General features: G+C 46.0%; 98 protein-coding genes and 1 tRNA gene (2 of these 99 running past the window's edge). 49 read left to right on the forward strand and 50 right to left on the reverse strand.

Translation table 11 applies throughout. The annotated features are described in order from the left end of the window. A protein-coding gene (locus RBK99_RS01380) for an efflux RND transporter permease subunit (RefSeq protein ID WP_317502858.1) crosses the window boundary here: on the forward strand, positions 1–1,356 show its 3' portion. It extends 975 nt beyond the left edge of the window; only the last 1,356 of its 2,331 coding nucleotides appear in the window; its start codon lies off the left edge, out of view; the stop codon is at positions 1,354–1,356. A 30-nt stretch (positions 1,357–1,386) separates the two neighbouring features. Here RBK99_RS01380 and RBK99_RS01385 read toward each other — a convergent pair whose 3' ends face one another. From RBK99_RS01385 to RBK99_RS01395, 3 genes are all read right to left on the reverse strand, one after another. Beyond that, complete coding sequence (locus RBK99_RS01385; RefSeq protein WP_317502859.1) at positions 1,387–3,018, reverse strand: GMC family oxidoreductase; 1,632 nt, start codon at positions 3,016–3,018, stop codon at positions 1,387–1,389. After that, complete coding sequence (sbcB, locus tag RBK99_RS01390; RefSeq protein WP_317502860.1) at positions 2,996–4,435, reverse strand: exodeoxyribonuclease I; 1,440 nt, start codon at positions 4,433–4,435, stop codon at positions 2,996–2,998. Before sbcB ends, RBK99_RS01385 begins: the two co-directional genes overlap by 23 nt. 62 nt (positions 4,436–4,497) lie before the next feature. After that, the gene (locus RBK99_RS01395; RefSeq protein ID WP_317502861.1) at positions 4,498–4,734 is read right to left on the reverse strand and encodes a hypothetical protein; all 237 of its coding nucleotides are present in this window, start codon (positions 4,732–4,734) and stop codon (positions 4,498–4,500) included. Positions 4,735–4,823: 89 nt separating this feature from the next. Here RBK99_RS01395 and RBK99_RS01400 point away from each other — a divergent pair, with 89 nt between their 5' ends. Continuing rightward, the gene (locus tag RBK99_RS01400; protein WP_317502862.1) at positions 4,824–5,861 is read left to right on the forward strand and encodes an isoaspartyl peptidase/L-asparaginase family protein; all 1,038 of its coding nucleotides are present in this window, start codon (positions 4,824–4,826) and stop codon (positions 5,859–5,861) included. An 11-nt stretch (positions 5,862–5,872) separates the two neighbouring features. Beyond that, the gene (gene hrpA, locus RBK99_RS01405) at positions 5,873–9,802 is read left to right on the forward strand and encodes an ATP-dependent RNA helicase HrpA (protein ID WP_317502863.1); all 3,930 of its coding nucleotides are present in this window, start codon (positions 5,873–5,875) and stop codon (positions 9,800–9,802) included. Positions 9,803–9,830: 28 nt separating this feature from the next. Here the strand turns inward: hrpA and RBK99_RS01410 are convergent, their stop codons facing one another. From RBK99_RS01410 to ubiG, 6 genes are all read right to left on the reverse strand, one after another. Continuing rightward, positions 9,831–10,097 (reverse strand): GrxA family glutaredoxin, encoded by a 267-nt coding sequence (locus tag RBK99_RS01410; protein ID WP_054487610.1) that lies wholly within the window; start codon positions 10,095–10,097, stop codon positions 9,831–9,833. Between the two features lie 100 nt (positions 10,098–10,197). Next, entirely contained in the window at positions 10,198–10,458 is a 261-nt protein-coding gene (yfaE, locus tag RBK99_RS01415; RefSeq protein ID WP_317502864.1) for a class I ribonucleotide reductase maintenance protein YfaE, read from the reverse strand. Positions 10,459–10,461: 3 nt separating this feature from the next. Beyond that, on the reverse strand, positions 10,462–11,595 hold the full coding sequence (nrdB, locus tag RBK99_RS01420) for a class Ia ribonucleoside-diphosphate reductase subunit beta (protein WP_317502865.1): 1,134 nt from the start codon (positions 11,593–11,595) through the stop codon (positions 10,462–10,464). Between the two features lie 18 nt (positions 11,596–11,613). Further along, entirely contained in the window at positions 11,614–13,944 is a 2,331-nt protein-coding gene (gene nrdA, locus RBK99_RS01425) for a class 1a ribonucleoside-diphosphate reductase subunit alpha (RefSeq protein ID WP_317502866.1), read from the reverse strand. Positions 13,945–14,215: 271 nt separating this feature from the next. Beyond that, entirely contained in the window at positions 14,216–14,899 is a 684-nt protein-coding gene (locus RBK99_RS01430) for an HAD family hydrolase (RefSeq protein WP_317502867.1), read from the reverse strand. Between the two features lie 3 nt (positions 14,900–14,902). Further along, positions 14,903–15,631 (reverse strand): bifunctional 2-polyprenyl-6-hydroxyphenol methylase/3-demethylubiquinol 3-O-methyltransferase UbiG, encoded by a 729-nt coding sequence (gene ubiG, locus RBK99_RS01435; RefSeq protein ID WP_317502868.1) that lies wholly within the window; start codon positions 15,629–15,631, stop codon positions 14,903–14,905. A 149-nt stretch (positions 15,632–15,780) separates the two neighbouring features. Here ubiG and gyrA point away from each other — a divergent pair, with 149 nt between their 5' ends. From gyrA to RBK99_RS01490, 11 genes are all read left to right on the forward strand, one after another. Beyond that, on the forward strand, positions 15,781–18,417 hold the full coding sequence (gene gyrA, locus RBK99_RS01440; RefSeq protein ID WP_317502869.1) for a DNA gyrase subunit A: 2,637 nt from the start codon (positions 15,781–15,783) through the stop codon (positions 18,415–18,417). Next, positions 18,414–19,499 (forward strand): 3-phosphoserine/phosphohydroxythreonine transaminase, encoded by a 1,086-nt coding sequence (gene serC, locus RBK99_RS01445; RefSeq protein WP_317502870.1) that lies wholly within the window; start codon positions 18,414–18,416, stop codon positions 19,497–19,499. Before gyrA ends, serC begins: the two co-directional genes overlap by 4 nt. Before the next feature lie 32 nt (positions 19,500–19,531). Next, on the forward strand, positions 19,532–20,635 hold the full coding sequence (hisC, locus tag RBK99_RS01450) for a histidinol-phosphate transaminase (RefSeq protein ID WP_317502871.1): 1,104 nt from the start codon (positions 19,532–19,534) through the stop codon (positions 20,633–20,635). After that, positions 20,628–21,917, forward strand: coding sequence for a 3-phosphoshikimate 1-carboxyvinyltransferase (gene aroA / locus RBK99_RS01455; RefSeq protein ID WP_317502872.1), 1,290 nt, complete (start codon positions 20,628–20,630; stop codon positions 21,915–21,917). Before hisC ends, aroA begins: the two co-directional genes overlap by 8 nt. A gap of 97 nt (positions 21,918–22,014) precedes the next feature. Continuing rightward, positions 22,015–22,707: a (d)CMP kinase gene (gene cmk / locus RBK99_RS01460; RefSeq protein ID WP_317503349.1), complete on the forward strand. Its 693-nt coding sequence runs from the start codon at positions 22,015–22,017 to the stop codon at positions 22,705–22,707. A gap of 114 nt (positions 22,708–22,821) precedes the next feature. Next, entirely contained in the window at positions 22,822–24,504 is a 1,683-nt protein-coding gene (gene rpsA, locus RBK99_RS01465) for a 30S ribosomal protein S1 (RefSeq protein WP_317502873.1), read from the forward strand. A 37-nt stretch (positions 24,505–24,541) separates the two neighbouring features. Further along, the gene (locus tag RBK99_RS01470; RefSeq protein ID WP_054487634.1) at positions 24,542–24,823 is read left to right on the forward strand and encodes an integration host factor subunit beta; all 282 of its coding nucleotides are present in this window, start codon (positions 24,542–24,544) and stop codon (positions 24,821–24,823) included. A gap of 74 nt (positions 24,824–24,897) precedes the next feature. Then, positions 24,898–25,158, forward strand: coding sequence for a lipopolysaccharide assembly protein LapA domain-containing protein (locus RBK99_RS01475; protein ID WP_317502874.1), 261 nt, complete (start codon positions 24,898–24,900; stop codon positions 25,156–25,158). Between the two features lie 6 nt (positions 25,159–25,164). Next, a complete protein-coding gene (gene lapB, locus RBK99_RS01480) occupies positions 25,165–26,322 on the forward strand; it encodes a lipopolysaccharide assembly protein LapB (protein WP_317502875.1) in 1,158 nt (385 codons plus the stop codon). A 4-nt stretch (positions 26,323–26,326) separates the two neighbouring features. Then, complete coding sequence (gene pyrF, locus RBK99_RS01485) at positions 26,327–27,022, forward strand: orotidine-5'-phosphate decarboxylase (RefSeq protein ID WP_317502876.1); 696 nt, start codon at positions 26,327–26,329, stop codon at positions 27,020–27,022. Positions 27,023–27,131: 109 nt separating this feature from the next. Next, positions 27,132–27,449, forward strand: a complete 318-nt coding sequence (locus RBK99_RS01490) for a ComEA family DNA-binding protein (RefSeq protein ID WP_317502877.1) — start codon at positions 27,132–27,134, stop codon at positions 27,447–27,449. A 77-nt stretch (positions 27,450–27,526) separates the two neighbouring features. Here RBK99_RS01490 and rne read toward each other — a convergent pair whose 3' ends face one another. Continuing rightward, entirely contained in the window at positions 27,527–30,478 is a 2,952-nt protein-coding gene (rne, locus tag RBK99_RS01495; RefSeq protein WP_317502878.1) for a ribonuclease E, read from the reverse strand. A 453-nt stretch (positions 30,479–30,931) separates the two neighbouring features. On the opposite strand from rne, the gene rluC reads away from it, so the two are divergent. The 17 genes from rluC (at position 30,932) to RBK99_RS01580 (ending at position 44,309) form a co-directional block, all read left to right on the forward strand. Next, positions 30,932–31,879 carry a 23S rRNA pseudouridine(955/2504/2580) synthase RluC gene (gene rluC, locus RBK99_RS01500; protein WP_317502879.1) on the forward strand — a complete coding sequence of 316 codons (948 nt, stop codon included), beginning with the start codon at positions 30,932–30,934 and terminating at the stop codon, positions 31,877–31,879. A 12-nt stretch (positions 31,880–31,891) separates the two neighbouring features. After that, the gene (locus RBK99_RS01505; RefSeq protein ID WP_411161966.1) at positions 31,892–32,554 is read left to right on the forward strand and encodes an HAD-IA family hydrolase; all 663 of its coding nucleotides are present in this window, start codon (positions 31,892–31,894) and stop codon (positions 32,552–32,554) included. Then, a complete protein-coding gene (locus RBK99_RS01510) occupies positions 32,551–33,147 on the forward strand; it encodes a Maf family protein (RefSeq protein WP_317502881.1) in 597 nt (198 codons plus the stop codon). Before RBK99_RS01505 ends, RBK99_RS01510 begins: the two co-directional genes overlap by 4 nt. Positions 33,148–33,198: 51 nt before the next feature. Next, positions 33,199–33,726: a 23S rRNA accumulation protein YceD gene (yceD, locus tag RBK99_RS01515; protein ID WP_317502882.1), complete on the forward strand. Its 528-nt coding sequence runs from the start codon at positions 33,199–33,201 to the stop codon at positions 33,724–33,726. Between the two features lie 16 nt (positions 33,727–33,742). Further along, entirely contained in the window at positions 33,743–33,913 is a 171-nt protein-coding gene (gene rpmF, locus RBK99_RS01520; RefSeq protein ID WP_011234590.1) for a 50S ribosomal protein L32, read from the forward strand. Positions 33,914–33,921: 8 nt separating this feature from the next. After that, positions 33,922–34,947: a phosphate acyltransferase PlsX gene (gene plsX / locus RBK99_RS01525; RefSeq protein WP_317502883.1), complete on the forward strand. Its 1,026-nt coding sequence runs from the start codon at positions 33,922–33,924 to the stop codon at positions 34,945–34,947. Between the two features lie 16 nt (positions 34,948–34,963). After that, on the forward strand, positions 34,964–35,926 hold the full coding sequence (locus RBK99_RS01530; RefSeq protein WP_317502884.1) for a beta-ketoacyl-ACP synthase III: 963 nt from the start codon (positions 34,964–34,966) through the stop codon (positions 35,924–35,926). 10 nt (positions 35,927–35,936) lie between these two features. After that, on the forward strand, positions 35,937–36,857 hold the full coding sequence (gene fabD / locus RBK99_RS01535; RefSeq protein ID WP_317502885.1) for an ACP S-malonyltransferase: 921 nt from the start codon (positions 35,937–35,939) through the stop codon (positions 36,855–36,857). 16 nt (positions 36,858–36,873) lie between these two features. Then, positions 36,874–37,611 carry a 3-oxoacyl-ACP reductase FabG gene (fabG, locus tag RBK99_RS01540; protein WP_317502886.1) on the forward strand — a complete coding sequence of 246 codons (738 nt, stop codon included), beginning with the start codon at positions 36,874–36,876 and terminating at the stop codon, positions 37,609–37,611. Between the two features lie 118 nt (positions 37,612–37,729). Continuing rightward, positions 37,730–37,969, forward strand: coding sequence for an acyl carrier protein (gene acpP / locus RBK99_RS01545; RefSeq protein ID WP_011234585.1), 240 nt, complete (start codon positions 37,730–37,732; stop codon positions 37,967–37,969). A 54-nt stretch (positions 37,970–38,023) separates the two neighbouring features. Continuing rightward, the gene (gene pabC / locus RBK99_RS01550; RefSeq protein ID WP_317502887.1) at positions 38,024–38,812 is read left to right on the forward strand and encodes an aminodeoxychorismate lyase; all 789 of its coding nucleotides are present in this window, start codon (positions 38,024–38,026) and stop codon (positions 38,810–38,812) included. Next, the gene (gene mltG / locus RBK99_RS01555; protein WP_317502888.1) at positions 38,809–39,813 is read left to right on the forward strand and encodes an endolytic transglycosylase MltG; all 1,005 of its coding nucleotides are present in this window, start codon (positions 38,809–38,811) and stop codon (positions 39,811–39,813) included. Before pabC ends, mltG begins: the two co-directional genes overlap by 4 nt. A 2-nt stretch (positions 39,814–39,815) precedes the next feature. After that, on the forward strand, positions 39,816–40,433 hold the full coding sequence (gene tmk, locus RBK99_RS01560; protein ID WP_317502889.1) for a dTMP kinase: 618 nt from the start codon (positions 39,816–39,818) through the stop codon (positions 40,431–40,433). Beyond that, positions 40,433–41,293: a DNA polymerase III delta subunit-related protein gene (locus RBK99_RS01565; RefSeq protein WP_317502890.1), complete on the forward strand. Its 861-nt coding sequence runs from the start codon at positions 40,433–40,435 to the stop codon at positions 41,291–41,293. Before tmk ends, RBK99_RS01565 begins: the two co-directional genes overlap by 1 nt. Before the next feature lie 24 nt (positions 41,294–41,317). Then, entirely contained in the window at positions 41,318–41,677 is a 360-nt protein-coding gene (locus tag RBK99_RS01570) for a hypothetical protein (protein ID WP_317502891.1), read from the forward strand. An 18-nt stretch (positions 41,678–41,695) separates the two neighbouring features. Next, positions 41,696–42,484, forward strand: coding sequence for a TatD family hydrolase (locus RBK99_RS01575; RefSeq protein WP_317502892.1), 789 nt, complete (start codon positions 41,696–41,698; stop codon positions 42,482–42,484). A gap of 340 nt (positions 42,485–42,824) precedes the next feature. After that, positions 42,825–44,309: a bifunctional 2-methylcitrate dehydratase/aconitate hydratase gene (locus RBK99_RS01580; RefSeq protein WP_317502893.1), complete on the forward strand. Its 1,485-nt coding sequence runs from the start codon at positions 42,825–42,827 to the stop codon at positions 44,307–44,309. 67 nt (positions 44,310–44,376) lie between these two features. Here the strand turns inward: RBK99_RS01580 and RBK99_RS01585 are convergent, their stop codons facing one another. Genes RBK99_RS01585 through sppA form a run of 3 tightly spaced genes read right to left on the reverse strand, consistent with a single transcriptional unit; the run spans position 44,377 to position 48,658 of the window. Continuing rightward, positions 44,377–45,720, reverse strand: a complete 1,344-nt coding sequence (locus RBK99_RS01585; protein ID WP_317502894.1) for a sodium-dependent transporter — start codon at positions 45,718–45,720, stop codon at positions 44,377–44,379. Between the two features lie 32 nt (positions 45,721–45,752). Next, positions 45,753–46,766: an asparaginase gene (gene ansA / locus RBK99_RS01590; RefSeq protein ID WP_317502895.1), complete on the reverse strand. Its 1,014-nt coding sequence runs from the start codon at positions 46,764–46,766 to the stop codon at positions 45,753–45,755. A gap of 38 nt (positions 46,767–46,804) precedes the next feature. After that, complete coding sequence (sppA, locus tag RBK99_RS01595; protein ID WP_317502896.1) at positions 46,805–48,658, reverse strand: signal peptide peptidase SppA; 1,854 nt, start codon at positions 48,656–48,658, stop codon at positions 46,805–46,807. A 109-nt stretch (positions 48,659–48,767) separates the two neighbouring features. On the opposite strand from sppA, the gene RBK99_RS01600 reads away from it, so the two are divergent. Further along, positions 48,768–49,334, forward strand: coding sequence for a nitroreductase family protein (locus RBK99_RS01600; protein WP_317503350.1), 567 nt, complete (start codon positions 48,768–48,770; stop codon positions 49,332–49,334). Here RBK99_RS01600 and asnS read toward each other — a convergent pair. Further along, positions 49,331–50,731 (reverse strand): asparagine--tRNA ligase, encoded by a 1,401-nt coding sequence (asnS, locus tag RBK99_RS01605; RefSeq protein ID WP_317502897.1) that lies wholly within the window; start codon positions 50,729–50,731, stop codon positions 49,331–49,333. The genes RBK99_RS01600 and asnS overlap by 4 nt on opposite strands. 108 nt (positions 50,732–50,839) lie before the next feature. Here asnS and RBK99_RS01610 point away from each other — a divergent pair, with 108 nt between their 5' ends. Beyond that, positions 50,840–51,199 (forward strand): hypothetical protein, encoded by a 360-nt coding sequence (locus RBK99_RS01610; RefSeq protein WP_317502898.1) that lies wholly within the window; start codon positions 50,840–50,842, stop codon positions 51,197–51,199. A gap of 14 nt (positions 51,200–51,213) precedes the next feature. Here RBK99_RS01610 and bioA read toward each other — a convergent pair whose 3' ends face one another. After that, positions 51,214–52,491 carry an adenosylmethionine--8-amino-7-oxononanoate transaminase gene (bioA, locus tag RBK99_RS01615; RefSeq protein ID WP_317502899.1) on the reverse strand — a complete coding sequence of 426 codons (1,278 nt, stop codon included), beginning with the start codon at positions 52,489–52,491 and terminating at the stop codon, positions 51,214–51,216. Positions 52,492–52,592: 101 nt separating this feature from the next. Between bioA and bioB the strand changes: the two genes are divergently transcribed. The 7 genes from bioB to RBK99_RS01650 all read left to right on the forward strand — a co-directional run bounded on the left by bioB (position 52,593) and on the right by RBK99_RS01650 (position 59,408). Continuing rightward, on the forward strand, positions 52,593–53,630 hold the full coding sequence (gene bioB, locus RBK99_RS01620) for a biotin synthase BioB (RefSeq protein ID WP_317502900.1): 1,038 nt from the start codon (positions 52,593–52,595) through the stop codon (positions 53,628–53,630). A gap of 8 nt (positions 53,631–53,638) precedes the next feature. Continuing rightward, on the forward strand, positions 53,639–54,760 hold the full coding sequence (locus tag RBK99_RS01625) for an aminotransferase class I/II-fold pyridoxal phosphate-dependent enzyme (RefSeq protein ID WP_317503351.1): 1,122 nt from the start codon (positions 53,639–53,641) through the stop codon (positions 54,758–54,760). Continuing rightward, complete coding sequence (locus RBK99_RS01630; protein ID WP_317502901.1) at positions 54,757–55,524, forward strand: methyltransferase domain-containing protein; 768 nt, start codon at positions 54,757–54,759, stop codon at positions 55,522–55,524. Before RBK99_RS01625 ends, RBK99_RS01630 begins: the two co-directional genes overlap by 4 nt. Before the next feature lie 18 nt (positions 55,525–55,542). Beyond that, positions 55,543–56,208: a dethiobiotin synthase gene (gene bioD, locus RBK99_RS01635; RefSeq protein WP_317502902.1), complete on the forward strand. Its 666-nt coding sequence runs from the start codon at positions 55,543–55,545 to the stop codon at positions 56,206–56,208. A gap of 67 nt (positions 56,209–56,275) precedes the next feature. Then, positions 56,276–57,139, forward strand: coding sequence for a protease HtpX (gene htpX, locus RBK99_RS01640; protein ID WP_317502903.1), 864 nt, complete (start codon positions 56,276–56,278; stop codon positions 57,137–57,139). Positions 57,140–57,211: 72 nt separating this feature from the next. After that, positions 57,212–58,570, forward strand: a complete 1,359-nt coding sequence (locus RBK99_RS01645) for a class II 3-deoxy-7-phosphoheptulonate synthase (RefSeq protein WP_317502904.1) — start codon at positions 57,212–57,214, stop codon at positions 58,568–58,570. Positions 58,571–58,610: 40 nt separating this feature from the next. After that, positions 58,611–59,408, forward strand: coding sequence for a DUF1338 domain-containing protein (locus RBK99_RS01650; protein ID WP_317502905.1), 798 nt, complete (start codon positions 58,611–58,613; stop codon positions 59,406–59,408). Positions 59,409–59,438: 30 nt separating this feature from the next. Here the strand turns inward: RBK99_RS01650 and ppsR are convergent, their stop codons facing one another. Further along, positions 59,439–60,248 (reverse strand): posphoenolpyruvate synthetase regulatory kinase/phosphorylase PpsR, encoded by an 810-nt coding sequence (ppsR, locus tag RBK99_RS01655; RefSeq protein ID WP_317502906.1) that lies wholly within the window; start codon positions 60,246–60,248, stop codon positions 59,439–59,441. Positions 60,249–60,356: 108 nt separating this feature from the next. Here ppsR and ppsA point away from each other — a divergent pair, with 108 nt between their 5' ends. Next, the gene (gene ppsA, locus RBK99_RS01660; protein WP_317502907.1) at positions 60,357–62,723 is read left to right on the forward strand and encodes a phosphoenolpyruvate synthase; all 2,367 of its coding nucleotides are present in this window, start codon (positions 60,357–60,359) and stop codon (positions 62,721–62,723) included. Positions 62,724–62,725: 2 nt separating this feature from the next. Further along, entirely contained in the window at positions 62,726–65,755 is a 3,030-nt protein-coding gene (gene ydiJ / locus RBK99_RS01665) for a D-2-hydroxyglutarate dehydrogenase YdiJ (protein WP_317502908.1), read from the forward strand. A 15-nt stretch (positions 65,756–65,770) separates the two neighbouring features. On the opposite strand, the gene RBK99_RS01670 is transcribed toward ydiJ, so the two are convergent. From RBK99_RS01670 to RBK99_RS01695, 6 genes are all read right to left on the reverse strand, one after another. After that, positions 65,771–66,808, reverse strand: coding sequence for a Glu/Leu/Phe/Val dehydrogenase dimerization domain-containing protein (locus RBK99_RS01670; protein ID WP_317502909.1), 1,038 nt, complete (start codon positions 66,806–66,808; stop codon positions 65,771–65,773). Between the two features lie 132 nt (positions 66,809–66,940). After that, entirely contained in the window at positions 66,941–68,083 is a 1,143-nt protein-coding gene (locus RBK99_RS01675) for a cupin domain-containing protein (protein WP_317502910.1), read from the reverse strand. Then, positions 68,080–69,450 carry an adenylosuccinate lyase gene (purB, locus tag RBK99_RS01680; protein WP_317503352.1) on the reverse strand — a complete coding sequence of 457 codons (1,371 nt, stop codon included), beginning with the start codon at positions 69,448–69,450 and terminating at the stop codon, positions 68,080–68,082. The genes RBK99_RS01675 and purB overlap by 4 nt, the downstream gene beginning before the upstream one ends. A 40-nt stretch (positions 69,451–69,490) precedes the next feature. Beyond that, on the reverse strand, positions 69,491–70,111 hold the full coding sequence (gene hflD, locus RBK99_RS01685) for a high frequency lysogenization protein HflD (RefSeq protein WP_317502911.1): 621 nt from the start codon (positions 70,109–70,111) through the stop codon (positions 69,491–69,493). Continuing rightward, the gene (mnmA, locus tag RBK99_RS01690) at positions 70,108–71,223 is read right to left on the reverse strand and encodes a tRNA 2-thiouridine(34) synthase MnmA (protein WP_317502912.1); all 1,116 of its coding nucleotides are present in this window, start codon (positions 71,221–71,223) and stop codon (positions 70,108–70,110) included. The genes hflD and mnmA overlap by 4 nt, the downstream gene beginning before the upstream one ends. 80 nt (positions 71,224–71,303) lie before the next feature. Further along, entirely contained in the window at positions 71,304–71,879 is a 576-nt protein-coding gene (locus RBK99_RS01695; RefSeq protein ID WP_317502913.1) for a pseudouridine synthase, read from the reverse strand. Between the two features lie 106 nt (positions 71,880–71,985). Between RBK99_RS01695 and RBK99_RS01700 the strand changes: the two genes are divergently transcribed. Further along, the gene (locus tag RBK99_RS01700) at positions 71,986–72,741 is read left to right on the forward strand and encodes a hypothetical protein (protein ID WP_317502914.1); all 756 of its coding nucleotides are present in this window, start codon (positions 71,986–71,988) and stop codon (positions 72,739–72,741) included. Between the two features lie 7 nt (positions 72,742–72,748). After that, a complete protein-coding gene (locus tag RBK99_RS01705; protein WP_317502915.1) occupies positions 72,749–73,594 on the forward strand; it encodes a glucosaminidase domain-containing protein in 846 nt (281 codons plus the stop codon). Positions 73,595–73,691: 97 nt separating this feature from the next. Here the strand turns inward: RBK99_RS01705 and ttcA are convergent, their stop codons facing one another. The 13 genes from ttcA to RBK99_RS01770 form a co-directional block, all read right to left on the reverse strand. Next, positions 73,692–74,591, reverse strand: a complete 900-nt coding sequence (ttcA, locus tag RBK99_RS01710; protein ID WP_317502916.1) for a tRNA 2-thiocytidine(32) synthetase TtcA — start codon at positions 74,589–74,591, stop codon at positions 73,692–73,694. Between the two features lie 66 nt (positions 74,592–74,657). Then, positions 74,658–75,584 carry a universal stress protein UspE gene (gene uspE, locus RBK99_RS01715; RefSeq protein WP_317503353.1) on the reverse strand — a complete coding sequence of 309 codons (927 nt, stop codon included), beginning with the start codon at positions 75,582–75,584 and terminating at the stop codon, positions 74,658–74,660. A 69-nt stretch (positions 75,585–75,653) separates the two neighbouring features. Next, positions 75,654–76,322, reverse strand: coding sequence for a sulfite exporter TauE/SafE family protein (locus tag RBK99_RS01720; protein WP_317502917.1), 669 nt, complete (start codon positions 76,320–76,322; stop codon positions 75,654–75,656). Beyond that, entirely contained in the window at positions 76,294–76,485 is a 192-nt protein-coding gene (ccoS, locus tag RBK99_RS01725) for a cbb3-type cytochrome oxidase assembly protein CcoS (RefSeq protein WP_317502918.1), read from the reverse strand. Before ccoS ends, RBK99_RS01720 begins: the two co-directional genes overlap by 29 nt. After that, a complete protein-coding gene (locus tag RBK99_RS01730; RefSeq protein WP_317502919.1) occupies positions 76,482–78,860 on the reverse strand; it encodes a heavy metal translocating P-type ATPase in 2,379 nt (792 codons plus the stop codon). Before RBK99_RS01730 ends, ccoS begins: the two co-directional genes overlap by 4 nt. A 4-nt stretch (positions 78,861–78,864) precedes the next feature. Continuing rightward, positions 78,865–79,362: a FixH family protein gene (locus RBK99_RS01735; RefSeq protein WP_317502920.1), complete on the reverse strand. Its 498-nt coding sequence runs from the start codon at positions 79,360–79,362 to the stop codon at positions 78,865–78,867. A gap of 51 nt (positions 79,363–79,413) precedes the next feature. After that, positions 79,414–80,367: a cytochrome-c oxidase, cbb3-type subunit III gene (gene ccoP, locus RBK99_RS01740; RefSeq protein ID WP_317502921.1), complete on the reverse strand. Its 954-nt coding sequence runs from the start codon at positions 80,365–80,367 to the stop codon at positions 79,414–79,416. Continuing rightward, on the reverse strand, positions 80,360–80,542 hold the full coding sequence (locus RBK99_RS01745) for a cbb3-type cytochrome oxidase subunit 3 (RefSeq protein WP_317502922.1): 183 nt from the start codon (positions 80,540–80,542) through the stop codon (positions 80,360–80,362). The genes ccoP and RBK99_RS01745 overlap by 8 nt, the downstream gene beginning before the upstream one ends. Continuing rightward, the gene (ccoO, locus tag RBK99_RS01750) at positions 80,542–81,162 is read right to left on the reverse strand and encodes a cytochrome-c oxidase, cbb3-type subunit II (protein WP_317502923.1); all 621 of its coding nucleotides are present in this window, start codon (positions 81,160–81,162) and stop codon (positions 80,542–80,544) included. The genes RBK99_RS01745 and ccoO overlap by 1 nt, the downstream gene beginning before the upstream one ends. 11 nt (positions 81,163–81,173) lie before the next feature. Beyond that, the gene (gene ccoN, locus RBK99_RS01755; protein ID WP_317502924.1) at positions 81,174–82,610 is read right to left on the reverse strand and encodes a cytochrome-c oxidase, cbb3-type subunit I; all 1,437 of its coding nucleotides are present in this window, start codon (positions 82,608–82,610) and stop codon (positions 81,174–81,176) included. 137 nt (positions 82,611–82,747) lie between these two features. Then, on the reverse strand, positions 82,748–84,388 hold the full coding sequence (locus RBK99_RS01760; RefSeq protein WP_317502925.1) for a methyl-accepting chemotaxis protein: 1,641 nt from the start codon (positions 84,386–84,388) through the stop codon (positions 82,748–82,750). A gap of 101 nt (positions 84,389–84,489) precedes the next feature. Beyond that, positions 84,490–87,615 (reverse strand): efflux RND transporter permease subunit, encoded by a 3,126-nt coding sequence (locus RBK99_RS01765; protein WP_317502926.1) that lies wholly within the window; start codon positions 87,613–87,615, stop codon positions 84,490–84,492. Next, entirely contained in the window at positions 87,608–88,675 is a 1,068-nt protein-coding gene (locus RBK99_RS01770) for an efflux RND transporter periplasmic adaptor subunit (RefSeq protein WP_317502927.1), read from the reverse strand. The genes RBK99_RS01765 and RBK99_RS01770 overlap by 8 nt, the downstream gene beginning before the upstream one ends. A 103-nt stretch (positions 88,676–88,778) precedes the next feature. Here RBK99_RS01770 and RBK99_RS01775 point away from each other — a divergent pair, with 103 nt between their 5' ends. Further along, positions 88,779–88,970: a zinc ribbon domain-containing protein gene (locus tag RBK99_RS01775; protein WP_317502928.1), complete on the forward strand. Its 192-nt coding sequence runs from the start codon at positions 88,779–88,781 to the stop codon at positions 88,968–88,970. Between the two features lie 32 nt (positions 88,971–89,002). On the opposite strand, the gene RBK99_RS01780 is transcribed toward RBK99_RS01775, so the two are convergent. Then, positions 89,003–89,569 carry an FMN-dependent NADH-azoreductase gene (locus tag RBK99_RS01780; RefSeq protein WP_317502929.1) on the reverse strand — a complete coding sequence of 189 codons (567 nt, stop codon included), beginning with the start codon at positions 89,567–89,569 and terminating at the stop codon, positions 89,003–89,005. A 73-nt stretch (positions 89,570–89,642) separates the two neighbouring features. Here RBK99_RS01780 and RBK99_RS01785 point away from each other — a divergent pair, with 73 nt between their 5' ends. Beyond that, positions 89,643–90,596: a LysR substrate-binding domain-containing protein gene (locus RBK99_RS01785; protein WP_317502930.1), complete on the forward strand. Its 954-nt coding sequence runs from the start codon at positions 89,643–89,645 to the stop codon at positions 90,594–90,596. 53 nt (positions 90,597–90,649) lie between these two features. Here RBK99_RS01785 and RBK99_RS01790 read toward each other — a convergent pair whose 3' ends face one another. The 3 genes from RBK99_RS01790 to rcsF all read right to left on the reverse strand — a co-directional run bounded on the left by RBK99_RS01790 (position 90,650) and on the right by rcsF (position 94,912). Then, positions 90,650–92,680 carry a CocE/NonD family hydrolase gene (locus RBK99_RS01790; protein WP_317502931.1) on the reverse strand — a complete coding sequence of 677 codons (2,031 nt, stop codon included), beginning with the start codon at positions 92,678–92,680 and terminating at the stop codon, positions 90,650–90,652. Then, on the reverse strand, positions 92,677–93,993 hold the full coding sequence (locus RBK99_RS01795; protein WP_317502932.1) for an ATP-grasp domain-containing protein: 1,317 nt from the start codon (positions 93,991–93,993) through the stop codon (positions 92,677–92,679). The genes RBK99_RS01790 and RBK99_RS01795 overlap by 4 nt, the downstream gene beginning before the upstream one ends. A 526-nt stretch (positions 93,994–94,519) precedes the next feature. Then, a complete protein-coding gene (gene rcsF / locus RBK99_RS01800) occupies positions 94,520–94,912 on the reverse strand; it encodes an Rcs stress response system protein RcsF (RefSeq protein ID WP_317502933.1) in 393 nt (130 codons plus the stop codon). 95 nt (positions 94,913–95,007) lie between these two features. Here rcsF and RBK99_RS01805 point away from each other — a divergent pair, with 95 nt between their 5' ends. Both RBK99_RS01805 and fabA read left to right on the forward strand, forming a co-directional pair. Beyond that, positions 95,008–96,924, forward strand: a complete 1,917-nt coding sequence (locus tag RBK99_RS01805; protein WP_317502934.1) for a Lon protease family protein — start codon at positions 95,008–95,010, stop codon at positions 96,922–96,924. 83 nt (positions 96,925–97,007) lie between these two features. Continuing rightward, positions 97,008–97,520, forward strand: a complete 513-nt coding sequence (gene fabA, locus RBK99_RS01810) for a 3-hydroxyacyl-[acyl-carrier-protein] dehydratase FabA (protein WP_317496928.1) — start codon at positions 97,008–97,010, stop codon at positions 97,518–97,520. Between the two features lie 81 nt (positions 97,521–97,601). Here the strand turns inward: fabA and rmf are convergent, their stop codons facing one another. From rmf to rlmKL, 5 genes are all read right to left on the reverse strand, one after another. Further along, entirely contained in the window at positions 97,602–97,778 is a 177-nt protein-coding gene (rmf, locus tag RBK99_RS01815; RefSeq protein ID WP_317502935.1) for a ribosome modulation factor, read from the reverse strand. Between the two features lie 175 nt (positions 97,779–97,953). After that, positions 97,954–99,708, reverse strand: coding sequence for a DUF3466 family protein (locus RBK99_RS01820; protein WP_317502936.1), 1,755 nt, complete (start codon positions 99,706–99,708; stop codon positions 97,954–97,956). A 6-nt stretch (positions 99,709–99,714) separates the two neighbouring features. Further along, positions 99,715–101,661, reverse strand: coding sequence for an ATP-binding cassette ATPase Uup (uup, locus tag RBK99_RS01825; protein WP_317502937.1), 1,947 nt, complete (start codon positions 101,659–101,661; stop codon positions 99,715–99,717). After that, entirely contained in the window at positions 101,658–101,897 is a 240-nt protein-coding gene (locus tag RBK99_RS01830; RefSeq protein ID WP_317502938.1) for a glutaredoxin family protein, read from the reverse strand. Before RBK99_RS01830 ends, uup begins: the two co-directional genes overlap by 4 nt. A gap of 3 nt (positions 101,898–101,900) precedes the next feature. Next, on the reverse strand, positions 101,901–104,015 hold the full coding sequence (rlmKL, locus tag RBK99_RS01835) for a bifunctional 23S rRNA (guanine(2069)-N(7))-methyltransferase RlmK/23S rRNA (guanine(2445)-N(2))-methyltransferase RlmL (RefSeq protein WP_317502939.1): 2,115 nt from the start codon (positions 104,013–104,015) through the stop codon (positions 101,901–101,903). A gap of 202 nt (positions 104,016–104,217) precedes the next feature. On the opposite strand from rlmKL, the gene RBK99_RS01840 reads away from it, so the two are divergent. After that, positions 104,218–104,294: transfer RNA gene (locus tag RBK99_RS01840), tRNA-Met, on the forward strand. A 90-nt stretch (positions 104,295–104,384) separates the two neighbouring features. Here RBK99_RS01840 and RBK99_RS01845 read toward each other — a convergent pair. From RBK99_RS01845 to nhaC, 6 genes are all read right to left on the reverse strand, one after another. After that, on the reverse strand, positions 104,385–104,939 hold the full coding sequence (locus RBK99_RS01845) for a cell division protein ZapC domain-containing protein (protein ID WP_317502940.1): 555 nt from the start codon (positions 104,937–104,939) through the stop codon (positions 104,385–104,387). 63 nt (positions 104,940–105,002) lie between these two features. Continuing rightward, positions 105,003–106,007: a quinone-dependent dihydroorotate dehydrogenase gene (gene pyrD / locus RBK99_RS01850; RefSeq protein WP_317502941.1), complete on the reverse strand. Its 1,005-nt coding sequence runs from the start codon at positions 106,005–106,007 to the stop codon at positions 105,003–105,005. Further along, positions 106,007–110,854, reverse strand: coding sequence for an NAD-glutamate dehydrogenase (locus RBK99_RS01855; RefSeq protein ID WP_317502942.1), 4,848 nt, complete (start codon positions 110,852–110,854; stop codon positions 106,007–106,009). The genes pyrD and RBK99_RS01855 overlap by 1 nt, the downstream gene beginning before the upstream one ends. Before the next feature lie 196 nt (positions 110,855–111,050). Beyond that, positions 111,051–111,278, reverse strand: coding sequence for a DUF2835 domain-containing protein (locus RBK99_RS01860; protein ID WP_317502943.1), 228 nt, complete (start codon positions 111,276–111,278; stop codon positions 111,051–111,053). Positions 111,279–111,301: 23 nt separating this feature from the next. Beyond that, complete coding sequence (gene pepN, locus RBK99_RS01865; protein ID WP_317502944.1) at positions 111,302–113,893, reverse strand: aminopeptidase N; 2,592 nt, start codon at positions 113,891–113,893, stop codon at positions 111,302–111,304. Positions 113,894–113,922: 29 nt separating this feature from the next. Continuing rightward, a protein-coding gene (gene nhaC / locus RBK99_RS01870) for a Na+/H+ antiporter NhaC (protein WP_317502945.1) crosses the window boundary here: on the reverse strand, positions 113,923–115,343 show its 3' portion. 34 nt of this gene lie beyond the right edge of the window; only the last 1,421 of its 1,455 coding nucleotides appear in the window; the start codon falls outside the window, past its right edge — the gene reads right to left on this strand; it ends in the stop codon at positions 113,923–113,925.

Below are 115,343 nucleotides of genomic sequence, written 5' to 3' on the forward strand. Positions count from 1 at the left end.
GCCTTCCGAGGCCTTTATGTTGCCGGACTAACAGCACTTGCAAGTGACGCCATTGGTTTTACCACGTTAATGGTTATTGATATTGAGGTGATAAAAGAGCTAGCAATTGCAGCCAGTATTGGTGTAGCGGTTGTTGTTCTGACTAACCTTGGTCTGTTGCCTATTTTAATGTCGTATTTGGGTACTTCAGAAAATGGCATTGCTTATGAGAAGAAAATTGAGGGCGAACGCCACTTTCTGTTTGAGTTCTTCGCTAAGTTTACTCAACCTAAATGGGCTTACTCGGCTTTAGTTGTCGCTCTTGTGATGCTGGGCTGGGGCTTGGTTAATAGCCAAAACTTAGCAATTGGCGACTTAGATAAAGGCGCCCCCGAGCTGAGGCCTGACAGTCGCTATAACAAGGATAATGCGTTTATTGTTGATAACTACAGTTCGAGTACTGATATCTTTGTTGTCATGGCCGCATCGGCTCCTGAGCAGTGCATAGCCTACGACAATCTGGAGATGATGGAACGTTTTAGCTGGCATATGGAAAACACTGCCGGAGTGCAGGACGTTAAATCCGTTGTGTACGTATCTAAAATGGGTATGTTTGGTATTAACGAAGGGAATCTTAAGTGGTTTAGCCTTAATCGAAACCAGTATGTTATTAATGCGTCACTCAGCCGGATCCCTGACGGTTTGATTAATAATGACTGTTCGATGGCACCCGTCATCATTTATCTGGATGACCATAAAGCCAAAACATTAGAAACCGTGGTTTCGTCAGTTAAAGAGTTCAAGAGTAACTATCAGGAAGACGGACTTGAGTTGTTAATGGCAGCAGGGAACTCAGGTATTGAAGCGGCAACAAACGCTGTTATCGAAGACGCACAAAACAAGATGTTATTGTGGGTTTATGGCGTTGTTATTGTTCTTTGCTTTTTGACGTTCCGTAGCATTCGAACGGTTGCCTGTATTATCTTACCTTTAGCCTTTACTACCGTAATGAGCCAAGGGCTAATGGCGACTCTGGGTATTGGTATTAAAGTGGCAACCCTGCCGGTGATTGCTTTAGGGGTTGGTATCGGTGTCGATTACGGTATTTATATCTACAGCAAAGTAAGAGAAGGCTTACAGCAGGGGATGTCGTTACAGGAAACCTATAAATACTCACTGGACAATACTGGTAAGGCTGTTGGCTTTACAGGGTTAACTCTGGCTATAGGTGTCGCAACCTGGATATTCTCGCCAATTAAATTCCAGGCGGATATGGGCATACTGCTCACCTTTATGTTCCTTTGGAATATGTTGGGTGCGCTGATATTAATTCCTGCACTGGCTCGTTTGTTCAGAGTAGGAAATAAAAAAGCGTAACTCGCTTATCCGAAAGGTAAGTCAGTAACTTTAGGCGTCGGCTTTTACTAAGTCGGCGCCTTTTTCTGCTATAGCGATAGTGGGAGCGTTGGTATTACCGCTAATGACGGCGGGCATAATAGAAGCGTCCACCACCCGCAGTCTCTCTATTCCAAGTACTTTTAGGTTGGGGGCAACCACCGCTGCAGGATCATTTACAGGTCCCATTTTGCAAGTACCTACCGGATGATAGATAAGTCCGGCTCTGGACTTAATTTGCTCCAGAAGTTGCGCATCGCTGGTGTTGATTCTGGGGAATATAAACCCACCATTATGCTGGTTTAAAGCCGGTTGATTTAGTATTTTAATGGCTTTTTTAATGCCATTCAGTAAGGCGTTTTGATCATCATGGTGAGTTAAAAATCCATAAGTGATTAGCGGCTTACCCAGCGGGTCGTCAGGATTCAAACGGATCTCACCGCGTGACTGAGGCCTCAATAGACATACATGACAGGTAAACCCGTGTTTTAGTGTTGGATACCAGTCATAACCACTGTCATTAAACATAACGGGCAATAAATGGATTTGGATGTCCGGCTCTTTAACCGCATCGGAAGAGCGGTAAAAGGCACCAACTTCGGCTATAGAATGCGCCAGCTGCCCTTTTTTCGTCAGTAAATACTGCACAAAAGGAACGGATAATTTCACAAGGTTCCAGGGTGTTAGCGTCAGGCCATCTTTGGCTTTGTTTTTACAATGGATACTGATATCCACATGCTCTTGGAGGTTCTTGCCGACAGCCACATTTTCATGAACAAGGGGGATATTCGCTTTTTCAAGCTCTGAAGCTGCCCCTATGCCTGAGCGGAGTAATATCTGAGGTGAATTAAAAGCACCGGCACAAAGAAGCACTTCCTTTTCCGCATGGGCGGTGTACCGGTGACCATTTTGCTGATAGCAAACGCCTGTTGCTCTTTTATTTGAAAATATCACCCGCTCGGTGAGGCAACCCGATAACAGGGTTAAGTTTGAGCGCTTTAGTGCAGGCTTAAGGTAAGCATGGTAGGCGCTGCAACGCTTTCCGCCTTTTATCGTGAACTGGAATGGCCCATGGCCTTCGAGCCGGAGGCCATTAAAATCAGGGTTAGCGGCTAAACCGTATTCGCTGCAGGCTTCTAAAAAATGGTGAGATACCGGGTAGTAAGGAGAAACATCGGATACCGCTAAGGGACCGCCAACCCCGTGGTATTTTGAGCGACCACGACTGTTGTTTTCACTTTTTTTAAAGTAGGGCAGCAGGTCGTTATAACTCCAGCCCTGGTTACCTTGTTCGGCCCAGGCGTTATAGTCACTGGGTAGACCTCGGGTATAAATCATGGCGTTAATGCCGCTGCTGCCTCCCAGCATTTTACCTCTGGGCGTATAGCAACCTTTTGCATTGGTAAGTTGAGGCTCCCTATCACTTCGGTAAAGCCAGTTGAATTTCCGGCTATGCATAAAACGGGCAAAACCCGAAGGCATATCGGAGAAGAGCCCGCCATGAGAGACGCCGGCTTCAAGTAGTAGAACCTGGTATTTACCGCATTCGGTTAGTCTGTTGGCAAGAGTACAGCCGGCAGAGCCGGCTCCGACTATAATATAATCAAATGAATTTGTAGCATTAGAGTGATGCGGCGTAGTCATACAGTGACTTTAGTAAGCGCAACTTATGTGCGTCTTCCTGATGCTGATTGGCCAAATCTTCCAGTTTCAACGCGAATTCTTCTGCACTTAGCATCCCTTCAGGCGGCTGCAATAACCTCTGTTGGCAAAACTGCCGCCATTGATTCAGTTCTTTGTCCGTTAGGGTGGAAGGGTAATTCCTCGCGCGATAACGCAGCAATAACTGGGCCATACGCTTGTCCTGAAAGTCCAGTTCCAGGCCGGCCAGTTGTTGCGGTTCTGAGGAACGGATGATCTCCATATGTTTTTTGTCCTGAGGCGAGAAAAAACCGTCGTATATCTGGTGATCAACATCAGTTCTGGGTGCAAATGCCTTGGTTTGCTCGAACACTTGCATCAACTTATCGCGGAAATCACTGTTTTCTTGTAACCACTTAGCATTTACCTCCAGGGCTGCTGTATCGAGAGCAGCATTATCGGCAGCTTCAGCAGAAATGGTTTTAACGGGCGCAAGAAACGGACAGCGCCCCAGGTGGATATTTTGTAATCCACTCTTTGTAAGGCCTTGCTCTTCCAAGTCTCTGCGACTGGTGTAAGTTAGATCCGTTAATTCTTCTACCGACTTATCGGCAAAATCCATAGGCGGGACACGTAAGTCCCAGGCAATAACGTTGTTATTCTGTTTAGGGTGAAAGCCCAGCGGTAAAATAGCGGATAAATAACGATTCGCTGTACCGTAAAAGCCACTGACATGAGCCAATGGCTCCGGCGCCTGCCAATTGAATAAATCCAGGAGTTTTTGTTTTCGCCGAATACTGTAAGCCCATTGCCACAGTTTGGGTTGCTTTTCGCTGATAAGTTTAGCCAACCCTATGGTGGCGTAAACGTCTGACATAGCATCGTGCGCCTGACCGTGTTCAATATCGTTGGCAACACTTAAATGCTCAAGTTTTAGACTGGGCTGGCCATCAGCATTATCCGGCCAGTTGATACCCTCGGGGCGTAAGGCAAAACAAGCCCTGACCACGTCAATTAAGTCCCAGCGCGAGTTGTTATTTTGCCAACTGTATTCATAAGGGTCATAAAAGTTACGGTAGAACAACAGGCGAGTCACTTCATCATCAAAACGAATGTTGTTGTACCCAATAATGGTGGTATTGGACTGCTGAAACTCTCTGGCTATGGCTTTACTGAACTCCGCTTCCCCAACGCCTTGTTTCATCGCAAGCTGCGGCGTTATGCCGGTAATTAGCGTGGCCTCAGGGTTCGGTAAGAAGTCTGGTGTGGGTTGAGCGTAAAGTGTTAATGGCCGCCCGATAACATTAAAATTGGTATCCGTGCGCAATCCGGCAAACTGTGCAGGGCGATCGACTAACGGGTTGGCACCCCATGTCTCGTAATCGTGCCAGTAGAAAGTTTCTTGTTCTTTTTGTGCCATAAGCCTAACTGCTCAGCTAAAAAGAAAAACTATAGCACGAGCACGGAGAATAATTCAGCCACTCACTGCCTTTCAATGCTATTCACTTGCACGTCGTACGCTTTATCCAGCTTTTGCTCTATGGTGCGTTCATCGTCGTGGCGAAAAGCCAGCTCCGCGTGGGGTAATATTCTTTCGGCTAAACGCCTGGCAACCTCATCCCGAAGCATTTGTTCGTTGTCGAGTGAATCGCCATTCACTTCCAGCGTTATTTGTTGTTTGTCGCCTAAGTGTGTGTATTCAACGTGATACGTTGGCATCTGAAAATCTCCTCGTTGTCAGCTCGGCGCTTTCCTGCGACTATGTCATGACTAACAGTCTAGCCTATAACAATAAAACCGAGGTCGAGATGAAAAAACTCTATTTATCTGCATTACTTACCGCTGCTGCGTTTGGATCGCTGATACCCGCTGCTCAGGCGGATGATCACGATGTTGAATATGCCATGGCTATTCACGGTGGGGCCGGCACCATTACCCGGGCCAATTTAACGGCTGAACAAGAACAAGCTTATAAAGATAAACTGACTGAGGCATTAGAAGCTGGCCGTAAAGTACTGAAGGAAGGTGGTGACAGCACTACTGCTGTAGTTGCTGCTATTCAGGTAATGGAAGCTTCTCCGCTGTTTAACTCCGGTAAAGGTGCGGTTTATACCTGGGATGGTGAACACGAACTCGATGCTTCCTTAATGGAAGGCTTACATCACAATGCCGGGGCGGTTGCGGGAGTTCAAACGGTCAAAAGTCCCATTGCGTTGGCACGAGAGGTAATGGAAGAGTCTGTGCATGTCATGCTCAGTGGTGAAGGCGCAGAACAGTTCGCGCAGCAACAAGGGGTGGAACAGGTTGATAATAGTTACTTCAATACCGAGCGTCGCTATCAGCAGCTGCAAAAAGCGAAAGAAAGCATCATAAAAAGTGAGCAATCTGAGCAACAAGCCTGGGAATATCTGGATTTGGACTACAAATATGGCACCGTTGGTGCGGTTGCGGTTGATAAAAATGGCTTGTTAAGCGCCGGAACGTCAACGGGCGGCATGACGGCTAAACGTTATGGTAGAATAGGCGACTCCCCAATCATTGGTGCGGGTACCTGGGCTGACAATGATAGCTGTGCAGTTTCGTCAACCGGACATGGTGAGTATTTTATTCGTTTCCATGTGGCTGCTGATATTTGCTCGCGGGTAAAATATAAGGGTATTTCTGTAAGCGATGCCGGCGATGAAGTGATCCACGGTGTGCTGGAGCAAGCCGGTGGAACGGGCGGGGTCATTATTATTGACCAGAAAGGCAATATTGCCATGCCGTTTAATACTGAAGGTATGTACCGCGGCTATTTTAAGGGTGAAGGTGATACCCATATTGCTATTTATAACGAGGATGAATAAGTTCGGAGTCTATGAGTCGTCAAAAATCGCAGGATAAGTCACAAAATAGTCCTTTTGTTGAGAAATTTCAGACACAACTAGAGCAATGTACAACACAAAAGGCCGCGCTATTGCGCGGCCGTTTGCGTGGTCTCAGCAAAATTAAAAATGAGCAACGACAGCGGCAGGTACTGGAGCGGATAGCGGCCGATATTGAAACTGCTGAACTGGGATATCTGGAACGGCAGCAACAAAGTTTTTATATCAACTATCCTGAAGAGTTGCCGGTTGCTCAACAGCGCAGTGACATTAAATTGGCTATTGAGCAAAATCAGGTCGTGGTCATTGCCGGTGAGACGGGCTCGGGTAAAACCACTCAGCTACCCAAAATGCTGCTGGAACTGGGTTATGGCCGGAAGGGAACCATTGGCCACACGCAGCCCCGGCGTTTAGCCGCGCGTAGCGTTGCAGCCCGTATTGGGGACGAGCTGCAGGATCACGCTAAAAAGCAGGTGGGTTATAAAATCCGTTTTCAGGATGAAACCGCGCCAACCACTGCAGTCAAACTCATGACTGATGGCATGCTGTTGTCTGAGCTGCAGCAAGACCCTCTACTACTGCAATACGACGCCATTATTATCGATGAGGCACATGAGCGCAGCCTTAACATCGACTTCTTGTTGGGCGTGTTGCATACCCTGTTGCCGAAACGTCGTGATCTGAAAGTTGTTATCACGTCAGCAACCATTGAAACCGAGCGCTTTTCAAAGCACTTCCATGATGCGCCTGTACTGACCGTCACCGGGCGTACCTATCCGGTCGAAGTACGTTACCGGCCACCAAAAGAAGACGGTAAAGCGGCTGACGCGGATGTTTTACAGGGCGTTTGTGATGCCGTTGAAGAACTGCAGCGCGAAAGTGAAGGCGATATTCTTATTTTTGCCAGTGGTGAACGAGAGATTCGTGATTATGCGGACGCTATTGGTGAGATGAAACTGCGTAATACCGAGGTTCTTCCGCTGTATGCACGCTTGTCGTCACACGAACAGAATCGCGTATTTCAGGCGCATAGTCAGCGCCGGGTGGTCATAGCCACCAATGTTGCGGAAACCTCTTTAACGGTTCCGGGTATACGTTTTGTGGTTGATCCGGGAACGGTGCGAATGAGCCGTTATAGCTATCGAACTAAGGTGCAGCGACTACCTATTGAACCTATCTCACAAGCCAGTGCAAACCAGAGGAAGGGCCGTTGCGGACGTATTGGTCCCGGTATTTGTATTCGTTTATACAGCGAAGAGGACTTTTTACAGCGGCCGGAGTATACCGATCCTGAAATTCTTCGTACGAACTTAGCCGCAGTAATATTGCAAATGTCGGCGTTGCGCCTGGGTGATATACGACAGTTTCCTTTTGTACAAAAGCCGGATGAACGTTTTGTTAAGGATGGCCTGAACCTACTGGAAGAACTACACGCTATTGCGCCCGGCCGTAAACGTGAGCAACCGCAGCTGACAGAGACCGGAAGGCAACTGTCACGCCTGCCGTTGGATCCGCGATTAGCCCGAATGGTATTAGCCGGCCAGCAATACGGCTGCGTTCGGGAAATGCTGATTATTACTGCCGCGTTGAGTATTCAGGACCCGCGGGAAAGGCCGCACGATGCTCAGCAAAAAGCAGACGAGTGGCATCAGCGCTTTCGTGATAAAAGTTCCGACTTTATGGGCTTCCTAAATCTATGGAATTACGTTAAAGAGCAACAGAAGGCTTTATCTGGTAACCAGTTTCGGAAGCAGATGGGGCGTGAGTTCATTCATTTTATGCGGCTGCGTGAGTGGCAGGATATTTATACGCAGAGTCGGCAAACCGTTCGGGAAATGGGGCTATCCATCAATCAGGAAGCGGCGACGTTTGAGCAAATACACAGAGCGTTAATTACCGGCTTATTGTCTCAGGTGGGTGTAAAAGAAGACCGACATGAATATCAGGGTACACGGCAAACCAAGTTTCACATTTTCCCGGGATCGGGATTATTTGGTAAGCCGCCTAAGTGGGTTGTCACGGCAGAGTTGGCAGAAACGTCGAAACTCTATGCGCGCATTAATGCCGACATCGATCCCTTGTGGATTGAGGAAGCAGCCCCACACCTGGTAAAAAAACAATACCTTGAGCCGCACTTTGAAAAGAAACAGGGCAGTGTTATTGCTGATGAGCAAGTGACTTTACTGGGACTTATTTTGGTGCCCAGACGACGAGTTCAGTACGGTCCAGTGGCGCCTGTTAAAGCCCGGGAGATTTTTATCCGCGAAGGTCTGGTAAACTCCCAGTTAACACGCAAGTTGCCTTTTATACAGCATAACCTGAAGTTAATTAAAGACGTTCAGGCGTTGGAAGCGAAGTCTCGTCGGCGCGATATCCTGGTTGACGAGGAGGTCCTGTTTGAGGCGTATGATCGTTCAATACCCGAAGGTATCTACAATGAGAAGCTGCTGGCCGGCTGGTGGCATAAAGCCGCAAAGAAAGAGCCCAAGCTATTATTCTTTGAACGCGATGATTTAATTGCCGGCGATACCGAGCACATTACAGAGAACGAATACCCCGAGTTTTGGCGTCAAGGCAACCTGAGACTGCCATTAAGTTACCACTTTGAACCGAACGCAGAAGATGACGGCGTCAGTGTAAATATCCAGCTGGGCATTTTGAACCAGGTGAAGCTAAACGGTTTCGACTGGCATATACCGGCCTTGCGTGAGGAGCGAATTGCTCACTTGATTAAGTCGTTGCCAAAATCGTTGCGGCGAAACTTTGTCCCCGCGCCAAATTTTGCTGGCGCAATAATGGCGGATGTAGAGCCATTAGAAGGGCGTCTAACCGACGCGATGGCAACGAAATTAAGACGTATGACCGGCGTTACGGTTCCGGATGACAGTTGGGACGAGAAGGCTCTTCCGATTCATTTAAGAATGAACTTTAAGATCTTTGACGGTAAAAAGTTGGTGAGTCAGGGCCGTGACTTACAAAGCTTGCAACAGCAGCTTTCAGGTAAAGTGCAGCAACGTCTTGAAAAGACAGCGGGTGATGACATTAGTCGCGATCGTGTTGAAAACTGGGACTTTGACGACCTACCTGAAGTAATCACCGAACGTCAGCAGGGCTTTGAACTTAAAGCTTACCCCGGTTTGATAAACAAAGGCAAAGGTCAGGTTGCGCTGCAATTGTTTGATAACCCGGAACAAGCGAAAAAACATCATAAAACCGGTGTGCGGGAGCTGCTACTGCAGCAGATACCGTCGCCAATTAAGCATTTGCAGAAGTCGTTGTCTAATAAAGCTAAGTTGGCCATGTATTTTAACCCTTGGGGCAAAGTCGATGCTTTAATCGGGGACTGCATAGCAGCTGCTGTGGATGGTCTTATTGAGGAACAAATAGAGCAGGGCAATGAACTCAGGGAGCAACAAGCCTTTGAACAACTGAAAGACATTGTCCGGGCTAATTTGAATGAACGTGTCGAGCAAATTGCGCTGGAAGTCGAGCAGTGCCTGTTGCTTTCGCAGCAAGTCAGAAAGTCTTTGAAAGGTAAAATTCCACTGGATCAGATTCAGTCACGGGGCGACATTCAGGACCAACTGGATAATTTGGTTTTTGCCGGTTTTGTCTCCGCCTTTGGTGGACAACGTTTGAACGATATTGTGCGTTACTTGAAAGCAATTCAACGACGCCTGGAGAAGCTTCCGGTTGATCCGAACAAAGATCGTCTAATGACACTAACGTTGGCGAGTCTTGAAGAACAATATAAAGCGATGGTTAAAGCTTATGAGAATAAAGGATCCATAGTTCCTGATGAGGTATCTGAAATTCGCTGGATGATTGAGGAACTGAGAGTATCGTTTTTTGCGCAAACTCTGGGAACCAAGTACCCAGTGTCAGAAAAGCGGGTGAAACAAGCATTAGAGGCGGCTAAATAGCCGCCTCTTAAGTCGTTTACACCATAAATTAAGCGGTATAAAGACCTAAGTTTTCCTTTGCATAGGCTTCAAATTCAGTGAAACCGCCAACGTGCTGTTCGTCGACAAAAATTTGAGGAACGGTTTGAACTGGCTTGCCAACTGTTTTTTCTAAGTCAGCTTTGCTAATGCCTTCAGCGTGAATATCGACATAACGATAATCAAAATCGTCCATATCGGCTTTTAATTTATCCGCTACCTCTACGGCGCGAACACAGAAAGGACAACCAGGACGTCCAAAAATGACTGTAAACATGAAATACCTCTTTTCAAAAATTTATGCTTCTATTATCCAGATTTTGCCGATGGTTAACAATGACTCTGTACGATGGCCACAATCGATTTAATGAATGATGCTAATGGTCAATGTCCAGGTCCGACTCGGGAACGCAACAGCAGGGCAGAATATCGCCTTTTCTGACGTAGGCCAACGGCTCTGTTGTGTAGCGAACTGAGCCAGATTTTAATGTGCTGCGGCAGGCACCACAAAAACCACTGCGGCAATGGTAATGCATTTCTAATTGATGCTTTTCTAAGGCTTCGAGTAAGGTGCCTTCAGTCGCATCAACGGCGAGTTCAGGCCCACCGTTGACTTTGACTTTAAAGGTATTGGCCATAACTTAGAGATCAAAGTCCCCAAGGTCAGAAGCATTAACTTCACTGTCTATTTGACCGACAAGGTAGGAGGTAATTTCAGACTCTTGCGGTGCGACTTGAACGTTGTCTGATACCAGATATTTGTTCATCCAGGGCAGCGGATTAGAACGCTGGTTTTCAAACGGGGCATCGAAGCCTATGGCCTGCATACGTAAGTTCGCAATATATTCTACGTACTGGCAGAGCATGCTTTCGTTCAAACCAATCATTGAGCCGTCTTTAAACAGGTAATGTGCCCACTGTTTTTCCTGCTTCACTGCCGTCATGAAAATTTCGTAGGCATCATCACGGAGTTCCTCGGCAATTTCTTTCATTTCCGGGTCGTCTTCGCCGTACTGCCATAAGTTGAGAATATGCTGAGTGGAAGTTAGGTGGACGTTCTCATCACGGGCTATCAGCTTAATGATTTTTGCGTTACCTTCCATTAATTCGCGTTCTGCAAAAGCAAATGTACAGGCGAAGCTGACGTAAAAACGAATGGCTTCCAGCGCGTTAACCGAGTTAATGCACAAAAACAGTTTTTTCTTTATTTCGCGCTGGGTCACGGTGTGAGTTTTACCATCAACGACTACATCGCCTTCACCGTGGGTTTGCAACAACTGAGTGTAAAAAATCAGATCGTCGTAGTATTTAGAGATGTCATTCGCGCGAATTTTAATTTGCTCGTTAATAACGATGTCTTCAAATACTTCACTCGGATCACTAAACAAGTTACGCAAAATGTGAGTGTACGAACGCGAATGTATCGTCTCAAAGAATGACCAGGTTTCTATCCAGGTTTCTAACTCAGGAAGAGACACGATAGGCAATAGCGCGATATTCGGAGAGCGGCCCTGAATAGAATCTAACAGTGTCTGGTACTTCAGGTTAGAAATAAATACATGCTTTTCACTGGCGGTCAGTTTATTAAAATCGATGCGATCTCGGCTGACATCAATTTCTTCAGGTCGCCAGAAAAAGCTGATTTGCTTCTCAATAAGCTTTTCGAAAATACTGTGCTTTTGCTGATCGTAGCGAGCAACGTTAACGGAGTTGCCTAAAAACATAGGCTCCGTTAACGGATTATTCTGCTCTTGGTTAAACGTTGAGTACGACATTCGGTAAAGTCCTTCTTATTAAATTTTACAGGCACCGCCGGCACAATCGTCATCATCTTCAATAATAACTTCTGTTGGCTGGGCTTGAGGCTTATCGGCACGTTGACGTGCAGCAATGTCGGACTGGTTATCTGCAGCACCATCACGAGTATTGTGATAATAAAGTGTTTTTACCCCAAGCTTATAAGCCGTTAATAAGTCTTGCAGAAGCTGCTTCATTGGCACTTTGCCCGCTTCGAACTTACTTGGGTCGTAGTTGGTGTTTGCAGAAATTGTCTGGTCAACAAACTTTTGCATAATACCGACCAGCTCAAGGTACCCTTTGTTACTCGGGATCTGCCACAGCAGCTCGTATTTGTCTTTTAAGTTCTCGTAGTCAGGAACAACCTGTTTGGTCACGCCATCTTTTGACGATTTAATGCTGACAAAGCCACGAGGAGGCTCAATACCATTAGTTGCATTAGAAATCTGCGAAGAGGTTTCTGATGGCATTAAAGCCGATAAGGTTGAATTACGCATGCCGTGTTGTTTGATATCCGCACGCAGCTTATCCCAATCCAGATGTAATGGCTCGTCGCACACCTTATCCAAATCTTTCTTATAGGTATCGGTTGGCATAATGCCTTGAGAGTAGGTGGTCTCATTGAACTTAGGACAAGCACCTTTTTCTTTTGCCAGGTTCATCGACGCCTGCATCAGGTAGTATTGTATAGCTTCGAAAGTCTGGTGAACCAGACCGTTAGCCGAGCCGTCTGAATATTTAACGCCGTGCTTGGCTAAGTAATAAGCGAAGTTGATGACACCAATACCCAGAGTACGACGATTCATGGTGGCATTGTAAGCCGCCGGAACTGGGTACTCCTGATAATCTAACAGGCTGTCCAGGGCCCGAACCGCTAGGTCTGCGAGGTTTTCAAACTCACCGAGGTTTTCGATTTTACCTAAGTTAAACGCCGACAGCGTACACAGAGCAATTTCGCCTTCTTCATCATTCACATGACTTAATGGCTTGGTTGGCAATGCAATTTCAAGGCACAGGTTACTCTGGCGGATAGGAGCGACTTTAGAGTCAAACGGGCTGTGCGTGTTGCAATGGTCAACGTTTTGTACATAAATACGACCGGTGCTGGCACGTTCCTGCATAAACAGACCGAACAGTTCAATGGCCTTAATACGCTTTTTACGGATGCTTTCATCCTGTTCGTACTGAAGGTACAAGCGCTCAAACTCGTCCTGGTCTTCAAAGAAAGCATCATAAAGGCCCGGTACGTCAGACGGACTGAACAAGGTAATGTAGTCATCTTTAATCAGACGTTGATACATGGTGCGGTTAAACTGTACGCCGTAATCTAAGTGGCGAACTCGGTTCTCTTCAACACCCCGGTTGTTTTTCAGGACAAGTAAGCTTTCAACTTCCAGATGCCAGAGTGGGTAGAACAGGGTAGCCGCGCCTCCACGAACGCCACCTTGTGAACAGCTTTTAACCGCTGTCTGGAAGTATTTATAGAACGGAATACATCCGGTGTGAAACGCTTCGCCGTTACGAATAGGGCTGCCTAAAGCGCGAATACGACCAGCATTAATACCGATACCGGCGCGCTGTGAAACATATTTCACAATGGCGCTTGCAGTGGCATTAATAGAGTCAAGGCTGTCACCGGCTTCAATTAAGACGCAAGAACTGAACTGACGAGTGGGCGTACGTACACCTGACATAATAGGTGTTGGCAGTGAGATTTTAAACTCGGAGGCCGCATCATAGAAACGTTTAACGTAGTCCATGCGAGTGCTTTTCGGATAGTCAGAAAACAGACAAGCCGCCACTAAAATGTATAGAAACTGAGCACTTTCATAGATATCACCGGTGACCCGGTTCTGAACCAGATATTTATTTTCTAGTTGCTTAACCGCCGCATAAGAGAAGTTCATGTCACGCCAGTGATCCAACACCTCGTCCATTTGGTCGAATTCTTCTTCACTGTAATCGTCCAGCAAATGTTCGTCGTAGCGATGCTCTGCGACCATCTTTTTCACATGGTCGTACAGCCGCGGTGGTTCAAATTTACCGTAAGCACGCTTGCGTAAATGGAAGATGGCCAAACGCGCTGCCATGTATTGATAATCAGGCGCTTCTTCTGAAATCAAATCGGCTGCAGCTTTAATGATGGTCTCATGAATATCTTCAGTTTTAATACCGTCGTAAAACTGAATGTGAGATTTAATTTCGACCTGAGAAGCTGAAACATTATTCAGTCCTTCAGCGGCCCACATTATGACCCGATGAATTTTATCGAGGTTTAGCGGTTCGCGTTCGCCGCTGCGTTTTGTAACATAAAGTTGCTCGTTCATTTTGCGCCGACTCTTAGCTTTTTGTTATAGGTTTGTAGCCACAAGATATAGTGCTTATTAGTTGTACAGAGCGATATTTACACAATATCTAGTGTGTCTGGGATGGATTGTATGCTAGGTCTAACTGCCAATACGATCAAGCGAATTTACGGCTAAAAATTAAATAATTTTAATTTCGAAATCTTGATTTTTTGTCAGCCTTTAACTGGCGTGAGTTTGCGCCGTAAAGCGTGCTATATAATTTTTTTGTCTTTCAAAAGAGGTTTATAGATCAAGAGTTATCAATGGCCAGTAGTTGCAGTAACTCCAATGGCGATGCAATGTGATAGTCGGCTTGCCAGCGTTGGGGTTGGTCTTCGTTGCTAATATAACCATATTCAGCCAGCACGGTGACCATTCCGGCATTACGACCCGCTTCAATGTCCCGCTCAGCATCGCCGACATAAAGGCAATCTGCTGGCTCTACACCCAGTTTTTCAGCGGCGTAGAACAGTGGATCGGGCGAGGGTTTGGAAACACTCAGCGTGTCTCCGCTAACGACAATTTGGATTGCTTCAAATGCCGGAAAGTGCGGCAGTAACTGTTGCGTTAGCCTTTCGGGTTTATTGGTGACTATGGCGACTTTTATCGATTCACGTTGCAACACAGCCAGTAACTCCAAAACGCCGGGGTAGGGTTGGGTATGAAGGGCAATATTGTTTTTATAGGCGCTTAGGAATGCATGCCGCAATTCCGTTTCCATATGCGCGTAATCGTCAGCGAAAGCCAATTGAAGTAAGCCTCTGGAACCATGAGATGCTTTCGGTGTAAATACCTCAGCGTTTATGGGCGGACGTTCATATTGCTCACAAACTGCGTTTAGCGCAGCGCCTAAATCCGGTGCGGTATCAAGCAAAGTTCCGTCTAAGTCGAACAAAACTGCTTTCACCGGATAGCTTCTATCAAATGTCGCCATCGGTTACTCCGGCTTTCTTAAAGCGACGATGTAATTCACATCGACATCTTTTTCTGAAAGCACGAAGCCTTTCAGTGGATGAAAAATAAGGCCATTAATTGCAATATCTTCCAACGCAGCCTGATCGGTCATACGTAAAAGCTCTGAGGGCCGAATGAAGCGTTGGTGCTGATGAGTGCCTTTGGGTACCCAGCCTAAAACGTGCTCGGCAGCGACAATTCCCAACAGCCAGGACTTTACATTCCGGTTGAGCGTAGAGAAAAACACTCGTCCACCGGGTTTTAGTGCTTTAGCGCAAGCTTGTATGATAGCGCTAGGATCCGGCACATGTTCAAGCATCTCCAGACAGGTAACAATGTCGTAGCTTGCGGGTTCTTGTTCCGCTAGCGTTTCTACGGCAACGCACTGATAGTCAATTTGCTGTTTACTTTCTAACGCGTGCAGGCGGGCGACTTTTAATGACTGCTCAGCCAAATCAATACCGGTGACCTGGGCACCACGTTCCGCCATTGCTTCACTCAGTAGTCCGCCGCCGCATCCTACGTCCAGAATCCTTTTTCCGAACAACCCCTCAGCATGATTTTCAATGAAGCCCAGCCGCACCGGATTGATTTTATGCAAAGGTTTGAATTCTCCATCGGGATCCCACCAGCGCGAGGCGAGGGCTGAAAACTTGGCGATCTCTTCCGGATCGACGTTTTTTTGTTCAGTTTTAGAGCGACTGGTGGTCATAGATTATGCGTCTTTAAGAGATGGATAACGCGGCTAGTCTACCTCAGGCAAAGAATAAGAAAAAGAGGGTGCGAGACTCGGTTGGGATGGGTACAATGATTGGATCAAAATAACAATGAATATGCGGATCTATATTTAGGGAATAAACTATGAGCGATCTAGCCAGAGAAGTGTCACCGGTTAATATTGAAGACGAACTAAAAAGCTCGTACCTCGATTACGCCATGAGCGTCATTGTCGGGCGTGCTTTACCAGATGTTCGTGACGGTCTGAAACCAGTACACAGACGCGTTCTGTTCGCAATGAACGAATTGCGCAACGACTTTAATAAACCGTATAAAAAGTCAGCCCGTGTTGTTGGTGACGTCATCGGTAAATATCACCCTCATGGCGACAGCGCCGTTTATGACACTATTGTTCGTATGGCGCAGGATTTTTCCTTACGTTATATGCTGGTAGACGGCCAGGGAAACTTTGGTTCGGTCGATGGTGATTCAGCAGCCGCAATGCGTTATACCGAAATTCGCATGGCGAAAATTGCTCACCAGTTATTAGCCGATCTGGATAAAGAAACGGTCAACTTCGTAGACAACTACGATGGTACCGAGCGTATTCCGGACGTATTACCCACCCGAGTGCCTAACCTTTTAGTGAATGGCTCTTCGGGTATTGCCGTTGGTATGGCGACGAATATTCCACCGCATAACCTGACTGAGGTTATCGACGGCTCGTTAGCGATGATTGATAACCCGGATATTGATGTTGAAGGGTTAATGGAATACATCCCGGGTCCAGACTTCCCAACGGCTGCCTCAATTTCAGGGCGTAGCGGCATTATAGAAGCCTACAAAACTGGCCGTGGTCGTATCCATTTACGTGCTCAGGCGGAAGTTGAAGTTGACGAAAAAACGGGCAAGGAAACCATCATTGTTACGGAAATTCCGTACCAGGTGAACAAAGCTCGCTTGATAGAAAAAATCGCTGAGTTAGTTAAAGAAAAACGCGTGGAAGGTATTAGTGCGTTGCGCGATGAATCCGATAAAGACGGCATGCGTATCGTTATCGAGATTCGTCGTGGCGATGTGGGAGAAGTTGTGCTTAACCACTTGTATGCCAATACACAGCTGCAGGTTGTCTTTGGCATTAACATGGTTGCATTGGATAAAGGTCAGCCGCGTCTGTTTAATCTACGCGATATGCTGGACTGCTTCATCCGTCACCGTCGTGAAGTGGTAACTCGCCGCTCAGTTTATGAACTGCGAAAAGCACGTGAGCGTGCACATATCTTAGAAGGTCTGGCAATATCGCTGGCCAATATTGATGAAATTATTGAGCTGATCCGTCGCTCTCCAACGCCTGCTGAAGCAAAATCCGGGTTGATTGCCCGCGCATGGCAACTGGGCGATGTTGCCGCCATGCTGGAAACGGCCGGTGTTGATGCTGCTCGACCAGATCATTTACCTGAAGAATTCGGCATTCGGGGTGACAATTACCACCTGACCGAGGTTCAGGCTCAAGCCATTCTCGACTTGCGTCTGCACAAACTGACTGGGTTAGAGCACGAGAAAATTCTGGACGAGTACAAAGTTCTGCTGGAGCAAATTGCTGAGTTATTGCATATTCTTCGCAGCTCAGAGCGCCTGATGGAAGTGATTCGTGAAGAACTGGTTGAAATTCGGACTAACTTTGGTGATGAGCGTAAAACAGACATCACTGCAGCGGCGCACGACATCAGTATGGAAGACCTGATTAACGAAGAAGACGTTGTGTTAACACTGTCGCACGAAGGTTATGTGAAGTATCAGCCGTTAACCGAATATGAGGCTCAGCGTCGCGGTGGTAAAGGTAAAGCCGCAACTAAGATGAAAGACGAAGACTTTATAGAAAGGCTTTGGGTCGCTAACACGCATGACACCATACTGTGCTTCTCGACTCGTGGTCGTATTTACTGGATGAAGGTTTATCAGTTGCCATTAGCGAGTCGTGCATCGCGAGGTAAGCCTATCGTGAACTTATTGCCGCTTGAAGCCGATGAGCGCATCACGGCTATTCTGCCGACCCGAGATTATCCGGAAGATAAATTTGTGGTTATGGCAACCAGAAAAGGCACCATTAAGAAGACCCCGTTACCAGAGTACTCGCGTCCTCGCAATGGCGGCATTATTGCTTTGAACCTGGTTGATGACGATGAACTGATTGGCGTTGATATTACTGACGGCAAGGGTGAAATCATGTTGTTCTCTGATGCCGGTAAAGTGGTGCGCTTTACTGAAGAACAAGTGCGTTCCATGGGTCGTACAGCAACCGGTGTTCGGGGTATTCGCCTGGAAGAAGGACAGAGGGTTGTTTCACTGATTGTTCCGCGAGAATATGAGGATCAGGAAGCGAATGTCTTAACCGTGACTGAAAATGGCTACGGGAAACGTACACCACTCAGTGAGTACCCGGCTAAAAGTCGTGCGACTAAAGGGGTTGTTTCCATTAAAGTCAGTGAACGCAATGGTTCTGTTGTCGGCGCAATGGAAGTTATTGATGGCAATGAAATCATGCTTATCAGTAACAAAGGAACCTTGGTCAGAACTCGCGTTCATGAAGTATCAACCGTTGGCCGTAATACTCAGGGCGTGCGCTTAATTCGTACCGCAGAGGATGAGAAAGTTGTTGGTTTGCAACGTATTGACGAAATTGATGAAGAAGAGGCCCTAATTGACGGTGAAGTTATTGAAGAAAGCGAAGTCACTTCTGAAGATAACTCTGAAAACCAAGAGGGTTCCGACGAGTCATGAGTCAGTTGTTTAACTTTTCTGCCGGACCGGCAATGTTGCCGGTCGACGTGTTAAAACAAGCTCAGGAAGAGTTACTTAATTGGAATGGGCAGGGCGTCTCGGTGATGGAAATTTCGCACCGCGACCCCGCCTATGTGCATATGGCACGCGAAGCAGAACAGGATTTACGTGACCTTCTTGATGTACCTGGCGACTACGAAGTGCTCTTTTTGCAAGGCGGTGGACGGGGACAGTTTTCTGCGGTTCCTCAAAATATCGCTTCACCGGATGCTACTGTCGATTACCTGGATACCGGCATATGGTCTGGCTTTGCTATTCGTGAAGCCGAGAAGTTTGTGTCTAAGGTCAATATTGCAGGACAAGTAAAAGAAGGCATTAAAGGTAAAGAGATTCAGTCACCGGAAGAATGGCAATTGTCCGATAATGCCGCTTATTTCCATTACTGTCCTAATGAAACGGTGGATGGAATAGCCTTGCATGATATCCCGCAGGTCAAAGCGCCTATTGTTGCGGATATGTCATCGAATATTCTTTCAGAGCCGCTTGATGTCTCAAAATTTGGGGTAATATACGCCGGAGCTCAAAAGAATATTGGCCCGTCAGGCTTTGCTATTGCTATTGTTAAAAAGTCGTTGTTAGGGAGCCCGCAGAAGCAGGTTTCGTCCATTATGGATTATCAGCTTCAGGCGAAAGATGGCTCTATGTACAATACCCCCAATACCTTTGCCTGGTATTTAGCGGGTCTGGTCTTTAAATGGTTAAAGGCGCAGGGCGGATTAACCGCAATGGGCGAGCGTAATCATTACAAAGCGCAGCTTTTGTACGATTTTGTTGATAGCTCTGGCTTTTATCGCAACAGTATTAATCCGGCTTATCGCTCAATTATGAATATCCCTTTCCAGTTAGCGGATGACAAACTTGATGACGCTTTCTTAAAAGGCGCTCGAGCAGAAGGATTAGTGGGACTGAAAGGCCATCGCTTTGTTGGTGGTATGAGAGCCAGTATTTATAACGCGATGCCTGCGGAAGGGGTCGAAGCATTGTTAAGTTATATGGCAGATTTTGAGCGTAAGCTTGGCTAAATAAATAGAATAAAAAAAGGTAGTGAATTGCTATGGCAGAATTTAACGCATTAGAACTGGTGAATCCCGGAGTTAAACAATTACGTCCGTATCAGGCGGGGAAACCGACCTCTGAATTACAACGAGAGTTGGGCTTACAACACGTGGTTAAACTGGCTTCCAACGAGAATCCTTTGGGTTTAAGTGAGAAGGTAAAAACCGCTTTGGAAGCTGAGTTAACGGATTTAGTGCGTTACCCTGATGCAAACGGCTATTACTTAAAAAGTCGTCTAGCGGAACTCAATGAAGTAACGACTCAACAAATTACGCTAGGCAATGGCTCCAATGATGTGCTGGAAATTTTGGCGCGTACTTTCGTTTCAGATAAAGATGAAGTTATTTTCTCACAACATGCGTTTGTGGTTTATCCACTGGTGACTCAAGCCATTGGCGCCAAACCTGTTGCTGTTCCTGCGGTAGATTATGGGCATGATCTTGATGGAATGGCCAAAGCGGTCACCGATAAAACCAAGATGATCTTTATCGCTAACCCGAATAACCCAACGGGTACTTTTTTATCGACGCCGGCTCTTAAAAAGTTTTTGAATGAAATACCGCAGAATATTATTGTGGTTTTGGATGAAGCCTACTACGAGTATGTACCGGAAGATGAACGTGCGCCTTCGGTAGAGTGGATAAAAAATTATCCTAACTTAGTAGTCAGCAGGACCTTTTCTAAAGCCTACGGCTTAGCGGGCTTGCGTGCCGGTTACGCTGTGAGCCATGAAAGTGTTGCGGATGTTTTGAATCGTATTCGGCAACCCTTCAATATGAATTCGCTGTCACTGAAAGCGGCAGAAGTGGTATTGGATGATCACGCGTATTTGCAAAAGGCCATTGAGCTAAACGCTCAGGGTATGCAGCTATTGACTGAATTTTGTGACGAATCTGGGCTTAACTACATTCCATCTTACGGCAACTTCCTGACCATAGAAGTGGGGCCTGATGCTGAGAAGCTTTATGACCAGCTGTTACATGAAGGGGTAATTGTTCGTCCTGTTGGTGGTTATGAGTTACCTAACCATTTGCGTGTCAGCATTGGGTTGCCGGAAGAAAATCAAGCCTTTATTAAGGCTATGAAAAAGCTGCGTGGTTAACCGTATCGATCTAAATCCGCGACGTTTCTGTCGCGGTAGTGTCACTTTACCTGGCTCAAAGAGCATAGCCAACAGGGCTTTGCTCATGGCCGCTTTATGTGAAACGCCAGTTACCTTACATAACTTATTGGTAAGTGACGATACTGACCGGATGCGTGAAGCGCTGCTCTCCCTGGGAGTGACTTTTAAAGACGATAAACTGATAACTCGAGTAGAAGGCTTAGGCGGCCAGTGGCAAAAGTTTACGTCTGAACTTTATTTAGGCAATGCGGGCACCGCAATGCGTCCGCTTATTGCGGTCTTAGCGGCAACATTAGCAAATGATCCCATGCCGATGGTATTAAAAGGCGATGCGCGGATGCATGAGCGTCCGGTCGAACATTTAGTTGATGCGCTGATAAAACAAGGCGCATCAATCAATTATCTAGGTGAGTCCGGTTTCCCTCCACTCGCAATCTCTGGGGGCTTAGCGCCCGGGGATTTTGAAATAGATGGCAGCGTGTCCAGCCAATTTATTTCTGCATTGCTTATGGCTCTTCCGCTATTAAATAACGACTCAACTTTAACGCTTAAAGGCGAAGTTGTTTCGCGCCCCTATATTGAGTTAACTCTGCAAATGCTGTCCGACTTTGGCATTAGGGTTGAGACGCTTTCTTCCCAGCGCTATCGCATTGCCGGAGGACAACGCTATCAGTCTCCCGGCGAATACTGGGTCGAAGGTGATGCCAGTGCCGCCTCTTATTGGATGGCTGCCGCTTTAATGGGGAAAGGACCGTTGGAAATCATCGGGGTGGGGGAAAACTCGATCCAGGGCGATAAGCGATTTGCTGAGGTTATCGAGCAAATGGGCGCGTCGGTAAGTTATCACAGTAACAGCATAACGGTTATCGGAACAGGCGCTGTCTACGGTATTGATCAGGACTTTAACGACATTCCCGATGCGGCAATGACGGTAGCCCCACTGGCATTATTTGCAGATAAACCAACCGTTATCAGGAATGTTGCAAATTGGCGAGTAAAAGAAACTGACCGGTTACATGCGATGGCGACAGAATTACGTAAAGTGGGTGCCAGAGTTGAGGAAGGTGAAGATTACCTACGGATTGAACCGGTTAGCAATTGGCAGCATGCGACAATAGAGACTTATGATGATCACCGCATGGCGATGTGTTTTTCTTTGATCGCTTTCTCTCCTATCGGAGTGACGATTAAAGATCCAGACTGTTGTGCAAAAACTTATCCCGACTATTTTTCTGAGTTTTCACGGCTCTGTCACAGTTAACTCTTAAACTCGCTGACTTTGATTAATGCAATTTTTTTACAAATGCGTATAATTGCGCGGCTAAATGCTGCGTAATGCAGAGCAATTAGAGGATTTTATGGCAACTCATATTCCAGTCATTACGATTGACGGGCCGAGTGGGGCAGGAAAAGGAACGATAAGCCGATTATTGGCAGAAAAGCTAGGATGGCACTTGCTGGATAGTGGGGCTATTTATCGCGTTCTGGCGTTGGCGGCTTTGCATCATGATTTTACGCCGGAAGATGAAGAAAGCCTGGTGGCACTAGCGGCACACCTGGATGTTAAATTTGAAGCCGAAGAAGAACGTTCATTAACTCACATTATCCTGGAAGGTGAAGACGTTACGATGACGATCCGAACTGAGCAGGTGGGTAATATGGCATCAAAAGTAGCCGCTTTGCCAAGAGTTAGAGAAGCCTTGCTGCGTCGCCAACGGGGCTTTAAAGAGTTACCTGGGTTGGTTGCAGATGGCCGTGATATGGGCACGGTTGTTTTTACCGATGCCGATGCAAAAATCTTTTTAACCGCTTCAGCGGAAGAGCGTGCAAGACGACGCTTTGAGCAATTGAAGGAAAAAGGTTTTGATGCTAATATTGATCAATTAGTGAACGAAATTAAAGAACGGGATGATCGCGATACAAATCGCTCGGTGGCTCCTCTTAAGCCAGCCGAGGATGCGTTGTATCTGGATTCTACTGATACGTCCATAGATGACGTATTAGAGCACGTATTGACGTTTGCGCACAGCAAACTCTCAAAGACTAGCTAAGGTCATTTGGCCTTAATTAGGCGTCTGTTGTAAGGAAGCGAACAGACTTTATTAATAACCCCGCTGCATACGGAAGTTCAGTGGACGTCTTATTTATAAGCGAAGTTAATTACTATGTCAGAAAATTTTGCAGAATTATTTGAAGAAAGCCTAAAGGAAGTTGAAACTCGCCCGGGCTCCATTGTTAAAGGTACTATCGTTGCTATCGAAAAAGATTTGGTCTTAGTTGACGCAGGTCTTAAATCAGAAAGCGCGATTCCAGCCGAACAGTTCCGTAATGCAGAAGGTGAATTGGAAGTCAGCGTCGGTGACGTAGTTGACGTAGCCCTTGATGCAGTTGAAGACGGCTTTGGCGAAACCATTTTGTCTCGCGAAAAAGCGAAACGTTATGAAGCATGGCTGCAGCTGGAAAAAGCACACGAAGACAATGCAACCGTTATCGGTATTATTTCTGGTAAGGTTAAGGGTGGCTTCACAGTAGACTTAGGCGGCGTTCGCGCATTCTTGCCTGGTTCACTGGTTGATGTACGTCCAGTACGTGAAACAACGCACCTGGAAAACAAAGATTTAGAATTCAAAGTTATCAAGCTTGATCAGAAGCGCAACAACGTTGTTGTTTCTCGTCGTGCTGTTATCGAGAAAGAGAACAGTGCTGAGCGTGAAGAGTTGCTTGAAAACTTGCAAGAAGGCCAGGAAGTTCAGGGTATCGTTAAGAACCTGACTGACTACGGCGCATTCGTTGACTTAGGCGGCGTCGATGGCTTATTGCACATTACCGATATGGCTTGGAAACGCGTTAAGCATCCAAGTGAAATCGTAAACGTTGGCGATGAAATCACTGTTAAAGTATTGAAATTTGATCGTGAGCGCACTCGTGTATCACTTGGCCTTAAGCAGTTAGGCGAAGATCCATGGGCTGATATCGCAAACCGCTACCCAGAAGGGCACCGTTTAACTGGTCGTGTTACGAACTTGACTGATTACGGCTGCTTCGTCGAGATCGAAGAGGGTGTAGAAGGTCTGGTACACGTATCAGAAATGGATTGGACAAACAAAAACGTTCATCCTTCTAAAGTGGTTAACCTGGACGACACTGTTGAAGTTATGGTTCTGGAAATCGACGAAGAACGTCGTCGTATTTCACTAGGCCTGAAGCAGTGTAAACCAAACCCATGGGAAGAGTTTGCTAAGAATCACAATAAAGGCGAGCAAGTTACTGGTAAGATCAAGTCAATCACTGACTTTGGTATCTTTATCGGTCTTGACGGCGGTATTGATGGTTTGGTTCACTTGTCAGATATTAGCTGGAATGCGACTGGCGAAGAAGCCGTTCGTGACTACAAAAAAGGTGAAGAAGTTACCGCTGTAGTTATGCAAGTTGATGCTGAACGTGAGCGTATTTCTCTGGGTATCAAGCAGCTTGAAGAAGACCCATTCAATAACTACCTGGCAGCCAATAAAAAAGGTGCTATTGTTACAGGTACTGTTACTGAAGTAGACGCTAAAGGCGCTAAAGTTGAATTAGCAGAAAGCGTTGAAGGTTATGTTCGTGCAGCAGACATTTCACGTGACCGTGTTGAAGATGCAAGCACTGAACTAAGCGTTGGAGACTCTATCGAAGCTCGCTTTATGGGCGTTGATCGTAAAAACCGCACCCTGAGCCTGTCTATCCGTGCGAAAGACGAAGTTCAAGAGAAAGAAGCGGTTGAAAGCGTTAATAAGCAGCAAGATAGCGATTCAAGTCTTAACAGCGCAATGGCTGAAGCCTTTAAAGCTGCAAAAACTGACGACGAATAATTTACTGCATTTAGGCAGTTAATTGGAGGAGGTAATGATGACTAAATCAGAGCTGATTGAAAGGTTAACTTTGAAACACGAGTTACCTCCTAAGCAGGTTGAAGCTTCGGTGAAAGAAATTCTTGAGCAGATGGTGCAATCCTTATCACAAGGTAAGCGCGTTGAGATTCGAGGGTTTGGAAGCTTTTCTCTGCATTATCGAGCCCCTCGCGTGGGTCGTAACCCTAAAACGGGCGAAGCCGTTGAATTAGACGGCAAGTACGTTCCGCATTTTAAGGCGGGCAAAGAGCTTCGCGAGAGGGTCGATACATTAAGTTAGTTTTTACGCTCGATCGATAAAAACGGCGTGCTATACTGGCATGCCGTTTTTTTATAACTAACAGGTAAGCAATTATGCTTAGAAAGCTGCTTATTCTCATCCCTGTATTAATTATATTTCTTTTAGCAATGGCTTTTGGTGCCCAGAACCCACAGACAGTGGTTGTTAATCTACTGGTCCTGCAATCCGAAATGGCGGTTGCGTCACTACTCGCTATCTTCTTTGGCAGCGGGTTTGCCGTTGGTCTTCTACTGCTTTGCCTTTCGAGCTTGTCTTGGCGCTATCGGTATAACCGTTTACTTAAACGAGTCAATAAGCTGGACAAGGCGGGTTAGCCGTTCATGTTAGAGCTTCTCTTCCTGCTATTACCGATTGCAGCAGCCTATGGTTGGTTCATGGGCCGCAATAGCGTGCGTACGGAAGAGCGTAAAGAGCAGAAACGGTTTTCTAAACAATATGCGACAGGTATAAACCTTTTATTATCCGATCAGCCAGACAAAGCAGTTGATTTGTTTGTTGAGTTGCTGGACGTTGATAGTGAGACAATTGAAACTCACTGGACGTTAGGAAAGCTCTTTCGCCGCAGAGGGGAAGTCGATCGCGCAATAAAAATTCACAAAAACCTGACATCGCTTCCCAACTTATCTGAGCATGACCGTTTAACGGCTATGTATGAGTTAGGTAAAGATTACCTTTCCGCTGGAATTTACGATCGCGCTGAGCAAATGTTTGCTGGCTTACAAAGTTACAAATTGTTCCGGGAAAAAAGTCAGAAGCATCTTCTTGAACTTTATGAGTCCACGCATGAGTGGGACAAAGCGATAAAAATAGCGCTGCGGCTGGCGAAGCAAGACAGCGAAGCGCGTGTGGTTTTAGCGCAGCTCTATTGCGAGCTAGCGGAATTGGACGACAACATTACCAGTAAAGTAAAACATTACAATAAAGCACTTAAACACCATGGTGACTGCGTGCGTGCAGTACTTGCGTTAGGAAAAATATACATGGCGCAAGGGCAGTATGATGAGTCTATTCATTATTTAGTGAGAGTGTTTGAGCAAGATAAGTCGTTTGTTTGCGAGACTATACCGTTACTAAAAGAAGCGTATGAAAAAAATTCGGATACCCATACGTTTATCGAATTTCTACACCGTTGCGTCGAACAGGATGCAGGAATAACGGCAGCCATTACGCTTTCTGAGAAAATATGCGAGTCGCAGAGTATTGAAGACGCAGAGCACTTTATGACCCAAGTGTTAGAGCAGCATCCAACCATGCGCGGATTCCACTATTTGATGGGGCTGCATATTCGAGCTGCTGATGTAGGAAACGCCAGGGACAGTCTCCGGAGGCTCCAGAAGATGGTCCACGAACACATTGTGCAGCGACCCAATTATAAATGTCGGCACTGTGGCTTTTCCGGACATACTTTATATTGGCATTGTCCTTCGTGTAAAAGTTGGGCAACAACAAAACCTATTTTTGGATTAGATGGTGAGTAATATTATGGCGCTGCCAAAAGTTTATGTCGCATTAGATTATCAAACGCGAGAAGAAGCTGACAATTTAGTGAGTAAATTACCTGCGGGTAAAGTAGGCCTTAAAGTGGGCAAAGAGCTGTTTACTGCTATTGGGCCTGACTGGGTGCGAGAAAAAGTTGATCAAGGCTTCTCTGTTTTTCTTGATTTGAAGTTTTATGATATTCCAAATACCGTGGCCAAGGCGGTTACTTCGGCTGCTAAAATTGGTGTGGACATTGTTAATGTGCATGCCAGCGGTGGTACTGAGATGATGAAAGCGGCAAAAGAAGCGTTGAAGCCGTTTGATAAGCCACCTTTATTAATTGCGGTTACGATACTCACTAGCATGAGTGACGATGATCTTCAGGAAATGGGAATTCAATTATCAACAACACAACAGGTTGTTAAGTTGGCCAAACTAGCCAAACAAGCAGGCCTGGACGGCGTCGTTTGTTCAGCGCAAGAAGCCAGTATGCTTCGAAAAGATTTAGGTTCCTCATTTAAACTTGTGACCCCGGGCATCAGACCGGCTGATAGTGACGCTGGAGACCAAAAACGCATCATGACACCAGAAGCGGCGATAGATGCCGGAGTGGATTATATGGTCATTGGACGCCCGATTACTCAAGCCAATGATCCTGCAACTGCAGCGACTGACATATTGCGCTCTATAGGAGAATAACCCACGAACCTCCTTGTAATATCGTAACGTGGCAATAGGGACAAAAAGTTAAGCTATAGTACCCATTACTGCAGTGACGCAGTAACTTTATAAACAGGGAATAGATACTATGAAGCTTAAATTTTTGTCCATGTTTGTTGCCTCATCACTGTTCTTAGTAGCAGGCGTGCAGGCCGCACCGTTATCCGTTTCTCCAAATTTGTCACCTCTATTGCAGGCCGAGAATGCCAAAACGGTCAATATCAATACAGGATCAGCTCAGCAAATATCGGATGTTTTGATTGGTGTTGGTGTTAAGCGAGCTGAGGATATTATCAAATTAAGAGAGCAGCTGGGTGGGTTCACAGAAGTTGAACAGCTGCTGGATGTAAAAGGTATAGGCTCTAAAACTTTAGAGAAAAACCGGTCATTGATTACAATCAAGTAATAGAAAAAACCAAACTCCAAAAACAAAAAAGGTCGGTAGTTATATAACTACCGACCTTTTCTTTTACTTGGCTGAAGCTATTCGCACTTTGCCATTTCGGCGTAAGCGCTAGAGCGAGCTTGAGCAACGCCGGCAATACGGCTGTCCTTGCTAAACTGCGGTCGATTATCAGATGATGCAACCGGTAAAGCTTTAAAGGTCTCAGTACGTTCTACGGCGGTTGCTTTTGTCATTGCCGAAAACGATGAGCCACTCAGAGAACGGTTTGGTATAACCGCTTCGGTTTTCATCTGCTTACGTTTCTGGCCAGCCGCTCGTTGGTGACGCGGTGAACGACGTGAACGATCTCGGCCTTTCTTCTCTTCAATCTTAGGTTCCGGAGCTTCTTCGACAGTGTCCGTAACTTCTGCTTCAGCTGACTTAGGAGTCTCATCTGCTGCTGTTTCATTTTCACTATTGCTCTCTTCTTTAGAGGGCTCTGGCGTTGGTTCCTCAGCGGGTTGCTCGGTTGTTTCAATCGAAGATTGAACCTTGTTATCAACCGGTGATGAAGGTGTTGCTACTGGTTCAGATGCCTCCGAGCTTTTGGCGGAATCGTCCGCTTTAGTCTCTTTCGCTGTTTGTGTCTCAGCCTGAGCGTTTGCCTCGACTTTCTCTTTCTCAGCATTCTCTTGCGTAGCTGCTGTCGGTTGAGTCTGATTTTGTACTAACTCAGCAGCGGCTTGCATGCGAGGATCAAGAACTTTATCAGAAATCGCTTTATTCTCTGACTTAGCAGTACCGGCCTGTTGTGCTGGTTTCTCTTTCACCTGAGTTGTTTTCTGAGTATCACTGTTATTAGGTGCTGTTGTTTCCTCAGACTTATGCTCTTGCGGACTTGAATCGTCGGCTTTCGGTGATTTGTCAGCGGTTGAAACGCGAACTGATTTTTCAATTGGTTTGCGCTGACGACGAGGTTTCTCTTGAACAGGCTTTGTCTCTTTAGTCTTTTCGGTTTCAGCTGGGCTGCTATCAACTTGCTCATTCTTAGCTGCTTCTGATTTTGGCTGCTGATTATTTTTATTATTGCGGCCGCGGCGACGACGGTCGTTGCGATTGCGACTGTTACGATTACCTGCGTCATCGCGAGACTCAGACGACTTATCTTCTGCAGGCGACGCGTTAGGTGTGCTTTCTTTGGTTTCATCCTTAGTGGTTGTGGACTGACTGCGCCCACGCGGCTGGCGATTTCCTGAACGACGGTTTCGGCCACGACGCTGCTGGTTTCGTTGATTTTCGGCACTGCGCTGCTTGGCTTTATCAGCTTCCGCCTGACTTTGTTCATCCTCTGAATCAAACAGACCTGAGAACCAAGTTTTTAAACGACTCAACAATGAAGGTTGAACTGCCTTTTTGGCTTCAACCTTCGGTGGTGGAGTCGGCGCTGCACTCGGTGCCTGAAGACCTTTTAATGCGGGTTCTTCAAATTTGGCTTTATCCTGAGTTAAGGTAATAGAAACACTTGGCTCACTTTGCTCTGGCTTCTGTACTAACTCAAAACTAGCAGACTCAGGGACCTCATCGTCACGCACACGAATCACCTCGAAGTGAGGCGTTTCCAGGTGGTGGTTCGGGATAATAACGATTTTAACGTTATGACGCTTTTCAATATGATTAACCGATTGACGTTTTTCATTTAACAGGTACGTTGCAACATCAACCGGCACCTGAGAGTGCACCTGAATAGTATTATCTTTTATCGCTTCTTCTTCAATTAGACGCAAGATTGAAAGCGCTAAAGAGTCGCTTGAACGTATCGTTCCCTGGCCATTACAACGAGGACAAACATTGTTTGCCGACTCACCTAGAGAAGGACGTAAACGTTGACGTGACATCTCCATTAAGCCAAAGCGTGAAATACGGGCCACTTGAATTCTAGCTCTATCCTGAGACAAGCTGTCGCGTAAACGGTTCTCAACATCGCGTTGGTGGCGAGCAGGAGTCATATCGATAAAGTCGATAACCACTAGTCCGCCTACATCACGAAGGCGTAATTGACGAGCAATTTCTTCGGCCGCTTCAAGGTTAGTCTGTAAAGCGGTTTCTTCGATATCACCACCTTTAGTGGCGCGCGAAGAGTTAATATCGATAGACGTTAATGCTTCGGTTGGATCGATAACAATAGAGCCACCGGAAGGAAGACGAACCTCACGCTGAAAAGCTGATTCAATTTGGCTTTCTATCTGGTAATGGCTGAATAAAGGAACGTCACCTTCATATTGCTTAACGCGTTGCAAAAAGTCTGGGCGAATAAGCTGTATATGGCTACGCACTTGCTCATAGACTTTTGGGCTATCGATAAGGACTTCACCAATATCGCGTCGCAGATAGTCACGTAGGGCGCGGAAAATAACATTGCTTTCCTGGTGAATAAGGAAAGGAGCAGGGCGCTCGTCAGCGGCTTTGCTGATGGCTTCCCAGTGATTCAGTAAGACGTTTAAATCCCACTCTAACTCTTCTTTAGATTTGCCAACGCCTGCTGTGCGGACGATAAGCCCCATTTCTTTAGGGACGCTAAGCTCTGATAATGCTTCTTTCAGAGCTGAACGCTCATCGCCCTCAATACGGCGTGAAATACCGCCTGCACGAGGGTTGTTTGGCATTAAGACTAAATAGCTGCCCGCCAAAGAGATAAAGGTCGTTAAAGCGGCGCCTTTTTGGCCTCGCTCTTCTTTATCTATTTGAACGATAACTTCCTGGCCTTCTTTAACCACATCTTTGATGTTAGGGCGGCCCTGAAATGTGTAACCCTGCGGGAAGTAGGTTTTTGCGATTTCTTTAAGGGGTAAGAAGCCGTGGCGCTCAGCACCGTAGTCAACAAAAGCTGCTTCTAAACTAGGCTCAATACGAGTGATTTTGCCTTTGTATATGTTCGCTTTTTTTTGTTCGTGACCTGGACTTTCAATATCTAAATCATAAAGGCGTTGGCCATCAACCAGCGCTACACGCAATTCTTCCAACTGCGTGGCATTAATTAGCATTCTTTTCATTACTGTGACTCAATTCTTTGGGCCACAATATGACACGCCCCAACGGCGATCGTGCAATTATCGAATTCGTCTGTCGCTGCAGGCCCTTTGGAACCTGCGTTACCCGTCATCTACAACGTGTAACTAAAATGAGTTTGACTGTGCCGATAACACCAACTGTTCGGTGTCATATTGTCGCTAAATTTTACGTCTGCAATCGATTATTAAACAAAGCGTATTCAGTGTGCTGTATTCTTCTCCGTGCCATCAACATCTCGGGCAAGTCACTTCACTAGACTTTAAAACCGTACGCTGATGTGGATAATGCGTCGCTTCGTTATTTCGACTGCGCGAAATATATTCTTCGTCTGCCATCTTCGATGGACTTTGACACTTAATTATTTCATGAAAACCACTGGAAATACAAGCGACAATTTCGCTGTTGAATCTTGTAGATGATGGTAAAATAGCGTTATGAAAACAATTCAACAAGAAGTGCGCTGGCACACCGTCTCTGCAGAGGAGTCGGGACAGCGAATCGACAACTTTCTCATTGCGCAATTACGCGGTGTACCTAAGTCTTTGGTGTATCGAATTGTACGCAAAGGGGAAGTGCGCGCGAATAAGAAGCGAATTAAACCGGATTATAAGTTACGGGAAGGCGACCTTATCCGTATTCCTCCGGTTAAAGTTAGCGAGCGCCCGGAGCTTCCCTCTGCGAACTTAGAGCAGGTGGCAGCACTGGAACATGCAATCATCTACGAAGATGATGCACTAATGCTCATCAATAAACCGTCAGGTGTCGCTGTACATGGAGGTTCCGGGCTTCAGTTTGGTTTAATTGAGGGACTAAGAGCTCTGCGACCAAAAGAGAAAAGCCTGGAGCTAGTTCATCGTATCGATCGAGATACCAGCGGCTTACTACTTGTGGCTAAAAAGCGTTCGGTATTGCGAAGCTTACATGAACAGCTGCGTAACAAAGAAATGAATAAGCAATACTTAGCCTTGGTTCGTGGACAATGGCAAAAGCGTGTCCGCAGTGTAGAAGCGCCACTAAAGAAAAACACGTTGAAATCCGGAGAACGAATCGTTCGTGTCGACGCTGAAGGCAAAGCCTCTTTGACACGATTCAGAATTCAACAAAGGTATAAAGAGGGGACATTAGTAGAGGCATCACCGGTAACCGGACGGACGCACCAAATTCGGGTACACGCTCTGCATGCCGGTCATCCTATCGCTAAAGATCCTAAATACGGTGATGAAGGTTTTGACAATGCGATGTCTGAGCGTGGCCTTAATCGATTGTTTTTGCATGCTTGGAAATTGCGCTTTATACATCCGGTTACCGATAAAGAAGTCGCATTTGAAGCACCTCTGGACGATAACTTACAACGCACATTACAGCAACTAACCGCACAATAAGGGCTGCTTATAATAATGTATAATAAGCGATTGGTGGTGTTTGACTGGGATGGCACCCTGATGGATTCTATCGGGCGAATTGTATCTTCTATGCAAAATACAGCACAACATATCGGCTTGCCTGTTCCTTCTGAAGTAGCGGTTAGGGACATTATTGGCTTAAGCCTTGAGCCTGCAATAGGTAAGCTGTTTGGCTCTTTGCCCTCAACACAAATGGACAGTTTCCTGATTCGCTATCGTGACGAGTATGTAGATTTAAATCCAACACCTTCGCCATTATTTCATGACGCAAAAGCGACGCTTTCGTTGTTAACCGAGGCAAATTGTCAGCTTGCGGTTGCAACTGGTAAGGCCCGCAGAGGTTTGCAGCGAGTTTGGTTAGAAAGCGACACTGAACATTATTTTGCAGCCTCCCGGTGTGCCAGCGAAGCGCCGGGTAAACCAGACCCTCAAATGCTTTACGACATTATGAGTGAACTCGAAGCGCAGCCAGAGCAAACAATAATGGTTGGTGATTCTGTGCACGATATCAAAATGGCGGTAGCGGCTGGAGTGCGTCCTATTGGTGTGAGTTTTGGTGTGCACGATGCTAAACGGCTAAGTGAAGCCGGGGCTATTATGGTTGTCGACTCATTATCAGAATTAAGCGATAGACTTATAAAGGAGGAATTATGACGTTGCCGTTAATTCTTGGCTCTGGTTCTAAATACCGCGGTGAGATTTTAGATAAACTTCATTTAAAGTATGACGTTGTTAGACCTGATATTGATGAAACGGCTATTACCTCCGAGAGTCCTCAGCAACTGGTAGGGCGCTTAGCTGAAGCGAAAGCTCGTGCAGTTGAAACGCGCATGAGTGATCCCGAAGCTGTTATTATCGGCTCGGATCAAGTGGCTGTTTGCAATGGAGACATTCTTGGTAAGCCCGGGGGGGCAGAAGCCGCTATTCAACAATTATTAGGCTTTGTCGGTAAAACCGTTACTTTTTATACCGGCTTGGCGGTGTTGAATACCTCTACTCAACAATGTGAAGTAAGAGTAGAGCCTTTTGAGGTTGAGTTTCGTCAGCTCACTATTGACGAAGTTGAACGTTATGTGGAACTTGAAGAACCATTTGACTGTGCAGGTAGCTTTAAAAGTGAAGGCTTGGGCATTAGCTTGTTCAAAAGTTTAAAAGGCAATGATCCAAATACTCTTATCGGGCTTCCGGCTATTGCTTTACTGGATATGCTGAGAGCTCATGGAATTAACCCGTTAAATAAGGAATAACGACAGATTTCCCTTGTCAGTAAAGGGGAACTTCGTTAACATTCGCGCGCTATGCAAAAAATCCGTATTCCCGTAACAGTAGATCCAGTCAAAAGTGCCAATAAGAAAGTGGTATATGACGGGGTTGTGCCTGGAAAAACATTAACGAGACTTCAGGAGAGTTTGGTCGAACCATGCTCAGATCCCGAAGTTAGTGTTGAGTTTGGAATTGATGAGCAAGGCATTAGTTATTTTGCAGGGGAAGCAAAAGTTGCTGTAAAAGTACTTTGTGAACGCTGCAATACGCCTTTGGATGTTGATATTCTCGCGCAATTTGCGTATGCTCCTGTCACTAAGCGCCAGGTAGCAGATGACTTTCCTGACAGCTATGAAGCTGTTGAGGTAAACGATTTTGGAGAAGTTAACTTGCATGGGCTTGTTGAAGACGAATTAATTCTGGCTATGCCATTAGTTCCTAAGCATGATGCTAAGGCATGTCAGGTAGATCGTGATGCGATGACGTGGGGCGAAATAGATGAATCAGCTGCTGATGAGTCTGAGAACCCGTTTGCCGTATTACAAGAATTGAAGCGTAAATAATCAGGAGATAGCGTAAATGGCTGTTCAAAAGAGTAAGAAAAGTCGCTCAAGACGCGATATGCGTCGTTCACACGATGCGATAGATGGCCCTACACTGTCGGTTGACTCAACTACGGGTGAAACGCATCGTCGTCACCACGTAACAGCTGACGGTTATTACAAGGGTCGTAAGGTCGTTAACAAGTAAGACAGGCTATGCCTGAACTGAACATAGCGATTGATGCAATGGGGGGCGACAATGGCCCCTCTATTGTTATAGAAGCCCTGGAAAAAGCGGTTCATCGGTATCCCGATGTTAAATTTACCGTTGTCGGACACCAACAAGAACTTACCCCTTTACTCGAACAATATCATTTAAACGCACACCCGTCGGTGAAGCTCATTCATGCTGAACAAGTTATTGAAATGGATGACAAGCCAGGCCAGTCCTTACGTAGTAAACCTGAGTCCTCCATGCGCCTTGCTCTTAATACCTTAGCTGACGGCGACTGTCAGGCAATGGTGAGTGGTGGTAACACTGGCGCGTTAATGACTAACGCTTACTTTACTCTGAAAACCCTTCCTGGCGTATTGCGTCCCGCTTTAATGACCGCCTTGCCCAATCAAACCGGTGGTAAGTCTTATTTATTAGACCTTGGTGCTAATGCAAGCTGTGATTCTGAAACTTTATTTCAGTTTGGTGTCATGGGATCGGTAGCCGCGGAGTATTTGTCAGATGTGCCTGCGCCTAAGGTCAGTTTGTTGAATATGGGTGAAGAAGACATCAAAGGGAATGATGTTGTCCGTAATGCAGCAGCGCGACTCGCCCAGTGCGAACAAGTTAATTATATTGGCTTTATTGAAGGCAGCCATTTATTTAGTGGCCGTGCCGACGTTGTTGTATGCGACGGGTTTGTCGGGAATATAGCACTTAAAAGCTGCGAAGGTCTGGCAACATTCATTATTGACCAGATGCGCGAGACCTTAAATTCGCATTGGCTTTATCGATTTTTCTTTCGTTTTTTACAAAAACGAACGCATAAAGCATGGGATAGGCTGAAGCCCGACCACTACAATGGTGCTAGTCTGATAGGATTGCGGCATGTCGTGATAAAAAGTCACGGTAGCGCGAGCGCCGGAGCATTCTACAGTGCCATTCAGCAAGCCGTCGCAGAAGCGCATGAACAGCTTCCTGAACGAATTAAACATCGTGTTGAAGCAGTCTTATCAGAACAGCTGTAACCAGTTAAGTAGCGCTATGACTTATTCAAAAATTGTTGGGACCGGACATTATCTTCCTGAACAACGCCTGACAAACGAAGAACTTACCCAACGCGTTGATACATCCGATGAGTGGATAAAGGAACGAACCGGTATTACTGAACGCAGGATTGCCGGTCCAAATGAAACAGCAGCAACGCTGGGATACCAAGCTGCTAAAGAAGCACTCGCCGCCGCTGACCTAAACCCGTCGGACATCGACATGATTGTCGTGGCAACGACCTCGGCAGAACACGCGTTCCCTAGCGCTGCCTGCGAAATCCAACGAATGCTGGGTGTCACCTCAATTCCAGCGTTTGACGTCGGAGCGGCGTGCTCCGGATTTATTTACGCGTTATCAGTTGCCGATCAATTTATTAAAAGCGGACAACATCAACGAGTTTTGGTTATCGGTGCCGATGTATTAGCGCGTTTATGTGACCCTAACGATCGTAATACTTTAGTCCTGTTTGGCGATGGCGGAGGGGCCGTTGTGCTTGAACAAAGCGACTCACCGGGTATTTTATCAACCCACCTATATAGTGCTGGCGAGTACAGTCATTTATTGGGAGCGAAACAAGCGCCCAGAGGAGTTGACGGTAGCGCAGAAAGTGCCTGGATGTATATGAAAGGCAATGAAGTGTTTAAAGTGGCGGTGGCAAAGTTAAGCAGTTTAGTGACAGAAACTCTGGCAAAAAATCAATTAGAGGCGCAGGATTTAGATTGGTTGATTCCACATCAGGCGAATTTGCGGATTATTAAAGCCACAGCGAAAAAATTACAGATGCCGATGGAGCGAGTGGTTATTACTTTAGATAAGACGGGTAATACCTCAGCTGCATCAGTGCCCATTGCACTCGATTGGGCGGTTAAGGACGGACGTATTAAGCGCGGTCAAAAACTTTTATTAGAAGCCTTTGGTGGTGGTTTTGCCTGGGGCTCTGCGCTAGTTCAATATTAAGAGGGTAGTTATGACTAAAACAGCATTGTTATTTCCCGGACAAGGCTCGCAAAGCGTTGGAATGTTAGGGGAGTTATCGAACGACTTTGCACTTATCAAAGAAACCTTTTCGGAAGCCAGTAGCGTCCTGGGTTACGATCTTTGGCAATTGGCTCAGCAAGGGCCGGAACAACAGTTAAATGAAACACAACGGACTCAACCGGCCCTGCTAACAGCGAGTGTTGCTTTGTACCGGGTAGCAAAAGATAAAGGTCTCAACGATGCCACGGTCATGGCCGGGCACAGTCTGGGTGAATATTCAGCGCTCGTATGTGCCGGTGCACTTGAATTCGCTGATGCAGTCAAGCTGGTTGCCTTACGTGGAGAGTTCATGCAACAGGCCGTTGCAGAGGGCGAAGGCGCCATGGCAGCTGTTATTGGTTTAGACGACGCTGAAATTGAAAAGATTTGCTTAGAACAGGCGGGTGACCAAGTAGTGACGCCTGTTAACTATAACTCTCCGGGGCAGGTTGTTATTGCCGGGCATGTTGAAGCAGTTGCCCGAGCAGCTGAGGCCTTAAAAGAAGCGGGAGCTAAGCGTGTACTGCCTCTTCCTGTTAGTGTTCCGTCGCATTGCGCCCTAATGCAGCCAGCAGCCAGCCAATTGGCTGCAGCGCTTAAATCAGTGAAACTGAAACCGGCTCATACACCCGTTATAAATAACGTAGACGTTGCGGTAGCTGACAGTGAGGATGCCATTAAAGATGCGCTGGTGCGTCAACTTTATCGCCCCGTTCGCTGGACTGAAACAGTGGAAAAAATAGCGACAATGGGTATCGAAACGGCTTACGAAGTAGGACCGGGGAAAGTACTCACTGGCTTAAATAAGCGCATTACAAAGTCGTTTGGCTGTACTGCACTGAATACGCTAGACTCTTTGAACTCACTTTAATTAAAAGGTTGTGGACGTGCAAAACTTTGAAAATAAAGTCGCATTAGTTACCGGTGCAAGCCGGGGAATTGGAAAAGCCATCGCTGAGCTTCTGGCCAGTCAGGGCGCCAAAGTCGTCGGAACGGCTACCTCAGATAAGGGAGCCAACGCGATTTCTGAATACCTTGGCTCAAAAGGCAAAGGCTTAGCTTTAGATGTTACCGACTCTGACAGTCTTCAGAAGGTTATTAAAGAAATTGAAACGGAATATGGCTCAATTGATATTCTGGTTAACAATGCGGGTATCACCCGGGATAATTTGATGATGCGAATGAAGGATGACGAGTGGGATGCTGTATTAAACACGAACTTGTCGTCGGTATTTAAGGTCTGTAAAGCGGTTGTGCGTGGTATGATGAAACGCCGCAACGGACGTATTATTAATATCAGCTCAGTAGTCGGTACCACTGGGAATCCCGGGCAGGTTAACTATTGTGCTGCCAAAGCAGGCCTGGTTGGTTTTAGTAAAGCCATGGCGAAAGAAGTCGCTGCTCGAGGTATTACGGTAAACTGTGTTGCGCCAGGCTTCATTGATACTGATATGACTAAGTCGTTGAACGACGAACAGAAACAGGCTATTTTTGGAAATATTCCGGCTGCGCGTTTAGGCGAGCCAGCGGAAATTGCTGCTGCGGTAGCTTTTTTAGCATCAGAAGGTGCAGCTTATATCACTGGTGAGACCATTCACGTTAATGGTGGTATGGCGATGGTTTAAGGGGTAAGCGGTATGACCTCTTAACTTTATGCTATTTTTTACTTTATTAATGGGGCTGGTTTCACTACACTACAGCCAATTTTCACTCTCGCGATGACTATTGAGGGATTTTATAATCATGAGTACTATTGAAGAACGCGTTAAAAAAATCATTGTTGAACAGTTAGGTGTTAAAGAAGAAGAAGTTAAGCCTGAAGCGTCATTTGAAAATGACCTGGGTGCTGACTCTTTGGATACCGTTGAACTGGTAATGGCTTTGGAAGAAGAATTTGAAACTGAAATTCCTGATGAAGAAGCTGAAAAAATCAAAACTGTTCAATCAGCTATTGATTACGTAAACAATCATTCTAACGACTAATTTGTCTTAGAACATGATATAAAAGGCGGAACCATTGGTTCCGCCTTTTTTGTTATGACGATACGAAAAATACTACTTAATAATCAACCCTTTCATTCTTCTGAAATTGACAGAGGACTGCAATTCGGTGATGGCCACTTTACGACAATTAGAGTCGTTAACGGTGAGCCTCAACTTTTAGATAGGCACCTGCAACGGTTAGCTTATGCGAATCAGCGCTTGTTTATAAATCATCCAAATTTTTCCTCTTTGCATGAGCGTATTAAAGCAATTTGTTGCGAAGTGAAAGAGGGCGTCTGCAAAACTATTATCACCCGAGGCTATGGTGGTCGTGGTTATAGCTTTTCAGACGATGCGCTGGCTAATGAATATCTGCAGATAAGCGATTTACCGGCTCCGATCCACTCTGTTGAGCTAGGGACTGCGGAGTTGCGGTTGGCAAAACAGCCGACATTGTCGGGGTTAAAGACATTAAACCGACTGGAACAGGTACTCTTAACTCGGGAGTGTCGTGCTTCAGTTTTTGATGACTTGTTAGTCTGTGATACTGACGGTTTCGTTGTTGAAGCCATACAGGGTAACCTTTTTTGGTACCAAAAAGGCCAGTGGCATACTCCAGATTTGAGTTTCTCTGGAGTCAATGGTGTTATGCGTCAATGGATTATTGAAGAAGGGCTGCTCAGTCCTTTGCGAATTGCACAATATACTTTAGCAGATCTCGCCGGGATTGAGTGTATGATCATCACTAACAGCGTTAGAGGTGCTGTTACGGTCAGTCAGTTTAATGGTAAAGTATTGGGTAATTGCGAATTACCAGTGGTGTTAGAACAGTTTACATTATGAAAATACGCCTCCCTTTATTACTGCTTGTTGCAGCGCTTTTGCTTACAGTTGTTGTCGCTGTTTTATCAGGTCGCTGGTATTTGTCACAACCGATTAAAAATGAAGCTACAACGCCTCTATTACTGGATTTTCGCAAAGGAGCCACTGCACGCAGTGTCACTCAGCGGATTACTGAGTACTTTGGAACAGGCCACCAGGCACTGATTTATCGCCTGAGCCAAGTGTTCTCAGAAATAGACCATTTACAGGCTGGGCTCTATGAAATAGAAGGGCAAAAGAATTGGTTTGACGTTTGGAATGCGTTAAGTCGGGGAGATGAAAAGACGTTTTCTGTCACCTTGGTTGAAGGGCTCACTTATCAACAATGGTTAGCTCAGCTAAAACAGCAACCATACTTAGTTGTTAAAGCCGATGAGATGAGTGAAACGAGCCTTATGAAAACGCTAGGAGTAGAAGCGCCTTCGTTAGAAGGGGTCTTGTTGCCAGAAACCTACAGTTACAGGGCGCATACCACCGACTTGGAGATACTTCAGCAGGCCCATATATCAATGATGGAAGTGTTAGAGCAAACATGGGAAGAGCGCTCCAGTCGTTGTCCTGTTAATTCTCCTTATGAATTACTGATACTGGCTTCTATCATAGAAAAAGAAACCGGAATTGCCGGGGAGCGAGCCTTAGTTGCGAGTGTTTTTGCAAACCGCTTATCCGTTGGAATGCGTCTACAGTCAGACCCAACCACAATATATGGAATTGATAACTTTGATGGCAATTTGACGCGGACGCATTTGCGTGAAAAAACCGCTTATAATACCTATCGAATAGATGGTTTGCCTCCGACGCCTATTGCTATGCCGGGAAAAGCCGCTATAGAAGCTGCAGCCAACCCTGCACGCTCACCGTACTATTATTTTGTTGCTGATAAATCGGGTGGGCATGTGTTTTCTAAAACACTTGAAGAACATCAACAGGCAGTGCGCCGATATCAACTGAATCAAGAGTAATTATGTCAGGAAAATTTATCGTTATTGAAGGACTGGAAGGCGCTGGTAAGAGTTCCGCTATCGCAAGTGTTGTAACCCACTTGCAGGCAAAAGGAATTATGGCCGAAACGGTTCGTGAGCCGGGTGGCACTCCGCTGGCAGAGTCTCTTCGTAACTTAGTTAAAAAGAAATGGGAAGAAAAAGTCAACTCGACGACTGAGCTCCTGTTGATGTACGCGAGCCGAATTCAATTGGTCGATAATATTATCAAACCGGCTTTGGCAAAGAATCGCTGGGTTATTGGTGACCGCCACGACTTGTCTTCAAGAGCGTATCAGGGAGGAGGTCGGCAGCTCGGTGATGAGCTTCTGCAAAAAATACGCGCAATTACACTTGGAGACTTTGAGCCAGATTTAACGATATTGCTTGATGTCGATGAGAAAAAAGGCCTTGAACGTGCGCGCGAACGAGGCGAACTAGACCGCATTGAAGAAGAAGACTTGGCGTTTTTTCAACGAACACGGCAAGCCTATTTAAATATTGCGGCTAAAGATCCCAGTATTATTGTTGTTGATGCAAATCAGTCAATGCTAGATGTGCATCAAGCGATATTACGTGCAATTGAGGAGTATCTGTTTTAATGGCATTTCCGTGGTTGCGTGAACCTTGGTTGCAATTAGTCGCGAGTGCTAAAGCTAAACGGCTGGCTCACGCATACTATCTGCAACATAACGTCGAAGCGGGTTCGACCGAATTTATTCAGCGCTTGAATCAATTTCTGTTATGTAAGCAACCGGGTAAGAGTGCCTGTGGAAAATGTAAATCCTGTTTATTGTATCAATCAGGTAACCACCCGGATACCTGGACAATTGATGGTGGTGACGTCAATCGCATTGGGGTTGATAGTGTGCGCGAATTACAAAGAAGTGTCATGCAAACAGCGAACCAGAACGGGTTAAAAGTTGCAGTTATATTACAAGCTGAAAAAATGACAGAACAGGCCGGTAACGCATTATTAAAAGTGTTGGAAGAGCCCCCTTCAGATACCCATTGGCTGGTCTCTACAGCCGATGCGGAGCGTTTACTGCCAACACTCAGAAGTCGCATGCAATGGGTGAGTGTTTCTTATCCACCCAGTATACAAAACGAACAACAGACAACCTCAGCAAAAGAACTGCTGGAGAGTTTGCGGGGCTTGCGAGAACTTCCAGTTTTAAAGGACAAAGAATCGGCTTTGAGCTGGTTAAATGTTTCGGAAAATCTGCTGCTGGACTGGTTGTTAGTTAACCAGCGTGTCGCTGCTAAGCGGTTGCGCTACCAGTCTCTCTATGATGATTTACAACAGATCGGTCATTTTGACTGGGTTAATGTCTCCCAGTTGAGTGAATGGGTATCCGAATGCCGACAGCTGCGTCAGAGATTTCAGGGCTCTACCGGGATTAATTTACCGTTATTATTGAGCTTTTCATGGAGTCGCTGGTCGGAGACACTTTCCGGTTAGAGGCTCCTTTAAAAGGAGCTGACTTTGCCGACTTTAACCTTTAACCCTAAATCTGTTGTTGAGCTTGCAGTACATGTTGTTCCGGAATTTTATCCTGTGACTTTACTCATACGCAGTGATTTAGACTGCCAGAACGAACTCGCCATTAACAGCTCGGTTATAGTAAACGTTAACTGGCCCGACGCTGAAGGCAAGACTGAAACGTTGGAAGCAACTATTGTTTTTCGTTTTGAAGGCAGCGAGTTAAAAGAATGGGTCGCCGTCACTATCCCTGCAGAAAATCAGGCCTTAATTCACCGTGTCCGCTACCTTTGCCGTCACCATACGAATGAATATGGTAAACTCTTCGGCCAACTCGTTAACGACGTTTATTATTCACATTAATGTTAAGTGGGGCTTTCTATGTTTGTCGACTCGCACTGTCATCTGGATAAAATTAATCCTGAAAAAGCGGGCGCTGATTTAAAGACGATTATTGAAACAGCACGTGCTAATAAAGTTGAGCATATGCTTTGTGTTTGCGTGACACTTGAAGACTTTCCGGCAATGCAGTCCGCTGTTGCTGAGTTTAATGATGTTTCAATCTCTTGTGGGGTACACCCGTTATACGTTAAAGATAGCCAAACGCCAATAGCTGAACTTGCTGCTGAGTTACGCAAACTGGTCTCGATGGAAAGAGTAGTGGCGGTAGGGGAGACCGGTCTGGATTACTTTTATGATCCCGATTCGAAGACTCTACAACGTGAAAACTTTGAACAGCATATTGAAATAGCCAATGACGTAAATAAGCCGTTGATTATCCATACAAGAGACGCTCAGGATGACACCTTATCCTTACTCAGAAATGGGCATGCGGAACAGCCGGGTGGTGTTTTGCACTGTTTTACTGAGTCGCTTGAAATGGCAAAAAAGGCAATTGATGATCTTGATTTTTATATTTCAATTTCAGGTATCGCATCTTTTCGGAATGCGCAGGAATTGCGTGACACGATCAAAGCGTTGCCGCTGGATAAACTTCTCATTGAAACCGATAGTCCCTGGCTTGCGCCTGTTCCTCACAGAGGTAAAGAAAACCAGCCGGCCTACGTCGTCGACGTGGCGAAATGCGTAGCTGACGTGAAAGGGATAACCCTTGAAGAGGTAGCTAAGACGACAACTGCGAACTATTACAAGCTGTTCAGTAACTGTTAATTGGCTGTGAATAACGTGTGGGCTTTTCACTGAAAGCTAATGAAAACAGCAAGATAAAAATTTGCATAAAAATATTAGACATCCCTTTAATATTGTCTACACTGAAAAATACGAACAAATTTCGAGCGGATTTTTTTGAATGTAATTATTACGAGTTAGCGCACGGCTCAACCCTTGAGCCATTCCCCTAGACCCGGAACAATCTGGATTGGTTCCGGGTTTTTTTTATCCTTTTCACTGGCCAGAGTGAAAACTTTAGCGATCAAAAATATTATTTTCTTGGTATAAATTAGTACGGTACTAATGAATCTGAGTATTAATTCTAATAAAGGAGTCAGCGATGAGTGCAACGGTTGAAACTAATGAACGTCCAGATTATGACGAAGTCATTCAGACTATCGCAGACTATGTGTTGGATTATGAAATAGACAGCGATGAAGCCTGGGATACAGCCCGCAACTGCCTGATGGATACGTTGGGTTGCGGTTTACTTGCGTTACGCTTTCCAGAGTGCAGCAAACATTTAGGCCCTTTAGCGGAAGGCACTGTCGTTCCAAATGGCGCCAGGGTTCCGGGAACCCAGTTTCGTATGGATCCAGTCAAAGCTGCCTGGGATATTGGGTGTATTATCCGCTGGCTGGACTTTAATGATACTTGGTTAGCAGCTGAATGGGGGCACCCATCGGATAACTTAGGTGGGATTCTGGCGACCGCTGACTTTATTTCACAAAACCGACTGTCGAGAGGCGAGAAGCCATTAACGATGAAAACGGTTTTAGAAGCGATGATAAAGGCCCACGAAATTCAGGGTAATTTAGCGATAGAAAACAGTTTTAACCGAGTCGGTCTGGATCATGTCGTCTTAGTTAAAGTAGCTTCCACTGCGGTGGTAACTTGGTTAATGGGTGGCTCGCGCGAACAACTCATGGCAGCTATTTCACAAGCCTGGGTGGACGGCCAGTCACTGCGAACGTATCGCCATGCTCCAAATGCAGGGTCTCGTAAATCCTGGGCCGCAGGTGATGCTACATCACGAGCGGTGCGCTTAGCCGATATAACAATGCGTGGCGAAATGGGGATTCCCGGTGCACTGACAGCACCTCAGTGGGGATTTTATGATGTCTCATTTAATAAAACGAATAAAGATCAGCAGCTAAAACCTGAGTCCGACTGGGAGTTTAAATTTCAACGCGACTATGGCAGCTACGTGATGGAAAATATTCTATTTAAACTGTCGTTTCCAGCGGAATTCCACTCACAGACTGCGTGTGAAGCTGCGGTCACATTGCATCCGGAAGTTAAAGACAGAATTGACGAGATAGAGAAAGTTGAGATTACAACCCATGAATCAGCGATTCGCATCATTTCAAAGCAAGGCAAGCTTGCAAATCCGGCAGATAGGGACCACTGCTTGCAATATATGACGGCGGTCCCCCTCATCTTTGGTGAGTTAAATGCCGATCACTATGAAAATAGCTTTCATGAGAATCACCCGGTTATAGATACCATCCGTAATAAAATCGAAGTCGTTGAGGACAAGCAGTACAGTAAGGACTATCACGATCCGAACAAGCGCTCTATCGCGAATGCACTGCAAGTATTCTTTAAAGACGGTACCTGTACAGAAAAAGTAGCAGTGGAATATCCGATAGGGCACAGAAGGCGCAGAGAGGAAGGGATACCGGTGCTTGAAAGTAAGTTTAAAGCAAATTTGGCAACCCGTTTTCCTGAACAACGTGTTAATTCAATTTTTAACCTTTGCAGTCAACAGAAGTCTTTTGAAGATATACCCGTTAATGAGTTCATGGAAAAGTTGGTTATTTAGTCGTTGCGAAATGAATAACGAAAGAGAAAAGTAAAAGCCCTTCAGGTTGTGAAGGGCTTTTTTAATTTTAGCCACGCCAGATGACTAATAAAATTAAGACAGGGCAAATAAATTTAACGTACCAGGGCCATATCTTCCAAAAGAGACTTTTATCAATATCAGGTGACCCCTGTTGTAGAGCTTTTAATAAGTGGTTTTGGCGGAGAACCCAAGTGAGCATAATACCAAAGACAAGAGCCATTATCGGTTGCATATAAACGGTACTGAACGTTATAACAGCGCCAAATAAAACCTCAAAATTATAAATTATAACGGTTGATATGACGCTTACGATAAGAGCAATTACCCATACACCTTGGTTACGTTCGCAGTTTACTTCTTCACGCAGAGCATTAACTGGGGCTTCCAGCATCGAAATTGACGAGGTAATAGCGGCAATAACCATCAGCAGGAAAAAGCCAAAGGATACAAACAAACCCGCATAGCCAAGTGCATCAAACATGGCAGGCAATACAACGAAAACTAAAGTATCTGCAGACAAAAGAGAACCGTCATCCGCGTAGATAGTAACCCCGTTAGACTGAGCCACGAACATTGCGGGTAAGATAAGCAGCCCGGCTAAAAAGGCTACACTGGTATCGATACCGGCAACCCAGGCGGCTGTTTTCGGAATGTTTTCTGAGTTGGACAGGTAAGCACCGTAAGTCATCATCACACAAACACCCAGCGACAATGAAAAGAAAGCCTGTCCCATAGCCCGAATAATTAAGTTCGGATCCGTTATTGTCGAGAAGTCCGGTACCAGGTACATTTTAAGGCCTTCAATGGCACCGTCCTGAGTCAGAATGTATGCGGACATACCGATGAGTAATATAAACAATAATGGCATGAGCCGACGGGACCAGCGCTCTATACCGTTGTTTACACCAGAGCGCACCACATAAACAGTCAACAACATAAAAAATATCATGGTGACCATATTTCTGGTAACAGAAAACTCAGTAAACCAGGCGGCGGTTTCAGGCTGGCCAAGCAGAACCAGCAGTGGCGCAAGCATATAAGATAAAAGCCAGCCGGACACGATGGCATAGAAGCTTAGTATCAAGCTTAATACGATAAGCCCTATAACGCCGGTGACGGCACCCGAGCCTCTAAAAAATGGTCTATCGGATAAATTGCGCAGCGCTTCTATAGGGTTTTGGCGGCGTATCCGGCCTATCGTTATTTCCGCTACCAGCATAGGGTAAGCCAGTAACACAACCATAATTAAGTAAACCAGCAGGAATGCGCCCCCACCATTACTGGCAGCTTGTGTCGGAAATCCCCAAATGTTACCAACGCCAACGGCGGAACCGGCTGCAGCTAGTATGAAGCCCATACGGCTTGCGAAAGCAGGTGATGAATTTTTCATATTTTTCTTATTATTATTTGATTAGTATCAAATTATGGCGGAGTTAACTCGCCGCGTAAATTCTTCTGTAATAACTTTTGCATTTTGCTCTGACTCAAATTTTGAGACAGTAGATAATGCAGTTTGGTTAGAGCCGCTTCAATTGTCATATCGGAGCCTGACACAATACCTAACTCAGCCAGCGCATTACCGGTTGCGTAGCCGTCCATATTGACCCGTCCCCGGAAGCACTGAGTACAATTCAGAATGGTTATTCCTTGCTCTATGCCTTTCTCCAAACTAGCCAGCAGCGCGTCATCCTGAGGTGCATTACCAACCCCGTAACTTTGTAAAATCATTGCTCTGACCGGTTGTTTTAGCTGGTTTTGGATGATTTCTGAAGAAATGCCGGGGTATAACATAACGACACCGATTGGTTGTGGTGTCATTTCAATAACGGTTAATGAATGAGAAGAAGGTTCCGAAATTTCCCCTGCGTTCAATTTTATTTGTATTCCGGCTTCGAGCAGAGAAGGATAGTTTGGCGATGCAAACGCATTAAACCCGTTTGCATCGGCTTTGGTTGAACGGTTTCCGCGGTACAGCGTGTTGTTAAAAAACAAACCGACTTCAGGTATTGGATAGTTCGCCGCGACATACAGAGAGTTGAGTAAGTTAGTCTGGCCGTCTGAGCGAAGGGCAGATAAAGGAATTTGGGAGCCTGTAACGATAACCGGCTTACTCAAGTTTTGTAGCATGAACGACAGCGCTGAAGCGGTATAAGCCATAGTGTCCGTTCCATGCAGAATAACAAACCCGTCGTAGTCGTCGTAATTTTTTGAGATGTCACAAGCAATACTAACCCAGTCAGAGGGGGTCATATTAGATGAGTCCATTAATGGAGAGTACTCATTAATGGTAAACTCAGGCATTTCCTCGCGGAAGAACTCGGGCATGCTTTCTACGCACTGGCTCAGGTGTCCCGATACCGGGACATAACCCTGAGCCGACTTCTTCATGCCTATGGTGCCACCTGTATAAGCAACATAAATTTTTTTACGAGGCAAAATATACTCCTGTACGCTGCGAAATAACCGCGATAATTCTATCGCGGCTGAGGGCAGAGTGCACAATAAGAGTAAACATTTTTAGGGTCATCAAAGTTTTGCAAAACGGCTGTCTCTGCTTTTACTTTGTTTATTGTACCCATTAACCAATGTTGAGCATCGACAGACGGTGTCGGTAAATATTCAGATGAACTATTAAATAAGTTGGCAATAAACTTTTCTTTAGATGACAGCTCTTGCTGAATAATTTTAACGTCGTATTTTTCAAGAACAGCCAGTTCTGCCGCTACTTTAATCGACTCGTCAAAATCACCCATTTGGTCGACCAAGCCACGTTTCATTGCCTGTTTACCGGTCCAAATCCTTCCCTGTGCAACCTCATGAACGTCTTCGCGGGTCATGTTACGAGCGTTGCTCACAATGTTGAGGAACTTATCATAGGTCGACTCAACGGAGTTCTGTATTAAGGTTTTTTGATAATCTGTCATTTCTTCCAGAGGATTTAAACCTGATATCTCCGTTGTGCTAACAGTATCGCTATGAATGCCAATTGCGGCAAAGCTATCCTGAAGTGTCATCAGAAGACCAAAAACACCGATAGAACCTGTAATAGTGGTTGGTGCAGCCACAATCTTATCGGCATCAGCGGCTATCCAGTACCCCCCGGATGCTGCAACTGTACTCATTGAAGCGACAACCGGAATGCCAGCTTCTTTGGCCTGGAGGATTTCCTGGCGGATAATTTCTGAAGCAAAAGCACTACCGCCCGGGCTATCAATACGCAAAACTATCGCTTTAGTTTTATCATCGGTTCTTGCTTCACGAATGAGCTTAGCTGTGCTGTCGCCACCAATCATTCCCGGTTTTTGTGTGCCGTTAACAATTTGTCCTTTGGCAACCACCACTGCGATTTGGTCGTTTTTACTTGGCGCTATGCTACCAGGTGCCGGCGCGTCAGAAGCTAAATAGTTTTCAAAGGTAACGTGCCGGAAAGTATCGTCCTCTTTATCGTGTCCCGCTAGATTGATGAGCTCATTACGCACTTCTGTACGAGTTTTCAAGGCATCCACTAAATTGGTTTCTAATGCCATCTGAGCCATGTCGCCATTCGCTTTGTTAAACGCGGACATGTAATCATCTATCTTACCGCTGGTGACTAATGGATCGATATCACGGGCAGTGGTTACATCCCGGTGGAAGTTTTCCCATAAGGCTGAGTAAAGGAACTTATTGGCTTCACGTGCTTCCTGCGACATGCTATTTCGAATGAAGGGTTCTACTGCAGCTTTAAATTTACCCACTTTAAACACATGAGGCTGAACCTTCAGTTTGTCCAATAGTTCTTTAAAGTATACCTGGGTGTAGTCAAGCCCTTCAAAAGCCACGGATCCCATTGGGTTTAAGTAAAGCTGATCGGCATGTGCAGCCAAATAATACTGGTGCTGTAAGTAGTAGTCTGCACTGCTGATGATAGGCTTGCCGGACGTGCGGAAATCATTCAAGGCTTCAGCAACGGCTTGAAGTTTATTCAGTCCGCTTGGGTAAAGGCTCTCGAGATCAAGAAGAAGTGCACCGATGCGTTCGTCTGTTTTTGCCTTTTCTATTGCATCAATAACGTCGGATAACAGCACTTCCGGAATTTCATCTTCGCTTCCGAGTGCTTCATTAAAAAATTTGTTAAATGGATCAACCCACGTTTTTTCTTCAACCAACATGCCATTTAGGTTCAGAACCAGAATACCGTTGTCGGGGACTTCAATAGGGTCTTCTCCCTGGAACATACTTGCAACGATGAAAGCAAGTATAATAAAGAACACAAGGTTTAAAACGAACTTGCGTGTACCGTTGATTATTTGCCACAAATATCTGAAGATTGATCCGACTGATCGCATAGTAAAATTCTCATAGCTTTTCTAAATGGCCTTTAGCATATCGGATGTCGAAGCCACAGACCAGTCAGAGAATGTAACTAAGCGTTACACATTGATAGAAGGTTGCTGTATGAATGCCGAAGAACTTTTAACCACACGCTCATCGATGCCTCGTTTAAATGAGCCGGGTCCCACATTGGAACAACTTAGTTTAATTCAGGCGGCTGCAGTGAGAGCTCCTGATCATATGGGGCTGGCCCCTTACCAGTTTATTCAATTTCAGGGAAAAGAGAGGCAAGCTTTAGCTGACATTTATCAGCAAGCGGCCAGGCTCAACGATTTTTCTGAACCTGTAATAGAGCAGGCGGGGCAATTGCCGTTTCGCGCTCCTTTAGTGATAATTTCATGCTTACGTTTTCAAGAACATCCAAAAGTCCCCAGAGAAGAGCAACTCTGCACGGTTGCTTGTGCAACTCACGGGATGCAGCAAGCGGCGTTTGCGCAAGGAATAGGGGCTATTTGGCGCACGGGTTGGATGGCCGAAGATGACTTCATTAAGGAGCAGTTAGGATTGTCTGTAGACGATGCGATTGTTGGCTTCTTATACGTAGGGACTCCTGCTGTCCCTACGCCGATAAAACCAAAAAAAGATCCCTCTCCGTTTTTTATGAACGGTAATGATCTGGTGCTGGATTAAAATTCAGCACTTTTCGGTGCTCGTGGAAACGGAATAACATCTCGAATATTCTGTACACCGGTCACATAAGCGACCAAGCGCTCAAAACCTAAACCAAAACCTGCGTGAGGAACGGTACCGTAGCGACGTAAGTCACGGTAGAAGCCATACTCTTCTTTTGGCAGGTTCATTTCTTCAATGCGTTGGTCAAGTACATCAAGGCGTTCCTCTCGTGCCGAACCACCAATAATTTCGCCAATGCCCGGAGCCAGAACGTCCATAGCCGCAACGGTTTTACCGTCTTCGTTCTGACGCATATAAAAAGCTTTTATATCGCGCGGGTAGTTTTTCAAAATAATCGGCGCGCCGACATGCTCTTCGGCTAAATAACGTTCGTGTTCTGATTGTAAATCCACACCCCATTCAACCGGGTATTCAAATTTCTTATCGCAGCTTTTCAGAATTTCGATAGCATCGGTATAATCCATGTGCACGAAATCATTGTTTACAATCGCTTCTAGTCGAGTAATTGCTTCTGAGTTAATGCGCTGCTCAAAGAAAGCCATGTCGTCAGGTCGTTCTTCAAGTATCGCTTTAAAGACGTATTTCAGCATTGCTTCGGCTAAGCCGGCAATATCATCCAGGCTTGCAAAAGCCAGCTCTGGTTCAACCATCCAGAACTCTGACAGATGGCGGCTAGTGTTAGAATTTTCCGCACGGAACGTCGGGCCAAAGGTGTAGACCTTGGATAGTGAACAGGCATAGGATTCCACATTCAATTGACCGGAAACCGTTAGAAAAGCTTCTTTACCAAAAAAGTCTTCAGAATAATCAACGTCACCTTTATCGGTTTTTGGAATGTTCAGCATATCCAGCGTGGATACGCGGAACATCTCACCTGCACCTTCGCAATCTGAGGTGGTAATGATAGGTGTGCTGACCCAGAGGTAACCCTGTTCGTGGAAAAAGCGATGGACAGCCTGAGATAAGGCATTACGAACACGCATGACGGCGCCGGTAATGTTGGTTCTCGGACGCAGATGAGCGTACTCGCGCAAATACTCCATACTGTGTCGCTTAGGCGACATTGGGTAAGTGTCAGGGTCTTCAACCCAACCGTAAACATGAACTTTGGTTGCCTGCAGTTCAAATGACTGGCCTTTACCCTGAGAAGGTACAACGACCCCGGTAATCGCAACAGAACATCCTGTCGTCAGCTTCTGAACTTCATTACTGTAATTGGGAAGTTCAGCCGGAACAACAGCCTGAATAGCATCAAAGCATGAGCCATCGTGCAGGTTAATAAAGGAAATACCGGCTTTTGAGTCACGGCGAGTGCGCACCCAGCCCCGGACTGTGACCGTTTCATCGACAGCGACTTTTCCTGCCAGAACATCCACTACAGAAGCATACGACATGAGTTGGTTTTCTCCGAAATTTACACTATTTTAATATAGAAAGGTTGCTATGTTACCTCGGTTTGGCGCAGACTCAAGTATAACCCCGATAACAGAGAGAAAAATTATATGAAGAGGGGATCGCTGGCAGAGTTAAAAAGAGTTCCTTTTTGGTCTCGTGTTCTTGGGTGGCTATCTATTTTTGGTTGGTTGGTCTTTATTATTGCGGCTGCGGTGTTTAATTACGCAAAACCGGAAAGAAACACCATTTTAACTGAGATTTTTGGCATTTCAGTCCGAAATTACTGGCATATCACGCTCGGTGACTTATTTGTTATCTTACTCGTTGTCGGCCTATTGATAAGCCTGTGCAGTTTCATGCTTAACTTTATTTTGTTTCGCCAACACAAACAGCATCTATGGATTAACATCATGGTATTGATTATGAGCTGTTTAGGTGGTCTGTCGCTTTATTTCTTCGGTTATTAGTCGTTATTTCTTTTTTAATTCTCCGCATAGTCTTTCATTGCATAAGTGAGTTGGCGCAGCTCTTCTGCGGTAATGACGTAAGGCGGCATAATATAGAGTAAACGTCCGAAAGGGCGGATCCAGACTCCTAGTTCAATAAATCGCTTCTGTGCCTCGGCCACTTTAATGGGCTCATGCATTTCCAGCACGCCAATAGCACCAAAAACACGCGCCTCTTTCACTGACTCGTATTGGGCTAAAGGCAGCAGCTCTTTCCTTAACTGTTTTTCTATATTGTGTACCTGTTGCTGCCAATGACCTTCAGCAATAATGGCCAGCGACTCCGCCGCCACAGCGCAAGCCAGAGGGTTGCCCATAAACGTCGGGCCATGCATCAATGCGCCACCACCCGGTCCCTGGCCAATAGTTTCCGCAACGTTTTTAGTGGTTAGTGTGGCAGCTAAAGTCATGTAGCCACCAGTAAGTGCTTTTCCCACACAAAGGATATCTGGAGTAATGTCGGCGTGTTCACAAGCGAATAGCTTGCCGGTGCGGCCAAAGCCTGTGGCGATTTCATCTGCGATAAGTAACACGTCGTAGTCATTACAGAGGTTACGTATTAGCTTCAGATACGCCGGATGATAAAACCGCATTCCTCCGGCTCCCTGAACTATAGGCTCAAGGATGACAGCAGCAAGTTCACTGTGAAACTGTTCAAACCAACGTTTGAGCTGATCTCCAGCGTCCTCTGTCCATTCGTCATCAGGCGTTAATGTTGGCGCATCAGCGAAAAGTTGCGAATTAATTGCCTTACTAAATAAATGGTGCATGCCATTAACCGGATCGCAAACCGACATCGCTTTAAAGGTGTCACCGTGGTATCCGCCTTTTATTGTTAGCAAGCGGTGCTTTTCAGTACGCTCCTGAGCAAGCCAGAACTGTAATGCCATTTTGATGGCCACTTCAACGCTGACGGAGCCTGAATCTGCAATAAACACGCGTTCTAGTGCAGCGGGAGTCAAATCAATAAGGCGTTTAGCGAGATCAATGGCGGGTTGGTGCGTGATCCCTCCAAACATGACATGACTCATTTTATCAATTTGATTGTGCGCTACTGCATCTAGACGGGGGTTACGGTAGCCGTGAATGACGGCCCACCAGGAAGACATGCCATCGACGAGCTGAGAGCCGCCTTCAAGATTTAACGTGCAATCTTTTGCAGACTCCACTTTATAAGCGGGTAAAGGAGTCAGCATAGACGTATAAGGGTGCCAAATATGCTGGCGATCAAATTCAATATCGCTTGTGGTCATAAAGTAATCTATTGTAAAGTATAGAATGCAAAGTATATTGACAGTGTATCGAGCTGAATTATTCTAGTCGACCATAATTTGCCAAACCGATGAGATTTACCATGTCACAAGTTCGCAATGACTGGACCATAGAAGAGGTTCAGGATCTGTTACAGAAGCCATTGAATGATTTAGTTTTTCAAGCGCAAACGGTTCATCGCCAGCACTTTAATCCCAATGAAGTCCAGGTCAGTACGTTGCTTTCGATAAAGACAGGGGCCTGTCCAGAAGACTGTAAATACTGCCCGCAAAGTGCGCATTACCATACCGGATTGGATCGCGAGCGATTAATGGCGGTAGAAAGTGTACTGGCAGAAGCTCAGGCAGCAAAAGAAAAAGGGGCTAGTCGTTTTTGCATGGGCGCTGCATGGCGTAATCCAAAAGATCGCGATATGCCTTACGTTATTGAAATGATTAAAGGTGTGAAAGCCTTAGGTTTAGAAAGCTGTATGACACTTGGCATGCTAAGTAATGAACAGGCCAAAATGCTGCAACAGGCCGGGCTTGATTATTACAACCATAACCTCGACACTTCTCCGGAATTCTACGGTGACATTATTACCACCCGAACTTATCAGGACCGTCTAAATACATTGAGTAATGTGCGTGACGCCGGAATGAAAGTCTGCGCGGGCGGTATTGTTGGCATGGGTGAAAGTGTGACTGATCGTGCCTCTTTGTTAGTGCAATTAGCTAACCTGCCGAAGCACCCGGAAAGTGTGCCGATCAATATGCTGGTAAAAGTGGAAGGTACGCCTTTTGCTAAGTTAGAAGATTTAGACAATTTTGAGTTTGTACGGACGGTAGCGGTAGCCCGTATTCTTATGCCTGCTTCACATGTGCGCTTGTCTGCGGGCCGTGAAGATATGAATGATGAGATGCAGGCGCTATGCTTTTTAGCCGGAGCAAATTCAATTTTCTATGGCGAGAAATTACTGACTACAGCAAATCCTGAAGCCGATGCTGATTTACGACTGTTTGAACGGCTTGGCATCACACCGGAACAGCGTGACGGCTATGATGACGAAGTACACTCTGCAGTGATAGAGGACGCCATTAAGGAACAACAGAATCCTGTACGATATTACGACGCTTCGTAGTGGAAAAGATGGTGTCGGGGTCTGAACGTCGACTGAAAGAGCGTAGAAGCTCTTCGCTTTTTCGCACGCGAAAAGTACGTTGGTCAGATAGTCAATGGCAGCTCAATTTTAGCACCAACGATTATCTTGGCTTAAGTCAGCATCGAAGTGTAAGCCAGGCATTTAAACAGGCTATAGATAGCTGGGGGGTTGGTAGCACTGGCTCTCCGTTGTTAAGTGGCTACAGCGCCCTTCATCAGGAGCTGGAAGAATTACTGGCAAGCTGGTTAGGCAAACCTCGTGCTTTGCTTTTTAACTCAGGATTTGCTGCAAACCACGGTGTGTTAACTACCTTAATCGATGAAGAACAGAAGCTCTTTGCAGATAAGTTAGTTCATGCCTCGATTATTGATGGCATGCAGCATGGCAAAGGGCGGTTTAAGCGCTATCCGCACAATCAACCTTTACCAATTGTGAGTAATGCTGAAGCCGGCGACTGGCTGGTAACCGAGGGTGTTTTTAGTATGGACGGTGACGCCTCTGACTTAAAGCAACTGGCTTCTTTAAAGCAGCAGCATGGTATCAATATTATGCTAGATGATGCGCACGGCTTGGGTGCGTACGGCTCTGAAGGAAGGGGGTCGTTAACGGATGACGCAGAGGTTGCTGACGTTATTACCGGAACCTTTGGTAAAGCTTTAGGTGTCGGTGGCGCGTTTGTCTGCGCCGACAATGACGAGATAGAAAGCTTGATACAATTTTGTCGCGACTATATTTATTCAACCTCGATGCCACCCGCTCAGGCTGCGGCGATAAAAGCGTCAATAGAAATTGTACGAGGCGCGGAGGGCGATGAGCGTCGGGATAGGCTTCACGGCGTTATTCAGTATTTCCGTGACCAGATGAAGAGACGTCGTTTAAAAACGATAGAGTCCAATACTGCAATACAAACTTGGTTATTTGATTCTGATGACAAAGCACTGAATATGTCAAAGGAATTGCGGGATAATGGTTATTTGTGCAGTGTTATCCGTCCCCCAACGGTACCTTTAGGAAGCTCCCGTATTCGCTTTAGTTTGACTTCAGAAATGTCGTTGGGAGCGCTTGAAACGTTTTGGCAAGTTGTAGACAGGGTGCGCGAAAACGTATGAAACCAATGAATTTTAAGCAAGCCGTCGCGCGTCAATTTAATAAGGCCGCAAAGAACTACCATCAGCACGCTGACATTCAGCGTGTTACTGCGAACACGCTGTTGGATCTGGGGCCGGGCAAAGCAGCTCATGTACTCGACGTTGGCTGTGGTCCAGCATCGACGACGACCCGTTTGTTACCCCGGTCACAACGCTATATTGGAGTTGATATTGCCCCGGCGATGCTATCGACAGCCGCAGCCGATTTCCCAAAGTTAACGTGGCTTAACGCCGAGTGGGAAGCTCTTCCCATTGCCGAAAACTCGATTGACTGGCTTTTTGCAAATTTGTCTATGCAATGGGTAGATGATTTAAAACGCGCAGTGGCCGAAGCATATCGCGTTGTAAGGCCAGGAGGTGTCGTTACTGTTAATACGGTTGTTGAAGGCACCTTCAGCTCGTTTATTAAAAGCTGGAATGCGCTAGACAGTTTGCAACACACACAGGCCTTCCATACGGCTGCAAGCGCCCAACATGAAGTGGGCTTGCTTAACTGGCATTCCACCGATTTCATACTGGAAAACCACACTCAGTATTTTGCCAATGTTTTTGACCTTATGGGTAGCATTAAAGGGGTTGGGGCGAACTACGTGAGGCGACCTGATAATGCCGGCTTGATGACCCGAAGTCGCTTTCAACAGCTAGAAAACGCATTTGAAAACTACCGAACAATACAGGGACTGCCACTTGAGTGGTCCGTTCTTAATATTAAATTAGTTAAGTAAGATTGAGTTTAAGTTTATATGGATACTTATTTTATTACCGGAACAGATACGGATGCAGGAAAAACGGTTGCCGCCTGTGCTTTTGTTCAGCACTTGGTTAAGTCTCCGCAAAATGTCGCCGTTATGAAGCCGGTTGCCTCTGGCTGCTACTGGCTGAAAGAACAACTCGTGAACGATGATGCATTGAATTTAATGCGCTGTAGCAATATGAATTTAGATTACGACAGGGTTAACCCCTATACGTTTGAAGCCGCTATCGCACCACATATAGCCGCTGCAGATAACGCCGTTGTAATTGAACAAGAAAAATTAGTGGCTGCCGTTGAGTGGTTTAATACTCAACAGACAGACAGTCTGATTATTGAAGGTGCGGGGGGCTGGCAATTACCGCTGGCGCCGGGTCTGCGTATGCCGCGGGTTGTAAAAGCTATCGACGCAAAGGTGATCCTAGTGGTCGGCTTAAAGCTGGGCTGTCTCAATCATGCCTTGCTGAGTCTCCAGTCAATACAGCAGGAAGGCTGTGAGATGGTAGGCTGGATAGCCATTCAAACCGAATTAGAACCGATGCCACGACAAGAAGAGAATCTAGCTTCGTTAAGGGAACTGCTCGGCACTCAGGAACTTGCTAACATACCGTATGTACCAGAGTGGTCAGAAAAAGATATGAGCCTTTATTTCCAGTAACGAGATTGAAATTACAGTAAGTAACCCCACATAAGTTATCAGATAAACGTCCTCTGGAGCACGAGCAATGAAGCGTATTTTACTGTTTTTAGCGACTAACCTGGCTATTTTACTGGTTGTCAGTGTCGTTTTTAATATTGTTGTTGCAGTCACGGGTATTGATGCTCAAGGATCTATTGGGCTGTTGGTTTTTTGTGCTTTGTTTGGTTTTGGCGGTGCTTTTGTCTCTCTTTGGATATCCCGCTGGATGGCGTTACGTTCAACTGGTGCCCGGATTATAGAAAAGCCGCAGAATCAATCGGAAGAATGGTTACTTAGAACGGTTCAGCAACAGGCGCAAAAAGCTGGGTTGCCTATGCCTCAGGTTTCGGTATATCAATCGCCGGAACCGAACGCTTTTGCAACCGGTCGCAGTAAAAATGCCTCCTTAGTGGCAGTCAGTACTGGATTATTGCAAAACATGGATGCAGACGAAGTTGAAGCAGTCCTGGCACACGAAGTGAGTCATATTGCCAACGGCGATATGGTCACGCTGACATTAATTCAGGGGGTAATAAACACGTTCGTGATGTTTTTCGCACGGATTATTGCCAGCGCATTAATGCGAGGCGGTGATAACCAGAGAGGCGGTGGTTTTGCCTATTATGGTGTTGTGATGCTGCTTGAGGTTGTTTTTGGTGTTCTAGCCAGCACCATCGTTATGTGGTTCTCTCGTCAGCGCGAATTTAGAGCTGATGCAGGTTCGGCTGATTTAGTCGGTAAGCAAAAAATGATTGCTGCCTTGCGCCGCCTGCAACAGGGGAAAGAGTCGCAACTCGACGGAACGATGTTGGCGTTTGGTATTAACGGCAAACGCTCAACAATATCCAAATTGTTTATGAGTCATCCACCTTTAGATGAGCGTATCCATGCCCTTGAGCAACGGCGTTAGTCGTTGCTTTTCAAGGGATACAGCGGTACATTCTTAACTCTTACTCACCCATAAAACGGATAAATTTTTGTTATGGCCCAATGGAGTGCGCGCAGTTGGCGCGATAAGCCAATTGAACAACAACCGAAGTATTCCGATCCGTCTCAGTTGCAGGCTGTGGAGCAACAGTTAAGTCAGTTTCCACCATTAGTGTTTGCTGAGGAAATACGAGCGCTGCGAAACCAGTTAAAGAACGTGTGTGAAGGTGAAGGCTTTTTGCTACAAGGTGGCGATTGCGCTGAATCGTTTAATGATTTTAATGCGCCCAAAATACGTGACACCTTTAAAGTCATTCTGCAGATGGCCATCGTGATGACCTTTGCCGGTTCCTGTCCGGTGACGAAAGTAGCGCGTATGGCAGGGCAATATGCTAAGCCGCGTTCAAGTGACTTTGAAACCATTGGTGACCAAAGTTTTCCTAGCTATCGCGGTGACATTATTAATGGTTCGGACTTTTCCGAAGCAGCGCGCGAACCAAACCCGGAGCGGATGATTAAAGCCTATCATCACTCTGCTGCAACCTTGAATCTACTTAGAGCCTTTGCCCAGGGCGGACTAGCGAACTTACACAAAGTACACAAGTGGAACCTGAGTTTTCTCGCATCGAATCCGTTAAAAGAGCGCTACCAGCAAATTGCAGAAGAAATACAATCGGCACTGCGTTTTATGGAAGTCTTGGGAATTAACGCAGAAAACAATGCCACGATTCATGAAACGTCTTTATTTACGTCGCATGAAGCATTGTTGCTGCCTTACGAACAGGCTCTGACACGCACTGATACATTGACAGGCCTCCCGTACGATTGCTCTGCGCACATGGTTTGGATTGGGGAGAGAACTCGTCAGTTAGACCACGCTCATGTTGAGTTTATGCGTGGCATTCACAATCCTATCGGGGTGAAAGTTGGTCCTACTATGCCTGGGGATGAGCTAATTCAGTTACTCGATACACTGAACCCTGAGAACGAGCCGGGTCGTTTAACTCTTATTACTCGCATGGGGGCTGATAATTTAGCAAATAAACTGCCGGAACTTGTGCGTCGAGTTAAACAGGAGGGTCGTAATGTCGTCTGGTCAAGTGACCCCATGCATGGCAATACCATTAAAGCGGACAACGGCCTAAAAACTCGCAACTTTGATGCGATACATCAGGAACTAAGACATTTCTTTGCGATACATCAAGCAGAGGGCACTTATCCGGGCGGTATCCATTTAGAAATGACCGGCGAAGATGTTACCGAATGTACTGGCGGGGCTTATCGTATTAGTGAAGCGGATTTGTCCAGCCGTTACCGAACACAGTGTGATCCGAGACTGAACGCTGATCAAGTGTTAGAATTGGCGTTTTTAGTCGCCGAGTCATTGAAGGCAGCCCGAAATGGCGAAGGCTGATAATCTTTTTTAACCGGGTATTTGAGAGGTATATTGTTGTATGTCGCAACAGGTAGAAGTGTTATTTGAAAACTTGTGGCAAGATTATTTATCACGCACACCTTCAGCTAAAAAGGTTCATCAAATTTTAGGCGAAGGGGATCCTATCGTTAACGATCACGTTGCTTTTCGTACATTTGATATAAGCCCCGTTGGTTTAGAAGTTTTAGCGCAGCACTTTTTAGATTTGGGCTATAAAGAAGGCGGTGACTACCACTTTGAAGCGAAAAAGTTGCGAGCAAAGCACTTTGAGCACGAGGATCCTGAACTTCCAAAAGTCTTCATTAGCGAGTTAATGACAGCCGAGTTCTCTGAAGAGTTGCAAAGTAAAGTGAAAGAAATGGTTGCTCAAGTGTCGGTTGAAGACACTAAGAAATCAGATTTTCTGTACTCTGGGACACACTGGAAAGTAAGTTATGCTGACTACCAGTCATTGCTGGAAGAGAGCGAATATGCCGCCTGGATGGCAGCATTTGGCTATTGCGCTAACCACTTTACCGTCAGTGTAAACCAGTTACCCGGTTACAAGTCACTCGAGCAAGTCAATCAGAAGCTGAAAGACAATGGCTTCAAACTGAATGCGTCAGGCGGCGAAATTAAAGGTTCTCCAGACGTTTATCTGGAGCAATCATCGACCATGGCTGACCAGCATCCGGTCGAGTTTTCTGACAAAACCGTGAACATTCCAAGCTGCTTCTATGAATTTGCTAAACGCTATGAAATAGAAAGCGGCAAACTTTATACGGGTTTTGTCGCAGCGTCGGCGGACAAAATCTTTGAAAGCACCAACGCAAAATAAGCTTTAGTTTGCTTAGATTGAAGAACGGCACTAATAGCGGTGCCGTTCTAAATTTGTTTTTGCCAGAATTTTTGCAGCAATTTCTTCCACTGAGTAATGGGTTGAGTTAATGAAAGGAACCGCTTCCCGGCGGTAGAGTTTCTCAACTTCCGCGAGTTCAAATCGACATTGAGCCATTGAGGCGTATTGACTGCCTTCCCGCCTTTGGCTTCTTATTTCATGCAAACGTTGCGAAGAAAGCGTTAAACCAAAAAGTTTATGTCGATACATTTTCAATTCTTTCGGTAATTGCAGTCGCTCAAAGTCGTCGTCGTCGGTCAGTGGGTAATTAGCGACCTTAATGCCATATTGCATGGCCAGGTATAAGCTGGTTGGAGTTTTTCCCGTGCGTGACACGCCAATTAAGATCAAATCGGCTTTATCGAGTTGATTTAAGCGCTTTCCGTCATCGTTATCCAATGCATAGTTAATGGCATCTATTCTAAAATTGTAATTTTTATGCACGCCATGAGTACGATGTGTTTTGGGTTCGGCTTTAACGCCAAGCTCTTTAGCTACCGGCGCAACAAAGTGGTCCAAAAAGTCATAGCAGATACCACCACAGTTGGTAATTTTGGCTTTTAACTTCTCATTGACGAAAGTGTGGAAGATCAATGGCGGCTCGCCACTGTCAGAAACCGCCTTTTTTATCGTTTTGCAGACCTCTTCCGCTTTTTCTGAGTTATCGATAAAGGGCAATGTTTTGTGTTCAAAAGTGACGGGGAACATCGATAAAAGCGCGTGGCCAAAGGCTTCAGCGGTTAATGCAGTACCATCGGAAATGTAAAATGCGTAACGCACAAGCGGATCTCTTTTTAAGCGATTGTAGGTTCGATATTAACTTGTTGGGCCGCAGGGTGTAAAATAGAAGCCACTTCCATGCCGAAAAAATCAATTAAGGACTGTGACGTGCAAGAATACGTAGTTTGGTACCAAGATCTGGGAATGCAGGATGTTAACCGAGTTGGCGGTAAAAATGCCTCACTGGGTGAAATGATCAGTAACTTATCCGGAGCAGGGGTTGAAGTCCCAGGTGGCTTTGCAACGACAGCCGATGCTTATAACCAGTTTCTGGAGCAAAGCGGCTTAAACGATCGTATTCACGATTTGCTCGACACGCTTGACGTTGATGATGTTCAAGCTCTAGCGAAAGCGGGTAAAGAGATTCGTCAGTGGATTATTGATACCCCGTTCCAGCCAGAATTTGAAGCTGCCATTAAAGAGGCTTTTGCTGAGCTCAGTGAAAATAATGATGAGTTCAGTTTTGCGGTACGTAGCTCAGCAACGGCAGAAGACATGCCGGACGCTTCTTTTGCCGGACAGCAAGAAACCTTCCTTAACGTACGCGGCTTAGGCAGCGTTATGGAGGCCATCAAGCACGTATTCGCGTCACTGTTTAATGATCGCGCTATTTCTTATCGCGTTCACCAGGGCTACGACCACCGCGGCGTTGCTTTATCAGCCGGAGTGCAGCGCATGGTGCGCAGTGATATTGCCTCGTCAGGCGTTATGTTCAGTATCGATACTGAGTCGGGCTTTGATGATGTCGTTTTCGTTACCTCATCATATGGCTTAGGTGAAATGGTCGTTCAGGGCGCTGTTAACCCGGACGAGTTTTACGTGCATAAACCAACGCTGAAAGCGGGGCGTCCATCGGTTCTTCGCAGAACCTTAGGCAGTAAAAAAATCCAAATGATTTTCTCTGATGACAGAGAGCATGGAAAGCAGACCCTAATTGAAGATATCGACTCCGCTAAAAGTTTAACCTTTTCGGTGACTGATGAAGAAGTTGAGACCTTAGCTAAACAAGCGTTGATAATTGAAGAGCATTACGGCCGTCCAATGGATATTGAATGGGCAAAAGACGGTATCGACGGCAAGCTTTACATTGTTCAGGCTCGGCCGGAAACGGTCCAGTCAAACAAAAAAGGTCAGGCAATAGAGCGCTTTGCGTTAAAAGCGAAAAGTGATGTTGTCTGTACCGGTCGCGCTATCGGTCAGCGAATTGGTCGTGGTGTTGCGCGGGTGCTGAATGACATTAGTGAAATGGATAAAGTACAGCCAGGCGATGTACTTGTTACCGACATGACGGATCCTGACTGGGAACCTATCATGAAGCGTGCCGCAGCCATTGTCACGAACCGCGGCGGACGTACCTGCCATGCGGCAATTATTGCCCGCGAATTGGGTATTCCGGCGGTTGTGGGCTGTGGTGATGCAACTGACCATATCAGTAACGGTCAGGCTGTTACGGTTTCCTGTGCCGAAGGCGACACCGGTTATATCTACCAGGGAGAGCTGGATTTTGATATTACGGAATCGCAAATTGATGCGATGCCAGATCTGCCACTAAAAATTATGATGAATGTGGGGAATCCGGATAGGGCTTTTGATTTTGCCAGTTTACCTCATGCTGGTATTGGCCTTGCCCGACTGGAGTTTATTATTAACCGTATGATAGGCGTTCACCCGAAGGCCTTGTTAAATTATGACCAGCAAAGTGATGAGCTGAAGAAAACCATCGACACTATGAAGGCAGGCTACAGTAGCCCTCGTGAATACTATGTGGCTCGTTTGGCTGAAGGTATCTCTACCTTAGGTGCCGCATTCTCGCCGGAACGCGTTATTGTTCGTATGTCTGATTTTAAATCGAATGAATACGCCAACCTTATTGGTGGAAAGCAGTATGAACCGGGTGAAGAGAATCCGATGCTTGGTTTCCGTGGCGCGTCGCGTTATATCTCTGAAGAATTTCGAGATTGTTTTGCACTAGAGTGCGAAGCCATTAAACGCGTGCGTAATGACATGGGTCTGACCAATATCGAAATTATGATCCCATTTGTCAGAACGCTCGAAGAGGGCCGCAAAGTGATTGAGCTACTGGCCGAACAAGGGTTGGTTCAGGGCGAGAATGGCTTACGCGTTATTATGATGTGCGAACTGCCTTCTAACGCACTGTTAGCTGACGAGTTCCTCGATATCTTTGATGGTTTTTCTATTGGCTCCAACGATTTAACTCAGTTAACCCTAGGTCTGGATCGTGATTCCGGCGTTATTGCGCATTTATTTGATGAACGCAATGAAGCAGTGAAGAAGCTATTAGCCATGGCCATTCAAACCGCGAAAAAGCGCGGTAAGTATGTTGGCATTTGTGGTCAGGGACCATCAGATCACCCTGATTTTGCAGCCTGGTTGGTAGATCAGGGAATCGACTCGGTATCGCTCAACCCTGATACGGTCATTGAGACTTGGATGTATTTGGCGGACCACCTGTAGACATGACTGTCTTACCTAAGGTTGCTGCAGAAAATGCTCTGCCAGAGGATTATCGGCGCTTTATCGATCAGGTAAAAGAGTCGGGGTTCTCTGGCGAAATCGATGTGAGTTATTCAGGCCGTTTAATTGCGGCTACGGATAACAGTGTCTATCAAAACTTGCCTCAGGCCGTCTTGTATCCATTGCATCACGCTGACCTCGTTCTCTTGATGAAATTGGCGGGTAAACAGAACAATAGCAGTGTACAGTTCTCTCCACGAGGTGGTGGCACCGGCACGAACGGACAATCTTTAACCTCGGGCATCGTGGTTGATTTAAGTCGTCACATGAACAAAGTGCTTGAAGTTAACCCGAAGGAAGGTTGGGTAAGAGTTCAGGCCGGTGTGGTAAAAGATCAGCTTAACGATATTTTACGCCCCCACGGATACTTTTTCTCACCCGATTTATCAACCAGTAATCGTGCCACGCTTGGTGGAATGATCAATACCGACGCTTCTGGTCAGGGCTCGCTCGTTTACGGAAAAACCAGCGATCACATTCTGGGTTTAAAAACCGTGTTGCTTGACGGCTCCGTGCTGGATAGCGGGCCCGTTTCATTAGAGCAGGCTGAAGATATCGCTCGTCAGGATAATAGGATAGGTCGGATTTATCGGCAGATTGTTGATACCTGTGTAGGAGAAGCGGAGCAAATCCGTGAGAAATTTCCACCCCTGAACCGCTTCTTAACTGGCTACGACTTGAAACATGCTTATGACGCTGAACAGCAAACTATCGATGTTTCACGAATCATCGCTGGTTCTGAAGGGACTTTAGGCTTTGTTAGTGAAGCCAAACTCAATATTACGCCTATTCCCAAACACCGGGTTTTGGTTAACATTAAGTATTCAAACTTTCAGGCTGCTTTAGAAAACTCGCCTTTCCTTGTTGATGCTAAAGCAACATCAGTCGAAACGGTCGACAGTAAGGTTTTGAACCTTGCTCGTGAAGATATAATCTGGAAGTCGGTGGAGCCGCTGTTAGCTGATGTGGAAGGTCAGCGCATGGACGGCATCAATATGGTTGAGTTTACCGGTCTGGATCAGCAGGAAATTGACGGCAAAGTAGGGTCTTTGACTCAACGTCTGGATAAATTAATCAAAAGCAAAGATAACAAAGGCGTTATTGGGTACCAAATTTGCGATGATCTTCCGAGCATACAGCTTATCTATGCTATGCGTAAAAAGTCAGTGGGTTTATTAGGTGCGACGAAAGGTCGCCGTAAACCTGTTGCCTTTGCTGAGGACACCGCAGTTCCCCCAGAAAAGCTCGCTGACTTTATTAATGAATTTAGAGCGTTACTCGATGCTAAAGGTCTCCATTACGGTATGTTTGGGCACGCCGATGCAGGTGTCCTGCATGTTCGGCCAGCATTGGATATGTGTGAGCCTGATGATGAGGTTTTATTAAGAGAGATTAGTGACCAAGTAGCAGAGCTGACCCAGAAATACGGTGGGCTTATGTGGGGAGAGCATGGTAAAGGGTACCGGTCAGAATATGTTCCCGCTTTTTTTGGCGACCACCTTTATACTGAACTGCAAAAAATTAAAGCGAGCTTTGATGCTTGTAACCAGTTAAATCCCGGAAAAATTTGTACACCTTTCAATACTGACGCGCAGCTAATTTCTGTTGATGCAGTGAAGCGTGGCTTTTTTGATCGACAAATTCCGGTAGCAACTCGGGACAGCTACCGAAATGCTATGGATTGCAACGGTAACGGCTTGTGTTTTAACTACGATCCTAAGTCGGCTATGTGTCCCTCTTATAAGGTCACAAGGGATCGCCGCTATTCCCCTAAGGGCAGAGCGGGGCTCTTACGTGAATGGTTACGCTTGACTCATAACGCAGGCTACGATGCCACTCAACGGCCTGAGTCTGCGGGGTTTATTAAGCGTCAATTGAATCGATTTACGGCAAAGAACGATTTCAGTCACGAAGTAAAACAATCTATGGACAAGTGCCTTGCGTGCAAGGCGTGCACTAATCAATGCCCGGTTAATGTCGATGTGCCAACCTTTCGTGCTCGTTTTTATGATCACTATTACAGTAAGTACGCTCGCCCATTAAAAGACTACTTGGTTAAAGGTATTGAAAAGACCGCGCCTATTGCGAGTCGAACCCCTATATTGAGCAATTTACTGATCAATAACCCGATAAGTCGGTCTGTACTGAAGTACATTATCGGTTATGTCGATACACCCTTGTTCTCTGTCCCCAATTTGAGAACGGCGTGGAGACGTAATGGTTTTACTGAATTAACCACAGAACAAACTCTGAGTTTAACCGAATCAGAACGGCAACAGACCGTCGTTATTGCTCAAGATCCGTTTACCACTTTTTACGAGGCTGACTTTGTCTTAAAGCTGGGCTTACTTATTAAAAAGCTGGGTTATACACCTATTTTATTGCCCTTTATCGGGCATGGTAAGGCGCAGCATGTAAAAGGCTTTATTAGTGACTTTGATGAAACAGCGGCCAAAGTCACCGAACAACTCAAACCACTATCAGATGCTGGTATTCCGTTAATTGGACCTGACAGCTCTACGGCGTTAATTTTCAGAGACGAATATCGAAAATCGAATGAAGGTCAATTGCCTGAAATTAATGTAATTACCGTTATTGAATGGCTTAGTAGATTGAATTTTGATGAGGTTCGCTCAGCCAGCACCAGCCATTATGGCCTTTTGTTGCACTGTACAGAACAAAGCTTCGTGCCTGAGTCTGCACAACAGTGGCAATTTGTGTTCGATAAGTTGGGGTTAAAACTGGATATCGTTAACGTGGGCTGCTGCGGTATGGCTGGTACTTTTGGGCATGAAAGGCAACACCAGAACGATAGCCTTGGTCTTTATGAAATGGGGTGGCAGCAGGCTGTGCAGCAATACGGTAGCAGTGGGGTACTTGCTACTGGATTTTCGTGTCGATCGCAGATAAAGCGGATAGAAAACAAGCGGGTAAGACACCCGCTTGAGATAATATTAAAAAGCCTGAGTTAACTCAGGCTTTTAGTTTTATTGCTTGCCTTTTGCAATAATTTCGCGTGCCATTTGATCAGCAACTTCGCCAGTAGGGCGGTTCTCATCTTGTGCGCGAGCAAAAAGTTGATCCAGCGTATCGTAAATACCACGAACACGTTTATCGGTTTCGTCCAGACTCATATTAGCGGCTTCCGAACAAACGTGAATAACACCACCAGCATTAATGACGTAATCAGGCGCGTAAAGAATACCCATATCTTTTACTGCTTGATCATGCTTTGGATTTGCTAACTGGTTATTCGCGCTGCCTGCAATGATTTTTACTTTCAGTTGTTTTAAGGTTTCGTCATTAATAGTTGCACCTAACGCGCATGGCGCGTAGACGTCGGCTTCAACGCCGTAAATTTCATCCAGGCCAACCGCTTTGGCGCCAAGCTCTTTAACCGCTTTAGTAACCGCATCTTCATTAATGTCGGTAACAATAAGCTCTGCACCGTCTTCCGCGCAATATTTAGCAAAGTCATAACCCACAGAGCCAAGACCCTGAATCGCGATTTTGACACCTTTAAGATCGTCACTGCCTAACTTGTGCTTAGCAGCGGCTTTAAGACCCAGATAAGTACCCAGTGCCGTATGTGGCGAAGGATCACCTGCTTTATCAGCCGTTCCGGCAACATGTTTAGTTTCCTTAGCAACCATATCGATGTCTTCGGTGCGAATATTAACGTCTTCAGCGGTAATATAACGACCACTTAAGGACTCAATAAAGCGACCATATGCACGGAAAAGCTCTTCACTTTTTATCTTTTTGGCGTCGCCGATAATAACCGCTTTACCGCCACCCAGAGGCAGGCCGGCCATCGCGCTTTTATAGGTCATGCCACGAGACAAACGCAGAACATCAGTCAAAGCTTCTGCTGATGAAGCGTAGTTCCACAAACGGGTACCGCCAAGGCTTGGACCCAAAGTCGTATTATGAATTGCAATAATGGCTTTAAGGCCAGATTCTTGATCATGACAAAAGACAACTTGTTCGTGATGATCGAATTCGGGATGCTCGTATAGAGACATGAATTTCAATTCCTCATTGCTTCAAAAATTGCGCGAACATTACCATTTAGATAAGGCTCGCGCTACTTTATTGAGTGAATAAATTAGGTTATTCAAACGGGCGTTTATCAACTCTTGTTTACACAGAATCGGTTACGATTCATCAATGTATAAGTAGATAATTCCCTGGTTTATCATTTCGGCAATGAGCTCTGACTGTGACTCAGAATGAGCGAGTTCGGCTAATGCCGATGCTGGCTCTGAGCCTTGCAGTTGAGCTAGCCATTGCGCCGTGCTTAAGGCGTCTGCTGATATAGAAAAGGCCTCGCCATTACCATAAAACTCGGTGTCACTCAGTTTAAGGAAGCGCGCTCCGGATGCTTTTTCAATAAATGCATTAGGCTGTGACAGTAAATCTGGAATTTGCTGTGCTGTGGTAGGCAGTTCCGGCTCAGGAAGCGGACGTTTTGACTGCGATACAATTCTTGCTAATAAGGCATCTGTTTCGTCACTCGAAAGAGCTTCTTTTAAAAAGCTTTTCAATGCGACTAATTGTTTCTTCTGAATCTCCCACGAGGTGTCTTCGGCGCTGATTCCGGGATCTTGGTAGCGCTTCTGCAGGGACTCTTGTTGCATAGCGATATCACCTAACTGCAGTAGCAGCTCTGCTTTTGACGGTGCCCGAAAGCCAACAGAATAGTTAAGCGATGGTTCTAAGGCTATACCTTCGTGAGGACAGCCTGCTGGAATGTATAAGACATCGCCGGCGCTCAGGTTCTCATCAATAATGGCTTTGAACTCACCTTTTACCTGACACAGGTCGCTTGCCGGTTGATATTCCTGCATAGACTGACGTTCACCGACACGCCAGTGGCGTGAACCAGCCCCTTGTATGATAAAGACATCGTACTGATCGAGGTGGGGACCCACACCGCCATTTTCACATGAGAAACTGACCATTACGTCGTCTATACGCCAGTCGGGGAGAAAGCGGAAAGGCGTTATCAGGTCACCTACATCCGGTAGCCATTCATTCACAGACTGCACTAGCAATGTCCAGTCGCTTTCTCCGAATTTTTCGTAATCCTCAAAAGGTCCATGAGTGACCAGCCAGCCAGAGTCTGTGCCTGTATTTGATTGAATCACACGCGAGTCAGCGCCTTCTTCCATGGCCAATCCTGCTAAAATTTCAGGACTGACGGGATCGGTAAAATTGGTAAAGCCTTGTCGAATAAGACAAGGCTTCTTTTGCCAGTAGTTCGCGAGAAAGTCGTGCTTATCAAACGCTAATTTCATACGAGATCATCAACAAACTGGGTGGCGCGGCCAATATAATTTGCCGGTGTTAACGCCTTCATTTCATCTTTTGCTGCGTTTGGTACGTCTAAAGAGTCAATGAAATTAGCGAGATCGCTACTGGTAATACGCTTGCCACGAGTCAATGTTTTTAGCTTTTCGTATGGTTTTTCAACGCCATAGCGACGCATAACGGTTTGCACGGGTTCAGCCATAAGTTCCCAGTTTTCATCAAGCTCTGCTGCTAACCGCGCTTCATTCACTTCCAGTTTATTTAAACCTTTTAGGGTTGCCTGAAACGCAATAACAGTGTGCGCTACACCAACGCCCAAATTACGTAAGACGGTAGAGTCGGTTAAATCACGCTGCCAGCGGGAAATTGGTAGTTTTTGAGCTAAATGCTGCATCACCGCGTTAGCAATACCCAGGTTACCTTCAGAGTTTTCAAAGTCGATAGGATTCACTTTATGCGGCATGGTTGATGAACCCACTTCACCTTCTACTGTACGCTGTTTAAAGTGATTAAGAGCAATATAGCCCCATAAGTCACGATCAAAGTCGATTAATACGGTATTAAAGCGGGCTAAAGCATCAAAGTATTCAGCAACGTAATCGTGCGGCTCAATTTGAGTGGTGTACGCACTCCAGCTCAAGCCTAATGACGTTACAAAATTTTCGGAAATCTGGTGCCAGTCAACGTTAGGGTAGGCGGCTAGGTGCGCATTGTAGTTACCTACGGCACCATTTATTTTCCCCATAACATCTACCGCTTTAAGCTGCGCCAGCTGGCGTTGTAAACGGACCGCAACGTTCGCGAATTCTTTACCCATTGTGGTAGGAGTCGCCGGCTGTCCATGAGTACGAGCCATCATAGGAACGGCTCTGTGTTCTTTTGCCAGCTCTTTAACGCGGTTAATCAACTCCTGCATCATAGGTAATAACACTTCATCGCGAGCGGTGTTGAGCATTAATCCATGAGAAAGATTGTTAATGTCTTCTGAGGTGCAGGCAAAATGGATGAATTCAGATACTTTATTAAGTTCTTCGTTGTTTGCTACTTTTTCTTTTAAAAAGTACTCAACCGCTTTCACATCATGATTGGTGGTGCGTTCAATTGTTTTTATGCGCTCCGCGTCTTCTACTGAGAAGTTTTCAACAATAGCGTTCAGTATTTGTGTCGCTTCTTTACTCAGCGCTGGTACTTCTTTTATGCCATCAACTTCGGATAGTAACTGCAACCAGCGAACCTCAACAGTTACTCGAAATTTAATCAGTCCGTATTCACTAAAAATAGGGCGTAACATTTCTGCTTTTGAAGCGTATCGTCCATCAACAGGTGATACCGCAGTCAGTGAGGAAAAGGGCAACATAAACTGGCTCTCCGAGAGTTAATTAATTCATTAGTTGTTATGCGACATGCAGCAACTGCTGCGCTGTATCTAACATTTTCTTTCTTGAAAAAACAAAGTGACGGCGCTTGCCGCCCACCTGTTGCCAAAGCACAGCACTGCGAATGCCGGCCAGCAATAAGGTTCTAATATGGTGCTGATTGGAATCTCGCTTCAAAAACTCCGGGTTTCCATTAATTCGAATTGGCTGGCCCAATGGGCTTATCAATTCGCGATAAATTCCGGCTAAACTTTCCTGAACGCGGTAGTTCTCAAACTCAAACTCTTCTTTCTGACGTTTTACTTGCGTAATTTGCTCACCGAGCAAACCTAGCGCTTTCGGCTGATTTAATAGGCGTCTTGAAAGGTGAATCAGGCCCACTAGGTAGCGAGTCACTTCAATATCTTTATGCTTACTGTTACCCGCCTGGCGGATGAAGGCCTGGATACCGGGCTGAATATTATCGAGTCCGCCATAAACATCTTCGATGTTGTTCGGGTTTTGTTGCAAAAGACTGTGTATCAACGTGTTGGAGATAGACTCAGGGTAAAGCTCGCCACTACGCGCCAACTTTTGAACGGCAACGGCACTTAACGACATGCCGGCTAGTGCAATAACTCGTTGTTGCCATTCATTCATAACTTAACCTCAAAGTCGGTAATACGTTGTTCAATAATGCCCCCGCCTAAACAGACATCAGCACTATAAAATACGGCGGACTGGCCGGGAGTGACAGCGGCCACAGGCTCTTTGAACTGCACTTGAAAGTCGCCGTTGGCAAGTGGAGTGACCCGACAGGGAATATCCTCCTGGCGGTAGCGTGTTTTCACAGTGCAATCAAAAGCTTCGGTGGGAGCGTTGCGATTGACCCAGTGCAGTTGTCCGGCAATAAGGCCCTGAGAATACAACCGCGGATGATTTTTTCCCTGCGCGACAACCAGGACATTACGTTCAACGTCCTTATCAACAACATACCAGGGTTCGCCTGAGGTGTCGGCCATGCCGCCTATATGCAAACCTTTGCGCTGCCCCAATGTGTGATACATCAGACCTTCATGCTCACCCAATTGTTCTCCCTCGACCGATTCGATTGGTCCTGGCTTAGCCGGGAGATATTGCTGCAAAAAGTCTTTGAATTTACGTTCGCCAATAAAACAAATGCCGGTCGAGTCTTTTTTATCAGCAGTTATCAGGCCTTGTTCTTCCGCAATTCTGCGAACGTCGGGCTTCTCTAGTTCGCCAACAGGGAATAAGGTCTGTGAGATATGTTCATGACTCAAAGTATAAAGGAAATAGCTTTGGTCTTTGTTGCTGTCTAAGCCACGCAGCATCTGCCACTTGCCATCCTGTTGGCGGCGGCGGACATAATGACCGGTAGCAATATAGTCGGCTTCTAAGGCTTCTGCAGCGAACTCAAGAAAGGCTTTAAATTTTATTTCTTTGTTGCACATGATGTCTGGATTCGGTGTGCGCCCAGCTTTGTATTCTTCCAGAAAATACTCAAACACGTTGTCCCAGTATTCTGCTGCAAAATTAATGGTATGCAGCTCTATTCCGAGCGTCTCGCAGACCTTTTCTGCATCAGCTAAATCATCGGACGCAGCACAGTATTCATCAGTGTCGTCTTCTTCCCAGTTCTTCATAAACAGGCCTTCTACCTGGTAGCCTTGTTGCTGCAGAAGATAAGCTGAAACGGAAGAATCGACTCCTCCGGACATTCCGACAATGACTTTTTTACTGGCATTTGACATAGATTGACTCTAACCGACTGTAACTCTCGAATTGGCTGCGCATTCTATCATTTTAGGCCACGCTAGGGTAGCTCGGGAAGCTACCAAACAGGAGGTTCCGAACGCCACTCGCCAGGCTGCAAGGTTTTTAATTGAAAAGGCCCAACAGCGGCTCGAATCAAACGTAGGGTAGGGAGGCCTACATGCGCTGTCATCCGCCTTACCTGACGGTTTTTTCCTTCTCTAATTTTAAGGCAAAGCCAACTGTCGGGAATAGTTTTACGCTCGCGAACGGGTGGATTCCGGGGCCATAGATTCATCGGTTCCGGCATCATAAAAGCTTCAGCAGGGCGCGTCATACCGTCGTTTAACTCAACTCCGTTCCTTAACTGTTCCAATTGCTCTTCGCTGGGTTCCCCTTCAACCTGTACCCAGTAGGTTTTCCATACTTTGTATTTCGGATTGGCAAGGCGTGCCTGATAGACCCCATCATTGGTTAGTAGCAGAAGCCCTTCACTGTCTTTATCCAGTCGACCGGCAGGGTAGACATCGTTGTGAGGAATAAACGATTTTAATGTCTGGTCGCCTTCTTCTCCGGTGAACTGAGATAAAACACCGTATGGCTTGTTCAGTAAAACCAACTTAGGGTTGGCGGGTCGTTTACTCTGAGATTTCATGCCTGCCTCAAATTCTTGTATCGATTTAAATTGGATCGCGGTAGTGGATACTCTAGTATATCGGGCGCTAGTTTATCTTACTCATTAAAAAAGTGTGGGAATTTCTGTGGATGATAACAAAGTAGTAATTGGTGGTTCTTTAGTTGAAGCGCTAAAAGGAAATTATCAACTGTCGTTGCGACAAGTCTTAGAACAGTCGTTTAACGTGACTAAGTCAAATTTACTGCCGCTTATTGGCGGCTTTTTGATTCTGCTCGGCATTAATGTGCTTATGGTCGTGGTGTTGATGAATGTATTTTCGGTGGAAGCAATACAAGCTTCAATGAAGATACAGTTCTTTTCCAGTATCTTGCAAACGGTTATTAGTGCTCCGCTTTTAGGGGGGCTTATGCTAATGGGAATTAAACACAGCGTCGGAATTCAGACCAAAACAGCAGACGTTTTTAATGGTTTTAATGTAATGATGCCTTTAATTACGGTGGCTGTTATAAGTACTCTATTGAGCGTGATAGCCAGTGTTATTCTTGGCTTGTTGCATCCCAATCTTGGAATACTGGCGTCGCTGTATATCACTGTCATACTGGCTCTGGCGATGCCGTTGGTTGTTGAACGGGGAACCAGTCCGCTAAATGCGGTCTATTATTCAATAAAGATAGTCCATTTCAAATTACCTAAGTTTATTCTGCTATTTCTCATTCTTCTGGGGTTATTGTTTTTAGCTATTCTGCCCTTTGGCTTAGGCCTTATCTGGATGTTACCGATGATTTATAATCTCATCGGAGTGGTCTATCGGGACATTATTGGCGTAACGGTTATTGAGAGTTCAAAAAAAGATCATTCGTCTGAAAATATTTCGGCTTGAGGACTGCATGCGACTATTAACGGTTTTATTATTTATTGTATTGAGTATTGCGGCTTTATTCGTACCCTGGCTTATTGATAAGTCAGGCATGGAAGCCCCAAACCCATCTGTTACTGCTCATTTGCCTGAAATTCCGGAGGTTCCGGTTGAGCGAGATTTGCCTGACTTTATGTCAATGACGGACGTAACCGAAAAAAAGGAAGAGTTCTTTCGTTTTCTATTGCCAATGGTTGAAGCAGAGAATATTCGAATACTTCATGATCGAGCTCATCTTAAGGCGATACATCAGCGTTTTAAAAACGACAAACTGACAGAAACCGATAAGCAGCGACTTGAAGATTGGATAGATTATTACCGTCTTGAAGAAGACATTGCTATTGATGAAAATCTCTTTGGTCTTTTAAAACGTCGTATTGATATTATTCCTGAAACGATGGTTTTAGTTCAGGCAGCAAACGAGTCTGGTTGGGGAACATCAAGGTTTTCACGCCAGGGGTTGAACCTGTTTGGTCAGTGGTGCTATTCAAAAGGGTGTGGTCTGGTACCAAAAGGCCGTGACGAAGATGGCCGTCACGAAGTCGCTCAGTTTGATTCTGTTAATGCGTCGGTAAAAAGCTATATACGTAACATTAATACGCACGGAGCTTACCTCGATTTGCGCTTATTACGCGAACAAAAACGATTAGATAACGCGGATATACGAGCGAGAGATCTTATTACAGGCCTTTCCAGTTATTCTGAACGTGGTCAAGAGTATATTGACGAATTGCGTGCCATGATTCGAATTAATCGGCCTATTATTGAGCAAGTCAATGAAGACCTGAATACGCCAGAAACAACAAAGAAAAACTAAATTAGGTTATTTCTTTTGAATTAAGGGCTCTTTATTAGAGCCCTTTTTTATTGGCGATTCGCAGTTATTCTTTAGCTAAGGACTCTTTAGCTAAGTACTATGCCAGCTGTTTTATTGGAATATTGTTTAACAAAGTCGGTTCAGTGCCAGAAGTGTCAGGGCTGAAACTGTCACTATCAAATGCTTTGTCTCCATTTTCGTCGGCAATGCCGTCAGCCGCAACCGATTTAAAGTCAAATAGGGTACTATCGGCTAAATGAGATGGCACAACATTTTGCATCGCAGTGAATAGACTCTCAATTCTGCCGGGAAACTGTTTGTCCCACTGATTCAGCATTTGCTTAATATGTTTTCTTTGTAAGTTTTCCTGAGAGCCACATAAGTTACAGGGAATGATAGGGAACGCCATCGCTTCTGAATATTGCTCTATGTCTTTTTCCCGCGCATAAGCCAATGGCCGAATAACAACGTGTTCGCCGTTATCACTTACCAATTTGGGCGGCATGGACTTTAGTTTACCGCCATGAAACATATTCAGAAAAAGAGTTTCTATCATGTCGTCCCGGTGATGACCTAATGCAATTTTAGTTGCCTTAAGTTCCTTTGCGGTACGGTACAAAATGCCCCGCCTAAGGCGTGAGCAGAGAGAGCAGGTTGTTTTACCCTCGGGGATTTTATCTTTTACTATGCTGTAAGTATCTTCTTCCACAATACGGTACTCAACGCCCAGTTTATCCAAATAAGCAGGCAATATATGTTCTGGGAAGCCTGGTTGCTTTTGGTCTAAATTAACGGCCACCAGAGAAAATTGAATAGGTGCAACTTTTTGCAAGTAGAGCAGGGTATCCAGCAGGGTATAGCTATCTTTTCCACCTGACAGACAAACCATAATATGATCACCGTCTTCAATCATGCCGAAATCCTGAATGGCTTTTCCGGTGTCGCGGCGAATCCGCTTTTGCAATTTATTGAAACGGTATTGATTTTCACTGGCCATAACGGCTCCTACAACCTGTTTTATCTGGACGTTCTCAGGAGCCGGATTATACCTTAGGCATTAATCTCAAGCGAGGGGGCTGACAAAGTCTTCTGGTTTAATGGCTAATACATCGCAGTTTAGCTGATCCAACACATGTTCAGCGGTGTTCCCCAAAAGTGCAGCACTTAAGCCGGTACGCCCGATAGTGCCCAAAACCACCAGTTCAGCATCTAACTGCTTGGCAGCCTCGGGGATGACCTGCTCAGGCAACCCTTGCGACAAGTGCTGGTAGTGATTTGATATACCATACTCGCGGCCCAATGCGGCCATACGACTAATATGGTGCTGCTCAAGGGCATCAGTGTATTCACTGATATCAAACTCAGGAATTTCTACCGCCACATTGACGGGCGCGCTTGGGTAGGCATTAACCAAATGGATACTGGCGTCCAGAATTTTGCTCATAGACTGCGCGTGTTCAATAATGCGATTATTCAATTTTTGATGGTGTTCTTCTTCAGAACCGGTATGGACGGCGGCAATAATTTGTCCATGAGTTGGCCATTCATGTTCTTTCACCAGTAAAACCGGACAGGGCGCTTTTCTTAGTAAGTGCCAGTCTGTAGGGGTGAAAATTAAATTCTGAAAGCTCGCACTGACCTGAGTCCCTTTAATAATAAGGTCATGCTCGTGCTTGATCGCTTCTTTTATAATGGCTTCAAAAGGCCTGTTGTGCCAGACCACGTCAATATCGATGCGAATCGAATCGGTGTCGAGTTCGCTCAGAACGTCGGTTAGCCAGGCTTTTCTGTCAGCAATAAGGTTGGAGCGCATGATATCTCGCTCCTCGCTGGATAGCATCGTCGTCATTTCGTAAGAAAAGTCATAAATAGATAAAAATAGCGTTAGTCTGGCACCGCTCAGACGAGCCATATGTAAAGCTCTTTTTAATGCTTTGTGTTGCTCGTCAGCAGCGTCTATAACAACCAAAACATGACGGAACGCATCCATACTCACCTCGTAATTAATCCTGTGTTCATTCTTTAGATTAGACGAAAGCAGTGGGCTTTGCAGGCTTTATTAAAAAAAAGGTTTGATTAAGGTCAAAAGGCTCCATAGTGCATAAACAATGAGGAGAACGCCCATGGCCGTTCGGACGCCTTGCGCTTGTAAAAAACGATGCAAGAACTGACTGAAATGCCCGGCTGCGATCATAGCCGGTAAGGTGCCTAAACCAAAAGCCGCCATGGTCAAAGCTCCACCGGAGGCGGAGCCACTTAAGGCAGCCCAGCTTAGTGCACTGTAAACCATACCGCAGGGCAGCCAACCCCAAAACGCACCGGCTAGGAAGGTTGCAAGAGCATTCGGCTTGTTCCTTAGCTTAATAGCTAAAGGCTGTACCTTTCGCCAGATTGGCCGGCCGGCTTTTTCCAGATACACCAACCCGGAGAACCATCCCGTAAAATAGAGTCCAAGCAACAGCAAAAAGGAAACGGCTAACCAACGTAAGACCATGGTTGTATAACCGCCTTCTGGAGCGAAAAGCCCAATGGCACCACCAACCAATGCACCAATAACCATGTAAGAGCTCACGCGCCCCAAGTTATAGAGCCAGACGTGATAAGCACGGGTGTTAACGCCCATAGCGCTGGCAATACCGCCGCACATCACCAAACAGTGGCCTGCGCCTGCAAGTCCCATCAGTAGTGCGGTAATAAGATCAGCGCTTTGGTTTATCGGATTCATCATCAGCTTTTTTATCGTCGTTGTTGTCGTCATCATCCATCAGGATGTTAAGCCCCTGACGTTCAATATCCTCAAATTGATCGGAGCGAACCGCCCAAAAAAACACAACAATAGCAATGATCACGAAGATAATAGCAACGGGGATTAACGCGTAGATAACACTCATTTTTGATACAACCTTAAGGAGTTTCCTATTACCAGCAGCGAACTAAGTGACATACCAAGCGCTGCGGCCCATGGAGCAATCAGACCCATAGCAGCAACAGGTAAGATAGAAACATTGTAAACTAATGCCCAGGTAAAGTTTTGTTTCATAATTTTACGTGTTTTTAATGCACTTTCTATAACAGTCTTAACTTGATCCAGTGAGGTCGACATTAAAACGACATCTGCCGCGGTTTGGGCTAAGTCAGACGCTTGGGAGAAGGTCATTGAAAGGTCTGCTTTAGCAAGCACTGGACTGTCATTAATACCATCACCGACCATCCAAACTGTATGGCCGGCTGCTTGTTGCTCGGTCACTATTGTCAGTTTTTCTTCCGGTTTAAGAGCGCTGTGATAGTCGGCAATGCCTAGCTCGTCAGCTAGGGACTTTACTCTGGATTGACTGTCACCGCTCAAAATAATGGGTTGATAACCTTGAGCTCTTAACCAGCTGATAGTAGCTAAAGTACCTTCTCGCAGCTGATCTTCAACTCTGAACTGGGCCAAAACACGCTCTCTGTCCGCAAGAATCACCTGATGTTGACTCAATCCTTTAAACTCTGGATGCCATTGTTTTATATAGCTTTCACTGCCTACCCGGTATTGTTTCCCATGTAAGTCACCCTGTAAACCAAGCCCCATTTCATTGTTCACGTTTTGAAACGGGGCAGGGCTGGCAGACAGTTGGCTCAGTGGCACGGAAAGTGGATGCTCGGAGAATAGCTCCAGTCCACTTACCAGTTTATTCACCGTTTCAGGATCTATGCTGTCACTTCTGTCTGTGAGCCTGAATTTACCTTCAGTAAGAGTGCCCGTTTTATCCAGAAACACCTTGTCTAACTGTTTTACTGATTCGAGTACATCGGTTCCCTTTAATAGGATACCCTTCTGGTTAAGGCGGTGAACGATGCCGCTTAATGCTGTCGGCGCAGCGAGAGACAGAGCGCAGGGGCAGGTCGCAACTAATACTGCCAGGGTCACCCAGAGCGCATGGTCGGGCTGTATCCACCACCAGGTAAAGTAAGTGATAATGGCGATGGTCAGAATTGCCGCAATAAAATAGCCAGCAACTTTATCAATTACTTGTTGGGCTTTTGGCTTAATAGCTAATGCGGAGTCTTGCATTGCAACAATACCGGCTAACACGGTTTGTTGTGCTGTTGCTGTGACTTCAATTCTTATCGGTGAGTGCTGATTAATACTACCGGCAATAATAGAATCGCCAACTTTCTTTGCTCTTGGTTTGCTTTCACCGGTGAGTAGACTTTCATCGACTTGCGCCTGACTGCTGAGTAAATATCCATCTGCCGGAATAGTTTCACCTGCTTTCACACGGATAATATCACCGACATTTAACTGCTTTATGGCAATAGACTCGGCACCATCTAGTGTTTCTCGGGTTGCGAGCCGGGGTAATAAAGTTAGACGATTTGTCGCAAATTTAAGTGCGCGCTCTTTTGCCAGTAGCTCAAGAAAACGCCCGGTAAGCAGGAAAAACGTAAACATGGAAATGGATTCAAAGTAGACTTCACCGGTGTTCGTTATTGTTGCGTAGACGCTCGCGCTATAGGCACCAAGCAACGCAATGCTGACCGGCACGTCCATATTTAATCTTGAGGCCTGCAATGCTCTTAATGCACCGACATAAAAGGGTTGGGCGCTATAAAGAATGACAGGCGTTGCGAATACCAGACTAATTCCCCATAAAAAACGCTGTAACTCGGGTGATAAATCGCTAACCACACCAAAGTACAAGCCGAAAGCAATCATCATAACCTGCATGGTTGCTATACCAGCGACACCTAACCGGCGAATATAGTTTTTCCTCTGTCGTGTATATTGCTGTTCAGCTTCATTCGGCTGAAAAGGCAGGGCTTTGTAGCCAATTCCGGCCAAGGCTTTTAAGATATCGCTCAATTTTAACTGGCTGGAAGACCAAGTGACCTGTAAACGTCGACTGGTGACATTGACAACCCCTTTTTGCATGCCCTTTAAGCGCATCAACTCGCGCTCAATAAGCCAGCCACAAGCGCCACACGTAATATTTTCTACTGTTAGCGTGGCAACCTCGGTGTCGTCGCCCTCATGTCTTACAAATTCTTTCTGTAAATCGGGGTGATCGTACAAAGCGAGTTCTTTTAGCTCGTTAGGCAGAGCAGGGGGCTGTTGCAGTTGTGCGGTATCCCGATGTTCATAATAGGCGTGTAAATTGTGGTCGATAATTGTTTGCGCGACAGCCTGGCAGCCGGCACAGCACACTGGCTTTTCAGAGCCTTTATACTGAATTGTGAGGTTAATTCCTTTCGGAACCGGTTGCAGGCAGTGGAAGCATTCCATTGAACTAAACGCCGTATAATAATGGACGAAGTTTTGTTAATTCAGCTTTTGGCAGCTGATATTTCTGACTGACTTTCCATACCTTGTTGAAAGGCTCTACAGTGACAGTCCACTTGCCATCAATGTTTTCCGGGATATCGGCTCGGTAGGTGCCATCTGCCGCTACGGTCAATAAACGAGAAAAATCTTTTCCTGCCAGAGTCGCGTGGACAAATGAGACTCTCAATGCGGACAGCTCCTCAGGTTCTCCAGACGCGTATTTTAGGGTGAACCGGCCGTTAGCAGCAGTAAATTCAAAGGAAATGTTACGACGTTGCGCTTCCTCTACATGTTCAATAATCGCGTTAATTGTTTTGCCACGCTTGTAGTAGTCATCAACAACCATGGAAAAGCTGCCCTGGGAAATAGACAGATAAATGATAACGCCGCAAACAATCATGACTGTAACGGGAAGGGAAATAAGAAACCATGGCCAAAACTGCTTATACCAAGGTTGATTCATAATAGGACCTCTTACAAAAAACCCCGCCGAAGCGGGGCTATTCAATGCGCTTTATTCGTCGTTAGACAAGCTGTAGACATAGGCAGAGATAACGTGAATTTTGTTTTCTCCTAAAATGTCTTTCCATGCCGGCATAACACCGTTACGCCCGTGCTTTAAAGTTTCTTCAATTTTATTAATTGAACCCCCATAAAGCCAAACGTTGTCCGTTAAGTTTGGTGCCCCAAGCTGCTGATTACCTTTACCATCTGCACCATGACAAGCACTACAAACAGCAAAGTTTGCTTTACCGGCTGCAACCAAGTCAGCATCTCGTTCACGACCACTAAGGCTGGCAACATAGTTAGCAAGTTGAGTGATTTGTTTGTCGCTAAACTGTGCACCAAATGCAGGCATATTACCCTGACGGCCCTGCAGCAAGGTTGTTTTTATGTCACTGGGTTCACCACCATATAACCAGGCATCATCGGTTAGATTAGGGAAACCTTGTCCGCCCATCGCGTTAGAGCCATGACATTGTGAACAGTTTTGAAGGAATAGGCGTTGACCAACATCTAACGCATCTTCGTTCTTGGCTAATTCTTTAATAGGCTGCTCTGCAAAGGCTTCGAAAATTGGGCCATACTTTTCCTGTGCAGCACGAACGGCACGGTCATACTCAACTATCATGCCTTTATCGTGCGCTTCTTTCATTGCCTGGCGAGATTCTTCTAACGATTGCACATCCTGGTTTGAGCTTTTCCAGTCAAGCAACCCGTTGAAGTTACCCAACCCTGGGTAAAGAGCTAAGTATAAGAATCCCCACACGAAGCAAGCCCAGAATAAATAGGTCCACCACTTAGGAAGAGGGTTATTCAACTCAACAATTCCATCGAATTCGTGGTCCAGTTCCTGGCCTTCTTCGATGGGAACATAATTTTTCATGTTCCAACGCAATAACCAAATCAATGCCACTAAGGTTCCAAGCGTTAAAACAATTATCCATGCACTCCAGAAGCTACTCATCTTTCTTCGACTCCGGTTTGTCGCTTTTATCTATTGATGATTCGTCCTCAAATATGGAATTAGCCGCTTCATCAAATTGCTTTTTCGTACGGCGGTTGAAGGCCCAGAGCACAATGGCGATAAATATCGCCAATATGATCAGGCTGAATACGCCGCGCCATGTTCCATAATCCATTACTTGTCTGCCTGCTGTAACGCTGTGCCAAGAGACTGTAAGTAAGCAATCAGTGCTTCCATTTCAGTTTTACCCTGAACGGCTTCTTTAGCACCGGAGATATCTTCTTCAGTATAAGGAACCCCCAGTGATCGCATTACTTTCATTTTCTTGGCGGTGTATTCGCCCGTCAGCTTGTTTTCTGCAAGCCAGGGAAAAGCTGGCATATTCGATTCAGGAACCACATTGCGAGGGTTCATTAAATGAACATGATGCCATTCATCGCTGTATCGTCCACCCACACGTGCCAAGTCCGGACCGGTGCGCTTAGAGCCCCACAGGTGAGGAAATTCCCAAACGTGTTCACCCGCCAATGAGTAATGGCCGTAACGTTCTGTTTCAGCCCGAAAAGGACGAATCATCTGACTATGACAGTTATTGCATCCTTCGCGCATGTAGATATCACGACCCTCAAGTTCAAGAGCTGTGTAAGGCTCTAAGCCTTTTATGGGCTCATTAACTTGTTTCTGGAATATCAGTGGTGTTATCTCAGCAAGACCACCAATAGAAACAGCAATGATCATTAAAATCGACAACCAGCCAAGGTTCTTTTCAACAAATTCGTGTTTAAAGCGACTCATTCTTCTCTCCCTCAGGCAGTTTGTACGACGTTGCCTGCAGCTGTCTCACGACGGCCGGCACGAATTGTCTGATAACAGTTATAAGCCATAAGCAGCATACCAATGACGATGAAGACACCACCAATAAAGCGGCCCGTCCAGAACGGATAGGATGCTTGAACACTCTCTACGAAACTGTATGTTAAGGTTCCATCTGAGTTCGTTGCACGCCACATAAGACCTTGCATAACACCTGAAATCCACATAGAAACGATGTAGAAGACCACACCAATGGTATGTAACCAGAAATGCACATTCACTAACTTAGTACTGTGAATTTCTTTTTGGTTAAATAACCGCGGGACTAAGTAGTACATAGAGCCGATGGTGATCATAGCAACCCAGCCTAAAGCACCCGAATGCACGTGACCAACTGTCCAGTCCGTATAGTGAGATAGGGCATTGACCGACTTGATAGCCATCATTGGACCTTCGAACGTTGACATACCGTAGAAAGACAATGAAACAATCAGGAAACGCAAGATAGGATCGGTGCGTAACTTATGCCATGCACCCGATAACGTCATAATACCGTTAATCATGCCGCCCCATGAAGGAACGAATAAAATAACGGACATGACCATACCCACGGACTGAGTCCAGTCTGGCAACGCTGTATAATGCAAGTGGTGGGGGCCAGCCCAGATATAAAGAGAAATAAGCGCCCAGAAGTGAACAACCGATAAGCGGTATGAGTAAACAGGGCGTTCTGCTTGCTTAGGTACGAAGTAATACATCATACCCAGGAAGCCAGCCGTCAAAAGGAAACCTACGGCATTGTGTCCGTACCACCATTGAACCATGGCATCGACTGCGCCTGAATAGATTGAGTATGACTTGGTAAAAGATACTGGAATCGCAAAGCTGTTCACAATATGCAGCATAGCGATGACAACGATAAAGCCACCGTAAAACCAGTTAGCCACGTATATATGGGATGTTTTACGAATTGCTAAGGTTCCGAAGAAGACAATTAAATAGGCAACCCAAACGACGGCAATCAGTATATCGATTGGCCATTCAAGTTCGGCGTACTCTTTTGTGCTCGTCAGACCCAGTGGCAGAGTAATAACTGCCGCGACTATGACAGCCTGCCACCCCCAGAAGGTAAATGCAGCCAATTTGTCTGAAAACAAACTGACTTTACAGGTCTTTTGCACCACATAGTACGAAGTGGCAAAAAGCGCACTGGTACCAAACGCGAAGATAACCGCGTTAGTATGCAGTGGACGAAGACGGGAGTAGGTTAACCAAGGAGTATTGAAGTTTAGTTCTGGCCAGACTAGCTGGGCAGCTATCAATACACCCAACGCCATACCGACGATACCCCAAATAATGGTCATGACAGTAAACTGCCGAACGACCTTCATATTATATTCGATCGGTTGTTGTGGAATTGTTTGACTCATCTTTTAAATCCGCAGTGATTAAGATCAGGAAAAAGGTGACTTTTACCAGACACAATCCATGTAAAAGTGCGTTTATTTTACGTCTTATGAGTAAAAAGGTACAGGGGAGATTCTTAATATCCCCCTTAATATTAAGGTTATTTCGTTTTAAATCGACTGACAAGTTGACTTAGATCAATGCTGTTTTTACTCAGATCTTCACTGACTTTTGCGACCTTCGTATTGGCGTCCTGATTGGCCTGAGAAAGGTCGGAGATGCCGGTGATGTTTTCATTTAAATCTCGGGTTACGCGGCTTTGTTCATCAGTAGCAGACGCTATTTGGACGTTCATACTCGAAATATTGGCTACCGCTTCCTGAATTTGACTAATAGCTCGTTCCGCTCTCAACGCTTCTTCGTTGGTTGATGTTGAACGCTGTTCTACATCACTAATAATTTGTCCAACGTCTTTAATCGCGCCCTGAATGCTTTCTACAATAGAGGAAATCTCATCCGTCGAATGTTGGGTTCTGGTCGCCAGGGTTCTTACTTCGTCAGCGACAACAGCAAATCCGCGGCCGGCATCGCCTGCGCGCGCGGCTTCAATTGCCGCATTGAGTGCCAGTAAGTTGGTTTGTTCCGCAATGGCGACAATGACGCCCAAAATATTTCCGATCTTGTCTGAACCATCTTGCAAAAGCCGAGCTTTTTCGCCTGCTTTACCGAGTTCAGAGGTTAGTGCTTCGATATTATTGACTGATTCACGCACGATAACCGCAGAGCGTCCAGCTTCTTCATCTGCTGTATTGGCTGAATCGGCTGCTTGACGAGCGTGATCAGCGACTTCGGAAGCGGAGGACGAGAGTTCGGTGATAGCTGTCGCTATAGAGCTTGTTTGTGAGCTCAACTCGTCACTCTGGCGACTACTGGTAGCAGATAAGTCAATAAGCTGGCTTGCAGCTTCACTCTCATTTTGCGCACTTTCCTGAACACTTTGCACCAATTGTTGAATTTTGTGTACAAAGACGTTGAATGAGGTTGCCAGTTTGGATAATTCATCTGAGCCTGAGTCATCCAGTCGGCGGGTTAAGTCACCTTCACCTTCAGCAATATCAAACATGGCACTATTAATGGTTTTTAATGGGCGAGTAATACTGCGTATGATCAAAACAAACAAAAGAAGTAGCGGCACAGCTAAAAGCAGGGCTAATCCCACCAATTTGAAAAACTCCTGCCATAATATTGCGGTAATATTATCCGTATATTGCCCGGTTCCCAAGATAAGATCCCAAGGTTCAAATACCCGTATTCTGCTAATTTTCGGAACAAGGTTGCTTGTATCACTGCCTTTTTGCCAAATGTACTCAACAGTCGCACGTTCAGCCGAGCGCGCTTTTTCGACCATTTGCTGAAACAGTTGTGTTCCTTCTGGATCTTCATAACTGGTGACGTCTTTTCCGACGAGTTGTTTCGAGAAAGGGTGCTGCACCAGAACGCCGTCACGGCTCAGAGTAAAAATGTACTCACTGCCTTCATACCGAATATCGTCGAGCCTCGCGTAAGCTTGAGATCGAGCTTCGGCCTCGCTGAGGTTTCCGTTCTGGTATTCGTCATAATAGTGACTGACTATCGTGTGAGCCGTGTCGAGTACCGCGTTCAGTTTGCGTTTTTCTTCATCAACCAGCAGGTTATTTAGGATAAACATCATAAACGCAACCATAAGGGCGGTACCTAACGCTGCGATGCCTAATAACGATACTAGTCTTTGCGTGATACTTAACTGCTGTACGATTTTCATTATTGTTCCTTAACTGAATAAGTGAAACTTTTTACACTCAGTTATCGGCAGTTTAGAAAATCTTTATAGCAGAAAAGTCATTCATAATTTAATTCTTTTAGTTAAGAATTGCTCTTTCCTCCTTTTAGGACCAACGCCGATAAAGCTGGCAGCGTGAAAGTTGTGACCAATGCAGCACCAATTAGCCCAAACATAACAATAGCGCCGACCCCACGATAAAGCTCGGTTCCTGCGCCCGGTATGAATACCAAAGGAGCAATACCACATAAGGTGGTTAATGTAGTGATGGTAATAGGGCGCACACGTGACAGTAATCCTTCCCGAACAGCCTTTTTAATGGGATAACCTTCTTTGTCGCGAAGGTAAATAGCCCGTTCAACTACCAAAATAGGGTTGTTGATAACCGTCCCCATAAGGATCAGAAAGCCAAGCATTGTGATCATATCGAACGGTTGGTTTAATGGCTGTAGACCAACCATAGGCAGTAACTGACCAATACCATTCATAAGCGCTAATCCGGCAATGCCTGCACTGATCCCCATCGGAATGGTTGCCATAATGAGCAGGGGATATCCCCAGTGGGCGAAAATGGCGACCATTAGCAAATAAATGATGGCAATAGAAATCACATATTTTTCACTTAACGCGGCTTGAGTTTCTGCCAGTTTATCCGCAGCCCCTGATAGCTGAGTAGAAATATTAGCCGGAATGACACCTTGTTCTCTTAAATGCTGGAGAACCTGAGTTTTGACTACTCCGACACCCGATTCTAACGCTACAGACTCCGGCGGAATAATATTTAACGTTACAGTCCTTTGGCTGTCGACGCGGCGCACGGTGCTGGTATCGACGGTGTGCTGAACGTCGCTGATTGCATTCAATGCAACAGAGCGGCCGTTGACGTTTAAAATGGGTAAGTCGTCCAGCATTTCAGGCGTGACTTCCGTACCTTGCTTGCTGTAAAGATACATATCAATTTTATCATCGCCTTGAAAGTACTCCCCGACAAAAGCGCCGTCAGTCAGCGCTGCAACCGCATAGCCGAAGCTGTCAGCGTCTAAATCCAACTCACTCATACGCTCCCAGTCGGGCCGTATTTCTAATAATGGCTGCGCCAGAGTAAGTGAGTTTGGGGTGGACTGTATTCGCGGATCGTCGAACACGGCTTGCGAACGTTCGTATATAGCCCGGGAAGCGGCATAAACTTCACTTAAATCTTGTCCACCAATATCCACATTAATACTGCGGGTGCCACCATCGTTGCCGCTTATAATAGAACCTTTGGTCGCAAAAGCCCTCATACCCGGATAGCGCTCGTAAACCTTAGTGATAACGGTCATTAACTCTTCAATTCGGTTTTTATCCCGGGTCTCCGCAATAATACGAATGTTTGACGCGGCGACGCTAAAGCTGATGGTTTTAAGGGCAGGGATAGTGACCCCCGAACGTGTAATTTCGCTCTTTTCTGTGGTTAAAGCAGGAGCAAAAATGTTACGAATTTCGTCCCCTATAGAAGACATTGTCTGCAAGTTATAACCTGGAGGTGCGCTCATTGTCGCAAAAGTTTTGGCTTCCTCACCTTCAGGCAGGTATTCCGCCGGTGGCATTAAAAACCACCAAATACCGATGACTATGGCAAAAGTAACCCCGACAGTACTCAACTTAGAGTGCTTTGATTGCAATAATTTTTGGTTTATGCAGTCGACACGATTGATGAGTTTATCAGTCACCTTAGTTTTCGCTTCGGCCGGAAAGTAGGCCGACAATAAAGGCACTAAAGTGACCGATACGAACATTGATGCAATAATGGATGCAGAAATAGCAATAGCAATGTCAGAGTACAATTGTCCGGCTTCCTGAACGATAAAGAGTATAGGCAGGAAAACCATTACGGTTGTCAATGTGGAGGTCAATACCGCGGTCCAGACTCGCTTAACTCCCTCAACAGCAGCATCTTTCGGGCTTAAGCCTTTACGTCGTTCAAGCTCAATACTTTCTAAAACGACAATGGTGTTATCCAGCGTCATACCAATCGCAAAAGCAATACCAGCTAACGAAATCACGTTTATCGTTCGGTCAAGCAGCAGCAGTCCTAAAAAGCCGGCCAGGACACAAATAGGAATGCCGACGACAGCAATTAGCGTCGCCCGGCCTGAGCGCATCAGCCCATACATAACGAGGGTCGCAAACAGGGCACCCAATAATAAATTAAAGAGAACATTTTGAATGGAGCTCTCGACATAACGGACGTCGGAGGAATTTAATGTAATTTCCATGCCTGCTGGACGTAGTAACTCTTCATTAATACGTTCAACTTCATCCAGCATAGCGTACTTTATATCAATCACATTAGAGCCAAGCTCTCTTTTAACCTGCAAACTCAGAACTTGCTGACCTTTAAACCAGGATTCGCTGTTAAGTTCAAAGTGGTTGAAATCTATGTCAGCAACATCTTTGAGTCTAACCAGACTGTCGCCGGTTCTTCTAATAATGGTGTTTTCTATTTCATCAAGAGAATCAAATCGGCCAACGGTACGCAGTAAAAAACGGCGCTTTCCTTGTTCAAGTTCACCTGCTGATGTATCACGATTGCGACTGCTTATCGTCCGTCGAACATCATTAACCGATACGTTGTATTGAACCAAGGCATCTTTATCCATCAAAATACGAACCTGGCGCTGAGCTCCGCCGCTGACATTCACCTGCGAGACGCCGGCTACGGACGACATTCGGGGCCGAACATTGTCTTCAATGTAATCCCGCATCATGATCATGTTAATGTCTTTCGGATTTCCTGTGACTGGAGCAACCCGAAAATACATAAAGGCGTTACTTGAAAAGGAAGCAGAGAAAATTCTTGGCTCGTCGACGTTCTCTGGGTAATTCGGTACCTGACTTAACGCATTGTTAACCAGGATTAATGTTTTCGTAACATCAACACCGAAAGGAAAGTCCAGTTCTATGCTTGCTTCGCCATTACTGGCGGTACTTTCCATGCGCTGTAGATTAGGGACGGTGCGTAGAAACTCTTCCTGTTCTATAAGAATCTCTTTCTCAATATCCTGAGGCGTCGCACCAGGCCATTGAGTTTGTACAGAAATGGTTCTTACTTCCAGATCCGGTATCATTTGCACTGGAATACGAAGGGCCGCAGTAATACCCATCAAACAAAGAATTAGAATGGCGACGATAGTAACGTGTTTATGCCGGATAACCGCTTCAATCATAGTCAGCGGACTCCGTCAGCTCCAGAGCTTGTCCATCAGTCAGTGCCTCGTTACCGCGCACAATGACACGTTCGTCAGGGCTCAGTCCGCTTTTAATTTCGACATAGCCATTAAACCGCAAGCCAAGCTCCACAGGACGTTCAAGTGCCTGCCAATTACCATTGTTTTGTTGGGCTACCCATACCGATGTCCGGCCGTCGCTGTAGCGGACAACAGCATCCTGAGGTACCGAAACTTGGTGGCGGCCGCTGTCAATTTCAAAGGAGGCCTTTAAGGGGATACCAACAACCCAGTTATCAGGATACTCACCGGTTAAACGAACACGAAAAGACCGATCATTTCCATCTACAAACGGAACTATATTTTCAATATTGGCGTTAATATCCGTCCCTTGATAACTAAGGGTTGTCTTGGTTTCAGAACGAAGCGATAAGTACAGAAATTCAGAAAGGAAAGCGTCGGCATACCGGTTGTTACTGCCCACCAATTGAAAAACACTCTGTCCAGCACTGAGCCACTCGCCGAGATCGGCAGTACGATCCGTTATGACACCATCGAAAGGGGCCGTCAGTTGATGGTAACTCTGACTAACCTTCATTTCATTTAATATAGCCTTAGCCTCTGCTAACTGAGCTTTTGCAACCTGAACCCGGGTGCGAGAGCGGCGCAATTCACTGGCGGGTACAAAATCAGTTTTGCCAAGAACTTCAAGTTCACTCAGTTGCTGCTTTTCATCTTCCAGGTTAGCTTTAGCACTGTCTACCTGCGCTTTTAGCGACTCTATTGTGGAGTTGATCTGACGGGAGTCTAGTTCAGCGAGTACATCACCTTTATGCACAGTCTCGCCGATATCTTTTTTGAGCTTGCGTAACTTTCCCTCAACCGCGAAATTCAGTTGTGACTGATTCAAAGCCGCAAGGGTTGTCGGTACGCTGATTTTATTAACAACAGACCTTTGTTTAGATTCAACATATTCTACCGGTGTCTGCGCAACAACCGCGACGCTCGTGACTAGTAAAGCGGTAAAAGCTATCGCTCGTTTGAACCAGAGTGCCATCATTATTATTCAGCCCGTATTAATAAAATGAACATCTTATAAGTTACGCAAAACGCGGAAGATTCGATTACTATTGTAGACTACAGCTTTAATATAAGGGGTTACTATGAGCCTGACAGACCCAAAGACATTCGAGTGTCCTTACTGCATGGCGATTAATGATATTGAGATCGATTGGCTTAATGATATTGGGCAACAGCAGATTGTTGATTGCCAGGTCTGCTGTCAGCCAATCGAGATAGAAGTGTTACAAATAGGGGATGAAGTGCAGATAAAAGCGCACCGTGACGATGAATAGGGTGCGCGTAAATTTTTAGATCGAAAGCTTCTTTATAAGGCTAAGGCTTCAATTTCCTTTGAAGCTTTTTTTAGCCCTTGTTGTCTAGGCTCATCGCCCATATTCACGCCTTCAGCGCGAATTATAGTGACATCAGTGATACCGATAAAATTAAGAACCTGTTTTAAATAGCTTTCCTGATGATCTAAAGCTTGCGCATCACCCTCAGAGTAAATGCCACCGCGACCTGATGCGATATAAACTTTTTTACCATTGACCAGGCCTTGCGGACCCTGCTCAGTGTATTTAAACGTAACTCCGGCCTGTAATACACGATCAATCCAGGCTTTTAATTGAGTCGGAATGGTGAAGTTATACATCGGAGCGCCTATAACAAGCGTGTCAGCAGCTAACAGCTCCTGTACGAGCTCATCAATCACAGACTTTTCTTCAGCTAACAACTCTTCCGCAGTCAAGTGGTCAACAGGGTTCGTGATCAAGTCTCGGTATACCGTTGTAACCTCTTTATTTCCTTTGAGTTTATCAACGATTTCCTGACTTAATTGGCGGCTAACAGATTGTTCTAAGAAAATACCGGAATCTATATGTAAGACTTTCATAAAAACACCTTATTGCTTTCTTTTAGTATGGACTCAGTATAATTCGTTCCAAATAGTTTAATAAGAAGTTAAAATGGAACCTTACGTTCCATTTATGGAACCTATTGAGGTGTTAATGTCTTTTCCTGATGTCACAAACTACTATTTATTCGCCCAGGTTATCGCTTCTGGCAGTATCAGTGCAGCTTCTCGTGAACTCAGTCTGCCCAAATCCACCATTAGTCGTAAAATGGCTCAGCTAGAACAAGAGCAGGGGACACGACTTTTTCACAGAAGTCGAAGTGGACTGAAGCTCACGGATGTTGGCAGAGAGTTCTTAATACATTGCGAGCGGCTTGTTAGTGCAGCAGAGTCAGCGCAACAAGTGACACAGCGGTTGCTAGAAAAACCCAGGGGGAAAGTTGAAATCAGTGCACCTTATGCTATTAGTCAAAGTTTACTCGTTCAGGTACTGCCTGAATTTATGAGTCTGTATCCGGAAGTGGAAATTCAGCTGATTGTGACGAACCGCCCTGTAAACCTGGTAGAAGAGGGCATTGATGTTGCCTTGCGTGTGCGCCCAACTATAGAGGATTCAAGCTTAATTGCCAGGCCAATTAGTCAGGCGCCGCAAACACTTTATATTGCACCCGATTTAATCAGGAACGAAAGTATTCTGGAACCGGAAGATCTGCTTAAGTTTGAGCATCTGAGCTTGCACTATACAAATGGACGTTACGGTTACGAACTGATCCATAGCTCCGGGAAACAAAAATCTTTAAAGATAAAACCACGCCTCATTACCGATGACATGATTGTGTTAAGAGAAGCCGCAATTAAGAAATTAGGAATTGCGTCGTTACCCAATTACCTCTGTAACGATGCCGTCGCTAACGGAGAGTTAGTTCCGGTGTTAACCGACTGGCATTTGCCAATTGGGATTATGCACATGACGTACTCACACCGACGGGGGATATTGCCCGCCGTACGTGTATTTATCGATTTCCTTGCCGAGAACCTTCCTGATTTAGCCCAACAGCAATTTTAAAGGAGCCCGCCGGCGTGCTCACCCTGGAGCAAACCCGCCGCAGCTAGCCGCCCTCAGATATGGTCGCGTGGAATCGTCTCGTTCCAGCTCATGCAGCACACCCGCGTCTCGCCCTCATAGGCATCGAGTTCGGCGCGGATATAGAAATTGTCCTCGTCCGACGTCAGGCAGGTATAGGTCCAGGTCTTGATCTCCCAGTCGTCGCGCTGGAGCGTCCGGGTCCACTCGGTCGTTCCCCTCACACTGGTGAAATCGCCCGTGACGGCTGAATATTTCTCCACGGCATGGGTGCCGACCGTCAGGTCGATATCGTCGAACCGGAACAGGCCGCGATCGTCGAGGACCTCCAGTTCGGAGCGTTGCTCGGCAAGATCGTGATGGACCAGCCAGCGATGCTCGCCTGATTTGTACACCGTGGTCGAGGGCGGCTGCGCGCAGACCGGAGGATCGAAGCTGGCCTCCGCCTCGCCGCCGATATTCTTCGTGCGGCAGGGCAGCAGGAGTCGGCTATTGGCCGAATAGACTGTGAGCTTGGTGGACTCCGGCGGGGTCCAAGCCATCGGCCAGTAGACGGTGGAGACGGAAACCCGAATCCGATGGCCCTTCTCGAAGCGCTGAGCGATATGATTCAAGGGCACCTTGACCTTGTATCGCTTGCCCGGTTCTAGCAATTCGGGGTGCTCACGGGTGTCGCGATGGGTGAGGTTGAGCAGTCCATAGGTCACTCGCGTAATCTGGTGATCGGGCTGGAAGTCCGACAGACGCACCGCAACCATGGCGAGCGGCTTGTCGCTCTCCAGCTCAAGTTCGACGACCGGCTGACCGAGAATTTCCACATCCTCTTCCAGCTCGTGGGTCTGGAAGATCAGTCCGCCGCCGTCCTCGGAGCGCTGGTCACCGGCGAGATCCGGCCCGTTGGCGTAGGAACACCATTTGCCGGCGAACAGTCCCAGCGTGACCGGGGACTGGATCTTCATGCCCACCTCCTCGGTCTCCTCCTGGCTACCTTCTTCGATGAGGCGGCGTCCGGTCCCGAAGCTGTAGGCGCGAGGTTCGATATCCGGGCTCGGCCAGTCGGCCTCGACCACCCAGCGGCCCTTGCGGTATTCGTACTGCGGATTGGGCGGGGCGGAGTCCTGCATGTAGGCGCACAGCATATTCTCGTCCTCCATACCGCGGTCTTTGCCCTTCAGCCAGTGATCCCACCAGTCGAGAAGTTCGCCGAGAAAGTCGATCGCCGGCCCGGGGCTTCCGATATGCGGATAGGTGTGACCCCAGGGTCCGACGAGGCCCTTGCGCGGCACGTTAAGATTTTCCATGAGGTGGAAAACGGTATTGGTATAGCCGTCGGCCCACCCTGATACCGCGAAGACCGGGATCTTGATGTCGCCGTAATGCTCGGCAACCGAGCCGTGGCGCCAGTAGCTGTCGCGGCGCTGATGCTGCAGCCAGGTCTTCAGCCACAGCCCGCTGCCCTCCAGCCGCTCCATCCACATGTCCTTCCAGCGGTCACCGACGAGCGCCGGGTCGGGCGGCATGGTGTTGTAGGAGAACATGACGCCGGCCCAGGACAGATTGTCGCCCAGCAGCGTGCCACCCATGTGGTGGATGTCGTCGGCATAGCGGTCGTCGCTGGAGCAGACCGTAACGATAGCCTTGAGCGGTTCGGGCTGCATGGCCGCGATCATCAGGCCGTTGAACCCGCCCCAGCTGATACCCATCATGCCGACATTGCCGTCGCACCAGTCCTGCTCGGCCAGCCAGTGGATGGCAGCCACACCGTCATCCAGCTCGCTCTGCAGGTACTCGTCGGTCAGCACGCCCTCGGACTCCCCGCTACCGCGGATGTCCAGACGGACGCAGGCATAGCCGTGCCCGGCGAGGTATTTGTGCGTGATCTCGTCGCGCTCAGTCGAGCCGAAGCGCTTCCGATAGGGGATGTATTCCAGGATCACCGGTACCGGATCGTCGCCTGAATCCTTCGGGCGCCAGATGCGCGCGGCCAGCTTCAGGCCGTCACCGACCGGGATCCAGACATTCTCCTCTTCAATGATCTCGCGGGGAAAGTCGGATACTGTTTTCATACGTCCTCCGGGAGCGGTTTGATGTAGATGGGAAGCGAATCCAGGACCCGCTGATACGCATCCTCCAGCATGTCCTCGTCGTGGCCGCCGAGGAAAATGTCGGCAAGCTCGTACGAATAACTGTCCTGGAAAAACATGTCAGAGAGGCGCTGATCCTTCACGACAAGAACGTTGGCGTCGATATCCGGCAGAATGCGTTTCAACTCCGCGATCTCTTCGGCACTGGGCACGCGCTTGACGATGCCGTCGGCCTCGAAGCTTCTCAGCATGAACTTGCCGGCGATGGTGTCTTTTCCTTCGCGGTGAGGCATGTCCGGCTCGAGCCCCATCGACAGCTCGATCGCCACCTTCTGGTGCGCCGCGCCATCGACCATATGGAATAGGGGAGAGTGGGATTTGGAGATTCGGGCGTTGATCTCGAGCAGGTGCAGGTCGCCGTTTTCGGGATCGTAGAAGAATTCAACATTGAACGGCGAGCCGTCATAGCCGATCGCCGACATCATCTTGCCGGTGATGTCGGTGGAGCGCTCGATAACTTCTTCGGGCAGATCGGCGGGATACTGATAGCGCGAGAAGCTGGACGCGTGCTCACCCTCGCGCAGGGATTCCACCACGCCGTAGATCCTGGTCTCGCCTTGCCAGACATAGCCTTCCAGCGTGAACTGGCGTTTGGCCGAAATGAGTTGTTCGGCTACGGCGAAATTACCGTCGATCCCGTCGAGCTCACTGTGGTCCTCTAGCTTGTCCAGGAAAGCGTTGAAAGGCTCACCGATCAGGTGAATTTTCTGGCGGCAGGCTTGCAACGCCTCATCGAATCCTCCCTCGTCCTCGACCAGAAACCCGAGCACAGAGGAATGGCCTTTGACCGGTTTGAGCCAAAACGGATAGTCTGGCGCGTCTTTTTTCGCGTTTTCCGGCTCGAAGGGATTGATGGCACGAAACTCGCGTGTGCGATCGAGAAAGGTCTCTTTCTGCTTCAGGAGTGCCCAGTACTTGTGCTCACATTTCGCGACCGCCTCGGGACTCGCACCCGGCATGCCGTAGTCGCGCCGCAGCAACGAAACGAGCGAGGTCACGGGAAAATCGAGATAGCCGATGATCGCGTCCGGCTTGCCGCCATGCTCGTCGATGATGGATTTGGCACGCTCGTAAAGCTCGTCGAAATCGATGCTGCCATTGGTCGGCTGGACGTCGGAATATTCAAGTGTGCGGATCAGTTCCCAGTTCTCTGAGCTTGGGATTTTCTCGATCAGGGAGAGATTGTAGTCGTCGGCACCGACGACGAAGATTTTTTTCTTGCCGCTATCGTTCATGTGTAATATCCACGTGTTCGCTAGATTTTCAGCAATATAGGAGCAGTGTAGGACAAATTAGCAGTATCTGACAAATTAGTACTATGCACTTACCCCTCGTTACAGCTAATTATGCATTAGCGAAATAGCGCAGCTGCGGTTGATGATATATCCATTTCTATTTTGGAAAGAATTGCCAAGGAAGTATGGAGTAGGGCTCGTAGTTATTAGTCAACGCCCTCTGAAGTAAACAAAACTCTCATAAGTCAGTGCAGCAATTTTATTTCAATGCGGTTAACCAACGCAGACGACCATTGGCGAAAACAAAATTCTCAGTAATAGGCCTAATATAGTCAGCTAAAGTTGCTGACTATATAGAGCTAATGACAGGGTGTGCGAAAAATGACAATGACACGTGCGAACTACAAAAGTAAGTACTTCGTATGGCTATTATACTGATATTGATATGATTTAACATAATATACATTATACGCAATTAAGTATTTAAGCGAATAGCTACTGAGTTCGGCTCGTTTTCCTTAGGTCTTTAAAACGCTCTTCGATTGTTTCCTGGTTGGTTTTGCCAAGGGATGAAATAAGCTCCGCCAATGCAGGAAACGGAACTCTGGCATTGGTTATTGACGGTATCGTGACAGGATGACAAAACGACAATGTTGCCGCCTAAGTTGTAAACTTTGGCTTTCAGTCGCTCGAAAGCCTGTTGTCGGCTTGCCGGTTGGTTATCACTTTCGGACTGGCAATCAGAGGCTGAAGTAATTCCTAGCGCCTCGGCGCCAGTTCCACTTAATTGATAGTCATCCAGCTGCCTTACATAAGAAGCTTTATAACTTTCAGGAAATAATGAACCGTCGGGAAAGCTTTTACAGCCGAAAACCACTAGGCTTAAAAGAAAGACAGAACTAAGTTTGGCTGAACGCATGTTTTGCTCCATTTTTTAATTACCATAGCAAAACTCTCTCATTTAGCCATTTCTGTTATCATGTCGTTATTGCAAGTTAAGAGAAGAACAATTCAATGAAGCTAGACTATTTGGCATTGCAGCCACAAACCAAGGAATGGCTTAAAGAGCTACCTGCTGAACTGACTGAAAATGCGCTGGTTGGACAGAAACGAGCCGTAAATGCACTCGATAACGCGCTACGCCAGCATGGCACCTACTCAAACATCTATGCTTTATTTCCGCCTGGGTTACTAAAGCGAGACATTCTCGATGCCTATTTTAACGATAACCATTGGGAGTTTACCTGTTGGTACGACTGGCTCTACCTGGCGAATCCATCTGATCCGTTACGTCCGCTATGCGTTAATCTACCGTCGGGCACCGCGGAAACTGCCATCAAGGCTATTTGGAGCTTTTTGCAGCGACCGTTGGATCAACGCGATGAGGCATATAAAAGCATTATCGAGAAATTTGATACGCATAAGCTGCGTGACTATATGCAGCAAATTAGAGATAAAAAGGCAGAGGATATTCAAGGCGAAAGCCTGGCGTCTGTTCTGGTAGGACACGAGCACCCTGCCCCTTATTATTACTGTGACAGAGTGACTGAAGAACGGTTGTTTGGTCACATTGGCGTACAGTCTGTTGAGGGAACGGTCAGTTCAGAGCTGCATTTGATTGAATCAGGTCTTTTGCATAAGGCAAATGGCGGTGTTCTGGCCATAGAGGTGGTTCAGCTACTTGAGAATATAAAGCTTTGGAAACGCTTGAAAGATGTGATTGAAGGCGGTGAGTTTGAATGGCCACGTCAGTCTCCCGATTCAGGAGCCGCTTTTTTCTATCGCCCTGAATCGGTACCCATCAACATCAAAATTATTTTACTGGGTTCTCGTAATGAGTATGCGCAACTGCGCGAATACGATGAGGACTTCGATAATTTCTTTCCATTTTTGGCGGATTTTCATGGGCATTATGCCACCCAAAATGAGCCTGTTGCGCCCTACTTCAACTATTTACAGTACGTTTGGCAAATGGCGGATGTTTTGCCATTAACTACTGATGGTTACTCTGCGCTACTCCGCGTTTGTGCGCGATACACCGATTACCAGCAGGAACTGACATTAAATACAATACAACTATTGCAGCTACTTCGTGAAGCCAACGATTGTGCGTTACAGAACCAACACGCCAATATTGATAAAGCCGCGATAGATTTGGCGCTTCAGCAGCAGCGAGATCGCGAAGGGAATCTTGCAGAGCTAAGTCGCCGCAGTATTCTTGAGCAACAGGTTCGCATTGATACGCACGGCACCGCTGTTGGTCAGTTAAACGGGCTTACTGTAGTGACTATGGGTGGCAGTGAATTTGGCGAGCCGTCGAGAATCACTGCAACTATCCATTATGGTGACGGGGACATTATTGATATTGAACGAAAGTCGGATCTCTCCGGGAATATCCATACCAAAGGCGTCATGATTTTGAGCGCTTACCTTGCCAATCAGTTCGCGCGGCATGAGCCGTTATCGGTTTCAGCAACCGTAGTGTTTGAGCAGTCTTACTATGAAGTTGATGGCGACAGTGCATCGCTTGGTGAACTTTGCTGCTTAGTTTCAGCGTTAGCAGAACAGCCGGTAAAACAGTCCCTTGCCATTACAGGAGCCATTGATCAGTTTGGTAATGTTCAATCCATCGGTGCGGTTAATGAGAAAATCGAAGGCTATTACGCCCTCTGCGCTCATCGTGGTCTAAATGGCGAACAAGGCGTTATTATTCCCCAGTCTAATAAACACCAGTTAAACCTTAACGATGAAATTGTCGAAGCGGTTAAGAACGGTCAGTTTCACGTTTATACCGTGGAGCATGTAAAAGAAGCCTTGGAGTTATTAACCGATACCCCTATTAAGGCGCTTTTCCAAAATGTTCGCGACCGAAGTCTGGATAGTTCCGGTAGTGACGTTCCTCTTAGCTTTTGGCGCCGAATTTTTGGTTAGAAAATAACTTGTCGGATTTGTTTAGCGTACAGTTGTACGCTAAACTGCGCCCTAGTTTTTTCAGAATAATTATTAGGGTATTTATGAATCAGTCGAGCTTTACTCGCGAAGAACTTTTAGCCTGCAGTCGTGGGGAAATGTTTGGCCCAGGTAACAGCAAGTTGCCAGCGCCAAATATGTTAATGATGGATCGTATCATAGAGATTAATGAAGACGGTGGCTCGGCCGGGAAAGGCTTTATTCATGCTGAGCTTGATATCCATCCTGACCTTTGGTTTTTTGATTGTCATTTTAAAGGTGATCCGGTAATGCCCGGCTGCTTAGGGCTTGATGCAATGTGGCAGCTACTTGGCTTTCATCTGGCATGGTCAGGTGGTCCAGGACGCGGGCGTGCTTTGGGGGTTGGTGAAGTGAAGTTCACGGGCCAAATATTACCAGAGCACAAAAAAGTCAGTTACTTCATTGATATGACGCGAGTCATTAAACGCAAGTTATTCATGGGCGTTGGTAATGGTCGTGTAGAAGTCGACGGTCGTGAAATTTACACTGCCAAAGATTTAAAAGTGGGCTTGTTTACCGATACGTCTACTTTCTAACTCTCTTAGAAAGAAAAAAACGCCGATACGAAATGGCTATCGGCGTTTTAGTTGATCAATTCTAATCATTAAACCTGACAATTAGCGGAATAAACCGGTACTCCTGGCCTCCATTGCGTCTCGCCAACCTCCCAACCAGTGGGAACGAAAATCATCTTGGGTTTGATAAGGACAGTTGTCTTTTGAGCGGCCATGCAAACCGGCTTTAAAGCCTTGAGTATGTGCTCTTTCAAAGCGATCACGCTTTTGTCTTTTCATAAATCTATCCCTCGCCTGTTATTCACAGATTATTATTTAGAGAGTTGAGACACTTTTTGTTGCCTCATTACTATTGATAGACTTATTTGAGGAGAGTTCAATTGTAAAAGCAGCACAGTGTCCATTGACTTTTATTAACAAGTTGAAACTGTGCTACTTTTTAGTTGGATTACTTTTATGATTTTTTGGTCTTAAGAAAAGCTCTTCTTCTTATTCCGGTAATAAGTAAACCTAAGGTGCTAAATCCTAATATCGACCAAAGCCCTATAGCAGCACCTTGTCGCTCAATTGGCTCTTCATTATTAGTACAGTTATTAAGCTCACCAGAAACAGGGTCCAGCTTAACCGTTACCAAAATCTCTCTGGTCTGGATTTCACCGTCAGAATCTGTATATTCCTGTGACTTGAGGGCCGTTGCGATGATTTCACCGTTATCGGTAATGTCATTAGCGTCAACAATGTTATAAGGACTGTCACAGCTTATTGTATTATTTAAATCAATGAACTGAGGGGTTTCAGCGTTCATGTTGTAGTAGAAGCCTGCGCGGGCCCGCACCTGAGATAAGGTTGGATCAACTTCTGCCGTCCCGACCATTTCACCATTGTCGTTGATGCTACGAATAACGGTTGATGACCCATTAAAGAAGCTACTCAACTCTGTGAGTTCGCGGGCTTCTACATCGTAATAAAATCCGTAGCTACGCAGAGTTCCAGCAGGTCTTTGGGTCAAATAGCCAACAGCTATTCCATTATTATTGATATCCGTTGCAGCTCCCCACAAATACTCAGGGTTCTCCGTTACCGGTAAAGCCTCACCATTCAGGAATATTGCCGGCATGCGGATTGCACCGCGACTGGGGTGATAAGTCCAGCTCTGGCCTACTGCCACCCTATTATTATTCACTGCGTATCCGTAACTGGAGAAATCGCGCTCGTCGTCACTTTGCCTTTCGACTAACGTGGGAAGTTCCGTTTGGGAAATAACTTCGCCGCTCGCATCAAACTGCCATAACTGCCCGCGAATATCATAAATGGAACGTCCTGCGTTATAGCCGGAACGTGCTCGATTGTAGTTATAAGGGCCACTGTAACTTGTCGTTGCGGCTATATTAGACGCATCAGCAGTTTGCAGGTTTCTCCAAAGACTCCATACACAAACATATAATGGCTGTGCTGCGCTGGCATTTTCAGGATCTTCACAGTTTTCCTGAATTTGCGTTGTTGCTGCCGGGCTCAATGCCACACTTTCGTAGCCTACAGCAAGTCCATTATCATTAATATCAAATACAGCGCTCTCACCGCCTAGATAATCGGTCGCCTGAGGCGTGACCAAGGCTGATACGCCATTATTGAACCATACGCCACGTGAAAGGAAATCCGCTTTGAAATACTCGTCGGTAACTTGCTCATCCTCTGAGTTTGTATAGGTGTGCTGAGTAATTTCGAATGGGCCCGTCGTGACACCGACTGCTGTGTTTGCATTATTAATCGAATAGAAATAGCTATCAACGCTACTAGCAAACTCAGATTCGCTTACCGGTGCGGCATCGACTGGATTGCTGGTGCCGTTATAAATGACGGCCTGATCTAATCCAATTCGCTGATATTGAAGGCTATTGTTAGATAAATTTGAGAGGTTATCCACTATGACCTGATATTGTTCGTCAGTTAATGGCTCAGTACCTTCCGGGTCATAGCCAATTTGTGACAAAAGTTGATCAGGCACGTAATTAAAATCTATTTCAATATTTTCGGGAAAACGTGCAACGCCAACAATTTGACCGCTGGCATTGATGCCTTGCGGTACACTGCTTCGATAATTGCTTAACGTCTCAATCGGCTCAACTTGATAAGTGTCAGCTACGGCAGCAAAAGACATTGTAGAAACTATCGCTGCGGTAAGTGTTTTTAATGTAAATGATTTTTTCATTATTAACTAACTACTCTGTTCTGATAAATTTTCCAGTTCTTCCCAGCGCTCCAGATCCTGCATCAACTGCCCTTCTATATCGGCAATTTGATTCATTACTGGTTCTGTTTTTTCTAATGGCTGTTCAAAGAACCCCGGTTCATTCATTAACTTTTGTAATTCTTCAAGTTTCGCTTCTTTCTCAGCAATAACTTTTGGTAACTGTTCCAGTTCGCGTTGCAGCTTATAGGATAACTTCTTCCTGGGCTTGTCTGAACCTTTGTCTGCAGTTTTCTGCTTGTTTTGCGAACTTTTGTTGCTGTCTGACCCATCTGCTGATGCTTTGGTTCCGCTATTTGCAAATGAATTTGCCGGCTTGGCTGCTAAATAGTGGTTTAATTCTGTAAAGCCGCCAATTATTTCCGTGATAACGCCTTCACCTTCGAAGTACAGCACGCTGGTTGCCGTGTTATCTACAAATTCCCTGTCGTGGCTAACGAGCAGAACTGTGCCTTGATAATTGGCAACAATCTGCTCAAGTAATTCTAAAGTTTCTATATCAAGGTCGTTTGTCGGCTCATCAAGTACCAGTATATTGCTCGGCTTTAGTAATATTTTCGCCAGAAGTGCCCTATTTCGTTCTCCACCAGATAGCGCTCGAACAGGAGTTCTCGACTGTTTAGGTGTAAACAAAAAGTCCTGCAAGTAGCTCAGAATATGGCGGCTACGCCCCTGAAACTCGATATCCTGTTTGCCATCACCAACGTTATCCATAACGGTTTGCTCAGGATCAAGTTGCGATCGATGCTGATCAAAGTAAGCAACTTCCAGATTGGTGCCAAGTTGAACCCTACCGCTGTCCACCTCCTGCATACCAAGAATGACTTTAATCAGCGTGCTCTTACCGCAACCGTTAGGTCCTACAAAAGCAACTTTATCGCCACGCATTAACAACAAATCAAGGTCATTAATAATAGGCTTTTCACCAAAGCGCAGCGCCATATTTTCGCCTTCAAATACCTTCTTACCAGAGCGAGAAGACTCGTTCACTGATAAGTTGGCCTTACCCTGAAGCTCACGTCTTTGTTGTCTTTGCTTCCGTAAGTCCTGAAGTGCACGAACCCGACCTTCGTTACGAGTGCGGCGAGCTTTAACGCCTTGGCGGATCCAGGTTTCTTCAGCCGCCAACTTTTTATCAAACTCGGCGTTATGGCTTGCTTCAACTTCCAGCGCTTCCTGCTTTTTCTGTAAGTACGTATCGTAGCTGCCCGGATAGCTCGTTAAGTGGCCCCTGTCTAAATCAATAATGCGTGTGGCCAAGCGACGAATAAAGGCCCTATCGTGACTAATAAATAACACAGCTCCTGAGAAGTTGACAATTTGCTCCTCTAACCAACGCACCATTTCAATATCTAAGTGGTTCGTCGGCTCATCTAGCAGCAGGATATCCGGATCGACGACCAGAGCCCGGGCTAAAGCGACACGTCGCAACCAACCACCCGAAAGAGCGGCCATAGTTTCATCAGCCGGTAATTGTAGCTGAGTCAAAACCTGCTCTATGCGCGTGTTAACCTGCCAGCCATTGATAGCATCCAGTTGGTTTTGCAACTTATCCATTTCATCAAGAGTGGCACTGCTGGGAGAGTCTGTAAGGCTCGCCGATAGCTCGTGATAACGAGCCAGCGCCTTTCCCGACTCCGCAAGCGCCTCGGCAACATAGTCAAACACACGCTGTTCAGATTGTTTCGGTGGGTCCTGGGGTAAACGGGTGACTTTGGTATCACCAACCCATTGTATTTGACCCGAATCTAAAGTGACCTCGCTATCTATTGCTTTCAGAAAAGTCGATTTTCCGGCACCATTGCGGCCCACTAAACAGACTCGCTCACCGGCTTCAATAGTAAAATCAACACCATCTAAAATGGCATCTGCGCCAAAGGCAAGGTGTGCATCTTGTACACGTAATAAACTCATTGCTCTACAAACTCCAGCAATTGATTAGCGTCGAAAGGCCAACGCAGCTCGGCGTCGTCCTTTCCTCGAATAAAGACTGGCACTAACCAGCCGTACTCATCTTGCAGTTCTTGCTGTTCGGCAATGTCGACCACCCCAAGCTCAACGGGCTCATCCAATGATAGCGAATGCAGTAACTGAATAGCCTGAGTACAGAGCGGACAATTCGATTTTACCAACAAATAGAAATCTGACATTACTTACGCTCGAGAAATAATAAAATAGTGATGAATTCCTTTATGACGTTTAAAGTCTTCTGGTATCGAGGCCTGAGTCTGATCATTCACCTCAAGGCCAGCTTTATCTAACCCTTCAATATCAATTTTGAATTTTTTTCGATTGTTAGAAAACAAAATAACGCCATCTTCTTTAAGCATCCCTGTAGCAGTTTTTATTAAACCGACGTGATCACGCTGTATGTCCAGTGTTCCGCTCATCCGTTTTGAGTTACTAAAAGTAGGCGGGTCGAGAAATATCACGTCAAACAGTTGCTTGCCGCGTTGCTCTCTCATCCAGCTAAAACAGTCAGCCTGGATGAATTCGTAGTCGCCTTTTAAGCGGTTCAGGGCAAAATTACGCTCCCCCCACTTCAGATAGGTTTTCGACATATCAACGGAAACCACACGGGCTGCACCTGCCCTTGCAGCCTGAACTGAAGCGGTGCAGGTGTAAGCGAAGAGGTTTAGCACATCCAGCTCTTCGCATTTATCCAATAACTCTTTGCGCACCAATCTGTGGTCCATAAACAAGCCAGTATCAAGGTAATCGGTTAAATTCACTTCAAATTTGGCGCCGTACTCATTAACCGTTAATACCGTGCTGTCCTGCGATTGCTTCTCATATTGCTGCTTACCGCTTTGGCGCTGGCGGCGTTTTAAAATAATTTTATCTTCTGATACTGGCAGAGCTGAACTTAAGGATTCCAGCATGAACCACAAGCGATCATTAGCAACCCCTTCAGGAATGTCTTTTGGCGCTGCATATTCCTGCACTACAACGTAATCCTGATAGATATCGATAGCGGCGTTGTACTCAGGAATATCGGCATCGTAGACACGCCAAGAATCCAGCCCTTCTTTGTTAGCCCACTTGCTTAACTTTACGAAATTCTTTTTAACCCTGTTAACCAGGTCATCAGCTTGATTTTCAGCGAAGTCAGGTTGCTCTTTAGTTAAGTCGTAAAGCGCCAGGTTAACCGGGATTGCGCCATTAAGTAATGGATATTTCTTATGACTGCGCAGTTTTAATCGTTTTAGCAGTTGTTCATCACCAGCCAATACCGCGATATGCCAATTTTGAAAAGCATCTTTTAACTGTCGGCCAAAACGGCGATATAGGAGTAGAGTTTCTACCGCCTCCCCCAGACGTTCCCCGTATGGTGGATTACAAACTAATAAGCCAGCTCCCGCCGGGGCTTCACAACTTGTGGCATCGTCAACTTCCCATTCTATAGACTCATGCAACAACAGACGTTTGGAGTTGTCTCTTGCTTTAGCCACTAGATGAGGATTGTTGTCTGATCCTTTTAGCTGTCCTTTAAACGCCCTTTTACCCATTTTGAAACGTTCTTCTGCCTGCTCTAACACGTCATGCCATAGTTGCGGGGAGTGGTCGTGCCAAAACAAGAATCCCCAATGTGCACGGTTCAGGCCCGGAGCGTGGTCCATTGCCATCATGGCGGCCTCTATCACCAAAGTACCGGAACCGCAAAATGGATCAAAGATCACTGGTTCACTTTTTTCGAGCTCACTTTTTATGCCGGCACGAAGCAATATGGCCGCTGCCAGGGTTTCACGCAACGGCGCTTCGCCTTGTTGCAAGCGATATCCCCTTCTATGCATGCCTTCGCCGCTAAAATCTAAAGACCAGGTTAACTTATCTTTATGCACGCGCACCGCTATGCGAATATCTGGGTCTTGCTTATCGATACTGGGACGTTCGAACCCGCTATCGCGGAAGTTATCAACTATGCAGTCTTTAACGAGTTGCGCACCGAACTGAGTATGTCGAATGTCGTCGTTACCGCCTGAGAAGTCGACAACAAACGTTTTATTGGCATCAAACACCTTACTCCATGAAAACTGAGTCAGTGACTGCTTGATGTCATTCAGACTGGTGACTTCTTTCTCGCCCAGCTGCAATAGCATGCGGCTTGCTAACCTTGACCACATAGCCACCGTATAAGCTTGCTGCAAATCAGCCTCAATATAGCAACCAGCCAGCGTTTGCTTAAGGTGACTTAAGTTAAACTCTTGCAACTCATCGAACAAAAGTCCTTCAAGACCTTTGGAGCACGCAATAAAAAAACGATACATAGAAACTTCGCCTAAAAAATTAAGGGCACAATTATAACGGAGAGCTTACTGACTGTCTGTAATTCAAGCTGAAATAAGAGAATTACCGAGGAAGTGATTAATAAAGCAGCAGTTGAACCGTGTTTGTATAAATACTATTCACTTGGTTGAAATAAAGCTTGCGCGGCATAAGTTATGACTATACTATGCGCTCTCATTCGGACGCGGGGTGGAGCAGTCTGGTAGCTCGTCGGGCTCATAACCCGAAGGTCGTAGGTTCAAATCCTGCCCCCGCAACCAATGTCCTCATAAGAAATTTCAGCAGTAACCTTCCTAAGAATAGATTCAAAGCACAATCTTTATATCAAAGACCAAATTTATACCGAAAAATTAAGCCAACTGCTGTCCCCAGTTTGATTGGGCTGACATGGCCAAATCCACTGTTGCCGGTAAGAGTCTATTTAGCGTGACCTTAATGACATGGTATTGACGCAAAGACTTAATGGCAGAAAGCTGCATACCTTTATTTAACAGTAAGCAGGTTGCAAACTCATCGTCCGCTTCAAGAATGAGAAATAAGCCTTGGTCAAACCCTGAGTTGAGTTCGCACAAGCTGCGCTCTGCGGGCCATTCAGTGATATCAGACTTCTGGAAATGCCAACTCTGCGGCATTTGGGGCTTACCAAAGCGCTCCCACGCTGCCGCATTAAGAGCAGCCTCAGCAGGTTCGCAAGGTATTTTATCTGCAGGGCAAGATTCTAAGACTTCACTAACTTTTTGGAATGTCGTCGCGTCTTCAATATCCATGAGTTGCTCGCTAAAATGGATATTAACTAACTGACTCGGTTTATAAGGTGTTTCAAATACATCGGCTTCATTCAGCTTAACGCAAAGCTTGCCTTTCTCTGTATTGAATAACCATAACCAATGGGATTCCGATTCCACTTTATTAGCCTTTATAATTAGAAAATTTAAGCTCTGCGATAAGATACTAAAGTCACTCAACCATTACAAGTGATTAACAATTGAACGTATCAATGCTGGTCCTTGATAAATAAAGCCAGTATAAATTTGCACTAAGCTGGCACCAGCGTTGAGTTTAGCCTGAGCTGATTCTGCAGAATCGATGCCGCCAACACCTATTACGGGTATTTGTCTTTTCAAAGTTTTACACAAAAGCTCAATAATTCGGGTGCTGCTTTGCTGTAACGGTTTGCCACTTAAGCCCCCTGCTTCAGTCGCTTGCTTGTCTTTTAATCCTTCGCGCGACAGTGTCGTATTCGTTGCAATAACACCATCCATTTTATTTTTTAATAATGACTGCGCCATAATATCGACTTCAGAATCCTCAAGATCCGGTGCAATTTTAACAACTAACGGAACATATCGATTATGTTGGTCCGCCAATTTTACTTGCGCCTCTTTAAGACTCGACAGTAAATTGTCCAAACTAGAACCATGTTGTAAATCCCTCAGGCCTGGCGTATTAGGGGACGAAATGTTAATCGTTACATAATCGGCTAAAGGGTAAACCTTTCTCAGACAAGTCAGATAGTCGTCAATAGCCTTATCTTCTGGCGTATTCTTGTTTTTGCCAATATTAATACCTAACACACCTTTGTATGAGGCGTTTTTGACATTTTTTATTAGCTCATCAACACCATGGTTATTAAAGCCCATTCGATTGATGATAGCTTCGTCCTCAACCAGCCGAAACAAACGAGGCTTATCGTTACCAGGTTGCGCAAGCGGTGTCACTGTACCCACTTCGATAAAGCCAAAGCCCATCTGCGCAAAAGCATCGATACATTCTGCATTCTTATCAAGGCCTGCTGCTAAACCCAGCGGGTTAGGGAAATCGATTCCCATAACCCGCACCGGTTTACTGTCTAACTTCTGCTTCCATAAAAATGACAGCGGCGTGTGCTGCCATTTATGCAAGAGCCCGAGAGTTAATTCGTGCGTTTTCTCGGGATCCTGCCGAAACAGCCATGGGCGAATAACGTTATACATTAACTGATAACTTTCGGTGCGCAATTATGACTTAGCAGCATCAATTCCCGCAAAGCCACCGAGAACTTAGCGAACTCATGACTCTTCGTTGTACGGAAATCTGAAAGCATCTGCTGCCAACGATAAAGCAGTATCTCGTTTTGCTCTATCCACTCGCTGATCATTTTCTCAGGTTCGCTTATATCAGGAGTTGAACGCAACACAACCTGAGTTAACGAACGCTGTTGCCAGTCTAGCTCCTCACGGAACGCCGCTCGAGCAAGCGCTTGCCAATGATTAGCTACAGGCTGATTATTAATCTGTGTCAGGAACCAGTGCAGGTTCATTTCGGCACCTAAACGGAAATACAATGTACCTACCGTTTTGAAAGACTGCCCGGTTTCGTTTGCTACCTCAGCAAGATCTAATGCTGAGAATACCGTACTTAAGCTTGCTACTTGTTTAGCCAGCTTCGCCGGGAATCCATGCTCCTTGTATTTCTCAATGGTTTCTTCAATGACTTTTGCTTCCTCTTCTATCATGTAGTTGAGGCTGTTCTTGCGTAAGTCATTAAACGCACCCATGTAAAAGTCTAAGTGTTCCTGAATACCATTAAGGGCAGGATTACGGTGACGTAGTAACCAACGAGTTGCCCGACGTACCATGCGACGAAGCTGAAATAAAACATCGTTTTGAACTTCTGCTGGTACCTTATTATTTAACGCTTCAATTTGTGCCCAAAGTTCCTCAACTTTAAAACACTCGCGCGCGACAACATAAGCAGATGCCACTTCGGCCACACTTGCGCCGGTAGCTTCTTGCTTGCGGAAAACGAAATTTGGACCCATATCGTTAACGATATTATTGGCCAGTTTCGTGGCAATAATCTGCCCTTTCAGCGGATGTGAGGTCATACTGTCTGAGAAACGCTCACGTAGTGCTTCAGGGAAAGAGTCAAACAGCTCGCGCATGTGATAAGGGTCTTCAGTGATCTCATCCGTGATCAATTGCTCTTTAAGCACCATTTTGCCATAGGCCGTAATGGTCGAAAGTTCCGGACGAGTTAACCCCTGGTTTACCGCTTGACGTTCAACGAGTTCATCATCATCCGGCAAGAATTCAAGCTGACGATTCAGAGCATGTTCGCGCTCAAGATGGTGAATAAAGCGCTGGTACTCTTTAATTTGATCTGAGCCGCGAAGCGCAGTGACAGAAATTGACTGCGTCTGGCGGTTACAGTCGTCGACCACAATTTTTGCGACATCGTCGGTCATGTCATAAAGCAGCTTGTCTCGTTGTTTTTTGGTCAAGTCGCCACTGTTAACCAAGCCATTAAGCAAGATTTTAATATTCACTTCGTTATCTGAGCAGTCTACGCCACCAACGTTATCGACAAAATCAGTATTGACGCGTCCGCCCTTCTGCGCAAATTCAATTCGGCCTAGTTGAGTAAAGCCTAAGTTACCGCCTTCACCAATAATCTTAGCGTTTAGATCGCCTCCATTAACGCGTAATGCGTCATTCGTGCGGTCGCCAACATCACTGTCTGTCTCTGCTTTACCTTTTACATAAGTGCCAATACCGCCGTTCCATATCAGATCGACGTCCATCGTTAAGCAGGCTTTGATGAGCTCGTTCGGCGTCATCGACTTCTTCTGGCTGCCCAGCATCTTTTTAATTTCAGGGGTTAATTCAATGGCTTTAGCTGTTCTTGAAAATATGCCGCCACCTTTAGAAATCAGGTCGCGGTTATAGTCGTCCCAGCTAGAGCGCGGCATGTTAAACAGCCGTTCACGTTCTTCCCAAGATTTCGCAGCGTTTGGCTCAGGGTCAATAAAAATATGCAAATGGTTAAACGCAGCTTGTAAACGAGTATGTTTAGAAAGCAGCATGCCATTACCAAATACATCTCCGCCCATATCCCCAATGGCAACACAGGTAAAGTCGGTCGTTTGACAATTGATACCCATTTCACGGAAGTGCCGTTTAACGGATTCCCATGCGCCACGTGCGGTAATTCCCATTTTCTTATGGTCGTAACCAACGGAACCACCTGAAGCGAAAGCATCACCTAACCAGAAGTCGTATTCCGCAGATATACCATTGGCAATATCTGAGAATGTTGCCGTGCCTTTATCAGCAGCTACAACCAGGTAAGGGTCATCTTCGTCACGACGCACAACGCTTTTCGGAGGAACAATTTCGCCTTCGATAATGTTATCGGTGATATCCAGCAATGCCCGAATGAAGGTTTTATAGCACTCTTTACCTTCAGCCATCATGCCTTCTCTGTCTTCCGGTAACGCCTTGCAGATAAAGCCACCTTTAGCACCAACAGGTACAATAACGGTGTTCTTCACTTGCTGTGCTTTTACCAGGCCCAGTACTTCGGTACGGAAATCTTCACGACGATCGGACCAACGCAAACCGCCACGAGCAACTTTACCACCTCGAAGGTGAACACCTTCGACCCGGGGAGAGTAAACAAAAATTTCAAATTTAGGCAGCGGCAAGGGCATTTCCGGTACCAGTTCAGGTAGGAACTTCACCGAAATATAAGGCTTATCGTTGCCCTGCTCGTCAGGTTGGAAGAAGTTGGTGCGTAAGGCGGCATCAATCAGTTCAACGTAACGACGAATAATACGGTCATCGTCTAGATTCGCCACATTATCCAGCTCGGTGTTAATGCGAGTGTGAAGTGCTTCAACTTTTTTCTCGACGCCTTTGGTGCCCGGTTCAAACTTGCTGAAGAACATCTTGACGAGCAGCTTGGCCAATAAGGGATACTTACTGAATGTACTTTCGATGTAACTCTGGCTGAAAGTGGTACCAATTTGACGCATATATTTAGCAAACATACGCAAAATAGTTGCCTGCCGACCATTCATGCCGGCACCAAGTACCAAACGGTTAAATCCGTCGTCTTCTAATTTGCCATTCCAGACCAACGCAAACGCTTCCTGGAAGGTCTCGCGACTTTCTTCCAAATCAAGTGAGCCTGCCGTGTGGAGCATATGGAAGTCTAAAACCCAATAAACAGCGCCGTCGCCTGTTTTTATCTGGTAAGGACTTTCTCCAATGACACGTAAGCCAAAGTTTTCCAGCATAGGTAAAACATCAGAAAGATGAATAGGCTCATCTTTATGAAATAGCTTGAGGTGCAGATGCTTGCTGTCGTCCTTTTCTTCCTGGGCACGGTACAACACCATACCCAGCTTATGCTCATCATTCAGAGATTCCAGCTGCTTAATGTCGGAAATAGCCACTGAGGGCAGTACGTCTTCTTTATAAGCCCGAGGGAAAGCCGCAGAGTAACGTTTATTTAAACGTGTAGCATTTGCTTCACCAAACGTTGATTGCAAAATGCGTTCAAAGTTGTCTTCCCATGTGCGGGCGGCTTCAATTAAGTTTTGCTCTAGTTCTTTCACGTTCACATCCTGATGGTCTTCGCTCAAACGCACGGTGTAGTGTGTACGTGCTAGCGAGGACTCTGAGAAATAAGTAGTAAAATCAACGTCATATTCTGTTTTTAGGGTGCGTGCAAGAACACTTTGAGTTCTTTCCCTTAACAAGGTGTTGTAACGCTCTTTTGGTACATAGACCATACAGGACATGAAACGTCCAAAAATATCCCGACGAAGGAAGGCCCGGGTCATGTCTCGTTCTTGCATTTGCAAAACCCCGAGACCAACATTCAATAAATCGTCTTCCTCAGCCTGAACAATCTCATCTCGTGGGTAAGTCTCCAGAATATTTAGTAAGGCTTTCGATGCATGAGACTGCGGCGCGAAACCTGACATTTCTAATACACGGGAAATTTTTTCACTCACTAAAGGAATGTCACGAGCACTGTTATTGTAAAAGTTGGCTGAGTACAAACCAATAAAACGGTCTTCGCCTACGACTTCGCCGTCTTCATTAAAGCGTTTTACGCCAATATAGTCTGAGTACGCCGGACGATGAACACGGGACTTAGAGTTAGTTTTTGTTAACAGTAACAAACGGCTATTATGCGTAATTTCACGAGCATCTTCCGGTAAGCTCGAAACCAAACGGCCTTTATCGCTAACAGAGTTTTTCATTAACCCTAAGCTTGAACCTTTTACTTGTTTAAGTTCATAGTCGCCTTTAACCGGGGTCAACTCATAAGAGCGGTATCCGGTTATAGTGAAGTTATCATTGGCAAGCCATTGCAAGAACTGTTGAATCTCTTTCTTTTCTTTCTTTGACCCTGGGTAATAGTCATTATTCAGATGCTCCGACACCGTCTGCAATCGCTTACGCATCGGTTGCCAGTCTTGTACTGCAAGACTGATTTCTTCCATCACCGAAACCAACTCACTTTTTAACGTTTTAATCTCTTGTTTCGTGGTTTGACGATCAATTTCGATAAGAAAAACGGTATCGACATAATTATCATCACTGCGAGTGCCGGGTTTCTGCAATTCAGTAACCTGACCACTTTTATCGCGCTTGTGGCTTAATGGCATGTGAAGAAGTAGATGCGAAGTGATTCCAAGTCGAGCCAGTGCCATACGCACCGAGTCCACCATAAATGGCATATCGCTTTGTATGATCTCAATAATAGTATGTGGCGATTCCCAACCGTCTGTCGGAACTTCTGGGTTATAGACCTTGATTAATGCTTTATCGCCGGGCTTATACTCATTAAAACTGTGCCATAAGCCCAAAACCGCTCCATACATATCGCTGTCATGGCGGTTCGTCAGATCATCACTGGCAATATTACGATATAAGCGCTTGGCAAAATCTGCTACTAAATGCGCTTGAGAGGAAGGAACTTTCTTTTTTATCAATTCAACGACTTTTTCCAGTAAAACCGGAGATTGACTATCGACCAACGACATAATTGCAGAGTCCTTGAGGTTGTTGGTGAAACGTCGCAGGCAAGCCCAAATGCGGCCCACGGCCAGAGAATCTATGATTGATGTTATTGTCGAACATTTAAGCTGGGGTTTCAACGCTTATTCGCGCTAAAAACAGGAGTTTAGACCAGATAGGGTAAGGAAAGTAATATAACTATTTAGTTTAACTGAATGGACCCTATGTCAGCCTTTTTAAACCAAGGAACTTTTGTTGTTCATCAACTTGTAAAAGGAAGCGTCCATGTATCCCCTGACTATCAATAAAAGGAATTAAACGGCCCGCGGGTAAGGCCACCCGCGTACCGTTATCCGTTGTCACAACGACTTGATGATAACCTTTTGAGTAATACACATCACAAAATTCTTGATAGCTCATACTCAAGCCAAAAACATACTCAATGATCACCGTTGCTTTATACCTTTAAATAATTATTCACTTAGACAACTTTCTATCTTCTCAAATAAATCGCTGGCTAAATTAGGCAACTCACGTAAAGACTCAAGCTCAGTTTTCATTTGCTGTTGTCTATTTTCATCGTATCGACGCCAGCTAACGAAAGCCGAGAGTAGTCGGGACGCAACTTGAGGGTTGCTGGTATTAAGTTGTTGAATAACGTTACCAATTAACTTATACCCTGCGCCATCGGCTCTGTGGAACTGTGCTTGGTTTTGAGTAAATGCTGCAAGCAAGGAATAGATACGGTTGGGGTTTTTTAACGAAAAATCCGGATGAGTCATTAGATCTTTCACTCGCTCAACGGTTTTGTCGTGATTCGCCAGGGACTGGGTACTAAACCACTTATCCATGACTAACTTTTCGCCCCTCCATTGCTCTTCAAATTGGTTTAGCAACGACTCCGAAATTGGGTGATTAGCCCACACACTGGCCTGCAACGCGCCCAACTGATCGGTTAAATTATCCGTTTGTTTAAACTGCTGCAGCAATTTATCCGATACGACATCCCCTAACTCGGCCAAATATCCAAGGCAAACCTGCTTTAACTGTCGCTTGGCGATTTCGTTACCGGTGAGCTTATAGGCCTCTTGCGAGATACAGTCACTCAGAAGCTGATTAAAATCACTCTCTAATGCCACTGCCAGTTGTGCCTTTAGGGATTTCAATTGAATATTAATTGCCTCGACCGGAATCGTATCATAACGGTCGGCAATGGTTGCTGCGGTTGGTAGCGTCAGCGCAAGAGCTTTTAAAGCTGGGTCGGTATTTGCCCGAAGCAAGTTCTGACAGGCCTTTATCGTTTGCTCTGATAATTCAGCGTTCTTACTGTTGCTAATAGCCTCTTCTATAATGCGAATAAATAACGATTGAGCGGCATCCCAGCGGCTGAAATCATCTTCACTATGAGCAAGCAATACTCTCAGTTCGTCTTCGGTCAGGGAACGTTTAACTCTTACTGGGGCCGAGAAGTTATCGAACAAAGATAATATTGGCTTTTCTGCAACATTATCGAAAATAAACGTTGCTTCGCTGTCTTTCAAATGTAAAACACTGTCATCGCTCAATTTCAGCGGCTTGCCCTGGCCATTATAGGCTGACCATTTAACCGGAATGTGAAACGGTGCTTTTTGGGCTTGCCCAGGTGTCGACGCTGTCGACTGCTTTAAAACTAACGTAAGTTTTTGTTGTTTTTCGTCGTATGACTCTTCAACAGTAACAACCGGAGTACCCGCCTGAGAGTACCAGTTACGAAAAACGCCAAAGTCCTGGTCATTAGCATCTTCCATTGCTTCAACGAAGTCTTCACAGGTTACCGCTTTACCGTCATGACGCTCAAAATAAAGTTTCATACCTTTTTGAAAGCCTTCTTCGCCAAGCAAGGTATGGATCATACGAATAACTTCGGCCCCTTTATTATAGACTGTAACAGTATAAAAGTTGTTCATTTGAACCACTTTGTCAGGTCTAATTGGGTGCGCCATAGGACCCGCGTCCTCTGCAAACTGGTGACTGCGAATAACCCGAACATCTTGAATACGGTTTACTGCACGGGAACCTAAATCGGAACTGAACTCCTGATCACGAAAAACCGTTAGTCCTTCCTTCAGGCTTAATTGAAACCAGTCCCGGCAAGTCACCCTATTGCCAGTCCAGTTGTGAAAATACTCATGACCAATAACAGATTCTACATTGAGAAAATCTTGGTCCGTCGCAGTTTTCGGATTAGCTAAAACGTACTTGGCATTAAAAACATTCAGGCCCTTGTTTTCCATAGCCCCCATATTGAAGAAGTCGACGGCTACGACCATGTAAATATCAAGGTCATAAACCAGGTCAAAGCGTTCTTCGTCCCACTTCATGGCATTTTTAAGCGATAACATGGCGTGATCAGCACGATTTAAATTGCCTTTATCGACAAAAAGCTCTAAATCAACCGTGCGCCCTTCCCGCGTAATAAACTCATCGCGTAATACATCAAAGTTTCCCGCAACAAGTGCGAAAAGGTAGCAAGGCTTGGGGAAAGGATCCTGCCAGGTTGCCAGATGCTTACCGTTTTCAAAGGTTTTGTGCTCAACTCGGTTGCCGTTTGATAATAAGTAAGGAAATTCAGCTTTGTCCGCAATAACGGTTGTTGTGAATTTAGCCAAAACATCTGGACGATCCAGATAATAAGTAATACGCCGAAAACCTTCCGCTTCACATTGGGTACAGTAAGTGTTTTCAGCCAGGTAGAGACCTTCTAACGCTTCATTAGCCGTGGGGTTAACACTGTTCTCAATTTCTAAAGTAAACGACTTGAGAGAGGTTTTTAATGTCAGGCTATGTTCGTCGACCCGATATAATTCTTTAGCAACCGCCTCTCCGTCAATTTTTATACTCAGCAGCGTTAACTGTTCGCCATCAAGTACCAAAGGCTTTTTGTGTTCGCCTTGTCTTACAACTTTTAAGACGCTTTTTACCCGCGTTTCATGCGGATGAAGATCAAAGGTTAAATCAACATCCGTAATTGTAAATTCAGGTGCTTGATAGTCTTTACGATATTTAGCCTTAGGTAATTGTGTCATAGCTTCCTTCTGTATTTCCCCAGCATGAATTATGCTTTAGCGGGTTCGTCTTTAGGATTTAAGTACAGTATTGTCCAGCCAGTATAAGCAAATACGATAGCAATAAGCGGTGTCAGGTAATTAAAGAACGCATACATACCATATTCAAACGGACTTACTGCAAGTACTGAGAACATATAGGCACCACAAGTATTCCATGGGATAAGCGCGGAGGTGATGGTACCGCTGTCTTCCAGCGTGCGAGACAGGACTCGGGGATCCAAGTTACGACGTTCGTACTCTTCTTTGAACATACGTCCCGGCAAAACAATAGCCATGTACTGATCAGCTGTAAGCACGTTGGCACCGAAACAAGTAAAAATAGTCCCGGTTATCAATGAGCCTACGCTCTTAGCAGACTTCAACATACCGCGGATAAACCGTTCCAGTAAGCCGACTTTTTCCATAATAGCGCCAAAGGTCATGGCACTTAAAATAAGCCAGACGGTATTAAGCATTGACACCATTCCGCCACCGCTCAGCAACGAATCAAGGTTAGCGCTTCCGGTACTCACTCTAGTACCGTCTGATAATGCAAGCCAGACAACCTTCAATGCAGGAACCCAACCTTCTTCCCCTGCAATTTGAGTGATCATCTCTGGTTGAAAAATTAGAGCCCAGGCGCCGCCTAATAAAGCACCAAAAAATACCGTTGGTAACGCAGGCTTGCGAGTTGCAGCTAAATACAGCAACACTGCGAGAGGAACCAACATTGGCCAGCCTATGTTAAAAGTAGACTCTAACTGCTGTTGCATAAGCTCCAAACGCTCCAGACTAACGTTAGTATCGGCATTGAGTCCTAAGATTAAGAAAAGGACAACTGAGATGCCAAACGCAGGACCTGCGGTATAGCCCATATAACGGATGTGAGAGAATAGTTCACTGCCTGAAACTGCCGGAGCTAAGTTTGTGGTATCAGACAACGGTGACATTTTATCACCAAAGTAAGCTCCGGATACGATCGCGCCTGCGGCAATGGCTGGTTCTAATCCCATACCAGATGCAACACCCATCAACGCCACACCAATGGTGGCTGCTGTAGTCCAGGAACTGCCAATTGAAAGTGCTACAACACCACAAATTACGCAGCTTGCCGCGTAGAATAAGCTGGGATTAAGCAGCTCTAGTCCGAAGTAAATTAAGGTCGGTACGGTACCCGACAATAGCCAAGTGCCAATGAGTGAACCAACCGCCAGAATAATCAGCATAGCACCAAGGGCTACGGAGATACCTTCGGTTATTCCTTCTTCAATTTGCTGCCAGCTAAAGCCATTTTTAAAACCAATTATGACCGCAATACCAGCCGCCACAAGCAACGCTATTTGGTTGGGGCCATATGAAGAGTCCTCGCCAAACAAATAGACAGACGAAGACAACATAAGGATGAGCGCAAATAAAGGGATTAGCGCTT

It is taken from the genome of Idiomarina solivarensis (assembly GCF_033052755.1).
Classification (GTDB): Bacteria; Pseudomonadota; Gammaproteobacteria; order Enterobacterales; family Alteromonadaceae; genus Idiomarina.

Bases quoted from the DNA above. Each gene is read 5' to 3' on its own strand.
- RBK99_RS01385 (WP_317502859.1), bottom strand. From the start codon at position 3,018: ATGACTACGCCGCATCACTCTAATGCTACAAATTCATTTGATTATATT.
- sbcB (WP_317502860.1), bottom strand. From the start codon at position 4,435: ATGGCACAAAAAGAACAAGAAACTTTCTACTGGCACGATTACGAGACA.
- RBK99_RS01395 (WP_317502861.1), bottom strand. From the start codon at position 4,734: ATGCCAACGTATCACGTTGAATACACACACTTAGGCGACAAACAACAA.
- RBK99_RS01400 (WP_317502862.1), top strand. From the start codon at position 4,824: ATGAAAAAACTCTATTTATCTGCATTACTTACCGCTGCTGCGTTTGGA.
- hrpA (WP_317502863.1), top strand. From the start codon at position 5,873: ATGAGTCGTCAAAAATCGCAGGATAAGTCACAAAATAGTCCTTTTGTT.
- RBK99_RS01410 (WP_054487610.1), bottom strand. From the start codon at position 10,097: ATGTTTACAGTCATTTTTGGACGTCCTGGTTGTCCTTTCTGTGTTCGC.
- yfaE (WP_317502864.1), bottom strand. From the start codon at position 10,458: ATGGCCAATACCTTTAAAGTCAAAGTCAACGGTGGGCCTGAACTCGCC.
- nrdB (WP_317502865.1), bottom strand. From the start codon at position 11,595: ATGTCGTACTCAACGTTTAACCAAGAGCAGAATAATCCGTTAACGGAG.
- nrdA (WP_317502866.1), bottom strand. From the start codon at position 13,944: ATGAACGAGCAACTTTATGTTACAAAACGCAGCGGCGAACGCGAACCG.
- RBK99_RS01430 (WP_317502867.1), bottom strand. From the start codon at position 14,899: ATGGCGACATTTGATAGAAGCTATCCGGTGAAAGCAGTTTTGTTCGAC.
- ubiG (WP_317502868.1), bottom strand. From the start codon at position 15,631: ATGACCACCAGTCGCTCTAAAACTGAACAAAAAAACGTCGATCCGGAA.
- gyrA (WP_317502869.1), top strand. From the start codon at position 15,781: ATGAGCGATCTAGCCAGAGAAGTGTCACCGGTTAATATTGAAGACGAA.
- serC (WP_317502870.1), top strand. From the start codon at position 18,414: ATGAGTCAGTTGTTTAACTTTTCTGCCGGACCGGCAATGTTGCCGGTC.
- hisC (WP_317502871.1), top strand. From the start codon at position 19,532: ATGGCAGAATTTAACGCATTAGAACTGGTGAATCCCGGAGTTAAACAA.
- cmk (WP_317503349.1), top strand. From the start codon at position 22,015: ATGGCAACTCATATTCCAGTCATTACGATTGACGGGCCGAGTGGGGCA.
- rpsA (WP_317502873.1), top strand. From the start codon at position 22,822: ATGTCAGAAAATTTTGCAGAATTATTTGAAGAAAGCCTAAAGGAAGTT.
- RBK99_RS01470 (WP_054487634.1), top strand. From the start codon at position 24,542: ATGACTAAATCAGAGCTGATTGAAAGGTTAACTTTGAAACACGAGTTA.
- RBK99_RS01475 (WP_317502874.1), top strand. From the start codon at position 24,898: ATGCTTAGAAAGCTGCTTATTCTCATCCCTGTATTAATTATATTTCTT.
- lapB (WP_317502875.1), top strand. From the start codon at position 25,165: ATGTTAGAGCTTCTCTTCCTGCTATTACCGATTGCAGCAGCCTATGGT.
- pyrF (WP_317502876.1), top strand. From the start codon at position 26,327: ATGGCGCTGCCAAAAGTTTATGTCGCATTAGATTATCAAACGCGAGAA.
- RBK99_RS01490 (WP_317502877.1), top strand. From the start codon at position 27,132: ATGAAGCTTAAATTTTTGTCCATGTTTGTTGCCTCATCACTGTTCTTA.
- rne (WP_317502878.1), bottom strand. From the start codon at position 30,478: ATGAAAAGAATGCTAATTAATGCCACGCAGTTGGAAGAATTGCGTGTA.
- rluC (WP_317502879.1), top strand. From the start codon at position 30,932: ATGAAAACAATTCAACAAGAAGTGCGCTGGCACACCGTCTCTGCAGAG.
- RBK99_RS01510 (WP_317502881.1), top strand. From the start codon at position 32,551: ATGACGTTGCCGTTAATTCTTGGCTCTGGTTCTAAATACCGCGGTGAG.
- yceD (WP_317502882.1), top strand. From the start codon at position 33,199: ATGCAAAAAATCCGTATTCCCGTAACAGTAGATCCAGTCAAAAGTGCC.
- rpmF (WP_011234590.1), top strand. From the start codon at position 33,743: ATGGCTGTTCAAAAGAGTAAGAAAAGTCGCTCAAGACGCGATATGCGT.
- plsX (WP_317502883.1), top strand. From the start codon at position 33,922: ATGCCTGAACTGAACATAGCGATTGATGCAATGGGGGGCGACAATGGC.
- RBK99_RS01530 (WP_317502884.1), top strand. From the start codon at position 34,964: ATGACTTATTCAAAAATTGTTGGGACCGGACATTATCTTCCTGAACAA.
- fabD (WP_317502885.1), top strand. From the start codon at position 35,937: ATGACTAAAACAGCATTGTTATTTCCCGGACAAGGCTCGCAAAGCGTT.
- acpP (WP_011234585.1), top strand. From the start codon at position 37,730: ATGAGTACTATTGAAGAACGCGTTAAAAAAATCATTGTTGAACAGTTA.
- pabC (WP_317502887.1), top strand. From the start codon at position 38,024: ATGACGATACGAAAAATACTACTTAATAATCAACCCTTTCATTCTTCT.
- mltG (WP_317502888.1), top strand. From the start codon at position 38,809: ATGAAAATACGCCTCCCTTTATTACTGCTTGTTGCAGCGCTTTTGCTT.
- tmk (WP_317502889.1), top strand. From the start codon at position 39,816: ATGTCAGGAAAATTTATCGTTATTGAAGGACTGGAAGGCGCTGGTAAG.
- RBK99_RS01565 (WP_317502890.1), top strand. From the start codon at position 40,433: ATGGCATTTCCGTGGTTGCGTGAACCTTGGTTGCAATTAGTCGCGAGT.
- RBK99_RS01575 (WP_317502892.1), top strand. From the start codon at position 41,696: ATGTTTGTCGACTCGCACTGTCATCTGGATAAAATTAATCCTGAAAAA.
- RBK99_RS01580 (WP_317502893.1), top strand. From the start codon at position 42,825: ATGAGTGCAACGGTTGAAACTAATGAACGTCCAGATTATGACGAAGTC.
- RBK99_RS01585 (WP_317502894.1), bottom strand. From the start codon at position 45,720: ATGAAAAATTCATCACCTGCTTTCGCAAGCCGTATGGGCTTCATACTA.
- sppA (WP_317502896.1), bottom strand. From the start codon at position 48,658: ATGCGATCAGTCGGATCAATCTTCAGATATTTGTGGCAAATAATCAAC.
- RBK99_RS01600 (WP_317503350.1), top strand. From the start codon at position 48,768: ATGAATGCCGAAGAACTTTTAACCACACGCTCATCGATGCCTCGTTTA.
- asnS (WP_317502897.1), bottom strand. From the start codon at position 50,731: ATGTCGTATGCTTCTGTAGTGGATGTTCTGGCAGGAAAAGTCGCTGTC.
- RBK99_RS01610 (WP_317502898.1), top strand. From the start codon at position 50,840: ATGAAGAGGGGATCGCTGGCAGAGTTAAAAAGAGTTCCTTTTTGGTCT.
- bioA (WP_317502899.1), bottom strand. From the start codon at position 52,491: ATGACCACAAGCGATATTGAATTTGATCGCCAGCATATTTGGCACCCT.
- bioB (WP_317502900.1), top strand. From the start codon at position 52,593: ATGTCACAAGTTCGCAATGACTGGACCATAGAAGAGGTTCAGGATCTG.
- RBK99_RS01625 (WP_317503351.1), top strand. From the start codon at position 53,639: ATGGTGTCGGGGTCTGAACGTCGACTGAAAGAGCGTAGAAGCTCTTCG.
- RBK99_RS01630 (WP_317502901.1), top strand. From the start codon at position 54,757: ATGAAACCAATGAATTTTAAGCAAGCCGTCGCGCGTCAATTTAATAAG.
- bioD (WP_317502902.1), top strand. From the start codon at position 55,543: ATGGATACTTATTTTATTACCGGAACAGATACGGATGCAGGAAAAACG.
- htpX (WP_317502903.1), top strand. From the start codon at position 56,276: ATGAAGCGTATTTTACTGTTTTTAGCGACTAACCTGGCTATTTTACTG.
- RBK99_RS01645 (WP_317502904.1), top strand. From the start codon at position 57,212: ATGGCCCAATGGAGTGCGCGCAGTTGGCGCGATAAGCCAATTGAACAA.
- RBK99_RS01650 (WP_317502905.1), top strand. From the start codon at position 58,611: ATGTCGCAACAGGTAGAAGTGTTATTTGAAAACTTGTGGCAAGATTAT.
- ydiJ (WP_317502908.1), top strand. From the start codon at position 62,726: ATGACTGTCTTACCTAAGGTTGCTGCAGAAAATGCTCTGCCAGAGGAT.
- RBK99_RS01670 (WP_317502909.1), bottom strand. From the start codon at position 66,808: ATGTCTCTATACGAGCATCCCGAATTCGATCATCACGAACAAGTTGTC.
- RBK99_RS01675 (WP_317502910.1), bottom strand. From the start codon at position 68,083: ATGAAATTAGCGTTTGATAAGCACGACTTTCTCGCGAACTACTGGCAA.
- hflD (WP_317502911.1), bottom strand. From the start codon at position 70,111: ATGAATGAATGGCAACAACGAGTTATTGCACTAGCCGGCATGTCGTTA.
- mnmA (WP_317502912.1), bottom strand. From the start codon at position 71,223: ATGTCAAATGCCAGTAAAAAAGTCATTGTCGGAATGTCCGGAGGAGTC.
- RBK99_RS01695 (WP_317502913.1), bottom strand. From the start codon at position 71,879: ATGAAATCTCAGAGTAAACGACCCGCCAACCCTAAGTTGGTTTTACTG.
- RBK99_RS01705 (WP_317502915.1), top strand. From the start codon at position 72,749: ATGCGACTATTAACGGTTTTATTATTTATTGTATTGAGTATTGCGGCT.
- ttcA (WP_317502916.1), bottom strand. From the start codon at position 74,591: ATGGCCAGTGAAAATCAATACCGTTTCAATAAATTGCAAAAGCGGATT.
- uspE (WP_317503353.1), bottom strand. From the start codon at position 75,584: ATGGATGCGTTCCGTCATGTTTTGGTTGTTATAGACGCTGCTGACGAG.
- RBK99_RS01720 (WP_317502917.1), bottom strand. From the start codon at position 76,322: ATGATGAATCCGATAAACCAAAGCGCTGATCTTATTACCGCACTACTG.
- ccoS (WP_317502918.1), bottom strand. From the start codon at position 76,485: ATGAGTGTTATCTACGCGTTAATCCCCGTTGCTATTATCTTCGTGATC.
- RBK99_RS01730 (WP_317502919.1), bottom strand. From the start codon at position 78,860: ATGGAATGCTTCCACTGCCTGCAACCGGTTCCGAAAGGAATTAACCTC.
- RBK99_RS01735 (WP_317502920.1), bottom strand. From the start codon at position 79,362: ATGAATCAACCTTGGTATAAGCAGTTTTGGCCATGGTTTCTTATTTCC.
- ccoP (WP_317502921.1), bottom strand. From the start codon at position 80,367: ATGAGTAGCTTCTGGAGTGCATGGATAATTGTTTTAACGCTTGGAACC.
- RBK99_RS01745 (WP_317502922.1), bottom strand. From the start codon at position 80,542: ATGGATTATGGAACATGGCGCGGCGTATTCAGCCTGATCATATTGGCG.
- ccoO (WP_317502923.1), bottom strand. From the start codon at position 81,162: ATGAGTCGCTTTAAACACGAATTTGTTGAAAAGAACCTTGGCTGGTTG.
- ccoN (WP_317502924.1), bottom strand. From the start codon at position 82,610: ATGAGTCAAACAATTCCACAACAACCGATCGAATATAATATGAAGGTC.
- RBK99_RS01760 (WP_317502925.1), bottom strand. From the start codon at position 84,388: ATGAAAATCGTACAGCAGTTAAGTATCACGCAAAGACTAGTATCGTTA.
- RBK99_RS01765 (WP_317502926.1), bottom strand. From the start codon at position 87,615: ATGATTGAAGCGGTTATCCGGCATAAACACGTTACTATCGTCGCCATT.
- RBK99_RS01770 (WP_317502927.1), bottom strand. From the start codon at position 88,675: ATGATGGCACTCTGGTTCAAACGAGCGATAGCTTTTACCGCTTTACTA.
- RBK99_RS01775 (WP_317502928.1), top strand. From the start codon at position 88,779: ATGAGCCTGACAGACCCAAAGACATTCGAGTGTCCTTACTGCATGGCG.
- RBK99_RS01780 (WP_317502929.1), bottom strand. From the start codon at position 89,569: ATGAAAGTCTTACATATAGATTCCGGTATTTTCTTAGAACAATCTGTT.
- RBK99_RS01785 (WP_317502930.1), top strand. From the start codon at position 89,643: ATGGAACCTTACGTTCCATTTATGGAACCTATTGAGGTGTTAATGTCT.
- RBK99_RS01790 (WP_317502931.1), bottom strand. From the start codon at position 92,680: ATGAAAACAGTATCCGACTTTCCCCGCGAGATCATTGAAGAGGAGAAT.
- RBK99_RS01795 (WP_317502932.1), bottom strand. From the start codon at position 93,993: ATGAACGATAGCGGCAAGAAAAAAATCTTCGTCGTCGGTGCCGACGAC.
- rcsF (WP_317502933.1), bottom strand. From the start codon at position 94,912: ATGCGTTCAGCCAAACTTAGTTCTGTCTTTCTTTTAAGCCTAGTGGTT.
- RBK99_RS01805 (WP_317502934.1), top strand. From the start codon at position 95,008: ATGAAGCTAGACTATTTGGCATTGCAGCCACAAACCAAGGAATGGCTT.
- fabA (WP_317496928.1), top strand. From the start codon at position 97,008: ATGAATCAGTCGAGCTTTACTCGCGAAGAACTTTTAGCCTGCAGTCGT.
- rmf (WP_317502935.1), bottom strand. From the start codon at position 97,778: ATGAAAAGACAAAAGCGTGATCGCTTTGAAAGAGCACATACTCAAGGC.
- RBK99_RS01820 (WP_317502936.1), bottom strand. From the start codon at position 99,708: ATGAAAAAATCATTTACATTAAAAACACTTACCGCAGCGATAGTTTCT.
- uup (WP_317502937.1), bottom strand. From the start codon at position 101,661: ATGAGTTTATTACGTGTACAAGATGCACACCTTGCCTTTGGCGCAGAT.
- RBK99_RS01830 (WP_317502938.1), bottom strand. From the start codon at position 101,897: ATGTCAGATTTCTATTTGTTGGTAAAATCGAATTGTCCGCTCTGTACT.
- rlmKL (WP_317502939.1), bottom strand. From the start codon at position 104,015: ATGTATCGTTTTTTTATTGCGTGCTCCAAAGGTCTTGAAGGACTTTTG.
- pyrD (WP_317502941.1), bottom strand. From the start codon at position 106,007: ATGTATAACGTTATTCGCCCATGGCTGTTTCGGCAGGATCCCGAGAAA.
- RBK99_RS01855 (WP_317502942.1), bottom strand. From the start codon at position 110,854: ATGTCGTTGGTCGATAGTCAATCTCCGGTTTTACTGGAAAAAGTCGTT.
- pepN (WP_317502944.1), bottom strand. From the start codon at position 113,893: ATGACACAATTACCTAAGGCTAAATATCGTAAAGACTATCAAGCACCT.